This window comes from Hydrogenophaga sp. RWCD_12, from assembly GCF_046604225.1.
In the GTDB taxonomy this organism is placed as follows: Bacteria; Pseudomonadota; Gammaproteobacteria; order Burkholderiales; family Burkholderiaceae_C; genus Hydrogenophaga.
Genome location: NZ_JBKIXC010000004.1, coordinates 1 through 107,248, shown reverse-complemented (window position 1 = coordinate 107,248; position 107,248 = coordinate 1). Strand labels below are relative to the sequence as shown.

The window sequence follows — 107,248 nt, the reverse complement described above, 5'->3', positions numbered from 1 at the left end:
GCTGCCGACGATGCCCGGCGAAGCCAGCGCGAACTACCTGATGGGCTACATCCGCTTCGCCCATTTCACGGCCGGCTACATCCTGGCCATCGGCCTGCTGGGCCGAGCCTACTGGGCGATCGTGGGCAATCACCACGCGCGCGAGCTGTTCTGGGTGCCGCTGTTCCAGAAGGCCTACTGGGGCGAAGTGCTGATCATGTTCAAGTGGTACGCCTTCCTGATCCCGCGGCCGGGCCGCTACGTGGGCCACAACCCGCTGGCCCGTCTCGCGATGTTCTCGGGCTTCCTGGTCCTGATGCTGTTCATGATCTTCACCGGCTTCGCGCTCTACAGCGAAGGCGCCGGCGTTGGCTCGTGGCAGGACAAGCTGTTCGGCTGGGTGATCCCGCTGTTCGGCCAGAGCCAGGACGTGCACACCTGGCACCACATGGGCATGTGGGCCATGATCATCTTCATCACGCTGCACATCTATGCCGCGCTGCGTGAGGACATCATGGGCCGCCAGTCCATCGTCTCGACCATGATCTCCGGTCGCCGCACGTTCAAGGACTGAGACCGTGAAAAAGGTCGCCGCCAGCTGGTCGATCCCTCCCCGTGGTGTGCCGGTGCGCGAGCCCATGCACCCGGGGCGGCTGCTGGCGCGCACCTGCCTGGCGCCGCTCTCGCTCAACCAGAGCGAAGCGGCCCGGCTGCTGGGCCTCTCGCGCCGCCGCCTGCACGAGCTCGTGCATGGCCAGCGCGCGATGTCGCCCGACACCGCCATCCGTTGCGCGCGCCAGTTCGGCATCGATGCCGGCTTCTGGCTCACGCAGCAGGCCGCCTGGGACAGCTTCCACGCCTGGAAGCGTCTGTGTGCCCGGGACACGACGGCCACCCCTTCCCCCTCCCACTGACGCCCATCCGGGATTCCAGCCATGAGCGCCACTCCGACCGAAACCGCTTGTCACCCGGCTGGTGACACCCTGCCAGCCCGCATCGTCGTGCTGGGCATTGGCAACCTGCTGTGGGCCGACGAGGGCTTCGGCGTGCGTTGCATCGAGGCGCTTCAGCGCCGCTACGAATTCGCCGACCACGTGTCGCTGATCGACGGCGGCACGCAGGGCCTCTATCTGGTCCAGCACGTGCAGGAAGCCGACGCGCTGCTGATCTTCGACGCGATCGATTACGGCCTCGAACCCGGCACGCTCAAGCAGGTGCGCGACGACGCCGTGCCGCGCTTCATGGGCGCCAAGAAGATGAGCCTGCACCAGACCGGCTTCCAGGAAGTGCTCTCGCTGGCGCAGCTGACCGAGAAGTACCCGCAGCGCGTGCTGCTGGTGGGCTGCCAGCCGCAGGAGCTCGAAGACTACGGCGGCAGCCTGCGGCCGGTCGTCAAAGCCGCGATGGAAGAGGCGATCACCCTCGGTGTGGCCGAACTGGAGCGCTGGGGTGCACAGCCGCGGGAACGCAAGTCGCCGCTGGCGCCGCGCGAGGCCGTGACGCTCGACGAGCTGGCGCTGACCGCCTACGAAGCGCAGCGTCCCGCGGCCGAAGAGGCCTGCCGGATCGGCGACGACCGCTTCCTGCCGAAGGAACTCTGACATGTGCATCGGCATTCCCATGCAGGTGGTCGAGACCGACGGTCGCTTCGCACTGTGCGAAGGCCGTGATGAGCGCCGGCGCGTCGGCACCGCCCTGGTGGGCCAGGTGTCGGTGGGCGACTGGCTGCTGGTGTTCCTCGACGACGCCCGCGAACAGATCGATGCGGAGCGTGCGCTCGAAGTCAACGCCGCACTCGACCTGGTGCTCGGCGCCATGCAGGGCACCGCCCTGCCGGACGACGTGGATTTCGCCCTGCCTTCGCAGATGAGCCCCGAACAACTGCGTGCCCTGACCGGCCAATGATTCAACTGGAGACACCATGATCGACATCGAAGAAGCCCACGCCCCCCTGATCCAGCGACTGGCCCGCGAGTTCGGCGCCACCTGGGTCGACGAGCAGACCGTCGCCGACTGGACGGCCGGCGGCGGCGACCGCGTCGTGCTGCTGGCCGGTGACCCGGTGCGTTTTCCCGAAGGCGTGGACGTGGCGGCCGTGCTGCCCGAACTGATGAAGGCCTTTCCGAATCGCTTCAGCGTTGCAGTGGTGCCGCGCGACAGCGAAGACGCGGTGGCCAAGCGCTACGGCTCGCAGCGCTGGCCCACGCTCCTGTTCTTCCGCGACGGCCAGTACGTGACCGCCATCGCCGGCATGCAGGACTGGGACATCTATCTCAATGGCGTCGCCGCCGCGCTGGCCATGCCGCCCTCGCGTCCGCCCACCATCGGCATCCCCGTCGTCAGCCAGGGCGCCGGCAGCGACAGCGCCTGCCACTGAACGCAACCGCCGCACCGCCCGCACAGACCCCTCAAGGAACTCCCCATGAAAGCCTTCCCGATTCCCGTCGTCGCCCTCGGTCCCGGCTCGCAGACCGAAGAGGAAACCCTCGACTACCTGCCCATGCCCAAGGACATGGACACCTACCGTGCGCCCATGCTGCCCGAGCCCGAGGAGATTGCCGGTCGCGCCGCGGCGCGCGATGCGCTGTGCAAGGTGCTGGCGCTGCTGGACCTGGCCGCCGACCGGCAGCCTGGTGGCCAGGTCAGCCTGCGTGGGCTGGACGAAGAAGACCTGCAGCTGATCAACCAGGTGATGGGCGAGGGCGAAGCCAGCGCCATCGTGCGCGATGAAGGCGCGAACCTGGAAGTGCGCGTGCAGGAGTCGGTGTTTGCCGGCGTCTGGCGCCTGATGACCATCCGGGACGGCGCGCTGATCGACGACGTGATCGAGGTCGGTCCGATCCCTGCGCTGCTGCGCACCGTGGCCGAAGAAGACGCCGAGAGCATCTACAAGCCATGGCGCGGTCCTCTGCCGCCGAATGTGCAGAACGCGCCGCTGCTGGTCGAAGAGGTGCGCGACCAGATCGCGCGCTGGCAAGCGGGCCAGGCGCCACACGTCATCAACCTGACCCTGCTGCCGGTCACGCCGGAAGACATCGGATTCCTGGACCACCAGCTGGGCACCGGCCGCGTGCTGCTGCTCTCGCGCGGCTACGGCAATTGCCGCATCTCCAACACCCTGCTACCCAACTGCTGGCGCGTGGTGTACTACAACTCGATGGACACAGTGATCCTCAACACGGTCGAGGTGGTCGACATGCCCGAAGTCGCGATGGCCGCGCCGGAAGACCTGCGCGATTCGCACGAGCGCCTGAACGACGTGCTGGGTTACCTGGAGCAGGCATGAGTTCCAACGGGTTCGAGGGTTTTGAGGGCAGCTACCTGGGCAACCGGGCAGCGCTCAAGCCTGGCTCGCGCCTGGAGTGCAAGATCTGCTGGTGGGTCTACGACCCGGCGCTGGGCGACCCGCAGTGGCAGATTCCGGCGGGCACGCCGTTCGCCGAGTTGCCGGCGCACTGGCGGTGCCCGAACTGCGATTGCGATGCCGAGCAATTCCTGCTGTTGACGGATGACTGAGATGGAACAGCGCGTCGCTGCCCTGGTCGACTTCTACCGCCGCGTGCAGACCGAGCGCATGCAGGGCGTTCCGATCCTCAACCTGGCGCTGTCGGTCGAGGCGGTGGGGTTTCGCCGGGCCGAAACGCCCGAAGACGCGCCAGAGCCGGAGCACGAGCCGGTGGCCGAGGGCGTGCTGATCACGCCCTGGTTCATGAGTCTGGTGCGCCTGCCGCTGGCACTGCAGCCGCACGGCAACCGCGTGGCGCGCAAGTTCGTGCGCGACTTTGGCAGCGAGGGCTTCGAGTTCATCGGTGCCCACGATGACGCGGTGGGCTACCACGAGACCTGCGCGCTGTTCTCGCCCATGGATGGTTTTGCGACGCAGGCGCAGGCGGTGGAAACCGCGCTCGCTTCGCTCGCGCTGGTGCGTCCCGAGCTTGCGAAGGAAGTGGTCAAGGCGTCTGAACCGGTGCCCGCGCGGCGCGCCTTCTTCATGGCCCGCCGCAACGGGCCGGGAGCCACGCCGTGATGCGCGCCGAAGACATGGCGGGCAGCCTGCGCGTGCAACCCGGCACACCGGTGCCCGACGCGCTGCACAGCGAGCGCCGCGACTGGGCGTCGCGACTGGCCCGCGGACAATCGGCCACCGCCTTGCCCGGACTGCTGGCCAGCCTGTTCAGCCTGTGCAGCCACGCGCACCGCCTGTGCGCGCAGCTCGCCATCTCGGCGGCAAGGCCTGGGGTCATGGCTGCCCCGACCAATGTCGCGCAGCGCCTGCGGCTGGAGACCGCGCAGGAGCATGTGCGCCGCATCGGCCTGGACTGGCCGCGCCTGCTGGCCGGCGCGCCGGTGCCGGCCGCGCTGGCCTCGTTGCAGATCAGCCCCTTGCTTCGGCCGGCGGGCGCCGCGACAGAACACGACTGGTCGACATCGCTGGCCTGGTTCGAATCCGAATGGCTGCAGATGCCGGCCGCGACCTTGCTGCGCGCCTGGCAGGCCTGTGGCGCCGACTGGCTGATCGACTGGAGCCAACGCCACACCGGCTGGCTGCCGAGCCTGGTGCGGGCCGCGCGCGAGGCCGACACCGGTTCGGCGCTGGACATGAAGCACGCGATGCGCGCACATGCCGATCAGGAAGGACAGCGGCGGCTGGCCGATGCGCTCGCACGGACGCCGGGTTTCGCGATGCAGCCGCAGTGGGAGAGCGCCTGCGCACACACCGGCACCTGGTCGCGCCTGCACCGGACCGACGACGGCCTGCCGCTGACGCCTTGGGCCATGCTGGGCTGCCGGCTGGCCGAACTGGCGCGCCTGTGCCTGCCCGCACCACAGGACGGCACCGGCTGGCTGGCACACGGTGCCCTGCACCTGACCGATGGCCAGGGGCTGGCCTGGGTCGAGATGGCCCGCGGCCTGCTGGTGCACCAGGTGGCGATCGATGGCAGCGACGGAACCGCGATGGTTCAGGCCTGCCGCGTGCTGGCGCCGACTGAATGGAATTTCCACCCGCAGGGCGCTGTGGCGCAGCGCATTGCCGCGCTGGACCCAGGCCTTCCCGAGGCGCTGCTGCACCGCCAGCTCGCCTTGCTCATGGTGGCGTTCGACCCTTGCGTGCCGTTCCACATCGACACGGCGCAGGACCAGACCCAAGAGGTGAGCCATGCATGAAGCCAGCCTTGCCGGTGGCGTGCTGCAACTGGTCGAAGACACTGCGCGGCGCGAAGGCTTTTCGCGCCTGCTTGAACTGCACCTGGAGGCGGGGCAGCTCGCGGGCGTCGATGTGCGCGCGCTGCGCTTCGCGCTGGAAAGTCTGGCGCCCGGCACGCTGCTGGACGGTGCGCAGATCCAGATCGACGAACCGCCCGGACAGGCCTGGTGCATGGGCTGCGGACAGACCGTGGCGATCGCCCAGCGCGGCGATGCCTGCCCATCGTGTGGCGGCTATCAGCTGCAGCCGACCGGCGGGCTGGAACTGCGTGTGGTGGACATGCGGGTGAGTGATGATTGAACCGACTTTGAAGGAGACAGAACATGTGTGTCGTTTGCGGATGCAGTGACAGCAGCCCGGCCCATGCCCGCCACGTGCAGGCCCACACCGGCGAGGCAGGGGTGGTGAAGGTCAACCCGGCCAACGGCGACCTGCATTTCGGCGCCGGCTCGGCCCGCGTGTCGGTGCCGGGCATGAGCCAGGAGCGCGCGATCAAGCTGGAGAGCGACATCCTCGGCGCCAACAACCGCGTGGCGCAGCAGAACCGTGCGCACTTCGAGTCGCACGGCGTGACCGCGCTCAACTTCGTCTCCAGCCCCGGCTCGGGAAAGACCACGCTGCTGTGCGCGACCATCGAGGCGCTCAAGGCCCGCGATCCGGGCCTGCACGTCGCGGTGATCGAAGGCGACCAGCAGACCAGTTTCGACGCCGACCGCATCCGCGCCACCGGCGCCCCCGCAATCCAGGTCAACACCGGCAAGGGCTGCCACCTCGACGCGCCCATGGTGGCCGAAGCGTTCGCGCAGCTGCACACCCACGACCACGACCACGACCACGACCATGACCATGGGCATGGGCATGACCATTCACGCGACCACCACGATCACGGGTCGCGCGACCTGCTGTTCATCGAGAACGTCGGCAACCTGGTCTGCCCGGCGGTGTGGGACCTGGGTGAAGCGGCCAAAGTGGCGATCCTGTCGGTGACCGAGGGCGAAGACAAGCCGCTGAAGTATCCCGACATGTTCGCGGCCTCGCAGCTGATGATCCTCAACAAGGTCGATCTGCTGCCGCACGTGAAGTTCGAAGTCGCCCGCTGCATCGAGCTGGCGCGCCGCGTGAACCCCACCATCGAAATCATCCAGCTCTCGGCCACCACCGGCGAAGGCATGGACGCCTGGCTGCACTGGCTGGACCACGCGATGGGCGCGCACCACCACCATCACGACGAGCCGGTGTCCGAAGAAGCGGCCCTGCGCGAACGCGTGAAGCAGCTCGAAGCCGAACTGGCCCGCGCGAAAGCCGCGCTGTCTGCCGACACCCCGGCCTGACGGAACCGACACCATGAGCGCGACTGTGCTCGCCGTCGGTGCCTGGCTCAAGAATGCGGCCTGCCTGGTGCTGCACGGTCAGGCGCACTGGTCGCCGGTGCATGGCGACCTGAGCGATCCGGACGCCTGCGAGGCGCTGGAGCAATCGGTGCAGGCGCTGCTGCAGCAAGCGCAGGAGGCTGGCGCACCGGTGCGGGCCATCGCACACGACCTGCACCCCGACTTCTTCAGCACCCAGCTGGCGATCGCCACCGCCGATGCGATGGGCGTCCCCGCCATCGGCGTGCAGCACCACCACGCGCACCTCGCGGCCGTGGTCGCGGAACATGGCATCGAAGAACCCGTCGTCGGGCTGGCGCTGGACGGCGTCGGCCTTGGCAGCGACGGTGCTCCCTGGGGCGGCGAACTGCTCTGGCTCGACGGCGCGCAATGGGCGCGGGTGGGTCATCTGTGGCCGTTGGCCCTGCCCGGTGGCGACCGCGCGGCGCGCGAGCCCTGGCGCATGGCCGCCAGCGTGCTGCATGCGCTGGGCCGTGGCGACGAGATCGTGCCGTGCTTCGGCCCGGAGGTGGGTGACGCTGTCGCGACGGGCGTGCACCAGATCCTGGGCAAAAAACTGAATTGCCCGCTGACCAGCAGCGCCGGTCGCTGGTTCGACGCGGCCGCGGGTGCGCTGGGCCTCTGTCACCACCAGCTCGACGAAGCGCAGGCGGCCATCGCACTGGAGCAGGCGGCGGCGCGGGCGCTCACCTGGCAACCGACCCTTGAAGCATTGCCCGGTGCCGTTGTCACGGCCGATGGTGTGATCGACCTGCGGCCGGTGCTGGCGCAGCTGTTCGATGCGGCCGAGACCGATGCGGCGGCGGCCGGTTTTCACCTGGCCATGGCCGATGCGCTGGCCGACGCACTGATCGCCGCCGCCCACGCGCGCAGCATCCGCACCGCCACCCTGGGCGGTGGCTGCTTCTTCAACCGCATCCTGCGCGAGCGCATCGAACAGCGGCTCACCAGCGCACGACTGACCGTGTGCCAGACGGGCGCCAAGGGCTGCGGCGACGCAGGCCTCGCGCTCGGTCAGGCCTGGGTCGCGGCGCAACAACTCGAACCATCACAACAACCACCCGTTGAGGAGACTCTCTCATGTGCCTAGCCATTCCCGCGCTGCTGGTCGAGAAGCGCGAACACGACCAGGCGGTGGTCGATCTGGGCGGCATCCGCAAGCCCATCTCCATCGCGCTGGTGCCCGAGGCGAATGTCGGCGACTACGTGATCGTGCACGTGGGCCACGCCATCGGTGTGCTCGATCCCGAAGAGGCGCAGAAGACGCTGGCGATGTTTGCCGAAATGCAGTCGCAGACCGCAGAGGTCCAGCCATGAAATACATCGACGAATTCCGCGACGGGGCGCTGGCCAAACACATTGCCGAACGCATCGCCGCCGAGGTCAAGCCCGACCACGCCTACCGCTTCATGGAGTTCTGCGGCGGCCACACGCACGCCATCAGCCGCTACGGCGTGCTGGAGTTGCTGCCGCCCAACGTTCGCATGATTCACGGCCCGGGCTGCCCGGTCTGCGTGCTGCCCATCGGTCGTGTGGACCTGGCGATCGAACTCGCGCTGCAGCACGACGTGATCCTCTGCACCTATGGCGACACCATGCGGGTGCCCGCTTCCGGTGGGCTCTCTTTGACGAAAGCCAAAGCCCGTGGTGGTGACATCCGCATGGTCTATTCGGCCGGCGACGCACTGCAGCTGGCGCGCGACAACCCGGGCAAACAGGTGGTGTTCTTCGCCATCGGTTTCGAGACCACCACGCCACCGACCGCCCTGGTGATCCGCGACGCGGCGCGCGAAGGCCTGAACAACTTCAGCGTCATGTGCAGCCACGTGCTGACGCCGCCCGCGATCCGCGCCATCCTCGACGGCGCCGAGGCGCACGAGACAGCGGAGATCGAAGGCTTTGTCGGTCCGGCCCACGTCAGCGTCGTCATCGGTTCCGACCCCTACGCGAAGTTCGCGCAGGAATACAAAAAGCCCGTGGTCATCGCCGGCTTCGAGCCGCTGGACGTGCTGCAAGCGATCCTGATGCTGGTGCGCCAGGTCAACGAGGGTCGCACCGAGGTCGAGAACGAATTCACCCGCGCCGTCACGCCACAGGGCAACCTCAACGCGCAGGCGGTGATGGACGACGTGTTCGAACTGCGAGAGGCCTTCGAGTGGCGCGGCCTGGGCACCATGCCCCACTCGGCGCTGCAGATTCGCGAGAAATACCACGCCTTCGACGCCGAGCATCGCTTCGGCCTGGGCTACCGCAGCGTGCCCGACAACAAAGCCTGCGAATGCGGCGCCATCCTGCGCGGCGTCAAGGAGCCGCGCGACTGCAAGATCTTCGGCACCGTCTGCACGCCCGAAAACCCCATCGGTTCCTGCATGGTGTCCAGCGAAGGCGCCTGCGCCGCCCACTACACCTACGGGCGCTTCCGCGACATTCCGGTCGTGGCCGCGTCGTCGGAGCATGAGGAGGCGCAGGCATGAGAGTCGATCACGACAACCCGCCCACGAATCCGCCCGCGAAGGTCAGCACCGTGAAGAAGACCTATACCCGCCCGCTGGACATCAAACACGGCCGCATCGACATGGGCCATGGCGCCGGCGGCAAGGCAGCGGCCCAGCTGATCGAGGAGCTGTTCCTGCCCGCCCTGGACAACCCCTTCCTGCGACAGGGCGACGACGGCGCCGCGCTGCCGTTGCCGGCCTTCGCGGCCGGTGCCGGCCAGCTGGTGATGGCGACCGACGGCCATGTGGTCTCGCCGATCTTCTTTCCCGGCGGCGACCTGGGCTGCCTCGCGGTGCACGGTACGGTCAATGACGTGGCAATGATGGGCGCCCAGCCGCTGTACCTGAGCGCCAGTTTCATCATCGAAGAGGGCTACCCGCTGGCCGACCTGCAGCGCATCGTGCAATCGATGGGCGCCGCCGCTCGCGAGGCCGGCGTGCCGGTCGTGACCGGCGACACCAAGGTGGTGGAGCAGGGCAAGGGCGACGGTGTGTTCATCAGCACCACCGGCGTGGGCATGCTGCCGCCGGGCGTCTCGGTCAGCGGCAGGAATGCCCGCGTGGGCGACGTGATCCTGCTGTCCGGCACCATCGGCGACCATGGCGTGGCCGTGCTCTCCAAGCGCGAGTCGCTGGCCTTCGAGACCACGATTGAAAGTGACACCGCGGCGCTGCACACGATGGTCACCGACCTGATGGCGGCGGTCCCTGGCGCCGTGCGCGTGCTGCGCGATCCGACGCGTGGCGGTCTGGCGACCACGCTCAACGAGATTGCCCGCCAGTCCGGCGTCGGCATGCGGTTGCAGGAAGCAGCGATCCCGGTCAAACCACAGGTTGACGCGGCCTGCGAGCTGCTGGGGCTGGATCCGCTGTACGTGGCCAACGAGGGCAAACTGATCGCCATCGTCGCGCCCGAAGCGGCCGAGGCCGCGCTGGCCGCTTTGCGCGCCCACCCTTTGGGAGAGGACGCGGCGCGCATCGGCGAGGTCACCACCGACCCGCACCAATTTGTGCAGATGGATACGCGGTTCGGTGGACGCCGTGTCGTAGACTGGCTCAGCGGCGAACAGCTGCCGCGCATCTGCTGAATCTCTGCTGAAACCACCATGCCCGCTCCGATCTATCGCAAAACCGACGCCGGCCGCGAGGAGGTCGGTGCCCGCAAGGCAGGTCTGTCGCCGGTCACGCGGCGCGTGCTCATCCTGGTCAACGGGCAGGACGGCGTGGCCGCGCTGGCTTCGCTCGGCTTGCCCGATCTGCAGTCGCACCTGGACACGCTGCTGGCGTTCCGCCTGATCGAGCCTGTGCCAGGAAGCGGCAACCGGTCGGCGTCGCCGGTGGCAGCGCCTGTCACGGCAGCCGTGACAGCCGCGCCGATCGCCGCTCCCGCGCCCGCTGCACCGGTGGCCCCACCGGTCGATCCCGAAGAAGACCGGCAGGTGCAGGCGCTGCAGCGCAAGGCCTTCCTGATGCTGCGCCAGCATTTCGGCCCGGACACCCCCACGGTGGCCCAGGCGGTGTTTGCCGCGCGGACCTTGCCGGACTTCCGCATGGCGCTGGACGGCATCGAGGCCAAGCTCGCGATCTACATGGGCCGCAAGCAGGCGACGCGCGAACTCGACACCTTGCGTGGCGGCCTGTGACCGCCGACGCATTCCTGCCCGATCTGCCGACCGTGCTGGTGGTCGACGATGAGGTGCGCTCGCAGGATGCGATGCGCCGCACGCTCGACGAAGACTTCACCGTGTTCACCGCCAGCAGCGCCGACGAGGCACGCGGCCTTCTGGAGCGCCAGCCGGTCAGCGTGATTCTTTGTGACCAGCGCATGCCCGGCGTGACCGGCGTCAACTTCCTCAAGGAGGTGCGCGAGCGCTGGCCCGAGATCGTGCGCATCGTTATCTCCGGCTACACCGACGGCGAAGACATCATCGCCGGCATCAACGAAGCGGGCATCTACCAGTACATCCTCAAGCCCTGGTCGCCCGACCATCTGCTGGAATCGGTGCGCAACGCGGTCGAGGCCCAGACCCTGCAGCGCCAGACCAGCCGGCTCGACCTCGAACTGCGCACCAGCACGCGTGTGCTGCGCCAGCGCACCGCGAGCCAGATGGCGCAGGCGCGCAGCCATTTCGATTTCGACCGCATCGTGCGCGCGCCGGGCAGTCCGATCGACCTGGTGTGTTCGATGGCCGAGCGCGTGGCGCGTTACGACATCCCGGTGCTGGTGCTGGGCGAGTCGGGCACCGGCAAGGAACTGCTGGCGCGCGCCATCCACTACGCCTCGCCGCGCCAGACCGGCCCCTTCGTGGTCGAAAACTGCGCGGCCATTCCCGACACCCTGCTGGAGTCTGAACTGTTCGGCCACAAGCGAGGTGCCTTCACTGGCGCCTTCGACGACCACCCCGGTCTGTTTCAGCGCGCCAGTGGCGGCACCGTGTTTCTCGACGAAATCGGCGAAACCTCGCCCGCCTTCCAGGTCAAGCTGTTGCGCGTGTTGCAGGAGGGCGAGGTGCGGCCCGTGGGGGCGCCGCGGCCGATCCCGGTGGACGTGCGCATCATCGCCGCGACGCACCGCAACCTGGAGCAGCGCGTGCGCGAAGGCCTGTTCCGCGAAGACCTGTTCTACCGGTTGGCGGGTGTGTCGATCACCGTGCCGCCGTTGCGCGACCGGGTTGCCGACATCGCACCGATTGCGCGACAGATCGCACTGGATGTCGCGGGCGAACTGGGGCACCCGGGCGCAACGCTGCCCGACGACACCCTGGCCTGCCTGCTGGCCTATCCGTGGCCCGGCAACATCCGCGAACTGCGCAACGAGATTGCCCGCGCGATGGCGCTGCACGAAGGCAACGAACTGCCGCCGGGGGCGTTTTCGCCGCGCGTGCTGCAGGGCCGAGCCGCCGGAGGTGTCGATGGCCTGGTGGCCGCGATTCCCAGCTCTGGCACCTTGACCGACCGGCTGGACGTGATCGAGGCCATGCTGCTGCGCGAGACCCTGTTGCGGCACCGCTGGAACAAGACCAAAGCAGCGGCGGAACTCGGGCTTTCGCGCGTGGGCCTCAGAGCCAAGATGCAGCGCTTCGGTCTGGACAAGCCATGACCGCCGTTGACCAGGCCGGCAACTTCCACGCGGCCGACGCGGTGATGGCCCGCTGGCGACACGACCCGCATGCGTTGGTGCAGGTGCTGCGCGAAACCCAGGCGGTGACCCGCTGGCTGCCGCGCGACTTGCTGGGTCACATTGCCCGCACACTGGGCTTGACGCTGGCGCATGTTGAAGGCGTGGCCGGCTTCTACCGTTTCTTCCACCTCGGTCCTGTGGGCGGGGTGCATGTGCTGTTCTCCGACAACATCACCGACCGCATGCTGGGCAGCGAGGTCCTGCTGGCGCAGCTGTGCGGGCGCCTGGGCGTGGAGGTGGGCGAGGTCGATCCGCACGGCCGATTCAGCGTGGACCGCTGTTCCTGCACCGGCCTGTGCGACCAGGGGCCGGCCCTGCTGGTCAACCACCACCAGGTGGTGACGAGACTGGACCCGGCGCGCGTCGACCAGCTCGCCGATCTGTTGCTGGCCGGCGTGCCCCCCGAGGACTGGCCGGACGACTGGTTCCAGGTTCAGGACCACATTCGCCGCGCCGACGTGCTGCTCCAGGGCCTGCCCAACGATGGGCCTGCGCTCTCGGGTGTACTGGCCCGCGAACCCAGTGAACTGCTGGCCGAGGTCGAGCGCTCGGGCCTGCGCGGCCGCGGTGGTGCCGGATTCCCGACTGCGCGCAAGTGGCGTGCTTGCGCCGAGGCCGAAGCTTCCGATGGGCAGCGCTGCGTGGTCTGCAACGCCGACGAGGGAGAGCCTGGCACCTTCAAGGACCGGGTGCTGCTCCGCCGTCACGCCGACGAGCTGTTTGACGGCATGACCCTGGCAGCGCGTGCCATCGGCGCGCAGACGGGCCTGATCTACCTGCGCGGCGAGTACCGATTCCTGTTGCCCCGGCTGCAGGAGGCGCTGGAGCGGCGGCGCGCGCAGGGCCTTCTGGGGCGCGACGTCGGCGGCGTGGCTGGCTTGCACTTCGACATCGCCATCCACCTGGGCGCCGGTGCTTATGTGTGCGGCGAGGAGTCGGCGCTGATCGAGTCGCTGGAAGGGAAACGGGGCACCCCGCGCATCCGCCCGCCGTTTCCGGTACAGCGCGGCTACCTCGGGCGGCCGACGGTGGTCAACAACGTCGAGACCTTTGTGGCCGTGGCCCACATCGCGCGCCGCGGTGGCGGGTGGTGGGCCGGCATTGGCACGCCCGACTCGACTGGCACCAAGATCCACTCGGTCTCGGGCGACTGTGAGCGCCCGGGCCTGTACGAGTATCCGCTGGGCACCCTCATCGCGCAGATCCTGGCCGACTGCGGCGCGCGCGACGCACAGGCCGTGCAGGTGGGTGGCCCGTCGGGCCGATGCGTGCCGTCCAGCGGATTCGGCGACGCGATTGCTTTTGAGGGTGTGCCCAGCGCGGGCGCCTTCATGGTGTTCGACCGCACGCGCGACCTGTTCGCGGTCGCGCGGCACTTCGCGCACTTCTTTGCCCATGAAAGCTGTGGCCTGTGCACGCCCTGCCGCGTCGGCACCGAGCTGGTGGTGCGGCGGCTGGACAAGCTGGCGCACGAACGCGGTGCCGGTCGCGGTTCGGCCTTCGACATCGCGCGCCTGCACGAGCTCGACACCTTGCTGCACAGCGGCACCCACTGCGGCCTCGGTGCCTCGGCCTGCAATCCGCTGCGGGACACGCTGACCCACTTCGGGCATTCCTACGCGCAGCGCAGCACCGCCGCACACTTCCAGCCTGAACTGGACCTCGACGCACATCTCTCTGCCGCGCGCCGCGTGACCGGCCGCCAGGACCCCGGCGCCCATCTCTCGACGGAGCACTCGGCATGAGCAGCTTCCTCTTCGACGGCGAGCTGGTGCCGCTGCAGCCAGGCGACACGATCCTGCAGGCCGCGCAACGCGCCGGGCACGAGGTGCCGCACCTGTGCTGGCACCCCGAGGTCTCGGCGAGCGCCTCCTGCCGGGTCTGCACCGTGCACGTCGACGGCCGCCACGTGGCCGCCTGCACCACCGCCGCGGCCGCCGGGCAGCGGGTGGAGTGCCACACCGCCGGGCTGCGCGCGCAGCGCAAACACCTGCTGCAGATGCTGTTCGTCGAAGGCAATCACTTCTGCCCGGGCTGCGAAAAAAGCGGCCACTGCCTGCTGCAGTCCCAGGCCGAGCGCGCCGGCATGACCGACCTGCACTACGAGACGCTCAACCCCGAGCGCCCGGTCGACGCCAGCCACCCGGACGTGCTGTTCGAGCCCAACCGCTGCATCCTGTGCCAGCTCTGTGTGCGCGCCAGCGACGAAGTCGACGGCAAGCAGGTGTTCGCCATCGGGGGCCACGGCATCGCCACGCGGCTGCTGATCAACAGCGAGAGCGGCCGCCTGGGAGACAGCGCGCTCGCTGTGACCGACCGTGCGGCCCACATCTGTCCGGTCGGTGCGCTGCTGCCCAAGCGGGTTGGCTTTGCAGTGCCCATCGGTCAGCGCACATTCGACGACGCGGAGACCCGCGGATGAACGTCGCGAAACCTTCCCCCCGCAAGTGGCGCGTCGCCACGGTCTCGCTCGCCGGCTGCTTCGGCTGCCACATGTCCTTCCTGGACATCGACGAACGCCTGTTCGACCTGGTCGAGCTGATCGAATTCGACCGCTCGCCGCTGACCGACATCAAGACCGTCGGCCCCTGCGACATCGGCCTGATCGAAGGCGGCCTGTGCAACGCCGAGAACGTCGAGGTGCTGCGCGCATTCCGTGACCAGTGCCGCGTGCTGGTGGCTGTGGGGGCTTGCGCGATCACCGGCGGCCTGCCAGCGCTGCGCAACCACCTGGACGTGGGCGAGATGATGAAAGCCGTCTACGGCGAAGTGCCCAACGACCCCGAACTGCCGCTGCCGCTCAACCGCGTGCTGCCGATCCACGAGGTGGTGCAGATCGACCACGCGCTGCCGGGCTGCCCGCCGCCGGCCGATGCGTTCTGGGAACTGCTGCAGGACCTGATGGCGGGACGCGAGCCCCAGCTTTCGCGAGGCCTGATCCGTTATGACTGAGTCCACGCGCTCCCTCGAAACCGCCGCCGACCCGCAGGGCCTGCGCCGCATCGTGATCGACCCGGTCTCGCGCGTCGAGGGCCACGGCAAGGTCACGCTGCTGCTGGGCGAGTACAACCGCATTGAACAGGTGCGGCTGCACATCGTCGAGTTCCGTGGCTTCGAGCAGTTCATCGTTGGCCGGCCCTACTGGGAGGTGCCGGTGATGGTGCAGCGCCTGTGTGGCATCTGTCCTGTCTCGCACCACCTGGCGGCCACCAAGGCGCTGGACCGCGTGGTCGGTGGCTGGCCGGTGCCCGCATCGGCCGACAAGATCCGCCGCCTGATGCATTACGGCCAGATCGTGCAGAGCCACGCGCTGCACTTCTTCCACCTGTCGTCGCCCGATCTGCTGTTCGGCTTCGGCGCCGACGTCGCACAGCGCAACATCGTCGGCGTGGCGATGGCGCACCCCGAGGCCGCGCGCCAGGGCGTGATGCTGCGCAAGTTTGGCCAGGAGGTGATTCGCATCACGGCGGGCAAGCGGGTGCACGGCACCGGCTCGGTGCCCGGCGGCATGAACCGCGCGGTGGATGTGGCCGAGCGCGACACGCTGCGCTCGCAACTGCCCGAGGTGCTGGCCTGGGCCGAGGCGGCGGTGGACCTGGCCGAGCGCCTGCACACCAGCTTGCCGCAACACCTGGTGGGGTTCGCTGAGACCCCGGCGGCCATGATGTCGCTGGTCGGCCCCGACGGCGCGATGGAGTTCTACGATGGCACGCTGCGGGTGCGCGAGGCCGACGGGCGCATCGCTGTCGATGGCTTCGAAGACCAGCGCTACCGCGAGCTGATCGGCGAGGGCGTCAAGCCCTGGACCTACATGAAGTTTCCCTACCGCCTGGCCCTGGGCCCCGATGCCGGCTGGTACCGCGTCGGCCCGCTGGCGAGGCTGCAGAACTGCGACTTCATTCCCACGCCCCGCGCCGAAGCGCGGCGCCAGGCCTTCATGGCCGCGCACGGCGGTCGGCCGGTGCACGCGGTGCTGGCGACGCACTGGGCGCGCATGATCGAGCTGCTGCACGGTGTGGAGGTGGTGGCCGATCTGCTGGCCGACCCGGCCATCCTCGGCGGCCCGCTGCTCGCCACCGGCGATCGCCAGCGCGGTGGCGTGGGCATCATCGAAGCGCCGCGCGGCACGCTGATCCACGAGTACGAAGTCGGCGACGACGACCTCGTCACCAGCTGCAACCTGATCGTCTCGACCACGCACAACAACCAGGCGATGAACGAGGCGGTGCGCTCGGTCGCGCTGCAATACCTGGACGGCCAGACCATCACCGAGCCGCTGCTCAACCACATCGAGGTTGCCATCCGCGCCTACGACCCCTGCCTGTCGTGCGCCACCCACGCACTGGGCCAGATGCCGCTGGCCGTCACGCTTCGGAACGCGCAGGGCGAGGTGCTCGACCATGTGCACCGCTCCTCCCGCGGCGACACCGTGCGCGACACCCGGCCGCATTCGGCGGAGGCAGCGCAATGAGCCAACCCGTCGCACCGCTGCTGGTGTTCGGCTGGGGCAACCCGAGCCGGGGCGACGACGCGCTCGGCCCGTTGCTGGTCGAACAATTGGCCGCCCAGGCACAGGCCCAGCTGCCTGCGGGGCGACTCGAATGTCTGACCGACTTCCAGTTGCAGGTGGAGCACGCGCTTGACCTGCGGGGCCGCCAGCGGGTGCTGTTTGTGGATGCCGCCATCGGCCTGCAGACACCGTTCGCGGTCAGCGCCGTGCTGCCTGCGCCGGTGGCTGGCTTCACCACCCACGCGCTGGCGCCCGAGGCGCTGCTGCAGGTCTATTGCGAGCTGGAGCGCGCCGAGCCTCCGCCATGCACGCTGCTGGCGATCCGTGCCACAGCGTTTGAGCTGGGCGGAGCGCCAGGTGGGCAGGCCCTGGCCGATCTGGCGCTCGCCCTGGCATGGGCGATGGGCTGGGCCGACCTGACCGAGGAGGTCTCCATATGAACGTACTCTGGCTTCAAAGTGGCGGTTGCGGCGGCTGCAGCATGTCGCTGCTGTGCGCCGACACGACCGACTTTCAGGGCCACCTGCGCGACGCCGGCGTGCACCTGCTGTGGCACCCCTCGCTCTCGCTGGCCAGCGGTGACGAGGTGCTGACGCTGCTGCGCTCGGTGATCGATGGCGGCACACAGCTGGACGCGTTGTGTGTCGAAGGCTCGCTGCTGCGTGGCCCCAACGGCACCGGGCGTTTCCACATGCTGGCCGGCACCGGCCTGCCGATGATCCACTGGGTGCGCGAACTGGCGGCGAAGGCGCGGCATGTGCTGGCGATTGGCAGCTGCGCGGCCTGGGGCGGCATCACGGCCGCTGGCGACAACCCGACCGACGCCTGCGGCCTGCAGTACGAAGACGACCGCATTGGCGGCCTGCTGGGCGCCGACTTCCGCAGTGGCAGCGGCCTGCCGGTCATCAATGTCGCCGGTTGCCCGACGCACCCGAGCTGGGTCATCGACACGCTGATGGCACTGGCCGCCGAAGCCTTCACCGAAGACGACCTCGATCCGCTGGCGCGACCGCGCTTCTACGCCGACCAGCTGGTGCACCATGGCTGCACGCGCAACGAGTACTACGAGTTCAAGGCCAGCGCCGAGAAGCCTTCGGATCTGGGCTGCATGATGGAGCACATGGGCTGCAAGGGCACGCAGGTGCACGCCGACTGCAACATCCGGCCCTGGAACGGCGAGGGCAGCTGCACGCGTGGCGGCTACGCCTGCATTGCCTGTACCGAGCCGGGCTTCCAGGAACCGGGCCACCCCTTCCACCTGACGCCCAAACTTGCCGGCATTCCCATCGGCCTGCCCACCGACATGCCCAAGGCCTGGTTCGTGGCGCTGGCCTCGTTGTCCAAGAGCGCGACGCCCAAGCGGGTGAAGCACAACGCGACCGCGGACCACCTCGTGGTCAAACCCGCTGTGAGAAAGACCCGCCTGAAATGAGCCGCCTGCTTGTGGGTCCGTTCAACCGCGTCGAGGGCGACCTCGAGGTTTCGCTGGAAATCGACGACGGCCGGGTGGCATCGGCCCAGGTCAACGCCACCATGTACCGCGGCTTCGAGCAGATCCTGCAGGGCAAGGCACCGCACGACGCGCTGGTCTTCGTGCCGCGCATCTGCGGCATCTGCTCGGTCTCGCAGTCGGTCGCGGCGGCGCGCGCGCTGGCCGACCTCGGCGGGATTGCCATGCCACCCAACGGACAGCACGCAACCAACCTGATTCTGGCGACCGAGAACCTGGCCGACCATCTGACGCACTTCTACCTGTTCTTCATGCCCGACTTCGCGCGGCCGGTGTACGCCGACCGGCCGTGGCACGCCGAGGCGATGCGCCGCTTCGCACCCGACCGCGGCGAACAGGTGCGCGGTGCCACGGCGGCGCGCCAGCGCTGGCTCACGCTGCTGGGCACGCTGGGCGGCAAGTGGCCGCACACGCAGTCGGTCGAGCCGGGCGGCTCCACGCGACCGATCGACGCCGCCGAGCGGGTGCGACTGCTGAGCAAGGTGCGCGAGTTCCGCAGTTTCCTGGAGCGCCAGCTGCTGTCCACCACGCTGGAGCATTTCGCCAGTCTGGCCGACGCAGGTGCGCTCTGGAGCTGGCACGCGCAGGACCCGCTGGCCGGCGACCTGCGCTTCTTCCTCTCCGTCGTGCAGGACCTGTCGTTGCAGGCGCTGGGCCCCGGGCCGGGCCGCTATCTGAGCTACGGCGCCTATGCGCAGCCGGACGGCGGTCTCGCGCTCGCGCAGGGCCTTTGGCGCGGCGATGCGCGGCGGCTGGATCCGCTGGATGCCCACGCGATCACCGAGGACGCCAACCACGCATGGCTGGCGCAGGCGCACCAGCCGCTGCACCCGCTGCACGGCGTGACCCGGCCCGAACCCGACAAGGCCGGTGCCTACACCTGGAACAAGGCCCCGCGGCTGGGTGGCGAAGTGATCGAGACCGGCGCCATCGCACGCCAGCTTGCCAGCGGACAGCCGCTGGTGCGCGACGTGGTGGCGCGCCACGGTGGCACGGTGTTCACCCGTGTGCTGGCGCGCATGGTCGAGCTGGCACGGGTGGTGCCGATGATGGAAGACTGGCTGCAGTCGCTGCGCCCGACCGAGGCCTTCTGTGTGCCCACCGCCCTGCCCGACGAGGGGCATGGTGTCGGTCTGTCCGAAGCGGCGCGCGGTGCGCTGGGGCACTGGCTGGTGGTGCGGGGCGGTCGCATCGCCAACTACCAGATCGTGGCACCGACCAGCTGGAACTTCTCGCCCCGCGACGCCCAGGGCGTTCCCGGCGCGCTGGAGCAGGCGCTGGCCGGCGCGCCGGTGCGCGAAGGAGAGACGAACCCGGTGGCGGTGCAGCACATCGTCCGCTCCTTCGATCCCTGCATGGTGTGTACAGTGCACTGACATGTCGAAAGACCGCGCCCCCAGTCCCTTGATCTCCGCGCCGATGGAGGGTGTGGACGAGTCCACCTGGCTGGACGTGATCCAGAAGATGGATGAGGTCTACACGCGCCTGATCGACGACGAAGTCGAGCTGGAGAAGAAGAACGCCGAACTGGAGCAGTCGCAGCAGTTCATCGTCAGCGTGCTGACCTCGATGTCGGACGTGCTGGTGGTGTGCGACGAGCGTGGCCTGATCGAGCAGGCCAATGCCGCGCTGTGTGAGCTGGTCGGTCGCCGCGAAGACCAGCTGCGTGGCAGCAACCTGTCGGACCTGCTCGCCGACGACGCGAGCGTGCAGGCGGCGCGGGAGGCGATGGGCCGCAGCGCCGCACCGCGCTCCGGCCAGGGCATCGAGCTCAACCTGCTGGACCGCCAGGGCCAGGCGGTGTCGGTCGACGCCAGTTGCACGCCGCGCGTGGGCAGCAACGGCAAGCGCGTCGGCACGGTCTGGGTCGGGCGCCCGACGGCCGAACTCAAGCGCGCGTACCACGAGATGCGCGCCGCGCACGAAGCGCTCAAGCGCACGCAGCAGCAGCTGCTGCACTCCGAGAAGATGGCTTCGCTGGGCCAGCTGGTCGCGGGCGTGGCGCACGAACTCAACAACCCGATCAGCTTTGTGCTGGGCAATGTGCACGCGCTGCGCAAGTACTGCGACCGGCTGCAGATGTACATGGCGGCGTTGCACGGGCACGCCAGCGACGAGGAGCTGCAGGCGCTGCGCCAGCGGCTGCGCATCGAGCACCTGATGGGCGATCTGCCGTCGCTGATCGAAGGAACGCTCGAAGGCGCGCAGCGCACCGCCGACATCGTGCACGGTCTCAAGCGCTTCTCGGCCATGGACCCCGAGGAACGCAAGGTGGTGAACCTGGTCGAGGTGATCGAGCGCGCGATCCACTGGGTGCAGAAGGGACGTGCTACCTCGGTGCAGGTGCGCTGGGACCCGGTGCAGACCTGCGCAGTGATGGGCAGCGCCGGGCAGTTGCAGCAGGTCATGATGAACCTGCTGCAGAACGCCTTCGACGCGCTCTCGCGCGAACCCGAACCCATGGTCTGGGTCGAGATGGGTTGCGGAGGTGGCGAGCGATCCACGGTGCGCGTCACGGTGCGCGACAACGGTCCTGGCATTCCGGCCGAACACCTGCTGCGCATCTTCGACCCCTTCTTCACCACCAAGCCGGTGGGCAAAGGCACGGGTCTGGGCCTTTCCATCAGCTACGGCATCGTCGAGCAGCACGGCGGACACCTGAGCGCACGCAATGCCGAAGGCGGTGGCGCCGAGTTCCTGATGGAGCTGCCCAGCGCGTGAGGACCCTGCGGTGACAATCGCCGCATGGAACTGCTGATCGTTTCCCTCGCCTCGTTGTTCGCCGGTTTTGTCGACTCCATCGTGGGCGGCGGTGGCCTGATCCTGACGCCCATGCTGTTCGCGGTGTTTCCGACCACGCACCCCGCGACGCTGTTCGGGGTCAACAAGAGCGCGTCGATCTGGGGCACGGCGGCGGCCACGGCGCAGTACGCGCAGCGCGTGACCATGCCCTGGCACGCGCTGCTGCCGGCGGCCGCGCTAGCCTTTGCGGGTTCGATGACCGGCGCCTGGACCGTGACCGTGATCTCGCCCGGCTTCCTGCGCAAGGCCCTGCCGCTGGTGCTGCTGGCCTTGCTGATCTACACACTGGCGCGCAAGGACCTGGGACGCCACCACACGCCGCGGTTCACAGCGCGCGGCGAAGCCTGGGCGGCGGGCACGCTGGGCCTGGTGATCGGCTTCTACGACGGTTTCTTCGGCCCTGGCACCGGCAGCTTCTTCGTGTTCCTGTTCGTGCGCTGGCTGGGCTACGACTTCCTGCACGCCAGCGCCAGCGCCAAGTTGCTGAACACGGCGTCGAACCTGGCGGCGCTGGTGCTGTTCATCTCCAAGGGCCACATCTGGTGGCATTTCGTGCTGCCGCTGGCGGCGGCCAACGTGGTCGGCAGCCTGCTGGGCACGCGGCTGGCACTCAAGCACGGCAGCGGCTTCGTGCGCGTGGCCTTCATCGTGGTCGTCTCGGCCCTGATTCTCAAGACCGGCTATGACAGCTGGCTGCGTTGAGCGGCGGTGTCAGCCCGGCGCGCGCAGCGATGCAGGGGCGTTCTCGTTTTCCGAGGGCCAGGGGATCTCGCTGGCCTTGAGCGGCGTGCCGATCGGCCGGCCTGCCTGACCCTTCTGCACGGCGGCGAGGTCTTCGGGGTTGGGGTACTGGTCCAGCAACAGGTAGTCGAACACGCGGCGTGCGATGGGCGCGGCGCTGGCGGCACCGAAGCCCGCGTTCTCCACCACCACGGCCAGCGCCACGGTCGGCTTGTCCAGCGGTGCGAACGCGATGTAGAGCGAGTGGTCGCGCTGATGCTCTTCCATCTTGCGCGCGTCGTAGCGTTCGTGCTTGCCCAGGCTCACCGCCTGCGCCGTGCCGGTCTTGCCGCCGCTGAGATAGCCCGCGCCGGCGAACACGCGCGTGGCCGTGCCGCCGGTGGTCACTCCGTGCATGGCCTGGCGGATGAGTTCCACGTGCTCGGGCTTGAAGCCCAAGTCGACCGGCGGGGCGACCGGCACCGGATGGCGCGTGCGGGTGACCTCGTCCTCGGTGGCCAGAGCCAGGTGTGGCGGGTACGACTTGCCGCCGTTGACCAGCGTGGCCATGGCGTGCGCCACCTGCAGCATGGTGAAGCTGTTGTAGCCCTGGCCAATGCCCAGTGAAACCGTTTCACCGGCGTACCAGCGCTGCTGTTCGGGGCGCTTGTAGTTCTCGCGCTTCCAGGCCTGGCTGGGCAGGATGCCGCGCAGTTCGCCGCGCAGGTCGATGCCGGTGATCTGGCCGAAGCCCAGCGGTGCCATGAAATCGTGGATCGTGTCCACGCCCATCTCGTTGGCCAGCGAGTAGAAGTACACGTTGCTCGACTCGACGATGGCGCGGCGCATGTCCATGGCACCGCCGCGCTCGTTCTCGGGGCTGCCGAAGCGGTGGCCGCCGAACATGAAGTAGCCGGGGTCGTTGATGATGGTGGTCGGCGAGCGTTTGCCCAGCTCGAGTGCGCCCAGCGCCATGAACGGCTTGTAGGTCGAGCCAGGCGGGTAGGTGCCGCGCAGCGCCCGGTTGAGCAGCGGCTTGTCCATCGACTCGTTCAGCGCCTTCCAGTTGTCGGCATCGATGCCTTCGACGAACAGGTTGGGGTCGAAGGTCGGCTTGGACACGAAGGCCAGCAGCTCGCCGTTGTTGGGGTTGATGGCGACCAGCGCGCCGCGGCGGTCGCCGAACATCTCCTCGACCAGCTTCTGCAGCTTGATGTCCAGCGCCAGCACGACCGTGTTGCCCGGCGTGGCCGGTGTGTTGGCCAGTGAGCGCACGGCGCGGCCACCGGCCGATGTCTCGACCCGGTCGAAGCCGGTGATGCCATGCAGCTCGCGCTCGTAGTGCTGCTCGATGCCGAGCTTGCCGATGTAGTCGGTGCCGCGGTAGTTGGCCTGGTCCTCTTCGGGCCAGTCTTCGATGTCTTCCTTCTCGCGCTGGTTGATGCGGCCGATGTAGCCCACCACGTGGCTGCCGACCTCGCCGTGCGGGTAGTGTCGGATCAGCCGGGCGCGCACCTCGACGCCGGGAAAGCGGTAGCGCTGCGCCGTGAAGCGCGCGACCTCTTCGTCGTTCAGGCGGGTGCGGATCGGCAGCGAGTCGAAGTTGCGCGACTCCTCCAGCAGCTTGCGGAAACGGCGCTTGTCGCGCGGCTGGATGTCGACCAGTTGCCCCAGTGCCTCGATCGTGCGGTCCAGGTCCTCGACCTTCGAAGGTGTGATTTCCAGCGTGTAGGCCGAGAAGTTGGTGGCCAGCACGCGCCCGTAGCGGTCCAGGATCTGGCCGCGGTTGGGCACCACGGGCAGCACCGCCGTGCGGTTGCTCTCAGCCTGCGCATCGAAATCTTCGTGGCGCACGACCTGCAGGTAGACCAGCCGCGCGGCCAGCAGCGAGAACGCCACCAGCACCGCCAGCCCGGCCACCAGGACCCGGGTGCGGAAGTGCGCCAGGTCGGCTTCGACGTTGCGCAGTTCGGTCATGTCACAACGGCCGGTTGTCGTCGGGGTCCGGCGCCCGGCGCTGCGGGGCCAGCAGCAGCACACTGGCCACCGGCCACAACGCGCCTTCGATCACTGGCGACAGGAAATAGGTCCAGCCCGGGAAACCGGCGCCGGCCACCAGGCGCACCAACAGTTCCAGCAAGTGCGCAGCAGCGAACAGCGGCAGCACCTGGATCGCCTGCGTCGGCACATCGAACCAGAGCAGGCGGCGGTGCATGAAGACCGAGGCATAGCCCAGCACCGTGTAGGCCAGCGCGTGCTGGCCCAGCAGCGCGCCCTGCTGCACGTCCATCAGCAGGCCGAAGGCGAAGGCCACGCCGACCCCGATGCGCAATGGCTGGTGCACGCTCCAGAACACCAGGGCGACCGCGAGCAGGTCGGGCACCCAGGCAGAGCGGCCCCACAGCCCCATGTTCATGAGGATGTTCATCAGCAGCGCCGCCAGCAGGCTGCCCCAGATGAAGACCGGGTTGGCGGGCAGCAGCAGCTGCTGCCCCGGACGCATGATCATGGCGTCCTCCTGCGCTTGGGCGCCGGTGCGGACGGCTCGGCATCGGGATCCTTCTCGCCGTTCTTGGCCGCCGCATTCTGCGGTGCGGGGACGGTCGGCAGACCCTGCCCGACAGGGTCGAGCACCAGCACGTGCAGCGATCCATGCATGCGAGCCACCGGCACGCAACTGATGCGGGTGAAGGAGGTTTCGGCGCGGCGCTCGACCTTGGTGATGCGGCCCACGGGCAGTCCCGGCGGATAGACGCCATCGACACCGCTGGTGGTCAGCAGGTCGCCTTCATTGATGTCGGCGTTGGCCAGCGTGTAGCGCAGCTCCAGGCCGTCACCGTCGGGGCCCGGCTGCCCGTAGACCACGTTGCGCACGCCGGTGCGGCTGTTGAGCACCGGGATGGCCTGGTCGCGGTCGATCAGCATGGTCACTTCGGACACCAACGGATAGACGCGCGTGACCTGGCCGAGCACTCCCTGGTCGTCGATGACCGGCGAGCCGGGCAGGATGCCGTGGGTCTGTCCGCGGTCGATCACCACCTTGCGCGAATACGGATCAGCGGCGTCGTAGAGCACCTGTGCGCCGGTGGCTTTTGCATTGATGCGCGGGCGCATGTCGAGCAGTTCGCGCAGGCGCTGGTTCTCCAGCGTGAGCTGTTCGACCTGTTGCGCCCGTTCGGCCTGCGTCGCCAGCTGCTGGCGGGCCTGGGCCTCATTCTGCTGGGCCGTGTGCAGGCTGGTGAAGTATTCGCCCGCGTGGCTGGCGGCATCGATGGGCTGGAGCACCAGCCACTGCACCGGATAGAGCGCGGTGGCCAGCACGGCGCGCAGCGGAGTGGTGACGCGAAAACGCGCGTCCGCCACCATGAGGAACAGCGCGATCGCGCTGAACACCATCAGCTTGGACAGCGCCGACGGACCCTGCTTGAAAAACGGGGGAGGCGTTCGGTCCAGGGTGCCCAGTGGCATGTCGGGTCGGGCAGTGTGGGCAGGCGCCAGGGCGCCGGCCGGGGATTACTCGCTGGTGAAGATGGTGCCCAGGCGCTCCATGCGCTCCAGGGCCATGCCGCAACCGCGCACCACGCAGGTCAGCGGCTCTTCGGCCACCAGCACCGGCAGGCCGGTTTCTTCGGCCAGCAGGCGGTCCAGGTCGCGCAGCAGCGCGCCACCGCCGGTCAGCATCATGCCGCGCTCGGCGATGTCGGCACCCAGCTCGGGCGGCGTCTGTTCCAGCGCGCTTTTGACCGCCGAGACGATGCTGTTGAGCGGGTCGGTCAGGGCTTCGAGGATTTCGTTGCTGGAGATGGTGAAGCTGCGCGGCACGCCCTCGGAGAGGTTGCGGCCCTTGACTTCCATTTCCTTGACTTCGGAGCCGGGGAAGGCCGAGCCGATGTTCTTCTTGATCGCTTCGGCGGTTGGCTCGCCGATCAGCATGCCGTAGTTGCGGCGGATGTAGGCAATGATGGCATCGTCGAAGCGGTCACCGCCGACGCGCACGCTGCCCTTGTAGACCATGCCGCCCAGCGAGATGACACCGACTTCCGTCGTGCCGCCGCCGATGTCGACCACCATGGAGCCCGAGGCGTCGGACACCGGCAGTCCGGCGCCGATGGCCGCGGCCATCGGTTCTTCGATCAGATAGACCTCGGAAGCGCCGGCGCCCAGGGCCGATTCGCGGATGGCGCGGCGCTCGACCTGGGTCGAACCGCAGGGCACGCAGATGATGATGCGCGGGCTCGGCTTGAACATCGAGCGCGGGTGCACCATTTTGATGAACTGCTTGAGCATCTGCTCGGTGACGGTGAAGTCGGCGATCACGCCGTCTTTCATCGGACGGATGGCCTCGATGTTGCCGGGCACCTTGCCCAGCATGGCCTTGGCTTCGTGGCCCACGGCCTGGATGGTCTTCTTGCCCTGCGGGCCACCTTCGTGTCGGATCGAGACCACCGAGGGTTCGTCAAGGACGATACCCTTGCCGCGGACATAGATCAGGGTGTTGGCGGTGCCAAGGTCAATGGCCAGGTCGGTCGAGAAACTCCGACGGAACGCTTCAAACATGGTGCAAAAAATCCTGTGGGGCACGACCGCCGCTTCGGGGGGCCGTCGCCGTGTGCTGTTCGGGGTGAAATCCGGTTAAGTCTTTGATTCAGCGACAAAAACGGCCCGAGAGGCGGTCGGGGTCGCCAAACCTTGGATAATACCGTATCCCCTGTGCATAACTGCGCCGAACGGGGCCGAAATCATCTCTTTACAGGCGGTTTCCGCCGCGCGGGCTTCCCCGGAAGCCTGTTTCTTTCGACTTACACCGATCCCATTCCGTCATGTCCCTGACCCTGACCGACATCGGCCGCATCGCCAACCTGGCCCGGCTGGAAATGCCGCCGGCCCAGGCCGAGCGCATGCTCACCCAGCTCAACGGCTTTTTTGACATCGTCGAGCAGATGAACGCGGTGGACACCACCGGCGTCGAGCCGCTGGCCCATCCGACCGCCGTGATCGACCATGTCAGCTTGCGCCTGCGTCCGGACGTGGCCAGCGAACCCAACAACCGCGAGGCCAACCAGAAAAGCGCGCCCGCCGTCGAGCGCGGCCTGTTCCTCGTGCCCAAGGTGATCGAATGAGCGCCAAACAGATTCATGAGATGGGCGTGGCCGAACTGGCCGCCGCCATCGCCGACAAGAAGACCTCTGCCGTTGAAGCCGCTCAGACCCTGCTGGCGCGCGCCAAACAGCACCAGAACCTGGGCGCCTACCTGGCCTTCAACGAAGACCTGACGCTGGCGCAGGCCAAAGCCGCCGATGCGCGCATCGCAGCCGGTGAGCGCGGTCCGCTGCTGGGCGTGCCGCTGGCGCACAAGGACATCTTCGTCACGCAGGGCTTCCCCAGCACCGCCGGCAGCAAGATGCTGGAGGGCTACCAGAGCCCGTTCGATGCCACCGTGGTCGCCAACCTGGCCAGGGCCGGCGCCGTGACGCTGGGCAAGCTCAACTGCGACGAGTTCGCCATGGGCGGCAGCAACGAGAACTCAGCCTACGGCGTGGCCCGCAACCCCTGGGACGCCGAGCGCGTGCCGGGTGGCTCGTCGGGTGGTTCGGCCGTGGCTGTGGCCGCGCGTCTGTCCCCCGCGACCACCGGCACCGACACCGGTGGCTCCATTCGCCAGCCGGCCAGTTTCTGCAACGTCACCGGCATCAAGCCGACCTACGGCCGCTGCTCGCGCTACGGCATGGTCGCCTTCGCCTCCAGCCTGGACCAGGCGGGACCAATGGCGCGCAGCGCCGCCGACTGCGCCACGCTGCTGACGGCGATGGCCGGCCCCGACATCGACCGCGACTCCACCAGCCTGGACCACCCGGCCGAGGACTACACCCTTCTGCTGGGCCAGCCGCGCGAAGGCGCCAGCGCCGCCCAGCCGCTCAAGGGTCTGCGCATCGGGTTGCCGAAGGAGTTCTTCGGCGAAGGCTGCGCGCCCGACGTGGTCGCCGCCGTGCGCGCCGCGCTGGCCGAGTACGAGAAGCTGGGCGCCACGCTGGTCGACATCTCGCTGCCGCGCACCGAGCTGTCCATTCCGGTCTACTACATCATCGCGCCCGCCGAAGCATCGTCGAACCTGAGCCGCTTCGATGGCGTGAAGTTCGGCCACCGCGCGGCGAAGTTCGACGACCTGACCGACATGTACAAGAAGTCGCGCAGCGAAGGCTTCGGTCCTGAAGTGCAGCGCCGCATCATGATCGGCACCTATGTGCTCAGCCACGGCTACTACGACGCCTACTACCTCAAGGCGCAGCAGATCCGCCGCCTGATCGCGCAGGACTTCCAGCAGGCCTTCACACAGTGCGACGTGATTGCCGGCCCCGCTGCACCCACCACCGCCTGGAAGATTGGCGAGATGAGCGACGACCCGGTCGCCAACTACCTGGCCGACATCTTCACGCTGCCCGCGTCGCTGGCCGGCCTGCCCGGCATGAGCGTGCCGGCGGGCTTTGGTGCGGGCCACCTGCCGGTGGGTCTGCAGCTGATCGGCAACTACTTCAAGGAAGCCGAGCTGCTGCAAGCCGCACACGCTTTCCAGCAGGCCACCGACTGGCACACGAAGACGCCGGAGGGCTTCTGAACATGAGCGAGAAAAAACAAGCTTCCCTGCTGGTGCAAGGCTACGAAGTCGTGATCGGCTTCGAGACGCACGCCCAGCTGGCCACGAAGAGCAAGATCTTCAGCCGCGCGCCCACGGCCTTCGGTGCCGAGCCCAACACGCAGGCTTGCGCGGTGGATCTGGCGCTGCCGGGCACGCTGCCGGTGATGAACCGCGAAGCGGTGGCGCACGCCATCCGCCTCGGGCTCGCGCTGGGCTCGCACATCGCCGAGCAGAGCGTGTTTGCGCGCAAGAACTACTTCTACCCCGACCTGCCCAAGGGCTACCAGATCAGCCAGTTCGAAATCCCGGTGGTGCAGGGTGGCGAGGTGAGCTTCTTCCTGGGCGACGAGAAGAAGACCGTGCGCCTGGTGCGCGCGCACCTGGAAGAAGACGCGGGCAAGAGCCTGCACGAGGACTTCATCGGTCAGTCGGGCATCGATCTCAACCGCGCCGGCACGCCCCTGCTGGAAATCGTGACCGAGCCCGACATGCGCTCCAGCGCCGAGGCCGTGGCCTATGCGAAAGAGCTGCACAAGATCGTGACCTGGATCGGTGTCTGCGACGGCAACATGCAGGAAGGCAGCTTCCGCTGCGACGCCAACGTCTCGGTGCGCAAGCCGGGCGCGCCGCTGGGCACGCGCCGCGAGATCAAGAACCTGAACTCGTTCAAGTTCATGCAGCAGGCGATCGACTACGAGATCCGCTGGCAGATCGAGCAGATCGAGGACGGCTTCGAGATCCAGCAAGCCACAGTGCTGTTCGACCCCGACACGGGCGAGACGCGCGCCATGCGCACCAAGGAAGACGCGGCCGACTACCGCTATTTCCCCGACCCGGATCTGCCGCCGCTGGTGATCGCGCGCAGCTGGGTGGACGAGGTGAAGGCCGCGATGCCCGAGCTGCCGCGCCAGATGGCCGAGCGGCTGGTGCAGGCCTACGGTCTGCCCGAGTACGACGCGACCACACTGACGCAGAGCCCGGCGATGGCGGCCTACTTCGAGACGGCGGCCAAGGCCAGCGGTCAGGCCAAGATGGCCAGCAACTGGATCATGGGCGAGGTCTCGCGCCGCCTGAACAACGAAGAGAAGGACATCGCCCAGGTGCCCGTCAGCGCCGACACGCTGGCCGCGCTCCTGAAGCGCATTGCCGACGGCACGGTGTCCAACAACGCAGCCAAGCAGGTGATGGATGCGCTGTGGGCCGGCGAGGGTCAGGACGTGGACGCCGTCATCGAATCCAAGGGCCTCAAGCAGATGAACGACTCGGGCGCGCTCGAAGCCATCATCGACGAGGTGATGGCCGCCAACGCGCCCATGGTCGAGCAGTTCCGCGCCGGCAAGGACAAGGCCTTCAACGCGCTGGTGGGCCTGGTCATGAAGGCCAGCAAGGGCAAGGCCAATCCGCAGCAGGCCAACGACGTGCTCCGGCAGAAGCTGCAAGGCTGAGCGCACGCCACCGCAGAAAAGCAAAAGGCCCGCGACGCGGGCCTTTTGTCTGGGGAAGGACGGTCAGGGCTTGATGCCGTAGGTCCAGAGCATCTTGAGCTTGGCCAGTTCTTCGTCAAAGCGGGCGTTGATGCGCTGCTTCTCCAGCGACTGCTCGCCCAGGAACCGGTTCTGCACCTGCACCTGCTGGGAGTTGTCATCCAGCTTGCGCTGCAGCCAGGCCGGGGCCTTTTTCGGGTCGCTCTGGTAGAACTCCAGTTCGAGATCGATGTCGCGCCGCTGCTTGGCCAGGGTGTCGACGCGCTTCTTCACCGCATCGATCACATCGTCGATCTGCTTGAGCGCTTCCACCCGTTCCTTGTCGTGCACCCCTTGGTTGGGGTAGCGGATCAGCAGCGCCTTGTCGCGCCGCTTCTCTTCGGCAACGCGCGCCTTCTCGGCGTCTTCGACCCTGCGCTGCGCCTCCAGCCTGGCCTTCTCTTCGGCGGTATAGCTCGGCGGCACCACGCGCTTGACCGTGCCGGAGTTGCCCAGTTCCTTCTGCTCGCGATCGAGGCAGTCGACGATCGGGCGGTCCGAGGTCAGGCGCCGGCCCTTGCTGTCGATGCAGCTGTAGATGCCGCCCTGGTTCTTGATGTCCTGCGCCCAGGCAGGAGCTCCCAGCACCAGCGCCAGCAGGCCGGCACCGGTCAGGCGCAGGCAGCGGGGTGAAGCGGCGAAGGTCAGGGGACGGGTCAATGCAGTTCTTTCTCAGGCGACGCCATAGCGTTCGCGGTAAGCCAGCACGCGGTCGCGGTGCTGGTTCAGTTCGGCTCCCGTGTGTCCCGACAGATACTGCAGCAAATCCGAGAGCCTCGCAATGGCGCAGACCTGCAGACCGAGCTCGCGCTGCACATACTGCACGGCACTGTGGTCCACATCCCTCACGTTGCCGTCGGCGGTTTTCTCGGTGGCTTTCTCCTGCCGGTCCAGCGCGATGGCGACGGCGTGCGCCGTGGCGCCGGCGGCCTGGATCAGCGCAATCGACTCGCGCGCTGCGGTGCCGGCACTCATGACGTCGTCGACGATCAGCACCCGGCCCTTGAGCGCGGCGCCGACCAGCGTGCCACCCTCGCCATGGTCCTTGGCTTCCTTGCGGTTGTAGGCAAAGGGCACGTTGCGGCCCAGTCGGGCCAGCTCGATGGCCACGGCGGCACCCAGCGGAATGCCCTTGTAGGCGGGGCCGAAGATCATGTCGAACTCGATGCCGCTCGCGATCAGGGCCTGTGCATAGAATTGCGCGAGCCGACCCAGCTTGGCGCCGTCGTCGAAGAGGCCGGCGTTGAAGAAATAGGGCGACAGGCGCCCGGCTTTGGTCTTGAATTCGCCAAAGCGCAGCACGCCCGAGTCCACACAGAACTGCACAAATTCCTGCGCCAGCGAATCACCTTGTTGTGTGGTGGTTGCCGCGCCCGTATCCAACGACATGGGGACTTCCTTGTTCAAACTGACCAGCCTCAACCTCAACGGCATCCGTTCGGCCAGCAACAAAGGGCTGGAATCCTGGCTCGCGGGGCACGCGCCCGATTGTATTTGCGTGCAGGAGGTCAAAGCCCAGGCGGCGGATGTGAGTGGCCGCTTCGAAGAGATGGTGGGGCTCAAGGGTCACTTCCATTTCGCGGAAAAGAAGGGCTATTCCGGCGTCGCGGTCTACACGCGGCACGCGCCCAGCGATGTGGTGACCGGCTTTGACGGCGGCGAGTTCGACGCCGAGGGCCGCTGGGCCGAACTGCGCTTTGACACGCCCAAGCGCAAGTTCTCGGTCATCAGCGTGTATTTCCCCAGCGGCTCGTCCGGCCCCGAGCGGCAGGAAGCCAAGTACCGCTTCCTGGACCTGATGTACCCGCACCTGATGGCGCTGAAGAAGAAGCGCGATTTCGTGATCTGCAGCGACGTCAACATCGCCCACCAGAACGCCGACCTGAAGAACTGGCGCAGCAACCAGAAGAACAGCGGCTTCCTGCCCGAGGAGCGCGCCTGGATGACGAAGCTGCTGAACGAGGGCGGACTGGTCGATGTCTACCGCCAGCTGCAGCCGGACACGACGGACACCTGCTACACATGGTGGAGCAACCGGGGCCAGGCCTACGCCAACAACGTTGGTTGGCGGCTGGACTACCACCTGGCCACGCCCGCCATCGCCGAAACCGCCCGCAGCGAAGCGATCTACAAGGGCGAGAAGTTCAGCGACCACGCCCCGATCACGATCGAGTACGACTTCAAGCTCTGATCAGCTGGAGTTCAGGCGGGCGCGCCCTGCGGCACGTCGCGCGGGTGAAACGCAGAATCCTGGGCGAGCGCTTCAAACAGCTCGCGTTCGCGCCCGGTGAGGGTGGCGGGCACGTCGATCTGCACCACCGCATAGAGGTCGCCCGCCGCGCGGCGGCCGTTGCCCAGGCCGCGCCCGCGCAGCCGCAGCTTGCGGCCCGAGCGCGTGCCCGGTGGCACGGTGAGCAGCACTGGACCGTCCAGCGTGGGCACCTCGGTCTGCGTGCCCAGCGCCGCCTCCCAGGGCGAGAGCACGAGGTCGAAGGACAGGTCCTGGTGGTCGGTGCGGAAGACGCGGTGCGGCGCCAGCGTGATGTGCAGGTAGATGTCGCCATCGGCGCCGCCGTGCTGGCCCTTGCCGCCCTGGCCACGCAGTCGCAGCTTCTGGCCGTCGTGCACGCCGGGCGGCACGGTCACTTCCAGCGTGCGTTCGTGGCCGCCGTCGTCCAGGCTCAGGTGCACGGAGCGCCCGTGGTGGGCGTCTTCGAGGCTGATGCGCACCGAGGTGTCGAAGTCGCGTCCGTTCCTGGGCTGCGGACCATGGCGCGCATGGCGGCCCCGGCCCATGGCCGCCAGCAAGGCTTCGATGTCCATCTCTTCGAAGGCCGACCCGTTGGTGGCGTGGTCCTGGCCCCACTGCGGCGGTGGTGAAAACGGTTCGCCGGCCGGGTGCTGGTCCCGCGCGTCGTAGGCGGCGCGCTTTTCGGGGTCTTTCAGCGTGGCGTAGGCCTCGGCCACTTCCTTGAAGCGCGCCTCTGCACCCGGCGCCTTGGACATGTCCGGGTGGTGTTCGCGGGCGAGCTTGCGGTAGGCCTTCTTGATGGCGTTCAGGTCCGCATTGCGGGGCACGCCGAGGGTGGCGTAGTGGTCCTGGTCGTTCACGAGCGGCTCCTGGCGCACGCTGAACCCCCGGTCGCACGGAGAGCGCTGGGTGGTGTCGGCATGCGCCAGCAAATCACGCAGACCCGGGAGGGTCTGTGCGCTGGCGAACCAAGCGCACCGTTGCGGTCACCAGAGCTTGGCGCGGTCCTTCGGGTCCAGCCACATCGGATCGCCCGGGCGGATGTTGAAAGCCTTGTAGAAGCCCGGTTCGTGCTGTGCCGGCGCGTAGGCGCGGTAGTTGCCTGCGGCGTGCGCGTCGGTGGCGGTCACCTGGCGCAGGTAGCCTTCGCGCGCCTTGTCCGACCACATCTGGGCCCAGGAGACGAAGCAGCGCTGCTGCTGGGTCAGGCCGTCGATCACCCGGTTTTCCTTCGGGTGCGCCTTGAGGTACTTCTGCAGCGCGTTGTAGGCGAATGCGATGCCGCCGACGTCGGCCAGGTTTTCGGTCACGCCCAGCGCGCCGTTGGCATGCAGGCCCGGCAGCACCTGGTAGGCGCTGGCCTGCTTGACCAGTTTTTGGGCTTGCTCGACGAACTTCACCTCGTCGTCCTTGACCCACCAGTTGCGCGCGCGGCCGATCTCGTCGTAGAGGCGCCCGCCGGAGTCGAAGCCGTGCGTCATTTCGTGGCCGATGACGGCGCCGACACCGCAGAAGTTGATCGCGGGGTCGGCCTTGGGGGTGTATGCCGGCGGCTGCAGGAAGGCGGCGGGGATTTCGATGCCGTTGCGCAGTGGGTTGTAGCCGGCGTTGACGACGGTGGGCAGGGTCCTTTCGGGGATCGAGAAACCGTCTTCCTTGATCGGGCCGCCCCAGCGGCCGAGGTCGCGGCGGGCCCGGAACTCGGTGAGGCGCTCCAGGTTGCCGAAGTAGTCTTCGGGCCGGACGTCCACCGTGCGGTGGTCGATCCATGCGTCCGGATAGCCGACGGTGATCTTCACCTTGTCCAGCTTGTACAGGGCCTGCTTGCGCGTGGCCGGCGTCAGCCAGGTGTTCCTGGCCAGCCGGGCGCGGAACTCTGCGCGGACCATGCCGACCATCTGCTCCACCTCGCGCTTGGACTGCGCGCTGAAGTGCTTGTCGACATAGAGCTGGCCCAGCGGGTGCCCGAGCTTGCCGCCGATGGTGCCGAACACCTGGTTGGCGCGGGGCGGGAGTTCGAAACCCTGGCCATAGATCAGGCGGGTCAAGGCCAGGCCGGGCTGCCCGAACTCCGGGGAGAGGCCGCCCAGGCTGCGGCGCAGGTATTCCCACTTGAGCAGCGACTTGAGCTGGTCGACGCTGAGATCGGCCAGGAAGGCGTTGCGTTCGGCCATGGCTTTGGTTTCGATCGCGGTGATCTGCGCCGGGGGCTGGATGCCGAGCACGCCGAAGTAGGCGTCCCAGTTGAAGCCGGGGGTGAGCGCCTTGACCTGCGCGAACGGCATCTCGATGAAGCGCTTGTCCGGGTCGTTGCGTTCCACCAGCGGCTGGCGCACCTTGGCCACGCGGGTCTCCAGCGCCAGCACGGTTTTCGCAGTGGCAGAGGCCTCTTCGGGTGTGGAGCCCGCCATCACCATCAGGTCGGTCACGTACTGCACGAGACCGTCGCGCATCTTGGCGGACTCGGGCTTGAGGTAGTCCTCGAAGTTGGTCAGCACCAGTTCTCCGTCGCCCACCACGGCGATGTACCGTGTCTTGTCGCGAATGCCGGGGGAGATGGTGGCGCCCATGACCAGCAGGTCGTTGGTCACCAGCGAGAGGCGGGCCAGTTCGCGCACGGCGCCGTCGCGGTCCTGGATCGCGGCAATGCGGTCGAAGGCCGGCTTGAGGGGCGCCGCCCCGAGGGCCTTGAGCCGCTCGAGGTCCATGCCGGCGGTGTAGAGCGCACCCACCTGCTGCAGCGGGCTGCCCTTGGGGGCCGAAGCGGATTGCGCAGCCGCGTCTTCCACCAACTTTTTCAGCACGTCGTCGGTGCGTTTCATCATCAGGTCCAGACCCGAGATGCGGACGCGGTCGGCGGGGATCTCCAGCGCGTCGTGCCACTTGCCGGCGGCGTAGCGGGTGAAGTCCTTGCGCGGATCGACCGAGGGATCCATCTTGGTCGGCGAGAAAGCGAGCGGGAAGCCGAAGGTCGAAGCGTCCTGGGCCAGGGCGGCGCCCGTGGTGAGGGCCATCGTGACGGCCACGGCGATGCTGGTGCGGTGAATCATGGGTGAACTCCCTGTGTTGGTGGTTTATTCGGTGACGATGGGGCCGCTGGTGCCGGCATCGAAGTCGTTCCAGACGTCTTCGCCCTGCAGGCGGCGGTCGCCCTGGATGGTGAATTGCAGCTTGCCGCTGCGGAAGACCAGTGCGCCGTCGCTGCGCTTGGTTTTCACGGCCTTGCCGTTGACCCAGACACGCTCTTCGGCGTCGATGCGGATGGTCGCGACCGTGCGGCCATCGGCGGACGTGGCGACCCACTGGCCGGCGTAGGGTGTCTTGGTGGAGGCGGTTGCTGCTGCAGGTTCTGCAGGTGCTGCGGAGGCGGGGGCCGGGCCAGCACCGTTGCCGAAGCCTGCCTTGGCGTTCTCGGCCTTGCTCTTGCGGATGTCGCAACCCTGCAGCTCGGTCACCTGCGTGCAACCGGAGCGTTCCAGCTGTTTGGCGTAGGTGCTGTTGATCGCGTGGGCCGGCGTTGCCGCGAGCAGGGGAATCACCAGCGGCAACAGGCGTGCCAACCGCAACGGGCTGCCTGCTGTCGCGCGGGAATGGACCTCAGGTTGTGGTTTTTTCCTGACCATGCGCACACCTCCATGAGCAATTTCTCATGAAAGTATGGCGCGACTGAGACAGATCGGGAAGGCCGGCCGACGGATTCGCACCACGGCCCTGTGACAAAGGCCCATGGCCTCCGGGCCGGTGCCAGCGATGACCGGCTAGGCGTGGGTGCCGAGGTCGAACCGGGCCACGGCGCCGGTCAGGGCCAGTGCCTGCTGGCGCAGGCTGGCGCTGGCGGCGGCGCTTTCCTGCACCAGGGCGGCGTTCTGCTGCGTCACCTGCTCCATTTCCTGGATTGAGCGGGCCACCTCCGAGACGGCGCGACCCTGCTCGGAACTGGTGGACGCGACGTCCGACATGGCTTCCATCACCCGCAGCGTGTCGGTCACCACCTCGTCCATCGCGCTGCGCGCCTGCTCCACCAGCGCCGAGCCCTGGTCGACGCGGTCCACGCTGCCCGAGATCAGGCCTCGGATGTCCTTGGAGGCTTCGGCGCTGCGCTGGGCCAGGTTGCGCACCTCGGCCGCCACAACGGCAAAACCGCGCCCCTGTTCGCCCGCGCGGGCGGCCTCGACCGCCGCGTTGAGCGCGAGGATGTTGGTCTGGAAGGCAATGCCGTCGATCACGCCGATGATGTCGGCGATCTGGCGCGACGAGTGCTGGATGTCGTGCATGGTGTCGACGAAGCGGCCCACGAGTTCACCGCTCTTGCGCGCGCTGTCGCTGGCCAGCCGTGCCTGCTCGGTGGCGCCGCGGGCGCCTTCGACGTTGTGGTTGGCCGACGAGGTCAGCTCTTCGGCGGCGGCCGAGGTGTGCGCCAGCGCGTCGGACTGTGCCGAAGTGCGGTGGGCCAGGTTGTGACCGCCCGATTCAATCTGCGAGCAGGTGTCTTCGACCGAGTGGGCGTGCTCGCGCACCTCGCTCACGACCGTGCGCAGGCTGGCCTGCATGTCGGCGGCGCAGGCCATCAGACTCTCGGTATCGCCGGACTTGAGGCGGATGTGCGAGCCCAGATTGCCGGCGCCGATGCGCTGCATCAGCTTGACCGCAAAGCGCGGCTCGCCGCCGATCTGCGCGTACACCGTCAGCACGATCCAGACCGCGAAGCCGGTGGCGACCAGGGTCGCCAGCGCACCGCCGATCAGCATCACACGCTCGATGCCGACGACCTGCTGGAGGTCCTGCTCCACCGACTGGCGGGCGCCCGCCAGCAGGGTTTCCCGCAGCGCCTCGATCTGCGTGGAGATCACCTCGCTGGTCTGGTCGAAACCGGGCTGGCCGTTGCTGCCCTTCATCAGGCGGTTGCCGGCCTCCAGCCCGTCGCGCATGTAGGCCTCGGCCATCGTCTTGCCGCTGTCGTAGAAGGTGACGAAGGCCTTGTCCATGCTGTCCAGGGCCGCGATGTCCTTCTGGTCACCTGCGGCGGTCAGGATGGTGCGCACTTCCTTGCTGGCCGTCTGGTAGTTCTTCAGCGCCTCTTCGGCCTCGGCATAGGCCGCCGGGTCGTGGGTGGCGGAAACGTCGGTGAGGAACTGCTGCACCTCCGAGCGCGACAGGTTCATGCGCTCCACCGCCAGCACCAGCGGCAACTCCGTGACGCTGAATTCGCGCACCCCATGTTCCAGGCGGGCGACCAGCTGGGCCACCAGCACCATCGTGGCGAGAAACAGCGCCACGACGGTCGCAAAGCCGACGCCGAGCTGGGTCTTGAGACTGAGATTCTTGAGCATGTGGCAACCCTGAGACGCTGTGGGTGGCACCTGTTTGGTGCCGTTAAGAGTTCTTAAGCTTGTCGGCCGCGCCCGGGGAGACTTGAGGTTTGAAGTGCCTCGGATCGATACTTTCGCGGCCGCAGCGGATCGCCGTCGCAGTATGTCGTTCCGGTGGTTTTGTCGATGCGTCGAAAAGCGCCGGCCTTCAGGCTTTTCCGGGGGCTTTCCGGCCTGTGCGGGCCGGGCGCCGCGGCCGCTGACAATACGGCCCATGCTGTACTACCAGACCATCCCCGTCACCGCCTTCGCCCAGAACTGCTCGATCGTCTGGTGCGACCAGACCCAGGACGCCGCCGTGATCGACCCGGGCGGCGAACTCGACCGCATCGAAGCCGAGGCCCGGCAGCTGGGTGTGACGCTCAAGGCCATCTGGCTCACCCACGCCCACATCGACCACGCCGGCGGCACGGCCGAACTCGCCGAGCGGCTGCAACTGCCTATCATCGGCCCGCACCCGGGCGACCAGTTCTGGATCGACGGCCTGCCGCAGCAGAGCAAGATGTTCGGCTTCCCGCCCGCCGGCCACTTCACGCCGACCCGCTGGCTGGCCGACGGCGACACGGTGCAGATCGGAAACAGCACGCTGCACGTGCGCCACTGCCCGGGCCACACCCCCGGCCACGTGGTGTTTCACTCCCCCGAAATCCAGCGCGCCTTCGTCGGCGACGTGCTGTTCGCCGGCAGCATCGGCCGCACCGACTTCCCCCAGGGCAACCACGCCCAGCTGATTGCCAGCATCAAGGAACGGCTCTGGCCGATGGGCGACGACACCGTGTTCATCCCGGGCCACGGGCCGGAGAGCACGTTTGGCGAGGAGCGGCGGTTCAATCCTTATGTGGGGGAGCGGTGATCACCCCTTCCGCGCCGCCTCATACAAGCCCTGCACCTTCGGCACATTCGCCTGCAGCTGCTTGATCCGCTCCGGTCCGCTCGGGTGGGTGGAGAGGAAGGCGATGCCGTTGCCGCCGCCGGCCTTGGCCATCTTCTGCCAGAGGCTGACGCTGGCGGTGGGCTGGTAGGCGGCGCGGGCGGCGAGCTCGAGGCCGACGAGGTCGGCCTCGCTTTCGTCTTCCCGGCTGAATTTCAGGGTCAGCAGCTGTGAGCCCATGTCGGCGGCCAGTGCGCCCCAGTTGCCCAGGCCCAGCAGTTCGGCACCCAGGCGCAGGCCGAGGTTGGTGGCGCTGCTCTTGGCCATGCGTTCGCGGGCGTGCTCGCGCAGCGCGTGGGCCATTTCGTGGCCCATGATCATCGCGGCCTCGTCGTCGGACAGCTGCAGCTTCTGCAGGATGCCGGTGTAGAAGGCGATCTTGCCGCCGGGCAGGCAGAAGGCGTTGATCTCGTCGCTGTTGATCAGCGCGACCTGCCATTTCCAGTCCTTGGCGCGCGGATTCCAGGCGCTGGCGAACGGGATGATCTTTTTGGCGATCGTGTGCAGGCGCTGGGTCTGCGGGTGGTTCTGCGGCACCAGCGCGTTCTTGGCCTGGGCCTCCTTGACGGTGGTGACGAACTGCTGGGCGCCAATCTGTTCGATCTGGTCGGCCGGGATCAGCTTGCGCATGCCAGATGCCTTGCCGACCTCGACCTGGCCCATCGCCGGGGCCGCCGCGGCGGAGGCCGCTGCGAGCAGGAAGCCGCGTCGGGCCTGCCAGGGGCCGTGACTGGCAGGTTCAGAAATCGGGTCGGCCGCCGGGGTGGCGGCGCGTTGTTTGAGGTCGCAGAGGAAGCACATGGTCCAATAATAGGCAAAGGGCCTGTCGCCCGCATCCGGGCCACGGGCCCGCCCCTTGCATGAACGAGTCTTCCGTCACACCCGCGTCGGCCGCGGAAAGCGCCGCCGCGGGCCACAAGCCCGGCTGGGGCGAGACCTTCAAGGCCTATCTGGAACCCGCCAGCCTGCGCATGTTCGCGCTGGGGTTTTCGGCCGGGCTGCCGCTGCTGCTGGTACTGGGCACGCTGAGCTTTCGCCTGCGCGAGGCCGGGCTGGACCGCACCACCATCGGCTACCTGAGCTGGGTCGGGCTGGCCTATGGCTTCAAGTGGGTCTGGTCACCGCTGGTGGACCGGCTGCCGATTCCGCTGCTGACCCGCGCGATGGGGCGGCGGCGCAGCTGGCTGCTGGTGTCGCAGTTGCTGATCATGGTGGCGCTGGCCGGCATGGCGGTGTCCGATCCGCGCAGCGGGCTGGACACGGTGGTCTGGTGTGCGCTGGCGGTCGCCTTCGCTTCTGCCACGCAGGACATTGCGCTCGACGCCTACCGCATCGAGTCCGCGGACGCCGCGCACCAGGGCACGCTGGCCGCGACCTACCAGACCGGTTACCGGCTGGCGATGATCTGGGCCGGCGCCGGCGTGTTGTGGCTGGCGGCGCGGGCCGAGGTGGCGCCCGTGGCGCAGGCCGCCGTTGCTGCGGCCGAGGCAGTGAAGCCCGCCCCGGGCGCGCTGTACCAGAACGCCGCCTGGACCACGGCCTACCTTGTCATGGCGGCAAGCATGCTGGTCGGCGTGGTGACGGTGCTGTTCTCGCGCGAGCCGGCGCAGGTGGTGCTGCCGCCCAGCCGCAACGCGGCCGAGTGGTTCAAGGGCGCTTTCGTCGAGCCCTTTGCGGATTTCCTGAAGCGCTACGGCACACACGCGCTGCTGATCCTGGCGCTGATCGGCGTCTACCGCATCAGCGACGTGGTGATGGGCATCATGGCCAACCCGTTCTACGTCGACATGGGTTACACCAAAGACGAGGTCGCGGCGGTCACCAAGATCTACGGCGTGATCATGACCCTGGTCGGCGCGTTCATTGGCGGTGCGCTGTCGCTGCGCCTGGGGGTGATGCGGGTGCTGATGCTGGGCGCTGTGCTGTCGGCCGCGAGCAACCTGCTGTTTGCCTGGCTCGCGCACCACGGCCACGACGTGACGGCGCTGATCGCCGTGGTCTCGGCCGACAACCTGAGCGCGGGCGTGGCCTCGGCGGCGTTCATCGCCTACCTGTCGAGCCTGACCAACGTCAGCTATTCGGCGACACAGTACGCGCTGTTCAGCTCGATGATGCTGCTGGCGCCCAAGTGGCTGGCGGGCTATTCGGGCGCCTTTGTCGACGCCTACGACTACCCGACCTTTTTCACGGCGACTTCCTTGATGGGCCTGCCGGTGCTCATACTCATCTGGCTGGCCACGCGAATTGACTCCCCCCCGCGCAGCACCTGATGGCGCGTCACCCCCTCAGGGGGCAACACCTGCGGCCCGGCAAAGCCGGTTCCACGGTGTTCACGACGAAGTCAGCGACCGCAGTTGTCTGGCCAGTTCGGCTTTCTGCACCTTGCCCAGCGCGGTGCGCGGCAAGGTGTCCAGGCGTACCCAGCGGCGCGGCCACTTGTAGCGCGCCAGCCGCCCGTCGAGGAAGGCGCGCAGTGGCGCCTCCCAGTCTTCGTCGGCGGTTTGCGGATCGCGCAGCACTACGACCGCGACCGCGACCTCGCCCCAGCGCGTGTCCGCCTGCCCGACCACGCTGCATTCGGCGACCGCCGGGTGGGTGGCGATCAGGTTCTCGATCTCGGCTGGGTAGATGTTCTCGCCGCCGGAGATGATCATGTCCTTGGCGCGGCCGACCACCGAGTAGCTGCCGTCCGTCGCCTGCTGCGCGAGGTCGCCGCTGTGGAAAAAGCCCTCGGCGTCGAGCGCTGGCTTGTCGGGCCAGTAGGTCGTCACCACGTTGGGAGCGCGCACGCAGATCTCGCCCACATGACCCGGCGCGACCGGCGTGCCTTGCGGGTCCAGCAGCCGGATCTCGACGCCCGGTGCCGGCCAGCCGCAGGAGCCGATGTGCGACGCCGACCAGTCGGGTGGCAGCGCGATCGAGAAAGGCCCGGTCTCGGTGCTGCCGTAGACATTGCTGACCGGCACACCGCGGGCCATGAATGCTTGCAGCGGCTCGGGCGGCAGCACGCTGGAACCGGCCCACACCGTGCGCAGGCAAGAGAGGTCGGTGCGGGCCCATTCGGCGTGCGCGGTCAGCGCCTGCAGCGTGGCGGGCACCTGCAGTGTCAGGCTCGGCCGGTCCTGCGCGATGGCGCGCAGTGTGGCCGTCGGATCGAAGCGGGTATGCAGCAGCACGCGGGCACCAACCGACAGTGCCGGCAGGGTCTGGATGCACAGGCCGCCGACGTGGAACAGCGGCAGCACGGTCAGCACCGTATCGTCGGCCGTCATGCCCTGCACCTGCGCGGCCATCGCCATGTTGGCCAGCAGGTTGCCCTGCGTGTGCACCGCCGCTTTCGGCGTGCCCGTCGTGCCGGAGGTGTAGACCAGCAGGGCGGGCTCTGCCAAGGCGTTCGCGGTGGAGGCTGGCATTTTGTGCTTTGCGTCCGCTGCTGACAGCGTGTCCTGTGGCACCACCGACGGACGGCCCGAAACGCCCAGCGCGCGCGCCGCCTCGGCGAAACCCGCGTCGTGCACCAGCAGCCGGGGCGTGCAGTCGGCCAGCACCGCGGTCCATTCGGCGGCGGCCAGCCGGTGGTTCAGCGGCACCAGCACGGCACCGAGCCGGCCGAGCGCGAACAGGGCGGCGATCTGCAGCGGGTGGTTCAGGCCCAGCCAGGCGACGCGGTCACCGCGCACCACACCATGGGCCACCAATCCGGCGGTCAGCCGGTCGGCCAGCGCCAGCAGTTCGCGGTAGCTCAGGATGCCGCGGGCACCGCTGGCCGGGTCGAGGTGATCCAGGGCAATCGCGTCCGGTCGCTCCTGCGCACGGCGCTGCAACAGTTCGTGAAGCGACGGGGCGGGCAGGGCGGGGGCGGTGGGCGCAAACATGCCGCCAACTTTACGTGAGGGATGCAAAGGCTTCACGCGCGTGCGCGACGATGGTCGGCCTCCTCGGGGGGCACCGACCTCTCTCGATACACTGGCCCCATGAACGCTCCGACCCCCACCCGCCTCCTCATGATCGAAGACGATGCGCGTCTGGCGCAGATGGTCACCGAGTACCTGGCCCAGTCCGGCTACGCGGTCACGCACGCGCCCGACGGCGAGCGGGGTCTGGAGCAGCTGCCGCTGCTGCAGCCTGAGCTGGTGATCCTGGACCTGATGATGCCGGGGATCGACGGGCTCGAGGTGTGCCGCCGCATCCGTTCGCTGCCCAACGGCAACGCCAAGGTGCCGGTTCTGATGCTGACCGCCAAGGGCGATCCGATGGACCGCATCATCGGCCTGGAAATCGGCGCCGATGACTATCTGCCCAAGCCCTTCGAGCCGCGCGAGCTGCTGGCGCGCATCCGCGCTGTGCTGCGCCGCCGCGGCGACGCCAATGCGGCCGCGGCCACGACCCGCGCGACGCCGGTGCTGCGTTTCGGTTCGCTGGAGATCGACCGCGACGCGCGCACCGTGCAGGTGGCTGGTGCGGCCTGTGACCTCACGTCGTACCAGTTCGACCTGCTGGTGGCGCTGGCCGAGCGCGCTGGCCGGGTGCTCACGCGCGACCAGATCATGGAAGCGGTGCGTGGGCGTGAGCTGGAGGCGTTTGACCGCAGCATCGATGTGCACATCGGCCGCATCCGCAATGCCATCGAGGCCGACAGCAAGGAACCCAAGCGCATCCTCACGGTGCGCGGCGTGGGCTACGTGTTCGCGAAGCAGCAGGAATGAACAGCCTCGGCCAGAAACTCTACCTGCGCATCTGGCTGGCCGTCGTGGCGGCCGTGGCGGTGCTCACCCTGGTGGTGGGCTGGCTCTGGCAGATGGCGCTGGACAGCGACCGCGCGGAACGCGATGCTCGGATGGCGCGCGAGATCGTGCTGCGCAACGGCGCCGGTGAAGTGGTTGGCGAAGCGCCGGCGCAGGCGATCCGGGTGCCGGGCCAGGGCCTGGAGTTCCAGGTGCAGATGAAGGACGGGCAGACGCTGTACATCCAGCTGCCGCGACCGAACCGACCGCCCGGCGCGCCGGTGGGGGCACGGCGTGGCCTGTTCGGCCTGCAGGACCCGTTCGGATTCCTTTGGCTGCTGGGGCTGGTCGCGCTGGCCGTGGCCCTGGGCGCCTACCCGATCGTGCGTCGCCTGACCAAGCGGCTGGAGGCTCTGCAACGCGGCGTCGAGCGCTGGGGGCAGGGCGATCTGAGCACGCGCCTGCCGGTCAGCGGTCGCGACGAGATCGCCTTTCTCGGCGAGCGCTTCAACGCCGCCGCCGAACGCGTGCAGTCGCTGATGCTCTCGCACAAGACCTTGCTGGCGAACGCGTCGCACGAGCTGCGTTCTCCACTGGCGCGCATCCGCATCGGGCTGGAACTGCTGGGCAACGATCCGGCGCGCGCCGCGCAGCGGGCGGAGGTCGCGCGCAACATCGACGAACTGGACCAGCTGATCGACGAGATCCTGATGGCCAGCCGGCTGGACCTGCGCGATGCCAATGAGGCCTCGGCGCTGGGGCCGACCGAAGAGGTCGACCTGGTGGGGCTGGCGGCCGAAGAGTGCGCACGCACCGGCGCCGAGCTGGATGTGGCCGAGGGCATTTCCCCGGTGCTGGTGCAGGGTCATCCCAAGCTGCTGCGGCGCCTGTTGCGCAACCTGCTGGAGAACGCGCGGCGCTACGGCCATCGGCCGGGTGCCACCGGTCCTGCCGAGCCCGCGCACCTGGTCATTGATCGTGGTGCCGGCGCGACAGGTGTTCCGGTGTTTCGCGTGTGTGTCGAGGACCAGGGCCCGGGTGTGCCGCCCGAACTGCGGGAGCGCATCTTTGAACCGTTCTACCGCCTGCCCGGTGCCAGCGAAAGCGTGGGCGGCGTGGGGCTGGGCCTCTCTCTGGTGCGTTCGATCGCGATCCGGCACCACGGCAACGTGCGTTGCGAAGACCGTCCCGGCGGAGGCGCACGGTTCGTGGTCGAGCTGCCGATGTAACTACCTGTAAATAGTGTTCGATAGCGAACTGTGCAATTTGTCACGCTTACGTACGGCCCGAGGCATTTTGTGGTGAGTTGCTGCCTGTTTGCCGGGCGAATTGCAACAAAGGACCACATTTCTCCCCCAAACAGGGGATGGTCGAAACAGATGCCGCAACGCACAATTTGCCGGTTGCTGTCACAACATTCATCGCAACGGCGGGGCCGTGTGGTCCCGCCCGTTGCCACAGTACCGATCTCCCAACGACGTCCTTCCAAGGACTTCAAAGCCACCGCAAGGTGGCTTTTTTTTGCGCTGTCGCTGCTGATCAGTGACTGTGAGCGACCACTTCGCCGGCCTTGAGCTTGTACACGGTGCCGCAATACGGGCAGCGCGCTTCGCCGGTCTTGGCCACGTCCAGGTAGACCTTGGGGTGGCTGTTCCAGAGCTTCATGTCCGCCTTGGGGCTGGGGCAGAACACGCCGCCCTGGTGGTTCAGATCGGCGGCGGCGAGTTCGACAAGCATCTTGCTCATGGCGTGTTCCTTCAGACCTTGGCGAGCCAGTGGGCGTACTTGGGATTGCGGCCGTTGACGATGTCAAAGAACGCGCTCTGAATCTTCTCGGTGATCGGGCCGCGGCTGCCGGCGCCGAGCTCGATGCGGTCGAGCTCGCGGATCGGGGTCACTTCGGCGGCGGTGCCGGTGAAGAAGGCCTCGTCGGCGATGTAGACCTCGTCGCGGGTGATGCGCTTCTGGATGATTTCCAGGCCCAGGTCCTTGGCAATGTGGAACACCGTGTTGCGCGTGATGCCGTTGAGCGCGCCGGCCGACAGGTCGGGCGTGTAGATGACGCCGTTCTTGATCACGAAGATGTTCTCGCCAGCGCCTTCGGAGACGAAGCCCGAGCTGTCCAGCAGCAGCGCTTCGTCGTAACCCTCGTCGGTCACTTCCATGTTGGCCAGGATGGAGTTGGTGTAGTTGCTCACCGCCTTGGCCTGCGTCATGGTGATGTTGACGTGGTGGCGGGTGTAGCTGGACGTCTTGACGCGGATGCCGCGCTTGAGGCCCTCTTCGCCCAGGTAGGCGCCCCAGGCCCAGGCCGCGACCATCAGGTGGATGGTGTTGCCCTTGGGGCTGACGCCCAGCTTCTTGTCGCCGATCCAGGTCAGCGGGCGCAGGTAGCAGGATTCGAGCTTGTTCTCGCGCACCACGGCCTTCTGGGCCTCGTTCACTTCTTCCTTCGTGAACGGCAGCTTCATGCGCAGGATCTTGGCGCTGTTGAACAGGCGGTCGGTGTGTTCTTCGAGGCGGAAGATGGCGGTGCCGTCGGCGGTCTTGTACGCGCGAACACCTTCAAAGGCGCCGCAGCCGTAGTGCAGGGTGTGGGTCAGCACATGGATCTTGGCGTCGCGCCAGTCGACCATCTGGCCATCCATCCAGATCTTGCCGTCGCGGTCGGACATCGAGGGAATCACGGGGCTCATGCGGGGTCCTTTATGGGATTTGTCGGTCAGCCCGCAATTTTACGGCGCCCCTCGCCGACCTCACTGGTCGCTGGCGGGGCGGGAAAGCTGCCAGTCGGTGAGCTTGCCGCCGGCGAAGCTGGCGGTGACCGAGGAGTCGCTGCCGTCGGTCCAGCGGTAGCGCTCGGGCTGCTCGCCCTCGGCCGACAGCCGCTCGCCGATCGAGCGCGTCATCGCGATCACGTGGAACAGCGTCGCACCGGGTTTGAGCTTGGCGTTGAGCATCACGGCGCTGGCGACCGAGCCGATGGGGCGCTTGGCGGCGCGCTGCATCACGGTCATCAGCCGCGTGACGTGCAACAACAGCCACATCACCAGACCGCCGCCGACGGCGGCGATGCCGGGCCAGCCGTAGCTGCGCCAGGCGACAGCGAGCAGACCGACGATCAGGACGGGAATGGCGAGGCGCTGGAAGTTCATGCCCAGATTGTCGGTGCGCTGCGGCCGCGCACGATGACGGTTTCCGCGTATGCGCGGGCTTCGCCGGCAGATGCCGTGGAACCGGCTTTGCCGGGCCACTGGCATCGCCCCCCGAGGGGGTGACGCCGAAGGCGGCGCGGGGGGTCAAGCCAAACTTCGCGCCAGTTCCATGGCTTCCTCGATGCGCTCGACCGCGTGAATGGTCAGGCCCTCGAAGGCCTTGTCGTTGCGCTTGGGCGCGTTGGCCTTGGGCACGACCGCGACCGAGAAGCCCAGCTTGGCGGCTTCCTTCAGGCGCTCCTGGCCGCGCGGCGCCGGGCGCACTTCGCCCGCCAAGCCGACTTCGCCAAATGCGATGAATCCCTTGGGCAGGGCCTTGCCGCGCAGGCTGCTGGTGATCGCGAGCATGACGGCCAGGTCGGCCGCCGGCTCGCTGATGCGCACGCCGCCGACCGCGTTGACAAACACGTCCTGGTCCATGCAGGCCACGCCCGCGTGGCGGTGCAGCACCGCCAGCAACATGGCCAGGCGGTCGCGGTCCAGGCCCACGCTGAGACGCCGCGGCGACGGGCCGCCGCTGTCGACCAGCGCCTGGATTTCCACCAGCATCGGCCGCGTGCCTTCCAGCGTGACCAGTACGCAGCTGCCGGGCACCGGCTCGGCGTGCTGGGAGAGAAAGATCGCGCTGGGGTTGCTCACCCCCTTGAGGCCGCGCTCGGTCATTGCAAAGACGCCGATCTCGTTGACGGCGCCAAAGCGGTTCTTGATCGCACGGATCAGGCGGTAGCTCGAATGCGTGTCGCCCTCGAAATACAGCACCGTGTCGACCATGTGCTCCAGCACGCGCGGACCAGCCAGCGCTCCTTCCTTGGTCACGTGTCCGACCAGCACGATGGCGGTGCCACTGGCCTTCGCGGCGCGCGTCAGGTGGGCCGCGCATTCGCGCACCTGCGCCACCGAACCCGGCGCGCTCGTGAGCTGCTCGGAGTACACGGTCTGGATCGAGTCGATCACCGCGATGGCGGGCTGTGTGTGGGCGAGTGTGGCGAGGATCTTTTCCAGCTGGATCTCGGCCAGCACGCTGACCTGTGAGCCGTCCAGCCCGAGCCGGCGCGAACGCAGCGCGACCTGGGCGCCGCTTTCTTCACCGGTCACGTAGAGCGTCTTCTGGCCGGCGCGCTGCAGCGAATCCAGCGCCTGCAGCAGCAGCGTGGACTTGCCGATGCCCGGGTCACCGCCGATCAGCACCACGCCGCCTTCCACGATGCCGCCGCCCAAGACCCGATCCAACTCGTCGTGACCGGTGGGCGTGCGCTGCACGTCGGTGGCTTCGATGTCGGCCAGTGTCGTGACCTCTGCCGTCTTGGCCAGCGAGGCAAAGCGGTTCTTCGCCGGTGCCGACGACTCGGCCACCGATTCGATCAGCGTGTTCCAGGCGTTGCAGTGCGGGCACTTGCCCAGCCAGCGCGGGCTGGTGCCGCCGCATTCGTTGCAGGTGAATTGGGTCTTTTCCTTGGCCATCCGCCGAGACTAACACCCGTCGGATGGAGTCCTGTCGCGGGCTTCAGTTCACCGGGACCGTGGTGTCCGGCGGCGGGTCGAGCGTGAACTCGGCGACCGTGCCCACGGCGGGTGCGCTGCGCAGCCGGATCTCGCCGCCGTGGTGCTCGACGATGCGCCGCACCAGGCTCAGGCCCACGCCCGAACCTTCGAACTGCGTGGCGCTGTGCATGCGCTGGAACGGCTGGAACAGCTGACCGGCCTTGGTCATGTCGAAGCCGGCGCCGTTGTCGGTCACGCGGTACCAGATGCCGCGGGCATCGCGGAAGCTGTCGACCGACACCTTGGCCTGCGCCACCTTGCCGCTGTATTTCCAGGCGTTGTGCAGCAGGTTCTGCCAGACCTGGGCCGTGAGGTCCGGGTCGGCGTGGGCGATCGGCAGCTGGTCCAGCTTGAAGTCCACCTGGCGCTGCGCCTGCGCCGCGCTCAGCAGCGTCCAGGTGTCGCGCACCAGCTGCTGCATGTCCACCGTCACCCGCTGCAGCGGCCTGCGTGATACCTTGGCCATCTCGGTCAGGGCCGACACCATGGTGTTCATGCGCCGGGCCGCGCGGTCGATGTGTTCGGTGTACTGCTCGGCCTCCTGCAGGTGGCCGCCGCGTAGCCGCTCGCGCAGCAGGCCGACGAATCCCTGCATCGCGATCAGCGGCGCGCGCAGGTCGTGCGACACCACCCGGGTGAATTCCTGCAGCGACTGTTCGGCGCGCTGCTGGCTGCCCTGGGCCTTGTCCAGGTCGCGGCGCAGCCGGTCCAGCTCGGCGGCGAGGGTGTCGTAACCCTGGCGCAGCGCCGCGTCCTGTTCCAGCTGCTCGGTCACGTCCCGCAGCAGGCAGAAGGCATGCTCCACGCCGCCAATCGTCAGCGGGTCGGCACTCACCAGACATTCGCGGGTGCTGCCGTCGGCTCGCATCAGCCGTACCGGCACCGCATCGAGTCCGCCGTGGTCGCCGAAGCTGCGCACCAGGGCCTGCAGCGCCGCAGCGTCGATGTGCGCGCCAAGCTCGTGCATCGGCCTGCCCACCAGCGTGCGCGCCGGCACACCCAGCAAGGTCTGCAGCGCCGCATTGGTGTCGCGGATCACGGCCTTGCCGCGCTCGACCAGCAGCATGGGCTCCGGGTGCAGCGTGAAGCTGCGCTCCAGCAGCTGCTCGGCCTTGTGCAAGGCGGCTTCGGCGGTGCGGCGGCGGGCGCGCTCCTGCAGGATGCGTCGGCCGCGCTTCCAGGCCACCGTGCCGAGCACACCCAGACCCAGCGCGGAGGCCGCGGCCACGCCCCAGGTCCAGGTCTTCTGTTGTGACAGGCCCAGTTCCAGCCGGTGGCGTTCGGCCACATCGCGGTGGCTGCTCAGCCACTTGACCCGCAGCGCTTCCAGCCGGCCGTTGCGTTCCAGTTCGTGCAGACCCTTTTGCAGACGTTCCTGCAGTGCCTGTTCGCCGGGGTGGACCGCGAAGGCGTAGGACTGGACCTTGAGCACCAGGGCACTGGCCACGACGCCAGGGGCCACGCCGCGTTCGAGCAGTGGGTCGGCGTAGGCGCGCGGCAGCAGCGCCACATCGGCCTCGCCCTTTTCCACGGCGGCCAGCACCAGTTCGGGTTGCTTGAGTTTCACGAACGGTCCGGTCAGCTGCGGCAGCCAGTTCTGCAGGGTCTCGCGCATCGGCTCGCGGTCGGGCACCGCGATGCGCAGCCCCTTGAGGTCGCTGACATCCTGGGGTTCGACGGCGTCCTTCTTCCGGTAGACGGCGATGGCGGGGGTGGCGTGACCATGGACAAACTGGGTCCAGGCCTGCCGCTCGCTGGTCTGGACCATGGCGATCAGGTCGGCGCGGCCCTCTCGAAAAGCCGCCTCGGTCTGTGCCCAGGGTTGCAGGCTGATCGCGAAGCTGACGCCCAGCAGGGGTTCGAGCTCCCGCAGCAGGTCGATCTGGAAGCCTTGCGGCTGTCCTTGCGGGTCCAGGGATTCGAAGGGCGGGAAGGCGGCGTCGCCCGCATAGCGGATCACCTCGGCCGCACCGGCCGGTAGCGAAAGGCCCAGTGCCAGCCCGCCCAGCAGCAGCTGGCGGCGCTTCAGGGGGCAGAGGTCTTGCGGGGACCTGCCCGGCAATGCGGTGGGGTGGCGGCGCGGCATGTTCGGCACCCAATATACCGGGTCGCTGCCAGGGGTCCGTTATGCGGGCGCCCGGGGGTCAGTGGCCGGGTGCCGGCGGGTGGCTGTAGCGCCGCGTGATTTCGGCGATCTCGACCGAGTAGCTGGCGTACCAGCGCTCGCGCCCCAGCTTCTGCGCCATCAGGTGGTCGGTGTGCTGTTTCCAGGCGCGGATGCTGGCCTCGTCGGGCCAGTAGGAGAGGGCGATTTCCTGGTCGCCCTCGGTCGCGGCGGTGAAGTCCAGGCAGCCGAACTGCGTGAGCGCGAGCTGGCGCATCTGTGCCGCCATGGCGCTGTATTCGGCGTCGAGGGTGCGGGCCTTGGCCCGGAAGATCACAACAAACATTCGATGAATCCTTGCGAGAGTTCGCGGGTGAGTTCGGCCGCCGGGAGGGTGCGGCAGCCGCTGGCGTTCTGGCCCGACCACAGCGGCGTGAAATCGCCGCTACCCTGCTTTTCCCAGTGGGCGCGCAGCGGTGCGATGGCGGCGGTGGCGAGCGGAAAGGCCGGCGCGGTGGGGTTCAGCGGGCCGAGCGTGCGCATCACGCGGTTGACGATGCCGCGCGCCGGCCGGCCGGTGAACAGGGTGGTGAGCGCGGTGTGGCGCGCGGCATCGCTCTGCAGCGCGGCGCGGTGGATCGTGCTGGTGGTGGCTTCGGGGCAGCAGAGGTAGGCGGTGCCGACCTGTACGCCGGTCGCGCCCAGCGCCAGCGCGGCGCGCACACCCGCCGCGTCGGCGATGCCGCCGGCCGCGATCACCGGTACATCCACCGCGGCCACGATCTGCGGCAGCAGGGCGAAGGTGCCCATCTGGGTGGTGAGGAGATCTGCCGCCGGGCCGCCCCAAGGCAGATCAGCCCCCTCGGGGGGCAGCGACCCGCGCAGCGGCGGAGCGTGGGGGCTGTTTGCTGTCAAGAACATGCCACGGTGACCACCGGCCTCCACGCCTTGCGCGATCACGGCGTCGGCGCCATGTGCGACCAGCCAGCGCGCCTCGTCCACCGTCGTCGCCGACGACAGCACCACGCTGCCCCAGCCCTTGACGCGCGCCAGCAGGTCGGGCGCGGGCAGGCCGAAGTGGAAGCTCATGACCGGCGGGCGGAAGGGCTCGACCACATCGGCCACCGCATGGCTGAACGGCACGCGCCCGGCGCCCGCGGGCACCGACTGGATGTCCAGCCCCGCCTCGGCGTAGAAAGGCGCCAGCGTCTCGCGCCAGCGCGCCTCGCGGTCGGCGTCGGGCACCGGCGGCGTGTGACAGAAGAAGTTGAGGTTCCAGGGATGCGTGGTGCCCCGGGTAAGCGCCGTCAGCTCGGTCTGCAGCGCCTCGGGCGTGAGCATGGCGCCGGGCAGCGAACCCAGCCCGCCGGCGTTGCTGACGGCGATCGCCAGCGCCGCGCCCTGTACGCCCGCCATCGGGGCCTGGATCAGGGGGACTTCGGTGCCCAGCAGGGCGAGCAAGGTCTTCATGGGGCGGATTGTCCACCCGGTTTCAGGGTGCGGGTTATCCCTTGCTGGATGCGTCGAACAAAATCATTTAACATATTAAATAAATGAGCCAGACCACTCCTTCGTTCGTCCACCGCAACCTGCCCCGCCTGCTGCTCGAAGCGCGCGAAGCGGTGATGCAGCACACCCGCCCGAGCCTGCGCGAGCACGGTCTGTCGGACCAGCAATGGCGCGTGCTGCGGGTGTTGGGGGAACACGCGGGGGACCCGGCCGGTGTCGAGACCGGCCGCGTGGCGCGCGAGGCGCTGCTGCTCGGCCCCAGCCTGACCGGCGTGCTCACGCGCATGGAGCGCGACGGCCTCATCAGCCGCGAGCGCTGCCCGCAGGACGCGCGCCGCACCGTGGTGCGCGCCACCGCCGCCGGCCTGAAGCTGGTGGCGACGCTCTCGCAGACCATCGAGGCGCACTACGCCTGGATGGAAGAACAACTGGGCAAGGCGCAGCTGGCGAAGCTCTATGTGCTGCTGGACCAGGTGATTGCGCTCGAAGCGCCCGGCGGCGAAGCCACCAGTGAAGACACGTCCGAGGACGACACCGAATGAACCCCATCCCCTACCTGCCGGCCGGCACGGTCTACGGCACCCTGCTGAACTTCCGGCGCGAACACGCGCTGTGGGCGCCGCGCATGAACGACGCGCCCTACAAGGCGCCGCCGAACGCTCCGGTGCTCTACATCAAGACCGCCAACACCTACACCGCTTCGGGGCATCCGATTGCGCTTCCGCCCGGCGTGGGCGAGGTCGAGGTCAGTGCGTCGCTCGGCCTGGTGGCGGGCGAGGGCGGTGTGGTCGCGGGCGCCGTGCTGTGCAACGACGTGGCGCTTCCGCACGAGAGCTATTACCGACCACCGGTGAAGTACCGCAATGTCGACGGCTTCTTCGGCGTGGGCGACGCGGTGCGACCACTGACCGACCTGTCGACGCTCGCGTCGCTGGTGCTGGAACTGCGGGTCGATGGCGTGATGCGACAGCGCACGGCGCTGGCCGATCTGGTGCGCGATGCGGCCACGCTGTGGGCGGATGTGAACGCCTTCCAGTCGATGCGGCCCGGTGACGTGCTCATGGTCGGCACCGATTGCCTGGAGGACGGATCGCGGCCGCGTGTGAAGGCCGGCGACTCGGTCGAGATCACCGCCACTGGCTTCTCGCCCTTGGTCAACCATTTCATTCAGGAGGCCACATGAAGCGCGCCCGCATCGCCTGGGCCGGCGCGGTCCACGACGCCGTCGAAGCCGACGGCCAACTCGAACTGCTCACGCCCGCGTTCAAGGGCCGCCGCGTCGGTTTCGACGAGGTGGTCTGGCTGCCGCCGCTGGCGCCGGTGCCGCGTGCGCGGACCGTGCTCGCCCTCGGCCTGAACTACGCCGACCATGCCAAGGAACTCGCCTTCAAGGCGCCCGAAGAGCCGCTGGCCTTCGTCAAAGGCGAGGCTTCGCTGACCGGTCACAAAGCCTTCACCGTGCGGCCCGACGGCGTGAACTTCATGCACTACGAATGCGAACTCGCGGTGGTGATCGGAAAGCCCGCCAAGCGCGTGAAGAAAGCCGACGCCCTTCAATACGTCGCCGGCTACACGGTCGCCAACGACTACGCGATCCGCGACTACCTGGAGAACTGGTACCGGCCCAACCTCAAGGTCAAGAACCGCGACACCTGCACGCCCATCGGTCCCTGGCTGGTCGATGCCGCCGATGTCCCGGACCCGATGAACCTCGCGCTGCGCACCACCGTCAACGGCAAGGTCACTCAGCAGGGCAGCACGAAAGACATGATCTTCGACGTGCCGACGCTGATCGCCTACTTCAGCAGCTTCATGACCCTGATGCCCGGCGACCTGATCCTGACCGGTACGCCCGACGGCGTGGTCGATTGCCAGCCCGGCGACGTGATCGTCACCGAGATCGACGGCATCGGCGCCCTCACGAACACCATCACTTCCGAAAGCAAGGCATGACGCAACGCATCGACCACCTCATCAACGGCAAGACCGTCGCCGGCCGCGACTACTTCGAAACCGTCAACCCGGCCACGCAGGGTGTGCTCGCCGAAGTGGCCTCGGGCACCGAAGCCGAAGTCAACGCCGCAGTGCAGGCCGCCAAGGACGCCTTCCCCGCCTGGGCCGGCCTGCCGGCCACCGAGCGCGCGAAGAAGATCCGCGCGCTGGGCGACCTGATCGCCAAGCACGTGCCCGAGATCGCGAACACCGAGACCCAGGACACCGGACAGGTGATCGCGCAGACCGGCAAGCAGCTGATCCCGCGCGCGTCGGACAACTTCTATTACTTCGCCGAGATGTGCACCCGCGTCGACGGCCACACCTACCCCACGCCCACGCACCTGAACTACACCCTGTTCCACCCGGTGGGGGTGTGCGCGCTGATCTCGCCGTGGAACGTGCCTTTCATGACCGCGACGTGGAAGGTCGCGCCCGCGCTGGCTTTCGGCAACACGGCGGTGCTGAAGATGAGCGAACTCTCGCCCATGACCGCCGCGCGCCTGGGCGAGCTGGCGCTGGAGGCCGGCATCCCGGCCGGCGTGCTCAACGTCGTGCACGGCTTCGGCAAGGAAGCCGGCGAGCCGCTGTGCGCCCACCCGGATGTGCGCGCCATCAGCTTCACCGGCTCCACCGCGACCGGCAACCGCATCGTCAAGGCCGCGGGCCTGAAGAAGTTCAGCATGGAGCTCGGCGGAAAGAGCCCGTTCGTCATCTTCGACGACGCCGATCTGGACCGCGCGCTCGACGCCGCGATCTTCATGATCTTCAGCAACAACGGGGAGCGCTGCACCGCCGGTTCGCGCATCCTCGTGCAGCAGAGCATCTACGCCGACTTCGCCGCGAAGTTCACCGAGCGCGCCAAGCGCATCGTGGTCGGCGACCCGCTGGATGAGAAGACGACCATCGGCCCGATGATCAGCCAGGGGCACCTGGCCAAGGTGCGCAGCTACATCGAGCTGGGGCCCAAGGAGGGCGCGACGATGTTGTGCGGCGGTCTGGATCGCCCGTCGTATGCGGCCGAACTGCCCGCGCATGTGCAGGCCGGCAACTACGTTTGGCCGACCGTGTTCGCCGACGTGGACAACCGCATGAAGATCGCACAGGAAGAGATCTTCGGCCCGGTGGCCTGCCTGATTCCGTTCAAGGACGAGGCGGACGCGATCCGCATCGCGAACGACATCGCCTACGGTCTGTCGAGCTATGTGTGGACGGAGAACATCGGCAAGGCGCACCGGGTCGCGGCGGCCGTGGAAGCTGGCATGTGTTTCGTGAACTCGCAGAACGTGCGCGATTTGCGGCAGCCGTTTGGTGGCACGAAGGCGTCGGGTACGGGGCGCGAGGGCGGAACCTGGAGTTACGAGGTGTTCCTGGAGCCCAAGAACGTTGCTGTGTCTCTGGGGTCGCATCACATTCCTCATTGGGGAGTTTGATTTGCGCTCCTCTGCTGTTTCGCTCATTGACCTGGGCGGGCTGGGAGGACCGGGGTACCCGGTTCCGCTCATGTCCCCCGAAACGGGCTTTGCCCGTTTCTCCTCCTTTACTTCGCTGCACCGGGTACCCCGGTCCTCCCAGCCAGAAGCAGTGTTGGCATTCAACCGTTCGAGCGCCGATGCGCAGCGAGAGAAGGCGAGGTGGGTGGTGTGCCGCAGCGAAGTAAAGGAGGAGGGCTGCGCGCAGCGCAGACCGGGGGACATGAGCGGAGGCATACCACCCACCTCGCCTTCCACCACAAACGTCAGCCAAGACAACGCACAAAACAGGAGACAAGCCAAATGGGCAAAGTAGCACTGGTCGGAAAGATCACCCACGTCCCCTCGATGTACCTCAGCGAACTCGACGGCCCCCGCAAAGGCACTCGCCAGGATGCCATCGACGGCCACAAGGAAATCGCGCGCCGCTGCAAAGAACTCGGCGTCGACACCATCGTCGTCTTCGACACCCACTGGCTCGTCAACGCCAGCTACCACCTCAACTGTGCGCCCCACTGGCAAGGCACCTACACCAGCAACGAGCTGCCCCACTTCATCAGCAACATGGGCTACGCCATTCCCGGCAACCCCGAGCTGGGCCAGCTGCTCGCCAAGGTCGCGGTCGAACACGGCGTCGAAACCCTCGCCCACCACGCCACCACGCTGCAGCCCGAGTACGGCACCCTCGTGCCCATGCGCTACATGAACGCCGACCAGCACTTCAAGGCCATCTCGGTCTCCGCGCTGTGCACCGTGCACTACCTCAACGACAGCGCCCGCCTGGGCTGGGCCATGCGCAAGGCCGTCGAAGACCACTACGACGGCACCGTCGCCTTCCTTGCCAGCGGCTCGCTGAGCCACCGCTTCGCACAGAACGGCCTCGCGCCCGAATACGCGTTCAAGGTCTGGAGCCCCTTCCTTCAACACCTGGACGACGAGGTGGTCCGCATGTGGCAGGCCGGTGAGTGGAAGGACTTTTGCGAGATGCTGCCCGAGTACGCCAGCAAGGGCCACGGCGAAGGCTTCATGCACGACACGGCGATGATGATGGGTGTGCTGGGCTGGAGCGAATACGACGGCAAGGCCGAGGTCATCACGCCGTACTTCGGCGCGTCGGGCACCGGCCAGATCAACGCCGTGTTCCCGGTCACGCCCGTCACCGGCAAAGCCATTCCCAAGGCGCAGGCCTCGGCCGCCGACGGCTTCAGCCTCGTGAGTTCACGCCTCTGAACGGAAGCACCCCATGCCCCACCTCGTCATCCTCTACACCCCCAACCTCGACAAGCCGGCCTCCGAAGGCGGCGTCGACATGAGCGGTCTGTGCCGCGCGCTGGCCGACTCCATGCTCGCGGTGCGCGATGAGCAGGACCAGCAGGTCTTCCCCACTGGGGGCACGCGCGTGTTGGCCTACCCCGCCGCGCACAGCGCCGTGTCCGACGGCGGTGCGGCCGGCATCGCTGCGGGCCTGGGCGGTGACTACGCCTTTGTCTACATGAACGTGCGCATGGCCCGGGGCCGCAGCGCCGTCGTGCACCAGCGCGTGGGCGAGGCGCTGAATGCCTGCGTGAAGGAGCGCTTCGCCGAACAGCTCGCGAAGCGCCCCATCGGAATCACCGTGCAGGTCGACGAAGGCACAGAGGTTTTCGACGCCAAGAACAGTTCCCTGCACCCGCTCTTCAAGAAGCCCTGAACCACACAACATCCACCATGTTCGACGACGCCCTCGTTCAGCAGCTCGCCGCCGAGCTGCAGCAGTCCCAGCAGACCCGCACCCAGGTCGAGCACTTCTCCAAACGCCACCCCGGCATGACCGTCGAAGACGGCTACCGCATCGGCCGCGCCTGGGTGGATCTTGAAAAAGCTGCCGGCCGGAAAGTCATCGGCCACAAGATCGGCCTGACCAGCCGCGCCATGCAGATCAGCAGCCAGATCGACGAGCCTGACTACGGCACCCTGCTCGACGACATGCTCTACACCGCCAAAGCCGGCGAGGTGCTGGAGATTCCGGTCAAGAACTTCATCGCGCCGCGCGTCGAGGTCGAGCTGGCCTTCGTGCTCAAGGCGCCGCTGGCCGGCCCGAACGTGACGGTGGAAGACGTGCTCGCCGCGACCGACTACATCACCCCCGCCATCGAGATCATCGACGCGCGCATCGAGCAGTTCGACCGCCACACGAAAGTGATGCGCAAGGTCTACGACACCATCAGCGACAACGCGGCCAACGCCGGCATCGTGATCGGCGCGGGCGACCCGGCGTTCAAGGCCGGCCCGCGCAGCACCAACCGCCCCTGGTGCGGCGCCATCCTGCGGCAGAACGGCGCGGTCGAAGAGACCGGCCTGGCGGCCGGCGTGCAGGGCGACCCTGCAATCGGCATCGCTTGGCTGGCCAACAAGCTCGCCCCCTGGGGCGAGACGCTGCAGGCCGGCGAGATCGTGCTCGCCGGCAGCTTCACGCGGCCCGTGGCGGCGAAGGCGGGCGACCTGTTCGAGGCGGACTACGGCCCGCTCGGCTGCCTTCGCTTCCGCTTCGTCTGAGCACACACATACATATATAGAAGGAGACCCGCATGGCCGACGCCTTCCTCAAACCCGCCCGCGTCAGCGACGCCGAATGGCAGGCCCGCGTGCAGCTCGCCGCCTGCTACCGCATCTTTGCCCACATGGGTTGGGCCGAGCTGATCTACAACCACATCTCGCTGCGCGTGCCCGGCCCGGACGCGCACTTCCTCATCAACCCCTTCGGCCTGCACTACACCGAGGTCACCGCGTCCAACCTGGTCAAGGTCGATGTCGACGGCAACATCATCGGGAACGACGACTGGCCGATCAACCCGGCCGGCTTCACCTTCCACGGCGCGATCCACGCCACCCTGCCCGACGCGCACTGCGTGATGCACGTGCACACCACGCCGACCATGGCCGTGTGCTGCAGCGAGGGCGGCCTGAGCTACACCAACTTCTACGCCGCGCAGCTGCACGGCCAGGTGGCCTACCACGACTTCGAGGGCATCACCGTGCACCGCGAAGAGGGCGCGCGCATCCTCGCCTCGGCCGGCGGCAAGCGCGTGCTGCTGCTGCGCAACCACGGCCCGGTGATCATCGGGCACACGCTGCCGCAGGCCTTCAACATCCTGTGGCTGGTGCAGCGCGCCTGCGAGATCCAGGTGGCTTCGTCCACGCTCGGCAAGCTGCGCCAGATTCCGGAGCCGGTGCTCGAAGGCTGCGTGCGCGACTCGCTCAACTTCAACCCGAAATTCGGTGCGGGCGAAGACTCCTTCGCCGCCATGCAGCGGCTGATCGACCGCATCGACCCGGGCTACCGCGCATGACCGTACCGACCTTCCAGAAAGTCGCCATCGTCGGCGTCGGCGCCATCGGCGGCCTGTTCGCCGGCTGGCTCGGCTCGCGCCTGCCGGCCGGACAGATCCAGCTCTCGGCCGTGGCGCGCGGCGACACGCTGCGGGCGTTGAAGGAGCGCGGCCTGGTGTGGGTCGATGCCGAGGGTGCGGAACATCGCGCGGCGATCCACGCCAGCGACGACCCCGCCAGCCTGGGCGTGCAGGACCTGGTGATCGTTTCGGTCAAGGGCCCGGCGATGCCCGTCGTCGCGCCCGCCGTGCGCGCGCTCATGGGGCCGCACACGGTCGTGCTGGTCGCGATGAACGGCGTGCCCTGGTGGTTCTTCGACGGCCTGCCGGGCGAAGCCGCGGGCCTGCAGCTCAACGCCGTCGATCCCGGCGGCGTCACGGCCACGAACATCCCCACGGCGCAGGTCATCGGCTGCGTGGTGCACGCCAGCGCCGCGGCGCCGCAGCCCGCGCGCATCGAGCGCATCAAGAACAACCAGCTCATCCTCGGCGAGCCGGCCGGCGGTGTGACCGCGCGCGTGCAGGCCGTGGCCGAGCTGCTGGGCGCGGCCGGGTTCGGCGTCACCGTCTCCGAGCGCATCCAGCGCGACATCTGGTTCAAGCTCTGGGGCAACATGACCATGAACCCGGTCTCGGCCATCACCGGCGCGCCCTGTGACCGCATCCTCGACGACGAACTCGTGCGCGGCTTCTGCAGCGCCGTCATGCGCGAGGCGCAGGCCATCGGCGCGCGCATCGGCATACCCATCGACCAGCAGCCCGAAGACCGCCACGCCGTCACGCGCAAGCTCGGCTCGTTCAAGACCTCGATGCTGCAGGACGTGGAAGCCGGCCGCCCCATCGAGCTCGACGCGCTGGTCGGCGCCGTGCGCGAGATCGGCCAGCACCTGGGCGAAGCCACACCCAACATGGACGCGCTCATGGGCCTCACACGATTGATGGGCCAGATGCGCGGCCTCTACCCCGAACCCACGAAGACACCGCAATGAAGATCCCCCAGAACACCTTTCGCGACGCCCTCCAGGCCGGCAAGCCCCAGATCGGCTGCTGGGTCGGCTTCGCCTCGCCCGACGTGGCCGAGGCCCTGGCCGGCTGCGGCTTCGACTGGCTGCTCATCGACGGCGAACACGCGCCCAACGACCCGCGCAGCGTGCTCGACCAGCTGCGCGCTGTCGCCCCGTACAGCAAGACCCACGCCGTCGTGCGCGCGGTCGAGGCCGACGTCGCCCTCGTCAAGCAGTACCTCGACGTCGGCGCGCAGACCCTGCTGATCCCGATGATCGACACCGCCGAGCAGGCCGCGCTCATGGTCCAGGCAATGCGCTACCCGCCCGAAGGCATCCGCGGCATGGGCGCGGCACTCGCGCGCGCCTCGCGCTGGAATCAGGTGGACGACTACCTCAATCAGGCCAACGGCCAGATGTGCCTGCTGGTGCAGGCCGAGACCGTGACTGCGGTGAACAACCTCAAGGCCATTGCCGAGACCGAGGGCGTGGACGGCGTGTTCTTCGGCCCGGCCGACCTCTCGGCCAGCATGGGCCACCGCGGCCAGCCTAGCCACCCCGAGGTGCAGAAGGTCATCCTCGACGGCATCGCCACGGTGCGCGCCGCCGGCAAGGCCGCCGGCATCCTCGCCACCGACCCGGCGCTGGCGCAGCAGTACCTCGACGCGGGCGCGCTGTTCGTGGCGGTGGGGGTGGACACGACGCTGCTGGTGAAGGCGGCGAGTGGGTTGGTGCAGCGGTTCAGTGCGGGGGCTTCAAAGGCGCCGGCTGCACCATCGGGTGGGTACTGAGCGGCTGGGTTACAGCATGGACGGCGGCAGGGTGCATACGGTCAGGTGAAAAGTCTTCGCCCATTCAGTGACTGAAAAATTGCTAGGCGGAGACTTTTCGGTGGACGAATCGACTGCAGTCGAACGTAAGTGCCAGTCTGGATCGTCGGGATTTAGCTTGTCTTTTTTGCCCGAACATACGAGTGTTCGTATCACGACGAACACGGGCGCAAGCCGATAGCAACCTGCAGTTCAAGTATTGATACGCCCCATCGGGGGCTACGCATGATCAGCGGGCGAGTTGGTGGCGAGGGTCTGGATTGCGGACACATCCAGTTGCCCTCGGTTGTCCAAGCGACCTTGGACAACGACGCGCCCAGCTCCGTTAAAGGCATCACTCACATCGTCCAGTAAAAGCTCAATGAACGAGCACCTAAGCTCTGGTAGTCCATCGTTGCGATCTCGAAGGATGAATGTGAACTCGTCAAGATCTAGCTCCCTCACGCGCCCCTCGGACTCCAAGAGGTCGCGTTTGCGTAGACGGTGTCTCGTGATAGCACTTCGAACTCGCGTAGCGTCGGTCCGGGTCAATCTATAAGGAGCAGAACCTGGCAAAAGTCGTCCTGCAATCTCTGTTTCGCGGACAACTCCTTGCGACGGCGGCACTAGGCGATTGAGAACGTCCAGCATGTCCGTCGTCGGATCTTCGTCGTACTGATATCCGTAAACAAGCCAGTCAAGAGCCTCCTGAAGGCGCATGCCTGCTTCCGTGTAGCGCGCAGCAGGGTCCTCATTCGCAGGGGCTGGCATGACGCTTCCGGACGCAAAAGCGACTTCGAAGCTGTTGAATGCGAATCTCTGAGCGGTTAGGTCGTAGTCACGACGATGCGAGTCCGTTGGGCGGCCTGTGGATTGATTGACGTTGCGCACAACTTCGATCAACTTTTTTAAAGCGCTGGTAGCGCCATCAACAGCACGCGAAACGACGCTTGCAGGTACTTCGCCCTCTCTGAGTCCATCGCCGATGAGGCGGTAAGAAAGCAGTGGCATTAGGTGAGGCCACAGTGTCCGATTGCGAGCAGGCAAGCAATTCGCTGGTACGTCACTGAGTTGGCCCAACTCTGCTGCGCGCACTACTTCACCAGAGTGGGCGATATCGACCGCCCATAGTATGGGTTGATCAAGCGCGTCATAGAGAGTTGTAGCCCCCTTCTTAAGCCGCTCAAGGAGCTTGTCTGAAGTGGGCGAAATCAAGTAACGGGTGAAACCATCCGAGTCGGGCAACTCAGTTGTAGCGTTAGCCGGTTCCTCGTCCACGCAGAACGAGGCATAAGCCAAAAACTTCCCCCCAGTAGGGCTGAGCGTTGTAAAGACCAAAGGGCCGTCAAACTCATACAGAACTTCGTACGGCGAAAGCGTGCCTAGGCGCTCAACTGGAATGCGAGTGTCTGGGAGTGACCAGTTCATCTCAGATCCCCTTCGTCACAACTGCAAACAGTGCATGTCTGGTCACGTGTGTGCCGGGCCACCAAGTGCAGTGCGCCGGGGACGTGTTCGAAGGAGTAGCGGCTTGTACTCCATGCGAAGCATCAAGCTTCGCCGCCGCAATGTGTGTTCCAAGACCCGGGAATGACTCACGGTGATGTTCGCAGGTCTCGAAGGTCGGAAAAACTGATAGACCGAAACGCGTGCAAGCTTTGTCTCCGGTAGCGTTCTTCGCACGTCCGCGCTCCGCCTGCGACATGCAAGCCGCAGCATCTACAGGATTGACCTTGCTAACTAGGTATAAGGGCCCATTGCACGGCTCCGCCGTTGGCAAAGGGCAGTTTTCGAGCGTTCCGACTGCGTATTCCATGTTTCTTGTTTGTACTCCCGTTGCACTGAATTATGGGCGGAGAGCTCGGATGACTCATACAGGTATTTGCATGGGGAGCTTGTACCTTGTGACTGTGGAGGACATCGTGTTGCGTGGCTGCCGAAATGGCAGGTCGAATCCATCTCGTTAGAACCAACAACGGGTTGCGTGCTATCGGGAGTACTCCAGCCGACCAATGCAGTTGTGATTGTGATCATATGGTGAGTAGCTTGCGATTTTCCAACCTCCAAGCATGCACATAGCTGTCAACCGAGACGTCCCTGTCTCTAGGAAGTGTCTTCGACTCGACGGAAAGTCACCTAAATCAACCAAGCGTGTCCAAAAGAAAACGTCGCTGACAGCCTAGTGCCAACCTCCAGCGCACAAGTCTTTGTCAGCCCCCCTGTGATCACCAGATCCCCCGCCTCCAGCCGCTGATCGAAAGAGGCCAGCTCCCGCGCCAGCCGCGCCACCGCGCCCAGCGGGTGGCCGTCGGCGTCGGCGCCCACGCCCTGGCACAGCGTGCGGCTGCCGTCGTGCAGGCGCACCGCCAAGGTGTCGAGCGCCATCAGGTCGGTCACCGGCAGGCGCGGCCCGACGACGACCTGGCCGGCGAACGCGTTGTCGGCGGTGTTCTGTTCGAGGTTGAAGCGGTAGCCGGTCAACCCAACCCAAAGTTCTTGCGCAGGCTGGCGTCCACAGGCCCGGCCGGCATGAAGCGGCGCAGTTTGCGCAGCAGGGACGCTTCGCCTTTGGGGGTGTGCCGCATGGTCCAGGCGTTGAAGGCGGCGTCCACGATGGTTGCCGCGACACCGTCGGGCGTGGGGGCCTTCTCGACGCTGCGCGCGATGGCTTGTGACGCCCGGTTCCGGTCGGTGGCGTAGGCATCGATCAGCCGGGCCGCCCGGGGGGCGTTGAGGTCAAGGCTGGTCCGGGTGTACGCGGGTTCGACCAGCACCACGCGGATGCCGAAGGGCCGCACTTCGTGGTCCAGCGATTCCGACAAGCCTTCGACAGCGTGCTTGGACGCGGCGTACAGGCCCATGTACGGCGCAGGCAGGAAGCCCAGCACCGAGCTCACGTTGATGATGCGGCCGGACCGCTGCTGGCGCATGTGCGGCAGCACGGCCTGGGTGGTGCGCAGGATGCCGAACACGTTGGTGTCGAACAGTGCCTGCGCCTCGGGCACCGAGGTTTCTTCGACCGCGCCCAGCAGGGTGCCGCCCGCGTTGTTGACCAGCACGTCGATGTGCCCTGCTTGCGCCACGATGGTGTCGATGGCGTGCCGGACCGAGGTGTCGTCGCGCACGTCCATCTCGACCAGCTCGACGCCGGAGATGGCCTCTGCCTTGCTGGCGTTGCGGACGGAACCGAACACTTTGCAGCCGCGCTGGGCAAAGCGCTCGGCCGTGACGCGGCCGATGCCGGACGAGACGCCGGTGACGAAGACAACTTGGGAATGAGACATGGATCGCTCCGTTTCAGGCGTGGATGGGTTGGGCGCCGCTGGGGGCGGCCGAGGGCATGTCGAAGATCAGGCAGGTGGTGGTCGCGTGCGCATAGAGCTTGCCGTCCGGCCCGACGATGCGGCCTTCGGCGGTGCCGGTCTGGCGCCCGACGTGGATGACCTTGCCTTCCGCGCGCACCAGGGGCACGGCGTCGGTCAGTGCGCGCACCAGGTTGACCTTGAGTTCCAGCGTGGTGTAGCCCCGGCCGGCCGCCAGCGTGGTGTGGATGGCGCAGCCCACCGCCGAATCGAGCAGCGTGGCGAACCAGCCGCCGTGCACGGTGCCCAGCGGGTTGTAGTGGCGCCGATGCGGCCGCCCCTGGAACACCGCTTCGCCGGGTGTCATGCGGATCGGCAGGAAATCCAGCGTGTCGCCGATGGGCGGTGGCGGCAGTTCGCCCGCGAAGATGGCATCGAGGACTTCCAGGCCCGTCAGCCCGGCCGGCCGCAGCGTGGGGCGGGGGGCGTTGGCGGGGCGCAGCCGGGCGCGCACGGCCTGTTCTTCATGTATCCATTGTTCGATCACGTCGCTTTCATTCATGTCGGGTTCCTGGTCGGGTGGTTGTGAACGGAGTGGTGGGTGGGGCGGCGTTCAGCGGGGCCGTGTGCTGACGGGCAGGCACAGCAGCGCCGTGAGCACGGCCAGGCCGATGTGCAGCCCGTACAGCGCGTTGAAGTCGGTGCGGGTCAGGCTGGCGTGGCCGAGCAGGCCGACCGTGATGGCGACGCCCAACACGCCGCCGATCTGGCGCGTGGCCTGGTTGAAAGCTGCGCCCACCGCGTAGTGCTCGGCGGGCAGGCGGCTCACGGCGGCGCCGGACAGCGAAGGCAGGACCAGGCCGACACCGACGCCACTCATCAGTAGGCCGGGCAACCAGTGGCGCAGGTAGTCGGGCTCGGTGCAGGGCACCAGCAGCATCCACAGACCGCTGCAGGCGTACAGCAGCGATCCGCCGACGAGGAAGGGTCGGTGACCCAGGCGCCCGGCCAGGCGCCCGGTGATGATGGCCGTCGGCATCACCAGCAGCGGGCCGGGTGTGACGGCCAGACCGGCCTGGGGCAGTGTGTAGTGCCAGATGCCGGTCATGAAGAAAAAGAAGCCCAGGAACATCATCGAGAACGCGGTGCCGAAGGCCAGGGTGGCGGCGTTGACGTAGCGGTAGGTGGCGTGGGCGAACAGCGACAGGTCCAGCAGCGGGGCGGTGTGGAAACGCGCCCACAGCACGAAGGCGACGCCGGCCAGCAGGCCACCGGCGGCTACCGCACCGATCTGCGCGCGCGACCAGGCGGGCGAACCGCTTTCGACAATGGCCAGCGCCACGGCGCCCACCGCGGCCATGAGCAGCAGCAGGCCGACCACATCCACGCGCCGGCGCTGCACCGGCTTGACCGCCTCTTCGATGCGCGAGCGGCTCTGCCACAGCGCCCACAGGCCCACGGGCACGTTGATGTAGAAGGCCCACGGCCAGCCGAAATCCGCCGTGACCCAGCTGCCCAGGCTGGGGCCGACCGCCGCGGCCAACCCGCCCACCGCGCCCCACAGGCTGATGACCAGGGCCCGGCGTTCCACCGGGAAAGCCGCCAGCACGATCGACATGGAGGCGGGCGTCAGCAGGGCGGCGCCCACCGCCTGCACCACCCGGGCCGCGATCAGCCCTTCCACCGACGGCGCCAGGCCACAGGCCACCGAAGCCGCGATGAACACCGCCAGGCCGAGCCGGAAGACGCGCTTGCGCCCATGCGCGTCGGCCAGCCCGCCGGCCGGGATCAGCATGGCGGCATAGACCACGGTGTAGGCGTTGAGCACCCACGACAGGGTGGCCGTCGAGCTGCCGGTGAAGCTCTGGCGCAGCGCGTCGAAGGCCGCGAACAGCATGGTCGCGTCCAGCGACACGAGGAAGACGGCACTGCTGGCGATCCAGAACGCCCGCCAGGGCGATGCCGTGGCGGCGGCCGGTGCCTGGGATTTCGTGAGGAGTTCCGATTTTATGATGCTCGTCATATTTTGGGGTGCGCCGTAGTTGCTGGGGATGTCAGGGGGAGCCGGTTCAGGCCGGGGTGTCGTGGCGCTGGATCAGCGCTTCGCGGGTCTGCGCCAGCAGTGCGCGCCCCGCCTGACCACCCAGGGTGCGCGCCAGTTGCAGGGCCCCGACCAGGGTGGCGGCGATCACCGCCGCCTGGCTGGCTTCGGTGCCAGCGGGCATTGCCTCGCTCACCAGGGCCACCAGGGCTTTGACCCGCTGGCGCGCCTCGTCCCGGACGGCATCGTCCTGGCGCGTCATCTCGGAGCCGAGCGCGGCCACGACGCAACCCTGTTCCGGTCGGTCGAGATGCGAGTCGTGCAGGTAGGCCCAGACGAGGGCAGCGAAGCGCGAACTGCCCTTGGCCATGCGGCGCGCCACCGCGTCGGACAGGGCGGCCTGGCTGTCGCGCCCGGCGCGCTGCATGGCCTCGACCAGCAGGGCGTCGCGCGAGGCGAAGTGCGCATAGAAGCCGCCGTGCGTCAGGCCGGCTTCTTTCATGATGTCGGCCACGCCAACGCCCTTGTACCCGGCGCGCCGGATCGCGCGCGACGCCACGTCGACGATGCGGTCGTGGCTGAGTTCTTTGCGGGTGGAAGTAGTAGACATGATGGCCGTCATATTATGGGCGCCATATGCGGGCGTCAAGCCGACGCGGCAGAAAGCCGGTCCGGTCAACGGGCATTCACCGGCGGTTGACCACCACCGTGATCGACGCCACTCCACCGGCTGAAAACACCCCCACCAGCTGCCCACCGGGCTCCAGCGCACAAGCCTTCGTCAACCCCCCCGTGATCACCAGATCACCCGCCTCCAGCCGCAGACCATTCGCGGCCAGTTCCCGCGCCAGCCGCGCGACCGCGTCCAGCGGGTGGCCGTCGGCGTCGGCGCCCACGCCCTGGCCCAGCGTGTTGTGGCTGCCGTCATGCAGGCGCACCGCCACGGTGTCGAGCGCCATCAGGTCGGTAACTGGCAGGCGCGGCCCGACGACGACCTGGCCGGCGGACGAGTTGTCGGCGGTGTTCTGTTCGAGGTTGAAGCGGTAGCCGGTCCAGGTGGAGTGCACGACTTCGAGGCAGGCGTGGGCGCCTTCCACGGCGGCGGCCACGGTGTGGCGGTCGATGGGCGCCTGCCGCGCGTCAAGGGCGGTCTGGAGGCGCAGCCCGATCTCGGGTTCGACCCGCGGCTGCACCAGGCGCTCGTGCACCGCGTCGCCCGAGCCGAGCAGCATCCAGTCGGTCAGCGGCCCGATGTTGGGCCGGTCAATGCCCATCTGGCGGCGCATCACCTCCGAGGTGTAGCCCAGCTTCCACCCGACCATCCGTTCGCCGGCGGCCAGGCGCAGGCCGAGCAGTGCGCGCTGGATGGCGTAGGCGGTGGCGAGGTCGGGCGAGCCGATGGTGGCCTCGGCGTCCAGGGTGCGCCCGGCCTGGCGGGCGGCCCAGATGCGTTCGGCGCTGCGGGCGACATCGTGAGGGGTGTCCATGCGGTCTCCGTTCTCGCGTGGCCCCCCGGCCGCCGTCAGAATCGTCGGCCGACCGAGAGGAAGACCACCAGCGGGTTGAGCCGGACGTCGGCCCGCGTGGGCGCGCCGCCGAAGGCGGGCAGCGTGCCGGTGGCCTTGGTCTTGAGGAAGATTTTGCGCGCGTCCAGCGACACCGACCAGTCCGCATCGACCGGGAACTCCACGCCGGCCTGCAGCACCGAGCCCCAGGCGTTGCGCGTGTTGAGGTCGCGGATGAAGGCGTCGCGGTTGCGGGTGACGATGGTGTAGTTGATGCCGGCGCCGACGTAGGGGCGCACCGGGCCGTCGTTGACCAGCTTGTAGGTGAGCGACAGCACGGCCGGGGCGTAGGTCACCTTGCCGAGCTGGCCGGCGCTGGCCAGGCTGCCTTTGCCGGTGAGCGTGGTCTCGGGCGGGATGCCGGCGAGGAACCGGGCGGTCAGGCGGTCCGAGACGTCGTAGGCGAGTTCGATGCCGAGCGTGGTGCTGCTGCTGGCCGAGGCGTCGCCGCCCGGCACGAGGTTGCCGCCGACGCTCACGTCGGCTTTCGTGCTGAAGCCCACGTGGGCGGGGCCCAGCCGCACGGTCCAGGGCGAAGGGTCGGCGGCGCTGGCGTGGCCGGCGGTGAGGAACAGCGCGCAGGCGGCCAGGATCATCGGGTTCTTTGGCATGGTGGGTCTCCTCGTGGTGGGTCAGACGTAGCGGTCGAAGCGGATCTGTTCGAAGGGCACGCGGTGACGGACCATGAGCAGGTCCTGCATCGCGTCGATCATGGGCGGCGGTCCCGCGAAATAGAAATCGAAGCGGTCGAGGCCGGGTGCGAGCGCGCGCTCGACTTCGGTGTGCACGAAGCCGATGGCGCCGCTCCAGGCGGATGGGTCGACGGGCGCGGAGAGCACCACCGTTGCCGTCAGCCGTTCGTGCGCGAGCGCCTGCAGTTCGGCGGCGGCGCCCAGCTCGGCCTCGCTGCGCAGACCGAGCAGCAGATGCACGCGCCGCGCGCTGTCTTCGGCCAGCACGCCGCGGGCGACCGACAACATCGGCCCCAGCCCGGAGCCGCCGGCGACGCACACCACGTCGCGCACGCCGGGGCGCAACCAGGCGTGGCCGAACGGACCGTCCACATCGATGCGCTCACCGACGGCGACACCGTCGCAGAGGGTCGTGCTGCCGCGCCCGCCGGGGGTGCGGCGCACGATGAAGCGCCAGTCGCCGTCGCCCGCGTCGAGGTTGCTCATCGAGTACGCGCGCGCGCCGGTCACGCCGGGCGGGTAGAGCAGGGCGAACTGGCCGGCCTTGAAGGCGGGCATGCCCTCGACGCGCAGGCTCAGCTCCAGCATGTCGCCGCCCACCGACCGGCGGCCGGTCAGCACGGCGCGGCTGCGCTGGGGCGAGTCGGCGGGCACGTCGGTGTCCGGGCCGAGGCGCACGCGGATGCGGCAGTCGCCCAGCGGGCGCGACTGGCAGGCCAGGCGCTTGCCGCGCTTGCGGTCGCGGTCGGAGAGGCCGGGCGCGGTCTCCCACAAGGTCTGCATCTCGCCTTCCAGCAATTCGAAGCGGCAGGCCCCGCAGCCGCCCACACCGCATTCGTAGGGAAAGGCCAGCCCCGCCCGCAGCGCGCCGCGCAGCAGGGCATCCTCGTGCGGGCCGAACACGAAGTCCGGCCCGTTCTCGATGCGGATGTGGACGGGTGGGCTGGCGCTGGTGTCCGCGCTCACAGACCCAGGCCGCGACGGAACTCGCGGGTGGCGGCGCGCGCGCGCGCGGCCGCACCGGCGGCGTCGGGTAGGGCCGCGCAGTAGGCGTCGATGGCGGCGTCGGCCAGCGGCTCCCACTTCGCGATCCAGCCCTGCAGCACGGCGAGGTTCTCGGGCTGCTCCAGGCACATGCGCACCAGCGCGGACGACCAGCGGCGGTGGCGTTGGGCGTCCAGCAGCTGGGCATCGATCAGCAGGCCCAGCAGCGTGTCGCCGTTGTGGCGGCCGGCGTCGCCCAGGGTGCGCAGCAGGCCTTCCTCGACCGCCGGGCGGATGACCAGACTGAAGGCGGTGAAGCTCTCGGCCCAGTCCCAGGCCACCAGGGCGGTTTCGACCAGCTTGCGCCAACCCTGCCAGGCCGGGTCGGTCTCCCAGAAGGCGCGCTCACCCGTGCCAAGGCCGATGCCCGGGAACGTCTTGGCGAGCTCGGCCGTGCGGTAGGCGGTGTGGGTCAGCCAGCGCAGCGAGTCGGCGGTCTGGTAGGTCGCGCAGTTGGAGATGGTCGAGGCCGGCGCCATCTGCGAGAGGTAGGCCGAAGCCATCTGCAGCGTGTGGAACAGGTAGCGCGCGGGCGTGTAGAGGCGGGCCAGGCTGCCGGCCCAGGTTTTCTCGAGCATGGTGTCGTGGCCGCGCGCGGAGAACTGGTCGAACAGACCCATCACGTAGGTTTCCTGCCCGTCCTGCTGCATGTTGTAGGTGCGGTAGACCATCTCGTCCGGATCGCGGAAGGCGTTCCAGTCGGCGTGCTTGAGCGGCGAGGCGTTGCGGTGCGTCTTGAACCACTGCGCCATCGCGAAGTTCGGGTCGAGCTCGAACGGCGCGTCGGGGTTGTCGGTCGAGAAGTGCAGGTTGGTGGAAACGATCTCGTATTCGCTGGGCTTGCGGCGGCGACCGGCGAGGTGGCTCCAGGTCTTGAGCGGCTTGAGGACTTCGGGTTGCGACATGGGGGGGCTCCGGTCAGAGGGTCTTGTTGAAATAGAAGCGCACCTGGTCTTCGGCGGTCTCGATGCGGCCGGCGAAGGAGCCGAGTTCGACTTCGAGCTCGGACATGCGGAACGGCCGGCCGAGCGCGCGTTCGATGGTGGCGCGGCGCAGGATCAGCTCGCCCTCGCAGTCGATGCGCACGTAGGCGACCTTGTCGTCGACGCGGATCTGCTTGCCGGGGTTGTCCTCTTCGGCCGCCTCGACCACGGCGGCGGTCAGCGGGCTGGCGCGCAGCACGGGGCCGACGCGGTTGTTGCGGTAGGCCTGTGCGGTGTTTGTCTGGCTCATGGTGTTTGTCCTTGTGGGGTTCAGGTGTGCGCGAACAGCGGCTTGATGCCCTCGACGTCGACCAGCACGTCGTCGCCGTCCACGCGCACGGGGTACTGCGCCAGGCGGCAGTCGCCGGGGTTGATGCCGAGGCCGGTCTTCGCGTCGAAGGTCCACTGGTGGGCGCGGCACATCAGGACCTTGCCGTCGAACTTGCCTTCGCACAGCGGAATGTCCTGGTGCGGGCACACGGCCTGGAAGGCGCGCACGTCACCGCCTTCGATACCGACCAGCAGCACCAGGTGTTCGCCGACCTCGACCTCGGTCATGTCGCCTTCCCAGACCTCGTCCAGGGTGCAGGCTTTCTGGAATCCCATCGGTGCCTCCTCAGCTGTCGCAGAAGATGAACTCGAGGGCCTCCATCGGCTTGATGTCGGTCTCGCTGAGCTTGGCCTTGCGCGGGAAGAAGGTCTCGCTGCCCTGGCGGCGCACGCGCACGACCTTGTCCGGCCGCGCCTTGACGCGCCGGCCCACCGAGTGGTGGGCGGCGGCGGCGGCCACCTCGTCCATCGTGTTCTCGGTGTCCACCGGAACGAGCTGCAGCACGAAGTCGTACTGGAAGTTGGAAATCACGGGAAACAGTGCCATGGTGTGTTCTCCTGTTTGAGGCGCCCTCAGGCGGCCTTCTTGTCGGTGCGCTGGTCGCGGTAGGCGGCGACCCAGGCGTAGGCGTGGGCGTCGTCGCCGATCTCGCCGGGCGCGAGGTTCATGTACTGCAGCGCGCCGCCCAGGTTCGGCGGCTGGATGTGTCCGGCGAGGAAGCGGTCCACCAGCGTGAGGTGGTCGCGGTAGCGCACCGGGTCCTGCTGGAACACCCAGCGGTCGATCTCGCTGTTGAAGTGGTAGGTGCGACCCTTGTAGTCGAGCGGGTAGTCCTTGACGTTCCAGCCCTTGCCCGGGATGGCGCAGATCGGGATCTGGCTCATGTTGCAGACGATGGGCAGCGTCTCGGGGTAGGTCAGCTCGGTGCGGCCGGCCACCAGGTTGTCGATGATCACGTCCCAGGCCTGGCCGAAGGTGTCGTTCCAGCCGGGGTACTTCTCTTCGAGCCAGTCGCGGCAGTCGGGCGTCATGCCGGCGGCCACGTTCCACCACAGCGTCGGGCGCCAGAACCAGATGCCCATCTGATAGGCGTGGTGCTGGTAGTCGAACTCGTTGATCATCTGGTCCCAGTACCAGGGCAGGTCCAGGCCCATGTCGATCAGCGTGCGCTCGAACTGGCCGACGATCCACTCGCGCATGAACTCCTTGAACGACTGCTTGCGGTGTTCCAGCGGCGTGGCGTAGTCCATGGCGGTGCCGGTGAGCAGGCTGAACAGCCGCCACGCGCGCGCGATCGCGATGTCCACCAGCTTCTGCGCCTCTTCCTTGCGACCGTTGGCGATCAGCACCTGCAGCGCCGGGCCGCCGATCTGCGCGTGGCGCGACTCGTCGGTCTGGATGCTGGAGATCAGGCTGGCAAAGGTGTAGTCGCCGGCCTCGGCCGCGTCGGCCGCCAGACCCAGGAACTGCATGTTGGTGAAGCCGGTCTCGAACGCGAAGGTCAGCATCACCGCGATGTCGGTGGCGCTGCGCGAGAGGAACAGGTCGTCGAAGGCGTGGCGTGCGGCGATCGCGCCCCACTCGTTGGTGTGGTACGCCTTGTGCGCCCAGTCGAACTGGCGGTCCTTGCTGCAGTAGCTGTGCGGGAAGTACAGCTGGATCTGGGCGTGGCGGTTCTCGTCCATCATGCCGAAGGTGGCCATGTTGCGCATGCCCGGCGCGCGGCCGAAGCGGGTCATGCGGGCCTCGGCGCTCATGGCGGCGTACTCGCCCAGAGCGATGGCGCCGTAGTGCGACTTGAGGATCGAGAGCCAGCCCGGGTCGGCGGTCTCGAACATGCGGCTGCGCTCCAGCGCGGCCTTGACCGAGTAGGCGCCGGCGTCCTTCTCGCGCTGGATCTTCACGTACTCCGGGTAGGAAGTCTTGTAGGGCTCGTCGTAGACCTCCCACTGCTCCATCGGCACGCCCATCGCGCCGGTCATGAGGTCGGGGAAGAGTTCGGCGTCGGTGACGTAGGACGGGGTCCAGTTCGTGCAGCGCGCGATGTCATACCACTCGCTGCGTTCCAGCAAAGCCATGGTGCTTGTCTCCTGTGATTGTTGAAGCGGATTGCCTCAATCACTGTAGGGAGCGCATGGCGCGCGCACCATTGGACTTTGGTTTATGCGGCGTCTAGGGAATTCCCTCGCCTGGGGGCGTCGGGCAGTTCGCCGAGGGCGGTGCGCAGGCGTTCGATCATGCCGATCAGCATCGGGACCGAGGTGGCCTGCATCTTCTCCATCAGGTTGTGGCGGTGCACCTTCACGGTGACCTCGCTGATGCCCATGCGGTCGGCGGTCTGCTTGTTGCGCAGGCCCTGGGTCAGCAGCGCCAGCACCTCCCGCTCGCGCGGGGTGAGCGCATCGAAGCGGTCCCGCAGCGCCTGGACCGAATCGCTCTCGTGCCGCGCCAGGCGCGAGCGTTCGAGCGAGGCCTCGATGGCGGCCAGCAGGTCTTCGTCGCGAAACGGCTTGGGCAGGAACTCCATCGCACCGGCCTTCATGGCCCGCACCGTCATCGGAATGTCGCCGTGCGCGGTGATGAATACGATGGGCAGCGGCTGCGGCGAGGCCATCAGCTGGCGCTGCAGCTCCAGGCCGCTGAGCCCCGGCATGCGCACGTCGAGCACCAGGCATTCCGGTTCCTGCCGCGCGCCCACGCGGTGGCACATGAACTCGACCGCCGAGGCATAGGTCTCCACCCGCAGGCCGGACGATCGCAGCAGGCTGCTGACGGCCTCGCGCATCGAGAGGTCGTCGTCCACCACGTGGACCATGGCGTCCCGCGGGCTCATCCGGTGTCCTCCTGGCTGGCCGCCGGCAGCATGAAGCTGAAGGTGGCACCCCCGTCGGCGTTGGGCGCGTACCAGAGACGGCCGCCGTGCGACTCGACGATGGACCGGCTGATCGCCAGCCCCATGCCCATGCCGTCGGCCTTGGTGGTCTGGAAGGCGTTGAACAGGGTCTCGCGCACGGCGGGGTCGACGCCGCTGCCGCTGTCCTGCACGTCCACCTGCACGCTGTGGTTGCCACTGTGCGTGGACAGCCGCAGCACCGGCGGGGACCCGGCGGTGGAGGTCATCGCCTCCAGTCCGTTCATCACGAGGTTGAGCAGCACCTGCTGCAGCTCCACCCGGTCGGCCATCACGCAGGGCGGCCCGTCGGCGCGCTGGTGCACCAGGCCGATGCGCCGGGTCTGCGCCTCCCCGCGCACCAGGTCCAGCACGTCGTGCACCACCTCGTCGATGTCCAGCGCGGTGAGCTGGGTCTCGCGGCGCCGCACGAAGCCGCGGATGCGGTGGATCACGTTGCCGGCCAGGTTCGCGTCGCGGACGATGCGGGTCACCGCGGCCCGGGCCTCGCCTTCGTTGGGCGGACTGGCCGCCAGCCAGCGCAGCGCGGCGTGGCCGTTGGCGACGATCGCCGCCAGCGGCTGGTTGACCTCGTGCGCGATCGAGGCGGTCATCTCGCCCAGGGTGCTCACGCGGGCCACCTGGGCCAGCTCGGACCGGGTGCGCAGCAGGTCCTGTTCGGCACGCCGCTGCTCGGTGATGTCCTGGGCCACCACCACCAGCAACTGCTCGGCGTCGATCTCGCCCGGCACCAGCGCCACGCTGGTGTTGGCCCACACCAGCGTGCCGTCCTGGCGCTGGAAGCGCCGCTGCACGTGGTACTCGTCGACCTCGCCGGCGATCAGCCGGTCGATGCGCCGCTGCGTCGGTGCGCGGTCTTCGACCGGGGTGAGCCGGGGCAGGGCGACCGCGCCGATGTCGGTGCTGCTGTAGCCCACCATCGTGCGAAAGGCCGGATTGGCGGCGCGGACCGCGCCGCCGGCACCCACCAGGGCGATGCCCACCGGCGAGTGTTCGTAGATGGTCCACCAGCGGTGCTCGGACGCCTGCAGCGCGCGGCGGCTCTCGATCAGGTGGCGGGTCAGTTCGGCCAGGTCGCTGCTCTGCGACAGCAGTTCGCGCTGCAGCTCGTCGCGCGCCTGCTTCACCGTCGCCAGGTTGCGCACGCGGGCGCGCAGCTCCTGCGCCGAGAAGGGCTTGGTCACGTAGTCCTGCACGGCGCCGGCCAGCAACTGGGCCCGCAGGGTGGCGTCGTCCTTGGCGGACAGCACCAGCACCGGCAGGTCGCGCAGTGCCGGGACGGTCCGCAGCGCGGTCACCAGCCGGTCACCCCCCAGGCGCGGCAGCATCAGGTCGGTGACCAGCAGGTCCGGCGGCGACGCGAGCACAGCATCCAGCGCCTGCTGGCCGTCGCTCGCCGCCTCGACCCGGAACTCCACCCGCAGGGCGTCGCAGATGAAGCGGCGCATCTCGGGGTTGTCCTCCACGACCAGCACACGCGGCGCGCCGGCGGGCGCAACGGCGGGCGCTGCGCTGTGCACCGGCCCGTCGAGCTCCGCCAGCGTGGTCTGTATCGGTGGTGGTGCCCAGCCGTCCCTGGCTGCCAGGGGTTCTTCGACGCAGCCGGTGCCCGGCGCGGGTTCCAGCGGCAGCTCGACCTGGAACAGGGCACCGCCGCCGGGCGCGTCGGTGACGATGAGCGTGCCGCCCATGAGCCCGGTGAACTCCCGGGCGATGGACAGTCCCAGCCCCGTGCCACCGTGGTTGCGGGTGGTGCCCGACTGGGCCTGGCGGAAGCGCTCGAAGATCAGTTGCCGGTGCTCGCGGGCGACACCCGGGCCCGAGTCCTGCACCGAGAGCAGGCAGCGCTGCGGGCCCAGCCGTTCCAGCGTGCAGCGCACCCGGCCGCCCGGCGGCGTGAACTTGAAGGCGTTGGACAGCAGGTTCTGCAGGATGCGCTCGGTCTTGTCCGCGTCCACGATGGCCGGCAGGCTTTCGGGAACGACGACGGTGTAGCGCACATCGTGCTGGGGCGCGACCGCATGGAACTGCTCGGCGTGTTCGCGCACCAGCGCGGCGAGGTCCACGCGCGTGCAGTGCAGGTCCATGCGCTGCGCGTCCAGCCGGGCCAGGTCGAGCAGGTCGTTCACGTGCTTGAGCAGCGACGCGGCGCTGCGCTGGACCACGCCCAGCTGCTGCCGCTGCGGGTCGGTCAGGTTGGCGGCCGAGCCGAGCAGGTCGCCCACCGGCCCGAGGATCAGCGCCAGCGGCGTGCGCAGCTCGTGGCTGACGTTGGCGAAGAAGTCGCTCTTGAGCTGGTCGAGCTGGCGGATGCGTTCGAGCAGGGTTTCCAGCTCGGCGTTCTTGCGCGCGATCTCGTCCTCGGCCCGCTTCTTGGCGGTGATGTTGCGGCCCTCGGCCAGCAGGAACGCGACCTGCCCGCTGGCGTCGCGCACCGGCAGCAGGGAGTAGTCGACCACGATGGTCTCGTCACCCGCCGCCTGTCCGTAGATCTCCATGTCGCAGCGGACGAACTCGCCGTTGCGCGCCCGGCGCACGAAGTCGCGCTGCAGTTCGGTGGTTTCGCGCGAGACCTGGAACCAGCGCGCTTCCCAGAACGGCTTGCCGCGGATGTCGGCCAGCGACACCCCGGCGCCTTCGAGCGCCGAGCGGTTGATTTCCAGCGTGCGTCCGTGGGCGTCCAGCAGGCCGACGAACTGGTACATCGAATCGAGAACGATGCGCGCCAGCTTCTCGCTCTGGACCTGCGGCGGGTCCGACGGCGAGAGCGCGACCGACCCGACCACATGCGGCCGGGCGTCTTCGAGCAGGTGATTCATCGGCAACCCCCGGCCCGCTCGGCGCGGACCCTAGCGCCCGAGGTCTTTCGCCGATACCCCGGCGATGCCCCAGTTCTCCTTGGGCATCTCGTGAATCCAGACGCGGATGCTTTCCTTCTTCGCGTCGGTGGCCTCGTGCAGCGCCTGGGTGACCTTCTCGATCACGGCCTTCTTCTGCTCGGGCGTGCGGCCTTCGAGCATGTAGATCTGTGCGAATGGCATGGTGTCTCCTCAGGCGGCGCGCCGCTGCTCGCGCGCATCGCGCGCGCGGGCCATGGTCATCGCGGTGTCTTCGATCATGTCTTCCTGGCCGCCGACCATCTTCTTGCGGCCCAGTTCGACCAGGATGTCGCGCGCCGACAGGCCGTACTTGACGGCGGCGCGCTTGGCGAACAGCAGGAAGCTGCCGTACACCCCGGCGTAGCCCAGCGTGAGCGCGTCGCGGTCGATGCGGATCGGGAAGTCCATGATCGGCGTGACCAGGTCTTCGGCCACATCCTGGATCTTCCAGACGTCGACGCCGGTGCTCACGCCCATGCGGTCGAGCACGGCGACCAGCACCTCCATCGGCGTGTTGCCCGCGCCCGCGCCCAGGCCGGCGGCGGCGGCGTCGATGCGGTTGGCGCCGCACTCGATGGCGGCGACCGAGTTGGCGATGCCCATGGCGAGGTTGTGGTGGCCGTGAAAGCCCAGCTCGGTTTCGGGCTTGAGCGCGTCGCGCACGGCCTGCAGGCGGGCCTTCACGTCACCGGGCAGCATGTAGCCGGCCGAGTCGGTGATGTAGATGCAGTTGGCGCCGTAGCCCTCCATCAGCTTGGCCTGTTTCACCAAGCCTTCGGGGCTGTTCATGTGGGCCATCATCAGGAAGCCGACCGTGTCCATGTCGAGCTGGCGCGCGTAGGTGATGTGCTGTTCGCTCACGTCAGCTTCGGTGCAGTGCGTGGCGACGCGGATGGTGTGCACGCCCAGGCCGTGCGCCATCTTGAGGTGGTCGACGGTGCCGATGCCGGGCAGCAGCAGGGCCGAGACCTTGGCCTGCTTCATCAGCGGGATCACGGTGCCCAGGTACTCCTCGTCGCTGTGGGCCGGGAAGCCGTAGTTGACGCTGGAGCCGCCCAGGCCGTCGCCGTGGGTCACCTCGATCAGCGGCACACCGGCGGCGTCGAGGCCGCAGGCGATGCTCTTCATCTGGTCGAGCGTCATCAGGTGGCGCTTGGGGTGCATCCCGTCGCGCAGGGTCATGTCGTGCAGGGTGATTTTTTTCGGGCTCATGGGGTGCTCCGGATCAGGCGGCGACCGGTTCGAGGACCAGTTCGCCTTTCAGGATTTCTTCGGCAAACATCTCGGCCGTGCGCGCGGCGGCGGCGGTCATGATGTCCAGGTTGCCGGCGTACTTGGGCAGGTAGTCGCCCAGGCCTTCGACCTCCATGTAGACCGAGACGCGGTTGCCGTCGAAGACGGGGCCGTTGACCAGCTGGTAGCCCGGCACGTACTTCTGCACTTCCTTGATCATGTCGTGCACGCTCTTGGTGATGGCGGCCTGGTCGGGTGTGCCTTCGGTCAGGCAGTGCACCGTGTCGCGCATGATCAGCGGCGGCTCGGCCGGGTTGATCACGATGATGGCCTTGCCCTTCTTCGCGCCACCGACCTTCTCGACCGCGCCGGCCGTGGTGCGGGTGAATTCGTCGATGTTCTTGCGGGTGCCGGGGCCGACCGATTTGGACGACACGGTGGCGACGATTTCGCCGTAGGCCACGGGCTGCACGCGGCTGACTGCGTAGACCATGGGAATCGTGGCCTGGCCGCCGCAGGTGACCATGTTCACGTTCATCTCGCGCTGGCCGACGTGCTGCTTGAGGTTGACCGGCGGCACGCAATAGGGGCCGATGGCGGCGGGCGTGAGGTCGATCATCATCGCGCCCTGTTCATTGACCTTGCGCGAGTTCTCGGCGTGCACGTAGGCGCTGGTGGCGTCGAACACGATCTGCACGCCGTCGGCCTTCATGTGCGGGATCAGGCCGTCCACGCCGTCGGCGGTGGTCTTGATGCCCATCTCCTTGGCGCGTTTGAGGCCGTCAGAGTTGGGGTCGATGCCCACCATCCACACGGGTTCGAGCACCGGGCTGCGCTGCAGCTTGGCCAGCAGGTCGGTGCCGATGTTGCCGGGCCCGATCAGGGCGCACTTGATCTTCTTGCTCATGGGTTTCCTTTTCTGAATCTCAAACGAAGCGCAGGCCTGTGCTGCCCATGCCCTGGACTTTCAAAGTCACAGAGTCGCCGGCCTGGACGGACACCGCTTCGGTGATGCCGCCGGACAGGATCAGCGTGCCGGCGGGGATCTCCTCGCCGCGCGCGCCCAGGTGGTTGGCCAGCATGGCGATCGCGGTGGCCGGGTGGCCGAGCACGGCGGCGCCGGCGCCGAAGGCCACGGGCAGGCCGTTCTTCTCCATCACGATGCCGACGGTGCGCAGGTCCTGGCCGTCGACCTTCATCGGCTGACCGCCGACCACGAAACGCGCGGCCGAGGTGTTGTCGGCGATCACGCTCTTGAGGTCGAACTTGAAGTCGCGGTAGCGGCTGTCGATCACCTCGATGCCGGGCAGCACGAAGTCGGTCGCGGCCAGCACGGTGCCCATGTGGCAGCCCGGGCCCTTGAGGGCGCGCTTGAGCACGAAGGCGATCTCGGGCTCGACCTTGGGGTGGATGAGCTCGCTGGTCTTCACCTCGCCGCCGTGCGGCACGGCGTAGTCCTCGGTCATGAAGCCGAACACGGGCGAGTTCACGCCCATCTGCTTCATCTTGGCGAACGAGGTCAGGCCGGCCTTCAGGCCCGCGAGCTTGAGGCCGCGCGCCTGCTTGCGCGCGAGGATCGTGGCCTGGATTGCGTAGGCGTCCTCCCAGTCCATGTCCGGGTGATCGTCGGTGATCTTGTGGGTGTCCCTGGCTTGCAGCTGGCAGTTCTCCAGGTGTTCGGCCAGGGCGGCGATGGTGGCTTTGTCGAGGGTCATGGTGAGGTGCTCCGCGGGGTCAGTTGAAGCGCACCGAGCACTCGCCCAGGCCGCCGATGGAGACGCGGAAGAAGTCGCCCTTCTGGGCCGGGAACATGGCGGCCAGCGCGCCCGAGAGGATCACGTCGCCGGCCTTGAGCGGAATGCCCAGGCGGCCCATGGTGTTGGCCAGCCAGGCCACCGAGTTCAGCGGCGAGCCCAGGGCCGCGGCGCCGGCGCCGGTGGCGACGACCTCGCCGTTTTTCTCCAGCACCATGCCGCAGGTCTGCAGGTCGATGGCCAGCGGGCTGACCGCGCGGTCGCCCAGCACGAACACGCCGCACGAGGCGTTGTCGGCGACGGTGTCGGTGATCTTGATCTTCCAGTCGCGGATGCGCGAGTCGACGATCTCGAAGCAGGGCATCACGCACTCGGTCGCGGCCAGCACGTCGGCCACGCCCACGCCCGGCCCCATCAGGTCGCGCTTCAGGAGAAAGGCGATCTCGCCCTCGGCCTTGGGCTGGATCAGCGTCGAGATGTCGATCGATTCGCCCTGGTTGACGATCATGGCGTCGGTCAGCCAGCCGAAGTCCGGCTGGTGCACGCCGAGCATGTTCATCACGGCGGCCGAGGTCACGCCGATCTTCTTGCCGACGATGCGCTCGCCGTCCTGCTGGCGGCGCAGCAGCATGCGCTGCTGGATGGCGTAGGCCTGCTCGATGGTGATGTCGGGGTAGCGGTTGGACAGCGGGTCGACGACCTGCTGCGTGCGCAGCGCGGTGTACAGCTCGTCGCCAAGGGAGTCGATGGAGATCATGGTGTCGTAGCGTTAGGGAGAAGTCTTGTTGGCCTGGGCATCTGCCTCGGCCAGGAAGTTCGCGACCAGCTGCGCGAAGCGCGCGGCGTGTTCGATCTGTGTCCAGTGGCCGCAGTGGCCGAAGACGTGCAACTGGCTGTTGGGAATCCACTGGCTCAACGTGAGCGAGTTCTGCAGCGGGATCACCTGGTCCTCGCGGCCGTGCACGATCAGGGTCTCGTGCGGCAGCGCGCGGATGGCGGATTCCGGGCTGGCCATGGCGTCGACCCAGCGCTGGCGCGGGGCCGGGAACATGGCCGAGAAGGACTCCTGGAAACCGGGGCGGATGCTGGCCTGGTAACGCAGCTCGGCCAATTCGTCGGTCACGAGCGCCCGGCTGTAGGCGAAGATGTCCAGCAGCTTCTGCATGGTCGCGAGCGAGGGCTCGTAACCCCACACCGCGTCCAGGCCTGGCGTGATCGGGAAGCTCACACCGACCGAGCCCATGAGCACCAGGCGGCGCACGCGATGCGGCGCGCGGATCGCCAGCGCCAGCGAGAGCGCACCGCCGAAGCTGTTGCCGACCACGTCGGCCTGTTCGACGCCCATCGCGTCCATGACATCGAGCGCCTGCTGCACCCAGGTGTCCATGTTGTAGGCAATGTCTGCGGGCCGGTCGGTGTAGCCGAAGCCCACCATGTCGGGCGCGATCACGCGGCGATCGTTCGCGATGACCGGCATGGCGAGGCGCCAGTTGGCCCAGGCGCTCACACCCGGGCCGGACCCGTGGATGAACAGCACCGGCGGCTGGCCCGGCTTAGAGCTGCCGAGGTCGTGCACGTTCGAGTTGAACGCGCCGGTGCGGACGCTGCGGGCGATCTCTGGGTTGTGTGGCGCGTTCACAGCTTCACCATCACGTTGCGCAGCTCGGTGTAGAACTCGAGCGAATGCACACCGCCCTCGCGGCCGATGCCCGAGGCCTTGGCGCCACCGAAGGCGGTGCGCAGGTCGCGCAGGAACCAGCTGTTGATCCAGCACAGGCCGACCTCGATGGCGGCGGCCATGCGGTGGGCCTTGCCCAGGTCTTGCGTCCAGACGGTGGTGGCCAGGCCGTAGTCGGTGGCGTTGGCCAGTGCGACGGCTTCTTCTTCGGTGTCGAAGGGCGCGATGTGGCAGCAGGGGCCAAAGATCTCTTCGCGGATCACGCTGGCGCTCTCGGGCAGGCCGGTCCAGATGGTGGGCTGGACGAAGTGGCCGTTGGCGTACTCGCCGTCCATGCTCGGCACGCCGCCGCCGGTGACGACGGTCGCGCCCTCGGCCTTGGCCTTGGCGTAGTAGCCCAGCACCTTCTGTTTGTGTTCGGCCGAGATCAGCGGGCCGATGCCCACGCCCGGCATGTCCGGGCCGCCGACCTTCAGCGCTTCGGCTTTCTCTTTCAGCGCGGCGACGAACTTGTCGAAGATCGGGCGCTGCACATAGACGCGCTCGGTGCCCAGGCAGACCTGGCCGCAGTTTTCGAAGGCGCTGCGCGTGATGCCGGCAATGGCTTTGTCGAAGTCGGCGTCGGCGAACACGATGCCGGCGTTCTTGCCGCCGAGTTCAAAGCTGACCGGGCGCACGCCCTTGGCGGCGGCGGCCATGATGGCCTCGCCGGTGCGGGTCTCGCCGGTGAAGGTGATGCCGTTGACGCCGGGGTGCTTGGTGATGAACTCGCCGGCCGAGCCGGGGCCGAAGCCGTGCAGCACCTGGTACACGCCCTTGGGCACGCCGACCGCGTTCATCACCTCGCCCAGCAGGGTGGCGGTGGCGGGCGTTTCTTCCGAGGGTTTGACGATCACGGTGTTGCCGCAGGCCAGGGCCGGGCCGACCTTCCAGGTCATCAGCAGCAGCGGCAGGTTCCAGGGGCAGATCACGCCGACGACACCCAGGGGAGTGCGCACGCCGTAGCTGATGGCCGTGCCGCCGTCGGGCGTGGTCATCTGGAAGCTCTCGGTCGGCACGTTCTTGACGATGTCGGCGAAGACCTTGAAGTTGGCCGCGCCGCGCGGGATGTCGATGTGCGAGGCGAGCGAGCGCGGCTTGCCGGTATCGGCCAGTTCGGCGGCGAGGAAGTCGTCGAAGCGGCGGTTGATCTCGTCGGCCACCGCGTGCAGCAGCTCGGAGCGCTTGACCACGCTCATCGTGCCCCACTCACCCTTGAGCGCGGCGCGGCCCGCGGCCACGGCCGCGTCGACCTCGGCCTGGCCGGCCTCGTGCACCTGGCCGATCACGGCGTTGGTGGCGGGCGCGCGCTTTTCGAAGGTCTTGGCGGTGGCGACGAATTCGCCGTTGATGAAGTTCAGGAACTGTTTCATGGTGCGTGAGTGAGATGAAAAATCAGTCGAGGCCCAGGGCCTTAAGGCCAGCGCGGGCGCAGGCCTCGTCCTGCTCGGCCGAGCCGCCGGAGACGCCGATGCCGCCGATGCGCTGGCCGTCGGCCACGATGGGCAGGCCGCCGCCGAACAGCACCAGCCGCTGGCGATGGTTCAGGCCGATGCGCAGCAACTCGTCGTCGCCGATCACGCCGCCCCATTTCGAAGTGGGAAAGCCAAAGCTGGCGGCCGTGTAGGCCTTGTCGATCGCGATGTCGATCGAATGCAGAAACGCATGGGGCATGCGCAGAAACGCGGTCAGCGTGCCCGAGGCATCGGTGACGGCCACGTTGATGCGAATGCCCGATGCCTCCGCATGCGCCACCGCCGCCTGGCAAGCCAGCGAAGCGGCCGAGGTGGTGATGACGGAAGAAGGAACAGAGAGAACGGATGACATGACGAGAAGACGAGGTGTTGGCGTGAAGTGACTTCCATCCAGGGGCATCGAGGGTCCGGCTCCGCCGGCCCAAGATGCCGTCCCCCCTCCCAGCGCCGCAGGCGCGCCAGAGAGGGGGGAAGCCGCGTCAGCGGCGCAGGGGGGAGATCAGGTGTACACGTCCGTGAAGGACGGCACAGCTTCACCGGTGTGATAGAAGATCCCGGTCCACAGCTTGTCCTCGGTCCAGGTGGTCACCGGCCGGTCGCGCTGGGCCAGGTAGCCCAGGCCGGCGAAGGTCTCGTTGCGGTTGCCGCTGGGGTCGAAGAAATAGATCGTCTCGCCGCGCGTGATGCCGTGGCGGGTCGGGGCGACGTCGATCTTGGTCTTGTTCTTGGCCATCACGTCGGCGGCCTTGAGCACGTCGTTCCACGAGTCCAGGAAGAAGGCGATGTGGTGCAGACCGCTCTTGGCGCCGCCGACGAAGGCGATGTCGTGCGGTGTCGTGGTGCGGGCCATCCAGGTGGCGGCCTGCATGTTGCCTTCGGGGCCGACCAGGACCTGTTCGGTCAGGAAGAAGTCCAGTGCCTCGGTCATGAAGCGGGTGTTGTCGGCGACGGTATTGATGCCCTCGGGCGGGTTCATCTCGCACATCAGCAGCAGGTGGTCCAGCCAGTGGGCGCCAGCGCCCTTGAGACCGTCCGGCCACGGGTCGGGGTTGGTGGTGCCGACCTCGGTGCCCACGTACTCCTTCATCGCGTACAGGCGCATTTCATGGCCGCTGGGCAGGTTGAACTGCAGCATGCGGCCGGTGGAGGGCAGGGTGCCTTCGGGCAGCACCGTGGTCTTCACGCCCCAGGCCTCGATCCGCTTCTGCAGCTCGTCGATGTCGCTGTCGTTCTCGACCTTGTAGGCCACGTGGTTGAGGCCGGCCTGGTCCGAGGGGGTCAGGATCAGCGAGTACTTGTCCCACTCGTCCCAGCACTTGAAGTAGACGTTGCCGGCCTTGTCCTTCATCGTCATCTTGAGGCCGAGCACGTTCTCGTAGTGCTTCACGGCCGCGTCCATGTCCATCACTTTCAGGCTCGCGTGCCCGATGCGCATCACACCCATGTCTTGTCTCCTTCGGTTGGTTACTGCTGCTGAATCGAAGGGCTGGCAGTCGCAGACTCTGCGCGCCCCTTGGAAAACGGTTTGTTCAGCTTGCCGGCGACCTCGAGGTTCACCGGCGTCTGGGGCGCCACGCGGCAGGCCAGCGTGTAGCCCTGCTGTTCTTCGTCGACGGTCACGTGGGCCCGGCTGATCGGTCCCAGTGCCTTGATGTCTCCGTCAAGGATGCGCACCTTGCAGACCCCGCAGCCGCCGTTGACGCAGCCGACGGGAATGCCCTTGCGGCCCAGTCTCACCATGCCGGTGAGCAGGCTTTCGTTGGCGGCGCAGGGAAAGGTTTCGTCGGTCTGCGCGACGTGCACGGCGAACTTGGGTCGGGTGTCAAAGATCGACATGGCGGTCACACACGCTGAAAGAGAGGGCTGCGCGTGGCCTGGGTGTCGGCCGCCGAGAGGAACTTCTCGGTGTAGATGTCGCGCTCGAACAGGCGGCCTTGCATCAGGGTCGTGATGCACGCTTCGATCATGGGAGGCGGTCCGCACAGGTAGGCCTTGTGGCCCGCGAAGCTGCCGCCGAAGTGGGCCTTGGCGGCTTCGTGCACGAAGCCGCGCGCACCGTCCCAGTCGGAGCCCTCGGGCTCGTCGGACAGGCTTGGCACGTAGCTGAAGTTCGGGTGCTGCGCTGCGAGCGCGCGGAACTCGGCGTCGTAGTACAGCTCGGCGCGCGAGCGCTGCCCGTAGACCAGGGTGATCGGTGCGGTGCAGCCGGCGGCCAGCAGGTCGCCGATCATCGCGCGCGGGCTCGACAGACCCGAACCACCCGCCATGAAAACCATCGGCAGCGACGAGGACTTGCGCACGAAGAAGCGACCGTACGGTCCGCTCAGGTGCAGCCGGTCGCCTGCCTTGGCCTGCTCGTGCAGCCAGCCGGTACCGCGGCCGCCGGGGACGCGCCGCACATTGATCTCGATGCTCTGCGTGGCAGCCACATCGGCCGGCGCGTTGGCGATCGAAAAGGCGCGGCTCTCTCCCAGGCCAGGGATCTCCAGCTGGATGTATTGCCCCGCCTGAAAGTGCAGGGACTTGTCCAGTGTCAGATGGAAGGCCTTGATGGTGGGCGTGAGGTCTTCGATCCGTTCGATCGTGGCGGCGAAGTCGCGCACCGGGATGATCTCGGCGTCGGGTTCTTCCTCGATGTCGGCCTCGATGGTGGTGTCGGCTTGCAGCGTGGCGCAGCAGGCCAGGGTCTTGCCTTCGTCGCGTTCGAAGTCCATCAGCGCGAACGGGTTGGCCGCGCCATGGTCGACCTCGCCATCGCAGACCTGCACCTTGCACGAACCGCACAGCCCGTGCCCGCAGGCGTGCGGCAGGTAGATGCCCTGCCGCAGCGCTGCGTCCAGCACCGTCTGGCCTTCTTCGACCTCGATGGTCGCACCCAGCGGTTCGATCGTCAGTTGGTAGCTCATGAACGGATCAGCTGAACGAACCCTTGATGCCCGTGAGGCCGGGGGTGCGGAAGCGGATCGCGTCCTTGTGCACCAGACCGTTCTCGGCCAGTGACTTGGCCGGATCGGGTGTCCAGGGCTTGCCCGACTTGAGCCACTCGACCTGGCTCCAGTCGATCTTCGCGAAGTCGGGGTGGTAGCCGTAGATGCCCGGCAGCACGGCCGCCGACAGCGCGCCGAACGGCGTATCTGGCGGGAGCGGCAGGCAGAAGGGCGCGCAGAACATCAGGTGGTCTTCCCAGCCGATGTAGATCAGCGGCGCGGGGAAGTTCTCGCGCACGTCCTTCATCGGGAAGTCGTAGGGGGCTGCTGCAACGACGCTCATTTCGTCTCTCCCTTCCAGGCGGCAAAGTTCTTCTGGTCTTCCGAGCCGTTGAAGTCGAAGTTGTCGCGGCCCACGTTCATCTCGTAGTAGTCGAGCACCGCCAGCAGCGGGTCGAAGCCCTCCTTGGTCGGGTCGGTGCCCGGCTTGAAGCAGTGGCCCTGGTAGATCTGGTGCACCGGCAGCCAGCTCTGCACGTACTTCTGCGGCTCGTCGTCGAAGATGTGCTTGCAGTGGTCGGAACAGAAGTGGTACTTGTTGCCGAAGTAGTCCGACTCGCGGTAGGCGATCTTGCTGGCGTCGCCTTCTTCGGTGAACAGCATCGGGATCTGGCAGGTCGTGCACAGCATCGGCAGCGTCATGTTGTAGAAGCGCTTGCCTTCGGCGGCCTGGTCGCGCCAGAACTCCCAGCGCGGGCGGTAGTACTTGTCGAAGGTCTCGGGGTACTTCTCGCTGAGCCAGTCGAGCTCTTCCTTCTCCGGCACCCAGGTGTGGAAGGGCGCGGCGCCGTTGTAGTTGTAGAAGGTGGCCCAGGCCTGGTGGCTGATGTGGTCCTTGCCTTCGCAGGCCTGCTTCCAGCCGGCCGGTTCGCGGATGCCGTAGCGCGCCAGGTCGCGGAACAGGGCGCCGCCGTTTTCTTCGGCGTACATCTCCCAGGCTTCCTTCCAGCTCATCACGCGCTTGGGCAGCATGTAGTCCTGCATCATCGCGACGATGGTCAGCAGGCGGTAGCCGCGCCAGAACCACTTGTCGATCCACTTCTGCACGATCGGGACGTTGTCCGGGTCCTGCTCCAGCATGAACTTGATGCACTCGATGCCCAGGGTCATGTGGCGGCTCTCGTCGCTCTGCGCCGAGAAGCCGAAGGTCACGGTGGACATGTCGCCGTTGTGTGCCGCGCCGCTCATGAACGGCACGAACAGCAGGTTGGTCAGGACGTATTCGAACGAGAAGCTGACGGCGGTCAGGAACTCGAACGGGCCGCCGGTGCAGGCGTCTTCGAAGAAGGACTTCGGCACCGACAGGTACCACACGCGGTCGAACCAGTGGTTCGAGTGGTGCATGCCGTTGAAGTACTTGTTGTAGTGCGAGATCGCGTGCGTCTCGGTCTGGTAGTGGCGCAGTTCGTCGATCGACTGCATCTGCGCCGCGACCCGCGCGCCCTCGCCGGTGAACTGGCGGCCCACGTGCGCGAAGCCGCGGTGTGCGTAGTACTCCAGTGGCGTCACGCCCTGGATGAACAGCTTGAGCGCGTTGATGTAGCGCGCGTCGCTCACGCCGAGCTGGCCGTTGTTCTGTGCGAAGGCCTCGATCACGGCGTAGAGCTTCTTCTCCTTCTCGCCCTGGTATTTCCAGTAGGCCTCCATCGTGAGGCGGAACGGGTCCTGCCACTTGTCCCAGTCGTGGATCTTGATGCCCTCGTACTTGTCGTACGGGAACACTTTGTCCATCGGCTGGTAGCTGGTCTCCCAGCCCAGGCCGCGCGTCATGGCGGCGTAACGTTCCTTCAGGCCGAGCTTCTTGCCCGCAACTCTGGTGTCCATGTGTGTCTCCTTCTGCTTGGTGTTCAGTGCTTCCAGCTCAGGGTGAGCTGGTCGTCGTCTTCGTCGATGTGGCCCGAGAGGGTGACGAGGTTGACGTGGATCTGCTGCAGGTCGAAGGGCCGGCCGGTGATGCCTTCGATGGTTTCGCGGCGGATCGTCAGGCGGTCCGGCGCGTTGATCTTGACCAGCCCGGTCGGGTGGCTCAGGACCGCGTTGGGGTTGTCGGCCACGATGGCGTCGATCACCGGCCGCGATTCCTCGTTGTGCTGGAAGGCGATGAATACGTTGGACATGGCGGCTCCGATCAGGCGGTGATGCCGGCCTTGGCCAGGCGGGACTGCAGTTGCACGCGGGCGTCGCTGAGCACGGTCTCGCCGGTCTCGCCCATCGCCAGCTGGGCGATCGGCGACAGCGCGGCCTGTGCGCGGTCCATCCACTGGCCGGCCCAGTCGGCCAGCAGGCGGCGGTTGGCGTCCGACTCGGCGCCAGCGGCCTTGATGACCGCGTCGATCCAGCGCGCGCTCTCGTCGTGCCACTCGGGCATGAAGCTGGTCAGCATCGCGACCGCGGTGCCGCCTTGCAGCGCGACGTGGTCGTCCACGAAGCCGCCATAGATCAGCGGATACAGCAGGCCGTCGAGCGCGAAGTTCTGCGCCACGAACAGCTCGAACGGATCGCTGACCACGAAGCTGTCTTCCACCAGACGGCGCAGGCCCTGCCACTCGGGCGCTTCGAGCCATCGCTGCTTGCCAGCGTCGAGCGATGCGGCGTCGCCCAGCGTCAGGCCCAGGCGGGTGAGGTACTGCGCCACGCCCAGGTTGTCCATCGCGTGAAACATGGCTGGCGCGGTGAAGGCGGTGCCGTAGCCGTAGGCGCAGATGGACGCGTTGTTCATGTTGGCGCCCCAGGCCGCGTGGCGCAGCGGCATCAGCACGTCCAGCGCCTTCTCGCGCAGTGCGTCGGAGATCTTGGAGACCATGCCGCGCTGTTCGACGAACTGGAAGTTGGCCTCGATCGCGTCCTGCTGGCGCGCACGGGTCATGGTCCAGGTCGCGTAGTAGAACTGGCGCGGGTCGCGCAGCACGTACCAGTCGGCCAGCACGATCTTGCTGCGCGCGGCGTCAAACAGTTCGTGGCCCGGGTCCCAGGTCGGCCGGTAATGGAAATTGGCCATCGGCTGCGCGCCGAAGGTGGCTTCCTGGTAACGGCTGGCGGTCTTGTCGCCGCCGATGTATTGCGCCACGTGGGCATAGGTCTGGCGCAGCGGCGTGATCTCCCGCGCCTGCAGGTCGATGTTCATCGGTGCTTGTCTCCGTTGGAATGGTGGTGGAACGGCTCTCGGGAACTCAGGTGTCCAGCCGCTGCACCTTGTTGTCGGTGCAGAAGGCCTCGAACGCGGCGGCCGGCAGCATCAGCTCGACCGCCAGCTCAGGCCAGCCGATCGAGAACTCGAAGCTCACCAGACCGTCGGCGCGGCGCTCGGTCACCCGCACGAAACGCTTGGACGTGTCGCAGGCGGGCAGGGTCTGGTCGGCGGGCTGGTTCATGGCGGTCGGGGCGTTGTCGGACACGTCCCCTTTCGCAGGCAGCGTGCCAGCAGATCGCGGATTGGCCGAAAATCTCGATATTTCAGGGAAATCCCTGATCAATTGGCCGATGTGCAGCGCAGCATCCGGATCGGTACTGAGGCTTCGATAGCCTGTTTCATCAAAAACCAGCCGCTGTTTCGCGGACAAACTCACGAATTGGTGAGCCTCCGGTCGACCGGTTTGCTCAAATGATCAATCGGCGGTCCGATGCGCATGGCTTGCGGATTCCTGGGCACTTCACCGAAAATATCGAGATTCCAGGCGCCGCAGAGCGCCCACCACCGGAGACACGTTTGGACCCCTCCCTGACCTACCCCCCCGACGCCGATCTGCGGCGCCTGCTGCGCTTCGAGCCCGACAGCGGCGCGATCTGGCTGGGCGAGCGCCGCATGGTGCTGCTGCACACGGCGGCGCTCACGGCACTGCGTCACGACCTGATCACCTCGGTCGGCAAGGAACAGGCGCGGCGGCTGCTGACCCGCATGGGTTACGCCTGCGGGCTGCACGACGCCGGTTTTGCGGCCAAGACCCGGGGATCCAAGACGCTGGAAGACATGTTCCTCGTCGGTCCGCAACTGCACATGCTCGAAGGCGCTGCGCGTGTGACACCGGTCCGGCTGGAGATGGACGCCGCCGCCGGCCACTTCGACGGCGAGTTCCGCTGGGACGATTCCTGGGAGGCGCATGCGCACCGCCTGAAATACGGGGTGGTCGACGAACCGGCCTGCTGGACCCTGCTGGGTTACGCCAGCGGGTACACCAGCGCGTTCATGGGTCGCCTGATCCTGTTCAAGGAAACGCAGTGCGCCGCGTGCGGCGCCGACCACTGCCTGATCCAGGGCCGGCCGATCGAAGAATGGCCCGACGGCGACGCGCACCGGCAGTACTTCGAGGACGACTCGCTGCTGGAGAAGATGGCGGCGCTGAGTCAGCAGGTCGAAGCGCTCAAGAGCAGTCTGGAGCCGGCCGAGTCGGGCGGCATGCTGGTCGGCACGTCGCCGGGCTTTCAGCGCGCGCACGACCTGATGCGCCGCGCCGCCAGCACCCAGGTCACGGTGTTGCTGACCGGCGAGACGGGTGTGGGCAAGGAACGCTTCGCGCGCGCGCTGCACGCGCACTCGGAGCGGGCCGCCGGGCCGTTCGTGGCGGTCAACTGCGCGGCGCTGCCGGCCGAGCTGATCGAGGCCGAACTGTTCGGTGTGGAAAAAGGTGCCTTCACTGGCGCCCACGCCGCGCGGGCCGGCCGCTTCGAGCGCGCCGAAGGCGGCACCCTGTTTCTCGACGAAGTGGGTGACCTGCCGATGCCGGCGCAGGCCAAGTTGCTGCGGGTGCTGCAGGAGGGCGAGATCGAGCGCCTGGGCAGCGAGAGCACGCGCAAGGTCAATGTGCGCCTGGTGGCGGCGACCAACGTCAACCTGGAGACCGCGGTGGCGCGCGGCCAGTTCCGCCGCGACCTTTTCTACCGCCTGAACGTCTACCCGATCTGCATCCCGCCGCTGCGCGAACGCCAGTCGGACATCGAGCCGCTGGCGGGCCACCTGCTGGCGCGCTTCTCCGCGCTGCACCACAAGCGGCTGGACGGGTTCAGCGACCGCGCGCTGCAGGCGCTGGTGAAGCACGACTGGCCGGGCAACGTGCGCGAACTGGAGAACCTGGTCGAGCGGGGCGTGATCCTGGCGGCGCAGGGTGGCGTGATCGAGGCCGAGCACCTGTTTCCCAACCAGCCCGACGTGGCCCACGACGGCCTGGACCCGCAGGGTCACCTGGCGCGCCGTGCGCCGCAGGACGAAGAGCTGCTGTGCGAGCGCGTGCTCGACAGCGGCATGCCGATCGAATCGCTCGAAGCCCGCGTGCTTGCGCTGGCGGTCGAGCGCAGCCGCGGCAACCTTTCGGGCGCGGCGCGGCTGCTGGGCCTGACCCGGGCGCAGCTGGCCTACCGGCTCAAGCGCGAACAAGCCACCGACACCGACTGATATGACCCCCACGCTCGCCACTCCGTGTGCTTCGCTGCCCCCCGAGGGGGCTGCCGTCGCCTTGGGGCGGCCCTGCGCCGACTGATATGACCCCCACGCCCGCCACTCCGTGTGCTTCGCTGCCCCTCGAGGGGGCCGCCGTCGCCTTGGGGCGGCCCTGCGCCGACTGATATGACCCCCACGCTCGCCACTCCGTGTGCTTCGCTGCCCCCCGAGGGGGTTGCCGTCGCCTTGGGGCGGCCCTGCGCCGACTGAAGGGACGCCATGCTGCAAGACCTGCTCCAACCCGGCCACGCCGCCGGTCCTGCGCCGCGCAGCGAAGAGCCCGAGCCGCGCACCCTCACCGAGCGCGCCTACCGCGGCCTGCGCCACGACATCGTCTGCGGCCGGCTCGAACCCGGCCAGCGCTTGCGTGTCGAGCACCTCAAGGACGACTATGGCGTCGGCGCCGGCACGCTGCGCGAAGCGCTGGCGCTGCTGGTGTCCGATGCGCTGGTCACGGTCGAAGGGCAGCGGGGCTACCGCGTCAGCGCCATCTCGCTGGACGACCTGCGCGACCTGACCGACACCCGCGTGCGGCTGGAGACCGAGGCGCTGCGCCAGTCAATCCGGCAGGGGGATGCGGCCTGGGAGGCGTCGGTGCGCGAAAGCTTTGCGGGCCTGAGCGTGGCCGAGTCCGGCGGCGCGGGGCGCGACCCCGAGCATTGGGAACGCGCCAACCGGCGCTTCCACGAGGCGCTGATCGCCGGATACAGCTCGCCCTGGACGCGGCACCTGCTGGACATCCTCTACCGCCACGGCGAGCGTTACCGGCATGTCGCGATCCGGCTCGGCGCGACGCCCGGCTTCGACCGCGACGTGCACGCCGAACACGAGGGCATCTTCGCCGCGGCGCTGGCGCGGCAGGAGGCGCGCGCCGCGCTGGCGCTGGAGGCCCACATCCGGCTCACCTGCGACATCCTGACCCGGTACGCCGAGGGCCGGTGACTGTGTTTCCGTGCGGTAAAGTGGCTTGTCTTTGATACGGGTGGGGGTATCATGAAATCCTCTCCAACCGAAAGCCTCTGATGCCGTCTCTTCGCCGCTCCGCTTCGCTCGCCCTCTGTCTGATCGCCAGCTCCCTCACCACGGCCGTGTGGTCCGCCGACCCGGTCACCGATGCCGTTCAAAAGGCGTATGCCCCCTATCGGGCGGCACTGTTCAAGACCAATTCGGGCCAGGCTGCCGAGTCGGCCGAGGCGCTCAAGCAGGCGCAGCAGGCCTGGGGGCAGGTGACCCAGCTGGTGAAGTCCCAGCCCACGGTGCCCTATGCCAACGACGCGCTGATGGCGAAGACGCTGACGGGCGTCGACGGGTACTACGCCACCGCTGCGCAGCAGGTGGCCGCCGGCAAACTGTCCGAGGCACACGCCACGCTGGAGTCGGTGCGTGACCTGCTGAGCGAGCTGCGCCGCCAGAACCAGGTGATCGTCTACAGCGACCACATGAACGCGTACCACGCGCAGATGGAGCACCTGCTGGACGAAGGGCCGAAGTGGCTCAAGGCCGCAGACGGCTCGCCCAAGCTGGCCGCGCAGGCCGGCGTGCTGGGCTACCTGTCCGAGCGGCTCTCGTCCGAGGCGCCCGCAGCGGTCCAGGCTTCGCCCGAATTCAAGGAACTGCTGGGAGCGGTGACGCGTTCGGTGGCGGCCTTGAACGCCGCGGTGGCCTCCGGTGACAAGGCGCAGATCGAGAAGGCGATCGGCCAGGTCAAGGCGCCCTACAGCAAGCTGTTCATCAAGTTCGGCTGATCCCGCGCGCCGGCCAGGTCAGCCGCCCAGGGCCGGGAACAGCTTGACCAGGCCGGCGGCCATCACCTCGACCGCCAGAGCCGCCAGGATCAGGCCCATCAGCCGCGTCATCACGTTGATGCCCGTCTGCCCCAGAAAGCGCGCAATCGGCTTGGCCGCCGCGAAGCACACGGCGGTGGCCAGAGCGATCACTACGCCGTAGCCCACCAGGGCCGCGTGCTGGAAGAAGGTCTTGGCCTGGTCGGCGTAGATCACCACCGTGGACATGGTGGCCGGGCCGGTCAGCAGCGGAATCGTCAGCGGCACGACCGCAATCGAGGCCTTGGTCGCCGCGTCGTCGACCTCGCCCTGCGTCGCCTTGGCCTCGGCCGGCTGCGCGTTCAGCATCGACAGCGCCGAGGTCAGCAGCAGCATGCCGCCGCCGACCTGGAAACTCGCCAGCGAAATGCTGAAAAACTCCAGGATCTGCAGGCCGATCACCGCACAGATGGCGATCACCGCGAAGGCGCTGAACGACGAGATCAGGATGGTGCGCTTGCGCTGCGCCGAGCTGAAGCCTTGCGTGTAGTGGATGAAAAAGGGAACGATGGCCAGCGGGTTGACGATGGCCAGCAGCGTGATCAGGGGCTTGAAATCCATCCCGCTATTGTGCGGTCGGTCGGTCGATCCGGCGCCGGGCCGTCCCAAGCCGGATCAGCCCCCATGGGGGGCAGCGACCCGCGCAGCGGTGGAGCCTGGGGGCTCAGGTGTCCTGCGACGGAACATGCCATAGCCTTCCATGTGCAGGACCTTGTCGCCGTGCTGGTTGAACATTTCCCAGACCGTGCGCACCAGGCCGACATCGGCCCGCTTGGTCATGCCGCGCTTCTCGGTGATGGTGTGCTGCAGCCGCAGCACGTCGCCCGGGTAGACGGGCTTGGTCCACTTCAGGCTCTCCAGCCCAGGCGAGCCGAGGCTGGATGTCTGGTGCAGGAAATTGGTGACCATCAGCCGCATCGCCATCGCACAGGTGTGCCAGCCGCTGGCGCTCAGGCCGCCGAACACCGAGGCCTTGCCCGCGGCCTCGCTCAGGTGAAACGGTTGCGGGTCGAACTGCGAGGCGAAGGCAATGATCTCGTCGCGCGTGGGCGAGATCGTGCCGAGGTCGCGGGTCTGGCCGACGTCCAGGTCTTCCCACCAGATCTGGATGTGCGGGCTTTGTTCGGGTGTCGTGGCGGTCATTCAGCGTCCTCCGGAAACGTCCATCAGGGTCATCGTCGTGTAGCTCGCGGCGGGCGACAGCAGCCAGACAATCGCCTGCGCCACCTCGTCGGCCGTGCCCCCGCGCTGCATGGGCACCAGGTGCTTGAGGTCGTTCACCCGGTCGGGCAGGCCGCCCGAGGCGTGGATCTCGGTCTCGATCAGACCCGGTCGCACGGCGTTGACACGGATGCCCTCGGCCGCCACTTCCTTGGCCAGGCCGATGGTGAAAGCGTCGATGGCGCCCTTGCTGGCCGCGTAGTCCACATATTGGCCCGGCGATCCCAGGCGCGAGGCGGCGCTGGAAAGGTTGACGATCGACCCGCCTTCGCCGCCGTGCCGCGTGCTCATGCGGCGCACCCCTTCGCGGGCGCAGAGAAAGCTGCCGAACACGTTGATGTCGAACATGCGCTTGAAGCGCGCGGCGCTCATCTCGTCGACCCGCGCGGTCACGTCCACCACGCCCGCGTTGTTGACCAGCCCGGTGAGCTGCCCCAGTTTGGCATCCACCTTCTCGAACATGCGCAGGACCTGCGCTTCGTCGCTCACGTCGGCCTGCACCGTGATCGCCGTGCCGCCGCTTTCCCGGATGCCCCGCACGACCTCGTCGGCCGCCAGCGAATTGCCCTGGTAGTTCACGGCCACCGACCAGCCCTGGCGCGCCGCCAGCAGTGCAGTGGCCGCGCCGATGCCCCGGCTGCCGCCGGTGACCAGCAACACACCTGCAGATCCTGTGCTCATCCCGTTTCCTCCTGCCGGACATGGCGTTTGCGGTTACAACACGCGTCTGTCGAAACTTACCGCAGGTCGGTGCCCCGCGTGCGTCGCGCACCGGACCGGCCTCACCACAACATCCGGAGACAACATGGGCAGCTTCGTTCAACTCACTTCCGCCGACGGCTTCGATTTTCCTGCCTACGTGGCACAACCCGCCGTGCAGTCCAAGGGCGGGGTCGTGGTCCTGCAGGAAATCTTTGGCGTAAACAGCCACATCCGTGAAGTGGCCGACGGCTACGCCGCACAGGGCTACTTCGTGGTGGCGCCGTCCACCTTCCACCGCGTCAAACCGGGTGTCGAAATGGGCTACACCGAGGCCGACATGGGCGAAGGCATGGCGTTGAAGGCCGCGGTCGAGGCGCTGCCGGCGCCGGGCGTGCTGGCCGACATCCAGGCCGCCATCCGCCACGCCGCGCAGGGCGGCAAGGTCGGTATCGTGGGCTATTGCTGGGGCGGTTTGCTGACCTGGCGCGCGGCCTGCCTGCTGGATGGTCTGTCGGCGGCCGTGCCGTACTACGGCGGCGGCATGACGACCGAGGCCGAAGCGGCGCGTCAGGCGCGCGTGCCCACGCTGGCGCACTTCGCCGAGCAGGACAAATGGATTCCGCTGGACGGTGTCGAGGCCTTCCGGCAGGGCCACCCCGATGTGGCCGTGCACCTTTACCCCGCGCACCACGGTTTCAACTGCGACCACCGCGGCGCGTGGAACGCTGATGCAGCGGCCACCGCGCGCCAGCGCACGCTGGCATTCTTCGCGCAACACCTGCGCTGAGTTCGCCATGCGCAGGCTGCTGCGACAGTGTCTGGCCTGGGCGAGCTGTGTGGCGCTGCCCGCCATGGCGCAGACGCCCTACGGAGGGCCGCTGTTTGATGCGCACCTGCATTACAACGACGAGGCCTGCGTGCACGACATGCCCGAGCCGGCGTGTCCCCATCCGCTGGCCGACGTGCTGGCGCGCATGCAGCGCAACGGTGTGCGGGCGGTGCTGGCGAACTCACGCCCCAATGCCGGCACCCGCGCACTGGCCAGCGCCCGCGAGGCCACGCGCGCAGCGGGTGTGACCGTCGTGCCGTTCGTGCGGCTCTACCGCGACCGGGCCGACTACAGCACCTGGTTCCGCGACGACAGCATCGTCGAGATGGTGCGCGCTGAGCTTTCCCGGAGCACGCCCGCGGGGCCGTACCGTGGCCTGGGCGAATTCCATCTTTACGACAGCGCCAACGCCAACGGCCCCGTCGCCCGCCAGCTCATGGCGCTGGCCGAGCAGGACGGTCTGGCGGTGCTGGCCCATGTGGACGATGCCGCGATCGACCTGCTGATGGCGCACACCCCGTCCAAAGGCCAGAAGCTCAGGCTGATCTGGGCACACACAGGGATTGGCGGGCCGCCGGTGGAGAGGGTTCAAGCCTTGATGGCCCGCTACCCGTTGCTCATGGGTGAGCTGTCGTACCGCCCGGGGCTCACCTGCGAGGGCGGCCAGCTGTGTCCCGAGTGGCAGGCGCTGGTGCTCAGGTATCCGGACCGTTTCCTGATCGGATCAGACACCTGGGTCAACCAGCGCTGGCTCTACTACGACGAGCTGATGCAGTCCTACCGGGTCTGGCTGGGTGGCCTTCCGGCCTCGGTCGCCAGGCGCATCGCCTGGGAAAACGCGGCCAGCCTGTTTGGTCTGTCTTCCGGCCAGGGCCGGCCCTGACGGCGCAGCGGATCAGCGGCCGGTGCGCGCCAGATAGCGCTTGCGCCAGAACACGACGCCCAGCGAGAGCGCGATCATCAACATCGAGCCCATGGCCCACCAGAAACCCCGCTGCTCGTGCAGCAGCGGGATGAACTCGAAGTTCATGCCGAAGATGCCCGCGATCAGGTTCAGCGGCAGGAAGATGGCGGTCAGCGCGGTGAGCGTGCGCATGATGTCGTTGGTGCGGTTGCTCTGCGCCGAAAAGTGCATCTGCACCGCGGTCTCGGCGTTCTGCTCCAGCCGCCGCACGTGGTGGATCACGCGTTCGATGTGCTCCAGCACATCCCGGCTTCGCACCTTGAGCAGCTCCAGTCCCTTGGCACCGCCGAAATGCTCGCTCTTGCCCTCCACCACCTCCCAGCCGGCCAGCGCTTCGATCCAGTCCTGCACGGCCGAACGCTGGTCCTCGCAGATTTCATCCAGCTGGTGCAGCGAGATGCGCGCATCGAGCAGCGAATTCCAGTTGTTGAACCGGGTGGACGGGTGCAGCAGCTCGGCCTGCCAGTGGTCGAGCTGGCGGGTGAGCTCGCGCCGCAGCGCCAGGTAGCCGTCCACCATCTGGTTGACGATGCGCAGCATCAGGTCGGCCGGGCCAGTGGGCAGATTGACCCCGGCGGCGCGCGAGGCCGATGAGTTGGCCGCCAGCAGGCGGGATGCGTATTGCTCCAGCACCGTGCAGCCGGCCGGATGCACGGTCAGCAGCACATGGTCGAACACCGCAAACCCGACCGGACTGGTGTCGATGTGGCGCAGCACCGGCGGCCCGCCGCGCCGGGTGGCCTGGGTCAGAGGCTGGCCCGGGTTGGCCATGTCGGTCTCGCTGTGCCCGGCCGCCAGGCGGCGGAACACCAGCAGGTCGTACTGCGAGGTGTAGTCGAAGTGGGAGGGCAGCTGGTTGTTGAGCAGGTCCGACACATGCAGGTCCACCAGCGTCACGCCACCCAGCAACAGCAGCGTGGACTGGATGTGTGCCTGCTCCAGCTCGAATTCGCGCCGGCCGCAGGCGATCCACAGGAACCCTCCCGGTGGTGGATGGTGCGGCAGGGTGGCGGTTTCGCTGACCTGCCCGGGCGTGATGTGGAAGATGCGCATGGCGCTGGGCGGAGAGATCAGCCGCGCAGCAGGCGGGCCGCGTCGCGCGCGAAATAGGTCAGGATGCCGTCGCATCCGGCGCGCTTGAACGCCATCAGGCTCTCCATCATCACCGCGTCGTGGTCCAGCCAGCCGTTCTGTGCCGCCGCCTTGAGCATGGCGTACTCGCCACTGACCTGGTAGGCAAAAGTCGGCATCGCGAATTCGTCCTTCACCCGACGCACGATGTCCAGATAGGGCATGCCGGGCTTGACCATCACCATGTCGGCACCTTCGGCGATGTCCAGCGCGACCTCGCGCAGGGCCTCATCGCTGTTGCCCGGGTCCATCTGGTAGACCTTTTTGTCGGCTTTGCCCAGGTTGGCGGCCGAGCCCACCGCGTCACGGAACGGGCCGTAGAAGGCGCTGGCGTACTTGGCGCTGTACGCCATGATGCGCGTGTGCACCTGGCCGGCGGCCTCCAGCGCCTGGCGGATGGCGCCGATGCGCCCGTCCATCATGTCGCTGGGCGCGACCATGTCCACGCCCGCCGCAGCCTGCGTCAGCGCCTGCTGCACCAGGATCTTCACCGTCGGGTCGTTCAGGATGTAGTTGTGCTCGTCCAGCACGCCGTCTTGGCCGTGGCTGGTGTACGGGTCCAGCGCCACGTCGGTCATGACGCCCAGCCCGGGAAATTCTTTCTTGAGCGCCCGCACCACCCGCGGCACCAGGCCGTCGGGGTTCATGGCTTCCTGGCCGTCCGGGGTTTTGAGCGACTGGTCGATCACCGGGAACAGCGCCATATAGGGGATGCCCAGCTTCATGCAGTCTTCCGCCACCGGCAGCAGCAGATCCAGGCTCAGGCGCTCGACACCGGGCATGGACCCCACCGCTTCGCGCCGATTGGCACCATCCAGCACGAACACCGGATAGATGAAATCCGACGGGCTGAGCCGGTGTTCGCGCACCAGATCGCGCGTGAACGCGTCGCGTCGCAGCCGGCGGGGGCGGGAAATGGGGTAGGGGGCAGGGGTGTGCATGGGGCTATTGTGGCAAAGGCGCAGGTGCCGGGGCGAAGGTTTCGTCCCCGGGCAACGGTCGGGCAAGGTGTAGCAAGCCGTAAAAAACCCGCGGTGATTGAAAACCACGGTGGAATGTGTTGAACTCCGCAGTAAGAAGAAAATATCGTTGTCCCGGCACGGCGAACAGCGGCAAAGCAATGATATTTTTGACGCTTCTTCGCACCGATGCCCAAGAGGATCGGTGGCTGCGGAGCCTTGAACGGTCACGATCAGGGCGACCCAAAACAACGATTTCACAACGAGTACCGCCATGCAACCCACACCTACGAGCAAAGCGAACCCGACGGCGTCGTCCAAACCCGGAGCCCCTGCACCAGTCGAAACATGGGCGCTGGACGAGCACTGGCAGGAGTTGGTGACCGCTCTGGCGGATCACTTCACCGAGAGCGTGAGTGGATTGCAGGGGCAGATCGACCAGTTGCTGGCCAAGGGACGCATCACCAAGATGGAGCACCGCGCACTGAACATCCCGGCGGAACGCATCAAGCTCGCCGGTGTCAGCGCCCAGCAGATTCACCGCTTCTACAGCGGCCGCATCCGTCAGTCGCATGAGAAGGTCAACATGGCCGACCTCGTCGAGGGCGTGCTGCAGGAGCGCAAGCAGGAGCTGGGCATTCTGGGCATCGCGCTGCGCCGCAAGCTCAAGCCGGTGGAAGTGCTGATCGACCCGACGGTGGCCCACACTTTCGTGAATGCCGTGCTGGACTGGGGCATCCCCTTTGGCAACCGGGTCGACGTGCGCATGGACCTCAACGCCTGGCCGCAGCACGCCCGCCTGCAGATGCGCGTGGGCAATGAAGGCACGCCGCCGTCGAGCAGCACCTCGTCCGACAGCCTGAGCTGGATGCTGATCCGCCAGATCGCGGCGTCCGCCGGGGGCATCGAGGTCGAGCGGGACGTGACCGGTGAAGGAGTCAGCTTCACCGCCATGTTCAACCGCACCGTGGTGCAGGCGGTCGACGGCATTTCGGCGGTGGACCTGTCTGACGAGCACTCGTCGATGTTCAAGTCGCTCTCAGGTACCTACGTGCTGACCATCTCTCCGAGCTTGCAGATCCGCGCGGACGTGCGCGATGCCTTGCGCGAAATCGGCATCTCGTCCGACAGCGTGGTCGATTTCTCGCAGGCCCGTGACGCCATCAAGGCCCGCATGCCCAACCTGATCGTGGTCGACTCGGAAATCAAGGACGAGGACTTCGAGAAGTTCCGGGACGACCTGCTGCGCGAAGTCTTCGAGTTCCCGTTCGTCGAGATTTCCCCAGACGACAGCTCGTTCGACATGTCCGGATTTGGCGAGTTCTCCATGGCCAAGGTCGGTCGCGGGAACATTCGTGAAGCCTTGGGGACCGCTGTGATGTTCGAACTGGCCAAGATGATGTAGTTCTTTGGTATGTCTGTGGGAAACCTCACGCATGAAGCATGACCCCCTGTCAGATCTGACAGGGGGTCATGCTTGTCTTGGATGTTTTTTGATGTAACATAGGCACCGAGCGTGCTCTAGGGTGCGCTCCCCGCTTTTCCTCCCTGAGCGGGTGCCTTAGTGTGTGACAGCAAAAAGGCTTCCTAACCCGGCCCCTTGGGCCGGGTTTTTTTTCGCCCTTGCGCTGGACCCCGCAAAACCTGCCCCGGATACACTGCCCGGATGCTCTGGGTCAAGTCGTTTCACATCGTTTTCGTGGCCAGCTGGTTTGCGGGGCTCTTCTACCTGCCCCGCATCTTTGTCAACCTGGCCATGGTTCCGCCGGAAAGCGTGGCCGAGCGTGAGAGGCTGATGCTGATGGCCGGCAAGCTGTTCAGGTTCATGACCGTGCTTGCCGTGCCGGCGCTGGGACTTGGGTTCTGGTTGTGGCTGGGATACGGCGACATGATCGCGTTGGGCGGCTGGCTGCACGCCAAGCTGCTGTTGGTGGCACTGCTGCTTGGATACCACCACGCTTGCTGGTTGATGCTCAAGAGATTCCGGGCTGGCCAGAATCGCCGCAATCACGTCTGGTACCGCTGGTTCAACGAGGCGCCTGTGATCCTGCTGGTGCTGGTGGTGATCCTGGTGGTGGTGAAGCCGTTCTGATGCTGCGGCATCCGTGACCACGCGCTCTTCGGCGATGCCATTGGCGCTGCTCTTTGCGGCGATGGTGGTCTATGCCAGCCTCTATCCGTTTGAGGGTTGGCGCTGGCCAGGGGTTGCACCGCTGGATTTTTTGACGGCACCGCTGTCCAGGTACTGGAGCGGATTTGATGTGCTGGCCAATCTGGTGGGCTACATCCCGTTGGGCTTTCTGCTGGCGCTGGGTCTGTGGCGCTCTGGCTGGGGGCGATGGGCCTGGGTCGTGGCGGCGGCTGGTCCGGCGACGCTTTCCCTGGCGATGGAGCTCTTTCAGAACTTCCTGCCGTCGCGTGTGCCGTCCAACCTGGACTGGATGCTCAATGCCGCGGGCGCGGGGCTCGGGGCCGGTGTTGCCTGGGGGCTGGCGCGCCTGGGTGTGCTGCGCCGGTGGACGCAGTTCCGGAGCGACTGGTTCAACCCCCATGCGCACGGAGGCTTGGTGCTGGTGGCCTTGTGGCCTTTTTCTCTTCTCTACCCGGCGTCGGTGCCTTTTGGCCTGGGGCAGGTGTGGGAGCGTCTGGAGGCGCTTCTGGTGGAGGCTTTCAGCGGAACCCCGTTTTTGCAATGGGTTCCCGTGCATGGCGACGGATCCGGTGCGCTCGGGCCCCTGGCGCAGGCCTTGTGTGTGGCACTTGGGTTGCTGGCACCGCTGCTGACTGGCTACGCGGATGTGCGCACCGTACCGCGGCGGCTGGCTTTCCTGGTGCTGCTGTTGTCGGTCGGGCTGGGGGCCACGGGCTTGTCTTCGGCGCTGACGTATGGTCCGGAGCATGCTTGGGCCTGGGTCAATGCCTCGGCGCTGCTCGGGTTGGGCTTGGCGGCTGTGGCCGGTCTAGCGGCGCTGTGGCTGCCATCGCGGGTGTGCCATGTGGGCCTGATCCTGGCGCTGGCGGTGTCCCTGAGCCTGCTGAACCGTGTGCCGTCGATTGCCTACCTCGACCAGTCGCTGGAGGCGTGGGAGCAGGGGCGGTTCATCCGCTTCCATGGCCTGTCGCAGTGGCTGGGCTGGCTCTGGCCGTTTGCTGCGCTTGTGTTCGGGGTGCGCGCGGCGATCCGGGCGCCGGCATTGCGCTGACCCCGCCACTAAAATCCGGCCATGTCTGAAAACCGATCCTCCTATTACGAGCGGCACATCTTCTTCTGTCTGAACCAGCGCGACAGCGGCGAGGATTGCTGCGCACAGCACAAGGCGCAGGCCGCGTTCGACCGGTGCAAGAGCCAGGCAAAGTCCATGGGCCTTCTGGGGCAAGGCAAGGTGCGGGTCAACAAGGCGGGCTGCCTGGACCGCTGCGCGGGCGGACCGATTGCGGTCGTCTATCCGGAAGCGGTCTGGTACAGCTACGTCGACGAAAGCGACATCGACGAAATCGTGCAGTCTCATCTGAGCGATGGCGTGGTGGTCGAGCGTCTGCGGACGCCGCCCGAGGTGGGCCGTTGATGCGCCTGCCGCCGGGTGTGGAGGTACGCCCGTGAATGCCCAGACCGAGTTTGGCGTGCAAGCCGGCCCCGCGGGCCGTCTGGAGATGGCGACCGATCGGCCGGCAGGCGTCGCCCGTGGCGTCGCTGTCATTGCCCATCCGCACCCCTTGCATGGTGGAACTCTGACCAACAAAGTGGTTCAGACCCTGGCTCGCGCCTTCGTGTTGTCTGGCTGGACGGCCGTTCGGTTCAACTTCCGCGGCGTCGGCGCCAGCGAAGGCGTGTACGACGAGGGGCGAGGCGAACTGGACGACCTGTTGTCGGTGGTCGAGGCGGTGGCTCCGGCCGGACCGCTGTGTCTGGCCGGGTTTTCATTTGGTGCCTTCGTGACCACCCGAGCGGTCGAGCAGCTGCATACCCGGCGCGAGATCGAGCGGGTGGTGCTGGTGGGGACAGCCGCCAGTCGTTTCGATGCGGCGGCGGTGCCTGCGGACTTGCACGCGCGCACGCTGGTGGTTCATGGCGAGCAGGACGACACCGTGCCGCTGGAGGCGGTGATGGACTGGGCGCGTCCCCAGGTGCTGCCCGTGCTGGTGGTTCCTGGTGGCGGGCATTTTTTCCATGGCCAGCTGCCGCTGCTGCGGGAACTGGTTCAGCGGCATGTGCGGGCCTGATCCGTCCCTTCCGTTTCTTCCTTTTTTTCTCTCTGTTTGTTTGACTGGATTGCGATGTTGTTGCATCGAGCGGCGTCCCGCTTTTTGACTGTTCTGGCGCTCTGCGCCTCGTTCGCGGCGCATGCCGCTGCTCCCCAGCCACCCGAGGTCGCGGCCCGGGCCTACCTGCTGATCGATGTCACCTCGGGACAGGTGCTGGCGGCCAAGGACGCCGACAAACCGGTGGAGCCGGCCTCGCTGACCAAGCTCATGACCGCCTATCTGGTCTTCGACGCCCTCAAGTCGGGCAAGCTGGACCTCAAGCAGACCCTGTCGGTGAGTGAGCGCGCCTGGAAGATGCCGGGCTCGCGCATGTTCATCGATCCCAAGATGAAGGTGCCGGTCGAAGACCTGGTCAAGGGCATGATCGTGCAGTCGGGCAACGACGCCACGATGGCGCTGGCAGAAGGTGTGGGCGGCACGGCCGAGCAGTTTGTCGAGATGATGAACCGCCAGGCCAAGGCGCTTGGCATGAATGGCACGACCTACCGCAATCCGGAAGGGCTGACGGTCGCGGGCCACATCACTACCGCCCGAGATCTGGCGACGTTGGCTCAGCGGCTGATGCGCGACTTTCCGGAATATGTGCCGTTCTACGCGATCCAGCACTACCGCTATCCGGGCACGCCGGCCGCCAACGACAGCAACCGCAACCTGCTGCTGTTCCGCGATCCGACGGTGGACGGACTCAAGACGGGTCACACCGATGCAGCCGGGTTCTGTCTGGTCGCGACGGCCCGTCGGGAAGTGGCATCGCTTGGCAAGGGCAAGGACGGTCTGCGCCGGCTGTTGAGTGTTGTCCTCGGGGCGTCCAGCGAAAACGCCCGCGCCGCGGAAAGCCAGAAATTGCTGAACTGGGGCTTCACGGCCTGGGATGTGGTCCGGATCAGCCAGCCAGGCGATGCCGTGGTGAGTCCGCGGGTCTGGAAGGGGCGGGCGTCCGAAGCCAGACTGGGCAGGCCTGAAGGGGTGGTGGTGTCGATTCCGGCCGGGCAGGGCGCAGGCCTGAAAACCGAGGTCTCTCGTCCGGACCCTTTGGTGGCGCCGCTGCTGAAGGGGCAACAACTCGGCACGCTGCGCGTGCGCACAGCCAGTGGTGAGCCGGTGGCCGAGGTGCCGCTGACCGTTCTGGACTCGGTGGAGGAAAGCGGCATCCTGGGCCGGGCCTGGGACGCGGTGCGCCTCTGGATTCAGTGACATCAGTGCCGCATTCGGCATGCTTGCCATCTGGATTTGGCACTTTCAGTGCATCGTGATACAGTCGAGGGCTTTTCGGAATTTTCCGAAGGGTTTTTCGTTTTCGCTTTCAAACGTTTAGGGACGTTTCATTCATGCCAACCATCAGCCAACTCGTGCGCCAAGGCCGGGAGGTCGAAAAGACCAAATCCAAGAGCCCGGCCATGGAAAACTGCCCCCAGCGTCGTGGCGTGTGCACCCGCGTGTACACCACGACTCCCAAGAAGCCCAACTCCGCTCTGCGTAAGGTCGCCAAGGTGCGCCTGACCAACGGTTTTGAGGTGATCTCCTACATCGGTGGTGAAGGCCACAACCTCCAGGAGCACAGCGTGGTGCTGGTTCGTGGCGGTCGTGTCAAGGATCTGCCTGGTGTGCGTTACCACATCGTTCGTGGCTCGCTCGACCTGCAAGGCGTGAAAGACCGCAAGCAGTCGCGCTCCAAGTACGGTGCCAAGCGTCCCAAGAAGGCCTGATCTTCCTGAGATATCGGTGTTTGTTCCGCCTGGCAGGTGGTCCAAACGTAGTGACCCCAAACACGGGCTGTTCCGTGCGGGTCGAGTAAGTGAGAGCTCCGGATGGCTCTCGCGGTGTCTGAAAAGATGCCAACTGAAGCAATGCAGAGGTAAAAAATGCCACGTCGTCGCGAAGTCCCTAAACGTGAAATCCTGCCGGATCCCAAGTTCGGCAATGTCGAGCTGTCCAAGTTCATGAACGTGATCATGGAAGGCGGCAAAAAGGCGGTCGCCGAGCGCATCATTTATGGTGCCCTCGAGCAGATCGAAAAGAAGACCGGCAAAGACCCGGTGGAAATCTTCTCGACCGCCATCAACAACGTCAAGCCCATGGTGGAAGTCAAGTCCCGTCGCGTGGGTGGTGCCAACTACCAGGTGCCCGTTGAAGTGCGTCCCGTCCGTCGTCTGGCGCTGTCGATGCGCTGGATCAAGGAAGCGGCCCGCAAGCGCAGCGAAAAGTCCATGGCCCAGCGCCTGGCCAACGAGCTGGTCGAGGCCACCGAAGGCCGTGGCGGCGCCATGAAAAAGCGTGACGAAGTGCACCGCATGGCCGAAGCCAACAAGGCCTTCAGCCACTTCCGCTTCTGATTCACGCGGGCGTCACGCCCGCCCTGTAGCCTTTCAGAAGCGAGCCCGCGGGCCCCATAAGGGTCGCGGGCTTTGGTACTTAATTTTGGAGAATTTTCATGGCACGCAATACGCCCCTTGAGCGTTACCGCAACATCGGTATTTCGGCGCACATCGACGCCGGCAAGACCACCACGACCGAACGCATCCTGTTCTACACCGGTGTGAACCACAAGATCGGTGAAGTGCACGATGGCGCCGCCACCATGGACTGGATGGAGCAGGAGCAGGAGCGTGGCATCACGATCACGTCCGCTGCCACCACCTGCTTCTGGCGTGGCATGGACAATTCCTTTGCCGAGCACCGCTTCAACATCATCGACACCCCCGGCCACGTGGACTTCACCATTGAGGTGGAGCGTTCCATGCGCGTGCTGGATGGCGCCTGCATGGTGTACTGCGCCGTGGGCGGCGTGCAGCCCCAGTCGGAAACCGTCTGGCGCCAGGCCAACAAGTACAAGGTGCCGCGTCTGGCCTTTGTGAACAAGATGGACCGCACCGGAGCCAACTTCTTCAAGGTCTACGACCAGATGAAGCTGCGCCTGAAGGCCAATCCCGTGGCCATCGTGATCCCGATCGGCGCTGAAGAACACTTCACCGGCGTGGTCGATCTGCGCAAGATGAAGGCCATCATCTGGGACGAAGCTTCCCAGGGCATGAAGTTCACCTTCGAAGACATTCCCGCCAACCTCATCGAGCAGGCCAAGGAATGGCGCGAAAAGATGGTGGAAGCCGCGGCCGAAGCCTCTGAAGAGCTGATGAACAAGTACCTGGAAGAAGGTGACTTGACCGAAGCCGAAATCACCGCCGGCCTGCGTGCCCGTACGCTGGCGTGCGAAATCCAGCCGATGCTGTGCGGCACCGCGTTCAAGAACAAGGGCGTGCAGCGCATGCTGGACGCCGTGGTCGAACTGCTGCCTTCGCCGGTGGACATTCCCCCGGTCGGCGGCACGGACGAAGACGAACAGCCGACCAGCCGCAAGGCCGACGACGACGAAAAGCTGTCTGCTCTGGCGTTCAAGCTGATGACCGACCCGTTCGTCGGTCAGCTGACCTTCGTGCGTGTGTACTCCGGTGTGCTCAAGAAGGGCGACACCGTCTACAACGCGGTCAAGGGCAAGAAGGAGCGCATCGGCCGTATTGTGCAGATGCACGCCAACAACCGCCAGGAAGTGGAAGAAATTCGCGCCGGCGACATCGCTGCTTGCGTGGGCCTGAAGGAAGTGACCACGGGTGAAACCCTGTGCGATCCGTCCGCCATCATCACCCTGGAACGCATGGTGTTCCCGGAGCCCGTGATTGCGCAGGCCGTGGAACCCAAGTCCAAGGCCGACCAGGAAAAGATGGGCATCGCCCTGAACCGCCTGGCCGCCGAAGATCCGTCCTTCCGCGTGCGCACCGACGAAGAATCCGGTCAGACCATCATCGCCGGCATGGGCGAGCTGCACCTGGAAATCATTGTCGACCGCATGAAGCGCGAATTCGGCGTGGAAGCCAACGTGGGCAAGCCGCAGGTCGCCTACCGCGAAACCATCCGTGGCACCGTGGAAGAAGCCGAAGGCAAGTTCGTGCGCCAGTCCGGTGGTAAGGGCCAGTACGGCCACGTCGTGCTGAAGATCGAGCCGCAGGAAGCCGGCAAGGGCTTCGAGTTCGTCGACGCCATCAAGGGCGGTGTGGTTCCTCGCGAATTCATCCCGGCCGTGGAAAAGGGCGTGAACGAAGCGCTGACCACCGGCGTGCTGGCGGGTTACCCGGTCGTGGACGTCAAGGTCACGCTGCACTTCGGTTCGTACCACGACGTGGACTCGAACGAACTGGCGTTCAAGATGGCGGCCATCTTCGGCTTCAAGGAAGGCTGCAAGAAGGCCCAGCCGGTCATCCTGGAACCCATGATGGCCGTGGAAGTCGAGACGCCTGAAGACTACGCCGGTACGGTGATGGGCGACCTGTCCAGCCGCCGCGGCATGGTGCAGGGCATGGAAGACATGGTCGGTGGCGGCAAGGCCATCAAGGCAGAAGTGCCCCTGTCCGAAATGTTCGGCTACTCGACCTCGCTGCGTTCGGCCACGCAAGGCCGCGCGACCTACACGATGGAATTCAAGCACTACTCGGAAGCCCCGCGCAACGTGCAGGAAGCCATCATCTCGGCCCGCGCCAAGTAATTTCGAACCTGTCTTCGGCACCGCCTTGCGCGGTGGGTCGGCTGCCCGTGGCCGGCCCGTGCCGGAGACGTTAAACCATCACGGGTTTTGTTCTTTTTGAGGTATTTGCAATGGCAAAAGAGAAATTTGAGCGGACCAAGCCGCACGTGAACGTGGGCACGATTGGTCACGTGGACCACGGCAAGACGACGCTGACGGCCGCCATCACCACCGTGCTGGCAGCCAAGTTCGGTGGT

Annotated in this window: 115 protein-coding genes (1 of these 115 cut by a window edge); 59 read left to right on the top strand and 56 right to left on the bottom strand. The window is 67.4% G+C overall.

Going from position 1 to position 107,248, the window contains the following annotated elements:
• The 26 genes in view from cybH to ACLIJ1_RS15790 are tightly spaced (at most 45 nt apart) and all read left to right on the top strand, a layout consistent with a single transcriptional unit that may run on beyond the window.
• Nucleotides 1–553 carry the 3' portion of a Ni/Fe-hydrogenase, b-type cytochrome subunit gene (cybH, locus tag ACLIJ1_RS15915; protein ID WP_411366518.1) on the top strand. It extends 194 nt beyond the left edge of the window, so 553 of the gene's 747 nt are visible here — the last part of the coding sequence; its start codon lies beyond the left edge, outside the window; its stop codon occupies nucleotides 551–553.
• Nucleotides 554–557: 4 nt separating this feature from the next.
• Entirely contained in the window at nucleotides 558–893 is a 336-nt protein-coding gene (locus ACLIJ1_RS15910; protein WP_411366517.1) for a HigA family addiction module antitoxin, read from the top strand.
• A 21-nt stretch (nucleotides 894–914) separates the two neighbouring features.
• Nucleotides 915–1,580, top strand: coding sequence for a HyaD/HybD family hydrogenase maturation endopeptidase (locus ACLIJ1_RS15905; RefSeq protein ID WP_411366516.1), 666 nt, complete (start codon nucleotides 915–917; stop codon nucleotides 1,578–1,580).
• Between the two features lies 1 nt (nucleotide 1,581).
• Nucleotides 1,582–1,884: a HypC/HybG/HupF family hydrogenase formation chaperone gene (locus ACLIJ1_RS15900; protein WP_411366515.1), complete on the top strand. Its 303-nt coding sequence runs from the start codon at nucleotides 1,582–1,584 to the stop codon at nucleotides 1,882–1,884.
• Nucleotides 1,885–1,900: 16 nt separating this feature from the next.
• On the top strand, nucleotides 1,901–2,356 hold the full coding sequence (locus ACLIJ1_RS15895) for a hydrogenase (RefSeq protein WP_411366514.1): 456 nt from the start codon (nucleotides 1,901–1,903) through the stop codon (nucleotides 2,354–2,356).
• A 45-nt stretch (nucleotides 2,357–2,401) separates the two neighbouring features.
• Nucleotides 2,402–3,265: a hydrogenase expression/formation protein gene (locus ACLIJ1_RS15890; protein ID WP_411366513.1), complete on the top strand. Its 864-nt coding sequence runs from the start codon at nucleotides 2,402–2,404 to the stop codon at nucleotides 3,263–3,265.
• Nucleotides 3,262–3,495, top strand: a complete 234-nt coding sequence (locus tag ACLIJ1_RS15885; RefSeq protein WP_411366512.1) for a rubredoxin — start codon at nucleotides 3,262–3,264, stop codon at nucleotides 3,493–3,495. The genes ACLIJ1_RS15890 and ACLIJ1_RS15885 overlap by 4 nt, the downstream gene beginning before the upstream one ends.
• Before the next feature lies 1 nt (nucleotide 3,496).
• Entirely contained in the window at nucleotides 3,497–4,006 is a 510-nt protein-coding gene (gene hybE, locus ACLIJ1_RS15880) for a [NiFe]-hydrogenase assembly chaperone HybE (protein ID WP_411366511.1), read from the top strand.
• Nucleotides 4,006–5,145 (top strand): hypothetical protein, encoded by a 1,140-nt coding sequence (locus ACLIJ1_RS15875; protein ID WP_411366510.1) that lies wholly within the window; start codon nucleotides 4,006–4,008, stop codon nucleotides 5,143–5,145. The genes hybE and ACLIJ1_RS15875 overlap by 1 nt, the downstream gene beginning before the upstream one ends.
• On the top strand, nucleotides 5,138–5,485 hold the full coding sequence (locus ACLIJ1_RS15870; RefSeq protein WP_411366509.1) for a hydrogenase maturation nickel metallochaperone HypA: 348 nt from the start codon (nucleotides 5,138–5,140) through the stop codon (nucleotides 5,483–5,485). Before ACLIJ1_RS15875 ends, ACLIJ1_RS15870 begins: the two co-directional genes overlap by 8 nt.
• Before the next feature lie 23 nt (nucleotides 5,486–5,508).
• Nucleotides 5,509–6,516 (top strand): hydrogenase nickel incorporation protein HypB, encoded by a 1,008-nt coding sequence (gene hypB / locus ACLIJ1_RS15865; protein WP_411366508.1) that lies wholly within the window; start codon nucleotides 5,509–5,511, stop codon nucleotides 6,514–6,516.
• A gap of 13 nt (nucleotides 6,517–6,529) precedes the next feature.
• On the top strand, nucleotides 6,530–7,666 hold the full coding sequence (locus ACLIJ1_RS15860; RefSeq protein ID WP_411366507.1) for a carbamoyltransferase HypF: 1,137 nt from the start codon (nucleotides 6,530–6,532) through the stop codon (nucleotides 7,664–7,666).
• Nucleotides 7,657–7,893, top strand: coding sequence for a HypC/HybG/HupF family hydrogenase formation chaperone (locus ACLIJ1_RS15855; RefSeq protein WP_411366506.1), 237 nt, complete (start codon nucleotides 7,657–7,659; stop codon nucleotides 7,891–7,893). Before ACLIJ1_RS15860 ends, ACLIJ1_RS15855 begins: the two co-directional genes overlap by 10 nt.
• Nucleotides 7,890–9,050 carry a hydrogenase formation protein HypD gene (gene hypD, locus ACLIJ1_RS15850; protein ID WP_411366505.1) on the top strand — a complete coding sequence of 387 codons (1,161 nt, stop codon included), beginning with the start codon at nucleotides 7,890–7,892 and terminating at the stop codon, nucleotides 9,048–9,050. The genes ACLIJ1_RS15855 and hypD overlap by 4 nt, the downstream gene beginning before the upstream one ends.
• Nucleotides 9,047–10,159, top strand: coding sequence for a hydrogenase expression/formation protein HypE (hypE, locus tag ACLIJ1_RS15845; protein ID WP_411366504.1), 1,113 nt, complete (start codon nucleotides 9,047–9,049; stop codon nucleotides 10,157–10,159). Before hypD ends, hypE begins: the two co-directional genes overlap by 4 nt.
• A gap of 18 nt (nucleotides 10,160–10,177) precedes the next feature.
• Entirely contained in the window at nucleotides 10,178–10,714 is a 537-nt protein-coding gene (locus tag ACLIJ1_RS15840; RefSeq protein WP_411366503.1) for a hypothetical protein, read from the top strand.
• Nucleotides 10,711–12,171, top strand: coding sequence for a sigma-54-dependent transcriptional regulator (locus ACLIJ1_RS15835; RefSeq protein ID WP_411366502.1), 1,461 nt, complete (start codon nucleotides 10,711–10,713; stop codon nucleotides 12,169–12,171). Before ACLIJ1_RS15840 ends, ACLIJ1_RS15835 begins: the two co-directional genes overlap by 4 nt.
• Nucleotides 12,168–13,997, top strand: a complete 1,830-nt coding sequence (locus ACLIJ1_RS15830) for an NAD(P)H-dependent oxidoreductase subunit E (protein WP_411366501.1) — start codon at nucleotides 12,168–12,170, stop codon at nucleotides 13,995–13,997. The genes ACLIJ1_RS15835 and ACLIJ1_RS15830 overlap by 4 nt, the downstream gene beginning before the upstream one ends.
• Entirely contained in the window at nucleotides 13,994–14,674 is a 681-nt protein-coding gene (locus ACLIJ1_RS15825) for a 2Fe-2S iron-sulfur cluster-binding protein (RefSeq protein ID WP_411366500.1), read from the top strand. The genes ACLIJ1_RS15830 and ACLIJ1_RS15825 overlap by 4 nt, the downstream gene beginning before the upstream one ends.
• Nucleotides 14,671–15,204: an NADP oxidoreductase gene (locus tag ACLIJ1_RS15820; RefSeq protein ID WP_411366499.1), complete on the top strand. Its 534-nt coding sequence runs from the start codon at nucleotides 14,671–14,673 to the stop codon at nucleotides 15,202–15,204. Before ACLIJ1_RS15825 ends, ACLIJ1_RS15820 begins: the two co-directional genes overlap by 4 nt.
• Complete coding sequence (locus tag ACLIJ1_RS15815) at nucleotides 15,197–16,723, top strand: Ni/Fe hydrogenase subunit alpha (RefSeq protein WP_411366498.1); 1,527 nt, start codon at nucleotides 15,197–15,199, stop codon at nucleotides 16,721–16,723. The genes ACLIJ1_RS15820 and ACLIJ1_RS15815 overlap by 8 nt, the downstream gene beginning before the upstream one ends.
• Nucleotides 16,720–17,202 (top strand): hydrogenase maturation protease, encoded by a 483-nt coding sequence (locus ACLIJ1_RS15810; protein ID WP_411366497.1) that lies wholly within the window; start codon nucleotides 16,720–16,722, stop codon nucleotides 17,200–17,202. Before ACLIJ1_RS15815 ends, ACLIJ1_RS15810 begins: the two co-directional genes overlap by 4 nt.
• Nucleotides 17,199–18,194: a HupU protein gene (locus ACLIJ1_RS15805; protein WP_411366496.1), complete on the top strand. Its 996-nt coding sequence runs from the start codon at nucleotides 17,199–17,201 to the stop codon at nucleotides 18,192–18,194. The genes ACLIJ1_RS15810 and ACLIJ1_RS15805 overlap by 4 nt, the downstream gene beginning before the upstream one ends.
• Complete coding sequence (locus tag ACLIJ1_RS15800; RefSeq protein WP_411366495.1) at nucleotides 18,191–19,648, top strand: nickel-dependent hydrogenase large subunit; 1,458 nt, start codon at nucleotides 18,191–18,193, stop codon at nucleotides 19,646–19,648. Before ACLIJ1_RS15805 ends, ACLIJ1_RS15800 begins: the two co-directional genes overlap by 4 nt.
• 1 nt (nucleotide 19,649) lies before the next feature.
• A complete protein-coding gene (locus ACLIJ1_RS15795; protein WP_411366494.1) occupies nucleotides 19,650–20,993 on the top strand; it encodes a sensor histidine kinase in 1,344 nt (447 codons plus the stop codon).
• 24 nt (nucleotides 20,994–21,017) lie between these two features.
• A complete protein-coding gene (locus ACLIJ1_RS15790; protein ID WP_411366493.1) occupies nucleotides 21,018–21,776 on the top strand; it encodes a sulfite exporter TauE/SafE family protein in 759 nt (252 codons plus the stop codon).
• A gap of 9 nt (nucleotides 21,777–21,785) precedes the next feature.
• Here the strand turns inward: ACLIJ1_RS15790 and mrdA are convergent, their stop codons facing one another.
• From mrdA to ACLIJ1_RS15770, 4 genes are read right to left on the bottom strand one after another with little or no spacing between them, the layout of a single operon-like run.
• On the bottom strand, nucleotides 21,786–23,771 hold the full coding sequence (gene mrdA, locus ACLIJ1_RS15785) for a penicillin-binding protein 2 (RefSeq protein WP_411366492.1): 1,986 nt from the start codon (nucleotides 23,769–23,771) through the stop codon (nucleotides 21,786–21,788).
• A 1-nt stretch (nucleotide 23,772) separates the two neighbouring features.
• On the bottom strand, nucleotides 23,773–24,303 hold the full coding sequence (mreD, locus tag ACLIJ1_RS15780) for a rod shape-determining protein MreD (RefSeq protein ID WP_411366491.1): 531 nt from the start codon (nucleotides 24,301–24,303) through the stop codon (nucleotides 23,773–23,775).
• Entirely contained in the window at nucleotides 24,300–25,262 is a 963-nt protein-coding gene (gene mreC, locus ACLIJ1_RS15775) for a rod shape-determining protein MreC (protein WP_411366490.1), read from the bottom strand. Before mreC ends, mreD begins: the two co-directional genes overlap by 4 nt.
• A gap of 45 nt (nucleotides 25,263–25,307) precedes the next feature.
• A complete protein-coding gene (locus ACLIJ1_RS15770) occupies nucleotides 25,308–26,351 on the bottom strand; it encodes a rod shape-determining protein (RefSeq protein WP_066256228.1) in 1,044 nt (347 codons plus the stop codon).
• Nucleotides 26,352–26,614: 263 nt separating this feature from the next.
• Between ACLIJ1_RS15770 and gatC the strand changes: the two genes are divergently transcribed.
• The 3 genes from gatC to gatB are packed head-to-tail and all read left to right on the top strand — an operon-like array spanning nucleotide 26,615 to nucleotide 29,873.
• Nucleotides 26,615–26,914, top strand: a complete 300-nt coding sequence (gene gatC / locus ACLIJ1_RS15765; RefSeq protein WP_066256225.1) for an Asp-tRNA(Asn)/Glu-tRNA(Gln) amidotransferase subunit GatC — start codon at nucleotides 26,615–26,617, stop codon at nucleotides 26,912–26,914.
• Nucleotides 26,911–28,407, top strand: coding sequence for an Asp-tRNA(Asn)/Glu-tRNA(Gln) amidotransferase subunit GatA (gatA, locus tag ACLIJ1_RS15760; RefSeq protein ID WP_411366489.1), 1,497 nt, complete (start codon nucleotides 26,911–26,913; stop codon nucleotides 28,405–28,407). Before gatC ends, gatA begins: the two co-directional genes overlap by 4 nt.
• 2 nt (nucleotides 28,408–28,409) lie before the next feature.
• Nucleotides 28,410–29,873 carry an Asp-tRNA(Asn)/Glu-tRNA(Gln) amidotransferase subunit GatB gene (gene gatB / locus ACLIJ1_RS15755; RefSeq protein WP_411366488.1) on the top strand — a complete coding sequence of 488 codons (1,464 nt, stop codon included), beginning with the start codon at nucleotides 28,410–28,412 and terminating at the stop codon, nucleotides 29,871–29,873.
• A 63-nt stretch (nucleotides 29,874–29,936) separates the two neighbouring features.
• Here gatB and ACLIJ1_RS15750 read toward each other — a convergent pair whose 3' ends face one another.
• Together ACLIJ1_RS15750 and pyrE are read right to left on the bottom strand one after the other, a co-directional pair.
• On the bottom strand, nucleotides 29,937–30,611 hold the full coding sequence (locus tag ACLIJ1_RS15750; protein WP_411366487.1) for a DUF4124 domain-containing protein: 675 nt from the start codon (nucleotides 30,609–30,611) through the stop codon (nucleotides 29,937–29,939).
• A 12-nt stretch (nucleotides 30,612–30,623) separates the two neighbouring features.
• Complete coding sequence (gene pyrE, locus ACLIJ1_RS15745) at nucleotides 30,624–31,340, bottom strand: orotate phosphoribosyltransferase (RefSeq protein WP_411366486.1); 717 nt, start codon at nucleotides 31,338–31,340, stop codon at nucleotides 30,624–30,626.
• A gap of 10 nt (nucleotides 31,341–31,350) precedes the next feature.
• Here pyrE and ACLIJ1_RS15740 point away from each other — a divergent pair, with 10 nt between their 5' ends.
• Nucleotides 31,351–32,142 carry an exodeoxyribonuclease III gene (locus tag ACLIJ1_RS15740; RefSeq protein ID WP_411366485.1) on the top strand — a complete coding sequence of 264 codons (792 nt, stop codon included), beginning with the start codon at nucleotides 31,351–31,353 and terminating at the stop codon, nucleotides 32,140–32,142.
• A gap of 11 nt (nucleotides 32,143–32,153) precedes the next feature.
• Here the strand turns inward: ACLIJ1_RS15740 and ACLIJ1_RS15735 are convergent, their stop codons facing one another.
• The 4 genes from ACLIJ1_RS15735 to ACLIJ1_RS15720 all read right to left on the bottom strand — a co-directional run bounded on the left by ACLIJ1_RS15735 (nucleotide 32,154) and on the right by ACLIJ1_RS15720 (nucleotide 37,532).
• Nucleotides 32,154–33,062 carry a DnaJ C-terminal domain-containing protein gene (locus tag ACLIJ1_RS15735; protein WP_411366484.1) on the bottom strand — a complete coding sequence of 303 codons (909 nt, stop codon included), beginning with the start codon at nucleotides 33,060–33,062 and terminating at the stop codon, nucleotides 32,154–32,156.
• 126 nt (nucleotides 33,063–33,188) lie between these two features.
• Nucleotides 33,189–35,252, bottom strand: a complete 2,064-nt coding sequence (locus tag ACLIJ1_RS15730) for a M13 family metallopeptidase (protein WP_411366483.1) — start codon at nucleotides 35,250–35,252, stop codon at nucleotides 33,189–33,191.
• A gap of 24 nt (nucleotides 35,253–35,276) precedes the next feature.
• On the bottom strand, nucleotides 35,277–35,825 hold the full coding sequence (locus ACLIJ1_RS15725) for a hypothetical protein (protein ID WP_411366482.1): 549 nt from the start codon (nucleotides 35,823–35,825) through the stop codon (nucleotides 35,277–35,279).
• Between the two features lie 135 nt (nucleotides 35,826–35,960).
• The gene (locus tag ACLIJ1_RS15720; protein ID WP_411366481.1) at nucleotides 35,961–37,532 is read right to left on the bottom strand and encodes a methyl-accepting chemotaxis protein; all 1,572 of its coding nucleotides are present in this window, start codon (nucleotides 37,530–37,532) and stop codon (nucleotides 35,961–35,963) included.
• A 253-nt stretch (nucleotides 37,533–37,785) separates the two neighbouring features.
• Between ACLIJ1_RS15720 and ACLIJ1_RS15715 the strand changes: the two genes are divergently transcribed.
• On the top strand, nucleotides 37,786–38,424 hold the full coding sequence (locus tag ACLIJ1_RS15715) for an MBL fold metallo-hydrolase (protein ID WP_411366480.1): 639 nt from the start codon (nucleotides 37,786–37,788) through the stop codon (nucleotides 38,422–38,424).
• On the opposite strand, the gene ACLIJ1_RS15710 is transcribed toward ACLIJ1_RS15715, so the two are convergent.
• On the bottom strand, nucleotides 38,425–39,303 hold the full coding sequence (locus ACLIJ1_RS15710) for a M48 family metallopeptidase (RefSeq protein WP_411366479.1): 879 nt from the start codon (nucleotides 39,301–39,303) through the stop codon (nucleotides 38,425–38,427).
• A gap of 59 nt (nucleotides 39,304–39,362) precedes the next feature.
• Here ACLIJ1_RS15710 and ACLIJ1_RS15705 point away from each other — a divergent pair, with 59 nt between their 5' ends.
• Entirely contained in the window at nucleotides 39,363–40,772 is a 1,410-nt protein-coding gene (locus ACLIJ1_RS15705; protein WP_411366478.1) for an AmpG family muropeptide MFS transporter, read from the top strand.
• Nucleotides 40,773–40,832: 60 nt separating this feature from the next.
• Here ACLIJ1_RS15705 and ACLIJ1_RS15700 read toward each other — a convergent pair whose 3' ends face one another.
• Complete coding sequence (locus ACLIJ1_RS15700) at nucleotides 40,833–42,377, bottom strand: class I adenylate-forming enzyme family protein (protein WP_411366477.1); 1,545 nt, start codon at nucleotides 42,375–42,377, stop codon at nucleotides 40,833–40,835.
• 99 nt (nucleotides 42,378–42,476) lie between these two features.
• Here ACLIJ1_RS15700 and ACLIJ1_RS15695 point away from each other — a divergent pair, with 99 nt between their 5' ends.
• Both ACLIJ1_RS15695 and ACLIJ1_RS15690 read left to right on the top strand, forming a co-directional pair.
• Nucleotides 42,477–43,208, top strand: a complete 732-nt coding sequence (locus ACLIJ1_RS15695) for a response regulator (RefSeq protein ID WP_411366476.1) — start codon at nucleotides 42,477–42,479, stop codon at nucleotides 43,206–43,208.
• Complete coding sequence (locus ACLIJ1_RS15690; protein WP_411366475.1) at nucleotides 43,205–44,455, top strand: sensor histidine kinase; 1,251 nt, start codon at nucleotides 43,205–43,207, stop codon at nucleotides 44,453–44,455. The genes ACLIJ1_RS15695 and ACLIJ1_RS15690 overlap by 4 nt, the downstream gene beginning before the upstream one ends.
• Before the next feature lie 310 nt (nucleotides 44,456–44,765).
• Here the strand turns inward: ACLIJ1_RS15690 and ACLIJ1_RS15685 are convergent, their stop codons facing one another.
• The 7 genes from ACLIJ1_RS15685 to ACLIJ1_RS15655 all read right to left on the bottom strand — a co-directional run bounded on the left by ACLIJ1_RS15685 (nucleotide 44,766) and on the right by ACLIJ1_RS15655 (nucleotide 51,557).
• Nucleotides 44,766–44,972 carry a zinc-finger domain-containing protein gene (locus ACLIJ1_RS15685; RefSeq protein WP_411366474.1) on the bottom strand — a complete coding sequence of 69 codons (207 nt, stop codon included), beginning with the start codon at nucleotides 44,970–44,972 and terminating at the stop codon, nucleotides 44,766–44,768.
• Between the two features lie 11 nt (nucleotides 44,973–44,983).
• The gene (locus ACLIJ1_RS15680) at nucleotides 44,984–45,922 is read right to left on the bottom strand and encodes a branched-chain amino acid transaminase (protein WP_411366473.1); all 939 of its coding nucleotides are present in this window, start codon (nucleotides 45,920–45,922) and stop codon (nucleotides 44,984–44,986) included.
• A gap of 60 nt (nucleotides 45,923–45,982) precedes the next feature.
• The gene (locus ACLIJ1_RS15675) at nucleotides 45,983–46,381 is read right to left on the bottom strand and encodes a glycerate kinase (protein ID WP_411366472.1); all 399 of its coding nucleotides are present in this window, start codon (nucleotides 46,379–46,381) and stop codon (nucleotides 45,983–45,985) included.
• Between the two features lie 144 nt (nucleotides 46,382–46,525).
• On the bottom strand, nucleotides 46,526–47,902 hold the full coding sequence (gene radA, locus ACLIJ1_RS15670; protein WP_411366471.1) for a DNA repair protein RadA: 1,377 nt from the start codon (nucleotides 47,900–47,902) through the stop codon (nucleotides 46,526–46,528).
• 43 nt (nucleotides 47,903–47,945) lie between these two features.
• The gene (locus ACLIJ1_RS15665) at nucleotides 47,946–50,069 is read right to left on the bottom strand and encodes an ATP-binding protein (RefSeq protein ID WP_411366470.1); all 2,124 of its coding nucleotides are present in this window, start codon (nucleotides 50,067–50,069) and stop codon (nucleotides 47,946–47,948) included.
• Nucleotides 50,070–50,127: 58 nt separating this feature from the next.
• Nucleotides 50,128–50,433, bottom strand: coding sequence for an antibiotic biosynthesis monooxygenase family protein (locus ACLIJ1_RS15660; RefSeq protein ID WP_411366469.1), 306 nt, complete (start codon nucleotides 50,431–50,433; stop codon nucleotides 50,128–50,130).
• A complete protein-coding gene (locus tag ACLIJ1_RS15655) occupies nucleotides 50,421–51,557 on the bottom strand; it encodes an NAD(P)H-dependent flavin oxidoreductase (RefSeq protein WP_411366468.1) in 1,137 nt (378 codons plus the stop codon). The genes ACLIJ1_RS15660 and ACLIJ1_RS15655 overlap by 13 nt, the downstream gene beginning before the upstream one ends.
• An 83-nt stretch (nucleotides 51,558–51,640) precedes the next feature.
• Between ACLIJ1_RS15655 and hpaR the strand changes: the two genes are divergently transcribed.
• From hpaR to hpaI, 10 genes are all read left to right on the top strand, one after another.
• Nucleotides 51,641–52,138, top strand: a complete 498-nt coding sequence (hpaR, locus tag ACLIJ1_RS15650; protein WP_411366467.1) for a homoprotocatechuate degradation operon regulator HpaR — start codon at nucleotides 51,641–51,643, stop codon at nucleotides 52,136–52,138.
• Entirely contained in the window at nucleotides 52,135–52,779 is a 645-nt protein-coding gene (locus ACLIJ1_RS15645) for a fumarylacetoacetate hydrolase family protein (protein WP_411366466.1), read from the top strand. Before hpaR ends, ACLIJ1_RS15645 begins: the two co-directional genes overlap by 4 nt.
• Nucleotides 52,776–53,549 (top strand): fumarylacetoacetate hydrolase family protein, encoded by a 774-nt coding sequence (locus tag ACLIJ1_RS15640; protein WP_411366465.1) that lies wholly within the window; start codon nucleotides 52,776–52,778, stop codon nucleotides 53,547–53,549. Before ACLIJ1_RS15645 ends, ACLIJ1_RS15640 begins: the two co-directional genes overlap by 4 nt.
• Nucleotides 53,546–55,021: a 5-carboxymethyl-2-hydroxymuconate semialdehyde dehydrogenase gene (gene hpaE, locus ACLIJ1_RS15635; RefSeq protein ID WP_411366464.1), complete on the top strand. Its 1,476-nt coding sequence runs from the start codon at nucleotides 53,546–53,548 to the stop codon at nucleotides 55,019–55,021. The genes ACLIJ1_RS15640 and hpaE overlap by 4 nt, the downstream gene beginning before the upstream one ends.
• 342 nt (nucleotides 55,022–55,363) lie before the next feature.
• Nucleotides 55,364–56,290, top strand: a complete 927-nt coding sequence (gene hpaD, locus ACLIJ1_RS15630; RefSeq protein ID WP_411366463.1) for a 3,4-dihydroxyphenylacetate 2,3-dioxygenase — start codon at nucleotides 55,364–55,366, stop codon at nucleotides 56,288–56,290.
• A gap of 13 nt (nucleotides 56,291–56,303) precedes the next feature.
• Nucleotides 56,304–56,750, top strand: coding sequence for a 5-carboxymethyl-2-hydroxymuconate isomerase (locus ACLIJ1_RS15625; RefSeq protein WP_411366462.1), 447 nt, complete (start codon nucleotides 56,304–56,306; stop codon nucleotides 56,748–56,750).
• A 17-nt stretch (nucleotides 56,751–56,767) separates the two neighbouring features.
• Nucleotides 56,768–57,595 (top strand): 2-oxo-hept-4-ene-1,7-dioate hydratase, encoded by an 828-nt coding sequence (gene hpaH, locus ACLIJ1_RS15620; RefSeq protein ID WP_411366461.1) that lies wholly within the window; start codon nucleotides 56,768–56,770, stop codon nucleotides 57,593–57,595.
• A gap of 32 nt (nucleotides 57,596–57,627) precedes the next feature.
• Entirely contained in the window at nucleotides 57,628–58,389 is a 762-nt protein-coding gene (locus ACLIJ1_RS15615; protein WP_411366460.1) for a class II aldolase/adducin family protein, read from the top strand.
• On the top strand, nucleotides 58,386–59,417 hold the full coding sequence (locus ACLIJ1_RS15610) for a 2-dehydropantoate 2-reductase (RefSeq protein ID WP_411366459.1): 1,032 nt from the start codon (nucleotides 58,386–58,388) through the stop codon (nucleotides 59,415–59,417). The genes ACLIJ1_RS15615 and ACLIJ1_RS15610 overlap by 4 nt, the downstream gene beginning before the upstream one ends.
• Nucleotides 59,414–60,223 (top strand): 4-hydroxy-2-oxoheptanedioate aldolase, encoded by an 810-nt coding sequence (hpaI, locus tag ACLIJ1_RS15605; protein ID WP_411366458.1) that lies wholly within the window; start codon nucleotides 59,414–59,416, stop codon nucleotides 60,221–60,223. The genes ACLIJ1_RS15610 and hpaI overlap by 4 nt, the downstream gene beginning before the upstream one ends.
• Nucleotides 60,224–60,481: 258 nt before the next feature.
• Here hpaI and ACLIJ1_RS15600 read toward each other — a convergent pair whose 3' ends face one another.
• The 32 genes from ACLIJ1_RS15600 to ACLIJ1_RS15445 form a co-directional block, all read right to left on the bottom strand.
• Nucleotides 60,482–61,669: a hypothetical protein gene (locus tag ACLIJ1_RS15600; protein ID WP_411366457.1), complete on the bottom strand. Its 1,188-nt coding sequence runs from the start codon at nucleotides 61,667–61,669 to the stop codon at nucleotides 60,482–60,484.
• Nucleotides 61,670–62,377: 708 nt separating this feature from the next.
• On the bottom strand, nucleotides 62,378–62,722 hold the full coding sequence (locus ACLIJ1_RS15595; RefSeq protein WP_411366456.1) for a hypothetical protein: 345 nt from the start codon (nucleotides 62,720–62,722) through the stop codon (nucleotides 62,378–62,380).
• The gene (locus ACLIJ1_RS15590; protein ID WP_411366455.1) at nucleotides 62,719–63,525 is read right to left on the bottom strand and encodes an oxidoreductase; all 807 of its coding nucleotides are present in this window, start codon (nucleotides 63,523–63,525) and stop codon (nucleotides 62,719–62,721) included. Before ACLIJ1_RS15590 ends, ACLIJ1_RS15595 begins: the two co-directional genes overlap by 4 nt.
• Before the next feature lie 13 nt (nucleotides 63,526–63,538).
• A complete protein-coding gene (locus ACLIJ1_RS15585) occupies nucleotides 63,539–64,105 on the bottom strand; it encodes a PaaI family thioesterase (RefSeq protein ID WP_411366454.1) in 567 nt (188 codons plus the stop codon).
• A 51-nt stretch (nucleotides 64,106–64,156) separates the two neighbouring features.
• Nucleotides 64,157–65,566, bottom strand: a complete 1,410-nt coding sequence (locus ACLIJ1_RS15580) for an MFS transporter (protein ID WP_411366453.1) — start codon at nucleotides 65,564–65,566, stop codon at nucleotides 64,157–64,159.
• Nucleotides 65,567–65,612: 46 nt separating this feature from the next.
• Nucleotides 65,613–66,194 carry a TetR/AcrR family transcriptional regulator gene (locus ACLIJ1_RS15575; protein WP_411366452.1) on the bottom strand — a complete coding sequence of 194 codons (582 nt, stop codon included), beginning with the start codon at nucleotides 66,192–66,194 and terminating at the stop codon, nucleotides 65,613–65,615.
• 76 nt (nucleotides 66,195–66,270) lie between these two features.
• Nucleotides 66,271–67,071, bottom strand: coding sequence for a 2-keto-4-pentenoate hydratase (locus ACLIJ1_RS15570; protein ID WP_411366451.1), 801 nt, complete (start codon nucleotides 67,069–67,071; stop codon nucleotides 66,271–66,273).
• 35 nt (nucleotides 67,072–67,106) lie between these two features.
• Nucleotides 67,107–67,760 carry an OmpW/AlkL family protein gene (locus tag ACLIJ1_RS15565; protein WP_411366450.1) on the bottom strand — a complete coding sequence of 218 codons (654 nt, stop codon included), beginning with the start codon at nucleotides 67,758–67,760 and terminating at the stop codon, nucleotides 67,107–67,109.
• 21 nt (nucleotides 67,761–67,781) lie between these two features.
• Nucleotides 67,782–68,807 (bottom strand): 2Fe-2S iron-sulfur cluster binding domain-containing protein, encoded by a 1,026-nt coding sequence (locus ACLIJ1_RS15560; RefSeq protein WP_411366449.1) that lies wholly within the window; start codon nucleotides 68,805–68,807, stop codon nucleotides 67,782–67,784.
• A complete protein-coding gene (locus tag ACLIJ1_RS15555; protein ID WP_411366448.1) occupies nucleotides 68,804–69,790 on the bottom strand; it encodes an aromatic/alkene monooxygenase hydroxylase subunit beta in 987 nt (328 codons plus the stop codon). Before ACLIJ1_RS15555 ends, ACLIJ1_RS15560 begins: the two co-directional genes overlap by 4 nt.
• Nucleotides 69,791–69,803: 13 nt before the next feature.
• Nucleotides 69,804–70,118, bottom strand: a complete 315-nt coding sequence (locus tag ACLIJ1_RS15550; protein ID WP_411366447.1) for an MmoB/DmpM family protein — start codon at nucleotides 70,116–70,118, stop codon at nucleotides 69,804–69,806.
• Between the two features lie 20 nt (nucleotides 70,119–70,138).
• Nucleotides 70,139–70,474 carry a Rieske 2Fe-2S domain-containing protein gene (locus ACLIJ1_RS15545; protein ID WP_411366446.1) on the bottom strand — a complete coding sequence of 112 codons (336 nt, stop codon included), beginning with the start codon at nucleotides 70,472–70,474 and terminating at the stop codon, nucleotides 70,139–70,141.
• Between the two features lie 10 nt (nucleotides 70,475–70,484).
• Entirely contained in the window at nucleotides 70,485–70,745 is a 261-nt protein-coding gene (locus ACLIJ1_RS15540) for a toluene-4-monooxygenase system B family protein (RefSeq protein ID WP_411366445.1), read from the bottom strand.
• Nucleotides 70,746–70,771: 26 nt separating this feature from the next.
• A complete protein-coding gene (locus ACLIJ1_RS15535; protein WP_411366444.1) occupies nucleotides 70,772–72,277 on the bottom strand; it encodes a toluene monooxygenase in 1,506 nt (501 codons plus the stop codon).
• An 83-nt stretch (nucleotides 72,278–72,360) separates the two neighbouring features.
• Nucleotides 72,361–73,032 (bottom strand): response regulator transcription factor, encoded by a 672-nt coding sequence (locus ACLIJ1_RS15530; protein ID WP_411366443.1) that lies wholly within the window; start codon nucleotides 73,030–73,032, stop codon nucleotides 72,361–72,363.
• Nucleotides 73,029–75,929: an ATP-binding protein gene (locus ACLIJ1_RS15525; protein WP_411366442.1), complete on the bottom strand. Its 2,901-nt coding sequence runs from the start codon at nucleotides 75,927–75,929 to the stop codon at nucleotides 73,029–73,031. Before ACLIJ1_RS15525 ends, ACLIJ1_RS15530 begins: the two co-directional genes overlap by 4 nt.
• A 30-nt stretch (nucleotides 75,930–75,959) precedes the next feature.
• The gene (locus ACLIJ1_RS15520) at nucleotides 75,960–76,151 is read right to left on the bottom strand and encodes a 2-hydroxymuconate tautomerase (protein ID WP_411366441.1); all 192 of its coding nucleotides are present in this window, start codon (nucleotides 76,149–76,151) and stop codon (nucleotides 75,960–75,962) included.
• A 9-nt stretch (nucleotides 76,152–76,160) separates the two neighbouring features.
• Nucleotides 76,161–77,201 (bottom strand): 4-hydroxy-2-oxovalerate aldolase, encoded by a 1,041-nt coding sequence (dmpG, locus tag ACLIJ1_RS15515; protein ID WP_411366440.1) that lies wholly within the window; start codon nucleotides 77,199–77,201, stop codon nucleotides 76,161–76,163.
• Nucleotides 77,202–77,214: 13 nt separating this feature from the next.
• Nucleotides 77,215–78,129, bottom strand: coding sequence for an acetaldehyde dehydrogenase (acetylating) (locus tag ACLIJ1_RS15510; protein ID WP_411366439.1), 915 nt, complete (start codon nucleotides 78,127–78,129; stop codon nucleotides 77,215–77,217).
• A gap of 19 nt (nucleotides 78,130–78,148) precedes the next feature.
• Nucleotides 78,149–78,937 carry a 2-oxo-3-hexenedioate decarboxylase gene (gene dmpH / locus ACLIJ1_RS15505; protein WP_411366438.1) on the bottom strand — a complete coding sequence of 263 codons (789 nt, stop codon included), beginning with the start codon at nucleotides 78,935–78,937 and terminating at the stop codon, nucleotides 78,149–78,151.
• Nucleotides 78,938–78,956: 19 nt separating this feature from the next.
• The gene (gene dmpE, locus ACLIJ1_RS15500; RefSeq protein ID WP_411366437.1) at nucleotides 78,957–79,733 is read right to left on the bottom strand and encodes a 2-oxopent-4-enoate hydratase; all 777 of its coding nucleotides are present in this window, start codon (nucleotides 79,731–79,733) and stop codon (nucleotides 78,957–78,959) included.
• 12 nt (nucleotides 79,734–79,745) lie between these two features.
• Entirely contained in the window at nucleotides 79,746–80,615 is an 870-nt protein-coding gene (locus ACLIJ1_RS15495; RefSeq protein ID WP_411366436.1) for an alpha/beta fold hydrolase, read from the bottom strand.
• The gene (locus ACLIJ1_RS15490) at nucleotides 80,612–82,066 is read right to left on the bottom strand and encodes a 2-hydroxymuconic semialdehyde dehydrogenase (protein WP_411366435.1); all 1,455 of its coding nucleotides are present in this window, start codon (nucleotides 82,064–82,066) and stop codon (nucleotides 80,612–80,614) included. The genes ACLIJ1_RS15495 and ACLIJ1_RS15490 overlap by 4 nt, the downstream gene beginning before the upstream one ends.
• 22 nt (nucleotides 82,067–82,088) lie before the next feature.
• A complete protein-coding gene (locus ACLIJ1_RS15485) occupies nucleotides 82,089–82,520 on the bottom strand; it encodes a GlcG/HbpS family heme-binding protein (RefSeq protein WP_411366434.1) in 432 nt (143 codons plus the stop codon).
• Between the two features lie 147 nt (nucleotides 82,521–82,667).
• Nucleotides 82,668–83,612 (bottom strand): catechol 2,3-dioxygenase, encoded by a 945-nt coding sequence (locus ACLIJ1_RS15480; RefSeq protein ID WP_411366433.1) that lies wholly within the window; start codon nucleotides 83,610–83,612, stop codon nucleotides 82,668–82,670.
• A gap of 20 nt (nucleotides 83,613–83,632) precedes the next feature.
• Nucleotides 83,633–84,004: a 2Fe-2S iron-sulfur cluster binding domain-containing protein gene (locus tag ACLIJ1_RS15475; protein ID WP_411366432.1), complete on the bottom strand. Its 372-nt coding sequence runs from the start codon at nucleotides 84,002–84,004 to the stop codon at nucleotides 83,633–83,635.
• 5 nt (nucleotides 84,005–84,009) lie between these two features.
• A complete protein-coding gene (locus ACLIJ1_RS15470; protein WP_411366431.1) occupies nucleotides 84,010–85,074 on the bottom strand; it encodes an NADH:ubiquinone reductase (Na(+)-transporting) subunit F in 1,065 nt (354 codons plus the stop codon).
• Between the two features lie 7 nt (nucleotides 85,075–85,081).
• A complete protein-coding gene (locus ACLIJ1_RS15465; protein ID WP_411366430.1) occupies nucleotides 85,082–85,438 on the bottom strand; it encodes a phenol hydroxylase subunit P4 in 357 nt (118 codons plus the stop codon).
• Nucleotides 85,435–86,979, bottom strand: a complete 1,545-nt coding sequence (locus ACLIJ1_RS15460; protein ID WP_411366429.1) for an aromatic/alkene/methane monooxygenase hydroxylase/oxygenase subunit alpha — start codon at nucleotides 86,977–86,979, stop codon at nucleotides 85,435–85,437. The genes ACLIJ1_RS15465 and ACLIJ1_RS15460 overlap by 4 nt, the downstream gene beginning before the upstream one ends.
• Before the next feature lie 23 nt (nucleotides 86,980–87,002).
• Nucleotides 87,003–87,272 (bottom strand): MmoB/DmpM family protein, encoded by a 270-nt coding sequence (locus ACLIJ1_RS15455; protein WP_411366428.1) that lies wholly within the window; start codon nucleotides 87,270–87,272, stop codon nucleotides 87,003–87,005.
• Between the two features lie 11 nt (nucleotides 87,273–87,283).
• Nucleotides 87,284–88,279, bottom strand: coding sequence for an aromatic/alkene monooxygenase hydroxylase subunit beta (locus ACLIJ1_RS15450; RefSeq protein WP_411366427.1), 996 nt, complete (start codon nucleotides 88,277–88,279; stop codon nucleotides 87,284–87,286).
• 46 nt (nucleotides 88,280–88,325) lie between these two features.
• On the bottom strand, nucleotides 88,326–88,526 hold the full coding sequence (locus ACLIJ1_RS15445; protein ID WP_411367021.1) for a phenol hydroxylase subunit: 201 nt from the start codon (nucleotides 88,524–88,526) through the stop codon (nucleotides 88,326–88,328).
• 335 nt (nucleotides 88,527–88,861) lie between these two features.
• Between ACLIJ1_RS15445 and ACLIJ1_RS15440 the strand changes: the two genes are divergently transcribed.
• The 3 genes from ACLIJ1_RS15440 (at nucleotide 88,862) to ACLIJ1_RS15430 (ending at nucleotide 92,331) form a co-directional block, all read left to right on the top strand.
• Complete coding sequence (locus ACLIJ1_RS15440; protein ID WP_411366426.1) at nucleotides 88,862–90,541, top strand: sigma 54-interacting transcriptional regulator; 1,680 nt, start codon at nucleotides 88,862–88,864, stop codon at nucleotides 90,539–90,541.
• Nucleotides 90,542–90,805: 264 nt separating this feature from the next.
• Nucleotides 90,806–91,528 (top strand): GntR family transcriptional regulator, encoded by a 723-nt coding sequence (locus tag ACLIJ1_RS15435; RefSeq protein WP_411366425.1) that lies wholly within the window; start codon nucleotides 90,806–90,808, stop codon nucleotides 91,526–91,528.
• 80 nt (nucleotides 91,529–91,608) lie between these two features.
• The gene (locus tag ACLIJ1_RS15430; RefSeq protein WP_411366424.1) at nucleotides 91,609–92,331 is read left to right on the top strand and encodes a hypothetical protein; all 723 of its coding nucleotides are present in this window, start codon (nucleotides 91,609–91,611) and stop codon (nucleotides 92,329–92,331) included.
• Between the two features lie 18 nt (nucleotides 92,332–92,349).
• Here ACLIJ1_RS15430 and ACLIJ1_RS15425 read toward each other — a convergent pair whose 3' ends face one another.
• Genes ACLIJ1_RS15425 through ACLIJ1_RS15415 form a run of 3 tightly spaced genes read right to left on the bottom strand, consistent with a single transcriptional unit; the run spans nucleotide 92,350 to nucleotide 94,311 of the window.
• Nucleotides 92,350–92,970, bottom strand: a complete 621-nt coding sequence (locus ACLIJ1_RS15425; RefSeq protein WP_411366423.1) for a MarC family protein — start codon at nucleotides 92,968–92,970, stop codon at nucleotides 92,350–92,352.
• Between the two features lie 54 nt (nucleotides 92,971–93,024).
• Complete coding sequence (locus ACLIJ1_RS15420) at nucleotides 93,025–93,552, bottom strand: MaoC family dehydratase (protein WP_411366422.1); 528 nt, start codon at nucleotides 93,550–93,552, stop codon at nucleotides 93,025–93,027.
• Nucleotides 93,553–94,311, bottom strand: coding sequence for an SDR family oxidoreductase (locus tag ACLIJ1_RS15415; RefSeq protein ID WP_411366421.1), 759 nt, complete (start codon nucleotides 94,309–94,311; stop codon nucleotides 93,553–93,555). It lies immediately after the preceding gene.
• A gap of 124 nt (nucleotides 94,312–94,435) precedes the next feature.
• Between ACLIJ1_RS15415 and ACLIJ1_RS15410 the strand changes: the two genes are divergently transcribed.
• Both ACLIJ1_RS15410 and ACLIJ1_RS15405 read left to right on the top strand, forming a co-directional pair.
• Nucleotides 94,436–95,119 carry a dienelactone hydrolase family protein gene (locus tag ACLIJ1_RS15410; RefSeq protein WP_411366420.1) on the top strand — a complete coding sequence of 228 codons (684 nt, stop codon included), beginning with the start codon at nucleotides 94,436–94,438 and terminating at the stop codon, nucleotides 95,117–95,119.
• Nucleotides 95,120–95,126: 7 nt separating this feature from the next.
• Nucleotides 95,127–96,044 (top strand): amidohydrolase family protein, encoded by a 918-nt coding sequence (locus ACLIJ1_RS15405; protein ID WP_411366419.1) that lies wholly within the window; start codon nucleotides 95,127–95,129, stop codon nucleotides 96,042–96,044.
• Between the two features lie 12 nt (nucleotides 96,045–96,056).
• Here ACLIJ1_RS15405 and ACLIJ1_RS15400 read toward each other — a convergent pair whose 3' ends face one another.
• Complete coding sequence (locus tag ACLIJ1_RS15400) at nucleotides 96,057–97,178, bottom strand: magnesium transporter CorA family protein (protein ID WP_411366418.1); 1,122 nt, start codon at nucleotides 97,176–97,178, stop codon at nucleotides 96,057–96,059.
• 17 nt (nucleotides 97,179–97,195) lie between these two features.
• Nucleotides 97,196–98,197, bottom strand: coding sequence for a porphobilinogen synthase (hemB, locus tag ACLIJ1_RS15395; protein WP_411366417.1), 1,002 nt, complete (start codon nucleotides 98,195–98,197; stop codon nucleotides 97,196–97,198).
• A 292-nt stretch (nucleotides 98,198–98,489) separates the two neighbouring features.
• Between hemB and ACLIJ1_RS15390 the strand changes: the two genes are divergently transcribed.
• The 10 genes from ACLIJ1_RS15390 to ACLIJ1_RS15345 form a co-directional block, all read left to right on the top strand.
• Nucleotides 98,490–99,620, top strand: coding sequence for a hypothetical protein (locus ACLIJ1_RS15390; protein WP_411366416.1), 1,131 nt, complete (start codon nucleotides 98,490–98,492; stop codon nucleotides 99,618–99,620).
• A gap of 261 nt (nucleotides 99,621–99,881) precedes the next feature.
• Nucleotides 99,882–100,307, top strand: coding sequence for a CopD family protein (locus ACLIJ1_RS15385; RefSeq protein ID WP_411366415.1), 426 nt, complete (start codon nucleotides 99,882–99,884; stop codon nucleotides 100,305–100,307).
• A 34-nt stretch (nucleotides 100,308–100,341) separates the two neighbouring features.
• Entirely contained in the window at nucleotides 100,342–101,418 is a 1,077-nt protein-coding gene (locus tag ACLIJ1_RS15380; RefSeq protein ID WP_411367020.1) for a VanZ family protein, read from the top strand.
• 21 nt (nucleotides 101,419–101,439) lie between these two features.
• Complete coding sequence (locus ACLIJ1_RS15375; protein WP_411366414.1) at nucleotides 101,440–101,781, top strand: (2Fe-2S) ferredoxin domain-containing protein; 342 nt, start codon at nucleotides 101,440–101,442, stop codon at nucleotides 101,779–101,781.
• Between the two features lie 31 nt (nucleotides 101,782–101,812).
• Nucleotides 101,813–102,436 carry an alpha/beta hydrolase gene (locus tag ACLIJ1_RS15370; RefSeq protein WP_411366413.1) on the top strand — a complete coding sequence of 208 codons (624 nt, stop codon included), beginning with the start codon at nucleotides 101,813–101,815 and terminating at the stop codon, nucleotides 102,434–102,436.
• Between the two features lie 54 nt (nucleotides 102,437–102,490).
• Nucleotides 102,491–103,672, top strand: coding sequence for a D-alanyl-D-alanine carboxypeptidase family protein (locus ACLIJ1_RS15365; RefSeq protein ID WP_411366412.1), 1,182 nt, complete (start codon nucleotides 102,491–102,493; stop codon nucleotides 103,670–103,672).
• Nucleotides 103,673–103,806: 134 nt separating this feature from the next.
• Nucleotides 103,807–104,184: a 30S ribosomal protein S12 gene (gene rpsL / locus ACLIJ1_RS15360; protein WP_411366411.1), complete on the top strand. Its 378-nt coding sequence runs from the start codon at nucleotides 103,807–103,809 to the stop codon at nucleotides 104,182–104,184.
• Between the two features lie 156 nt (nucleotides 104,185–104,340).
• The gene (gene rpsG / locus ACLIJ1_RS15355; RefSeq protein ID WP_066160156.1) at nucleotides 104,341–104,811 is read left to right on the top strand and encodes a 30S ribosomal protein S7; all 471 of its coding nucleotides are present in this window, start codon (nucleotides 104,341–104,343) and stop codon (nucleotides 104,809–104,811) included.
• Between the two features lie 98 nt (nucleotides 104,812–104,909).
• Nucleotides 104,910–107,012, top strand: coding sequence for an elongation factor G (gene fusA, locus ACLIJ1_RS15350; RefSeq protein WP_411366410.1), 2,103 nt, complete (start codon nucleotides 104,910–104,912; stop codon nucleotides 107,010–107,012).
• A gap of 110 nt (nucleotides 107,013–107,122) precedes the next feature.
• The coding region (locus tag ACLIJ1_RS15345) for a GTP-binding protein (protein ID WP_253946095.1) at nucleotides 107,123–107,248 on the top strand (126 nt) is incomplete at its 3' end.

What these genes read in the sequence shown, in the direction of transcription:
- ACLIJ1_RS15905 (WP_411366516.1), top strand. Translation starts at nt 915, where the DNA reads ATGAGCGCCACTCCGACCGAAACCGCTTGTCACCCGGCTGGTGACACC.
- ACLIJ1_RS15900 (WP_411366515.1), top strand. Translation starts at nt 1,582, where the DNA reads ATGTGCATCGGCATTCCCATGCAGGTGGTCGAGACCGACGGTCGCTTC.
- ACLIJ1_RS15895 (WP_411366514.1), top strand. Translation starts at nt 1,901, where the DNA reads ATGATCGACATCGAAGAAGCCCACGCCCCCCTGATCCAGCGACTGGCC.
- ACLIJ1_RS15890 (WP_411366513.1), top strand. Translation starts at nt 2,402, where the DNA reads ATGAAAGCCTTCCCGATTCCCGTCGTCGCCCTCGGTCCCGGCTCGCAG.
- ACLIJ1_RS15885 (WP_411366512.1), top strand. Translation starts at nt 3,262, where the DNA reads ATGAGTTCCAACGGGTTCGAGGGTTTTGAGGGCAGCTACCTGGGCAAC.
- hybE (WP_411366511.1), top strand. Translation starts at nt 3,497, where the DNA reads ATGGAACAGCGCGTCGCTGCCCTGGTCGACTTCTACCGCCGCGTGCAG.
- ACLIJ1_RS15875 (WP_411366510.1), top strand. Translation starts at nt 4,006, where the DNA reads ATGCGCGCCGAAGACATGGCGGGCAGCCTGCGCGTGCAACCCGGCACA.
- ACLIJ1_RS15870 (WP_411366509.1), top strand. Translation starts at nt 5,138, where the DNA reads ATGCATGAAGCCAGCCTTGCCGGTGGCGTGCTGCAACTGGTCGAAGAC.
- hypB (WP_411366508.1), top strand. Translation starts at nt 5,509, where the DNA reads ATGTGTGTCGTTTGCGGATGCAGTGACAGCAGCCCGGCCCATGCCCGC.
- ACLIJ1_RS15860 (WP_411366507.1), top strand. Translation starts at nt 6,530, where the DNA reads ATGAGCGCGACTGTGCTCGCCGTCGGTGCCTGGCTCAAGAATGCGGCC.
- ACLIJ1_RS15855 (WP_411366506.1), top strand. Translation starts at nt 7,657, where the DNA reads ATGTGCCTAGCCATTCCCGCGCTGCTGGTCGAGAAGCGCGAACACGAC.
- hypD (WP_411366505.1), top strand. Translation starts at nt 7,890, where the DNA reads ATGAAATACATCGACGAATTCCGCGACGGGGCGCTGGCCAAACACATT.
- hypE (WP_411366504.1), top strand. Translation starts at nt 9,047, where the DNA reads ATGAGAGTCGATCACGACAACCCGCCCACGAATCCGCCCGCGAAGGTC.
- ACLIJ1_RS15840 (WP_411366503.1), top strand. Translation starts at nt 10,178, where the DNA reads ATGCCCGCTCCGATCTATCGCAAAACCGACGCCGGCCGCGAGGAGGTC.
- ACLIJ1_RS15830 (WP_411366501.1), top strand. Translation starts at nt 12,168, where the DNA reads ATGACCGCCGTTGACCAGGCCGGCAACTTCCACGCGGCCGACGCGGTG.
- ACLIJ1_RS15825 (WP_411366500.1), top strand. Translation starts at nt 13,994, where the DNA reads ATGAGCAGCTTCCTCTTCGACGGCGAGCTGGTGCCGCTGCAGCCAGGC.
- ACLIJ1_RS15820 (WP_411366499.1), top strand. Translation starts at nt 14,671, where the DNA reads ATGAACGTCGCGAAACCTTCCCCCCGCAAGTGGCGCGTCGCCACGGTC.
- ACLIJ1_RS15815 (WP_411366498.1), top strand. Translation starts at nt 15,197, where the DNA reads ATGACTGAGTCCACGCGCTCCCTCGAAACCGCCGCCGACCCGCAGGGC.
- ACLIJ1_RS15810 (WP_411366497.1), top strand. Translation starts at nt 16,720, where the DNA reads ATGAGCCAACCCGTCGCACCGCTGCTGGTGTTCGGCTGGGGCAACCCG.
- ACLIJ1_RS15805 (WP_411366496.1), top strand. Translation starts at nt 17,199, where the DNA reads ATGAACGTACTCTGGCTTCAAAGTGGCGGTTGCGGCGGCTGCAGCATG.
- ACLIJ1_RS15800 (WP_411366495.1), top strand. Translation starts at nt 18,191, where the DNA reads ATGAGCCGCCTGCTTGTGGGTCCGTTCAACCGCGTCGAGGGCGACCTC.
- ACLIJ1_RS15795 (WP_411366494.1), top strand. Translation starts at nt 19,650, where the DNA reads ATGTCGAAAGACCGCGCCCCCAGTCCCTTGATCTCCGCGCCGATGGAG.
- ACLIJ1_RS15790 (WP_411366493.1), top strand. Translation starts at nt 21,018, where the DNA reads ATGGAACTGCTGATCGTTTCCCTCGCCTCGTTGTTCGCCGGTTTTGTC.
- mrdA (WP_411366492.1), bottom strand. Translation starts at nt 23,771, where the DNA reads ATGACCGAACTGCGCAACGTCGAAGCCGACCTGGCGCACTTCCGCACC.
- mreD (WP_411366491.1), bottom strand. Translation starts at nt 24,303, where the DNA reads ATGATCATGCGTCCGGGGCAGCAGCTGCTGCTGCCCGCCAACCCGGTC.
- mreC (WP_411366490.1), bottom strand. Translation starts at nt 25,262, where the DNA reads ATGCCACTGGGCACCCTGGACCGAACGCCTCCCCCGTTTTTCAAGCAG.
- ACLIJ1_RS15770 (WP_066256228.1), bottom strand. Translation starts at nt 26,351, where the DNA reads ATGTTTGAAGCGTTCCGTCGGAGTTTCTCGACCGACCTGGCCATTGAC.
- gatC (WP_066256225.1), top strand. Translation starts at nt 26,615, where the DNA reads ATGTCCCTGACCCTGACCGACATCGGCCGCATCGCCAACCTGGCCCGG.
- gatA (WP_411366489.1), top strand. Translation starts at nt 26,911, where the DNA reads ATGAGCGCCAAACAGATTCATGAGATGGGCGTGGCCGAACTGGCCGCC.
- gatB (WP_411366488.1), top strand. Translation starts at nt 28,410, where the DNA reads ATGAGCGAGAAAAAACAAGCTTCCCTGCTGGTGCAAGGCTACGAAGTC.
- pyrE (WP_411366486.1), bottom strand. Translation starts at nt 31,340, where the DNA reads ATGTCGTTGGATACGGGCGCGGCAACCACCACACAACAAGGTGATTCG.
- ACLIJ1_RS15730 (WP_411366483.1), bottom strand. Translation starts at nt 35,252, where the DNA reads ATGATTCACCGCACCAGCATCGCCGTGGCCGTCACGATGGCCCTCACC.
- ACLIJ1_RS15725 (WP_411366482.1), bottom strand. Translation starts at nt 35,825, where the DNA reads ATGGTCAGGAAAAAACCACAACCTGAGGTCCATTCCCGCGCGACAGCA.
- ACLIJ1_RS15720 (WP_411366481.1), bottom strand. Translation starts at nt 37,532, where the DNA reads ATGCTCAAGAATCTCAGTCTCAAGACCCAGCTCGGCGTCGGCTTTGCG.
- ACLIJ1_RS15715 (WP_411366480.1), top strand. Translation starts at nt 37,786, where the DNA reads ATGCTGTACTACCAGACCATCCCCGTCACCGCCTTCGCCCAGAACTGC.
- ACLIJ1_RS15710 (WP_411366479.1), bottom strand. Translation starts at nt 39,303, where the DNA reads ATGTGCTTCCTCTGCGACCTCAAACAACGCGCCGCCACCCCGGCGGCC.
- ACLIJ1_RS15705 (WP_411366478.1), top strand. Translation starts at nt 39,363, where the DNA reads ATGAACGAGTCTTCCGTCACACCCGCGTCGGCCGCGGAAAGCGCCGCC.
- ACLIJ1_RS15700 (WP_411366477.1), bottom strand. Translation starts at nt 42,377, where the DNA reads ATGTTTGCGCCCACCGCCCCCGCCCTGCCCGCCCCGTCGCTTCACGAA.
- ACLIJ1_RS15695 (WP_411366476.1), top strand. Translation starts at nt 42,477, where the DNA reads ATGAACGCTCCGACCCCCACCCGCCTCCTCATGATCGAAGACGATGCG.
- ACLIJ1_RS15690 (WP_411366475.1), top strand. Translation starts at nt 43,205, where the DNA reads ATGAACAGCCTCGGCCAGAAACTCTACCTGCGCATCTGGCTGGCCGTC.
- ACLIJ1_RS15685 (WP_411366474.1), bottom strand. Translation starts at nt 44,972, where the DNA reads ATGAGCAAGATGCTTGTCGAACTCGCCGCCGCCGATCTGAACCACCAG.
- ACLIJ1_RS15680 (WP_411366473.1), bottom strand. Translation starts at nt 45,922, where the DNA reads ATGAGCCCCGTGATTCCCTCGATGTCCGACCGCGACGGCAAGATCTGG.
- ACLIJ1_RS15675 (WP_411366472.1), bottom strand. Translation starts at nt 46,381, where the DNA reads ATGAACTTCCAGCGCCTCGCCATTCCCGTCCTGATCGTCGGTCTGCTC.
- radA (WP_411366471.1), bottom strand. Translation starts at nt 47,902, where the DNA reads ATGGCCAAGGAAAAGACCCAATTCACCTGCAACGAATGCGGCGGCACC.
- ACLIJ1_RS15665 (WP_411366470.1), bottom strand. Translation starts at nt 50,069, where the DNA reads ATGCCGCGCCGCCACCCCACCGCATTGCCGGGCAGGTCCCCGCAAGAC.
- ACLIJ1_RS15660 (WP_411366469.1), bottom strand. Translation starts at nt 50,433, where the DNA reads ATGTTTGTTGTGATCTTCCGGGCCAAGGCCCGCACCCTCGACGCCGAA.
- ACLIJ1_RS15655 (WP_411366468.1), bottom strand. Translation starts at nt 51,557, where the DNA reads ATGAAGACCTTGCTCGCCCTGCTGGGCACCGAAGTCCCCCTGATCCAG.
- hpaR (WP_411366467.1), top strand. Translation starts at nt 51,641, where the DNA reads ATGAGCCAGACCACTCCTTCGTTCGTCCACCGCAACCTGCCCCGCCTG.
- ACLIJ1_RS15645 (WP_411366466.1), top strand. Translation starts at nt 52,135, where the DNA reads ATGAACCCCATCCCCTACCTGCCGGCCGGCACGGTCTACGGCACCCTG.
- ACLIJ1_RS15640 (WP_411366465.1), top strand. Translation starts at nt 52,776, where the DNA reads ATGAAGCGCGCCCGCATCGCCTGGGCCGGCGCGGTCCACGACGCCGTC.
- hpaE (WP_411366464.1), top strand. Translation starts at nt 53,546, where the DNA reads ATGACGCAACGCATCGACCACCTCATCAACGGCAAGACCGTCGCCGGC.
- hpaD (WP_411366463.1), top strand. Translation starts at nt 55,364, where the DNA reads ATGGGCAAAGTAGCACTGGTCGGAAAGATCACCCACGTCCCCTCGATG.
- ACLIJ1_RS15625 (WP_411366462.1), top strand. Translation starts at nt 56,304, where the DNA reads ATGCCCCACCTCGTCATCCTCTACACCCCCAACCTCGACAAGCCGGCC.
- hpaH (WP_411366461.1), top strand. Translation starts at nt 56,768, where the DNA reads ATGTTCGACGACGCCCTCGTTCAGCAGCTCGCCGCCGAGCTGCAGCAG.
- ACLIJ1_RS15615 (WP_411366460.1), top strand. Translation starts at nt 57,628, where the DNA reads ATGGCCGACGCCTTCCTCAAACCCGCCCGCGTCAGCGACGCCGAATGG.
- ACLIJ1_RS15610 (WP_411366459.1), top strand. Translation starts at nt 58,386, where the DNA reads ATGACCGTACCGACCTTCCAGAAAGTCGCCATCGTCGGCGTCGGCGCC.
- hpaI (WP_411366458.1), top strand. Translation starts at nt 59,414, where the DNA reads ATGAAGATCCCCCAGAACACCTTTCGCGACGCCCTCCAGGCCGGCAAG.
- ACLIJ1_RS15600 (WP_411366457.1), bottom strand. Translation starts at nt 61,669, where the DNA reads ATGAACTGGTCACTCCCAGACACTCGCATTCCAGTTGAGCGCCTAGGC.
- ACLIJ1_RS15590 (WP_411366455.1), bottom strand. Translation starts at nt 63,525, where the DNA reads ATGTCTCATTCCCAAGTTGTCTTCGTCACCGGCGTCTCGTCCGGCATC.
- ACLIJ1_RS15585 (WP_411366454.1), bottom strand. Translation starts at nt 64,105, where the DNA reads ATGAATGAAAGCGACGTGATCGAACAATGGATACATGAAGAACAGGCC.
- ACLIJ1_RS15580 (WP_411366453.1), bottom strand. Translation starts at nt 65,566, where the DNA reads ATGACGAGCATCATAAAATCGGAACTCCTCACGAAATCCCAGGCACCG.
- ACLIJ1_RS15575 (WP_411366452.1), bottom strand. Translation starts at nt 66,194, where the DNA reads ATGTCTACTACTTCCACCCGCAAAGAACTCAGCCACGACCGCATCGTC.
- ACLIJ1_RS15570 (WP_411366451.1), bottom strand. Translation starts at nt 67,071, where the DNA reads ATGGACACCCCTCACGATGTCGCCCGCAGCGCCGAACGCATCTGGGCC.
- ACLIJ1_RS15565 (WP_411366450.1), bottom strand. Translation starts at nt 67,760, where the DNA reads ATGCCAAAGAACCCGATGATCCTGGCCGCCTGCGCGCTGTTCCTCACC.
- ACLIJ1_RS15555 (WP_411366448.1), bottom strand. Translation starts at nt 69,790, where the DNA reads ATGTCGCAACCCGAAGTCCTCAAGCCGCTCAAGACCTGGAGCCACCTC.
- ACLIJ1_RS15550 (WP_411366447.1), bottom strand. Translation starts at nt 70,118, where the DNA reads ATGAGCCAGACAAACACCGCACAGGCCTACCGCAACAACCGCGTCGGC.
- ACLIJ1_RS15545 (WP_411366446.1), bottom strand. Translation starts at nt 70,474, where the DNA reads ATGGGATTCCAGAAAGCCTGCACCCTGGACGAGGTCTGGGAAGGCGAC.
- ACLIJ1_RS15540 (WP_411366445.1), bottom strand. Translation starts at nt 70,745, where the DNA reads ATGGCACTGTTTCCCGTGATTTCCAACTTCCAGTACGACTTCGTGCTG.
- ACLIJ1_RS15535 (WP_411366444.1), bottom strand. Translation starts at nt 72,277, where the DNA reads ATGGCTTTGCTGGAACGCAGCGAGTGGTATGACATCGCGCGCTGCACG.
- ACLIJ1_RS15530 (WP_411366443.1), bottom strand. Translation starts at nt 73,032, where the DNA reads ATGAGCCCGCGGGACGCCATGGTCCACGTGGTGGACGACGACCTCTCG.
- ACLIJ1_RS15525 (WP_411366442.1), bottom strand. Translation starts at nt 75,929, where the DNA reads ATGAATCACCTGCTCGAAGACGCCCGGCCGCATGTGGTCGGGTCGGTC.
- ACLIJ1_RS15520 (WP_411366441.1), bottom strand. Translation starts at nt 76,151, where the DNA reads ATGCCATTCGCACAGATCTACATGCTCGAAGGCCGCACGCCCGAGCAG.
- dmpG (WP_411366440.1), bottom strand. Translation starts at nt 77,201, where the DNA reads ATGAGCCCGAAAAAAATCACCCTGCACGACATGACCCTGCGCGACGGG.
- ACLIJ1_RS15510 (WP_411366439.1), bottom strand. Translation starts at nt 78,129, where the DNA reads ATGAGCAAGAAGATCAAGTGCGCCCTGATCGGGCCCGGCAACATCGGC.
- dmpH (WP_411366438.1), bottom strand. Translation starts at nt 78,937, where the DNA reads ATGACCCTCGACAAAGCCACCATCGCCGCCCTGGCCGAACACCTGGAG.
- dmpE (WP_411366437.1), bottom strand. Translation starts at nt 79,733, where the DNA reads ATGATCTCCATCGACTCCCTTGGCGACGAGCTGTACACCGCGCTGCGC.
- ACLIJ1_RS15490 (WP_411366435.1), bottom strand. Translation starts at nt 82,066, where the DNA reads ATGAAACAGTTCCTGAACTTCATCAACGGCGAATTCGTCGCCACCGCC.
- ACLIJ1_RS15485 (WP_411366434.1), bottom strand. Translation starts at nt 82,520, where the DNA reads ATGTCATCCGTTCTCTCTGTTCCTTCTTCCGTCATCACCACCTCGGCC.
- ACLIJ1_RS15480 (WP_411366433.1), bottom strand. Translation starts at nt 83,612, where the DNA reads ATGGGTGTGATGCGCATCGGGCACGCGAGCCTGAAAGTGATGGACATG.
- ACLIJ1_RS15475 (WP_411366432.1), bottom strand. Translation starts at nt 84,004, where the DNA reads ATGTCGATCTTTGACACCCGACCCAAGTTCGCCGTGCACGTCGCGCAG.
- ACLIJ1_RS15470 (WP_411366431.1), bottom strand. Translation starts at nt 85,074, where the DNA reads ATGAGCTACCAACTGACGATCGAACCGCTGGGTGCGACCATCGAGGTC.
- ACLIJ1_RS15465 (WP_411366430.1), bottom strand. Translation starts at nt 85,438, where the DNA reads ATGAGCGTCGTTGCAGCAGCCCCCTACGACTTCCCGATGAAGGACGTG.
- ACLIJ1_RS15460 (WP_411366429.1), bottom strand. Translation starts at nt 86,979, where the DNA reads ATGGACACCAGAGTTGCGGGCAAGAAGCTCGGCCTGAAGGAACGTTAC.
- ACLIJ1_RS15455 (WP_411366428.1), bottom strand. Translation starts at nt 87,272, where the DNA reads ATGTCCAACGTATTCATCGCCTTCCAGCACAACGAGGAATCGCGGCCG.
- ACLIJ1_RS15450 (WP_411366427.1), bottom strand. Translation starts at nt 88,279, where the DNA reads ATGAACATCGACCTGCAGGCGCGGGAGATCACGCCGCTGCGCCAGACC.
- ACLIJ1_RS15445 (WP_411367021.1), bottom strand. Translation starts at nt 88,526, where the DNA reads ATGAACCAGCCCGCCGACCAGACCCTGCCCGCCTGCGACACGTCCAAG.
- ACLIJ1_RS15435 (WP_411366425.1), top strand. Translation starts at nt 90,806, where the DNA reads ATGCTGCAAGACCTGCTCCAACCCGGCCACGCCGCCGGTCCTGCGCCG.
- ACLIJ1_RS15430 (WP_411366424.1), top strand. Translation starts at nt 91,609, where the DNA reads ATGCCGTCTCTTCGCCGCTCCGCTTCGCTCGCCCTCTGTCTGATCGCC.
- ACLIJ1_RS15425 (WP_411366423.1), bottom strand. Translation starts at nt 92,970, where the DNA reads ATGGATTTCAAGCCCCTGATCACGCTGCTGGCCATCGTCAACCCGCTG.
- ACLIJ1_RS15420 (WP_411366422.1), bottom strand. Translation starts at nt 93,552, where the DNA reads ATGACCGCCACGACACCCGAACAAAGCCCGCACATCCAGATCTGGTGG.
- ACLIJ1_RS15415 (WP_411366421.1), bottom strand. Translation starts at nt 94,311, where the DNA reads ATGAGCACAGGATCTGCAGGTGTGTTGCTGGTCACCGGCGGCAGCCGG.
- ACLIJ1_RS15410 (WP_411366420.1), top strand. Translation starts at nt 94,436, where the DNA reads ATGGGCAGCTTCGTTCAACTCACTTCCGCCGACGGCTTCGATTTTCCT.
- ACLIJ1_RS15405 (WP_411366419.1), top strand. Translation starts at nt 95,127, where the DNA reads ATGCGCAGGCTGCTGCGACAGTGTCTGGCCTGGGCGAGCTGTGTGGCG.
- ACLIJ1_RS15400 (WP_411366418.1), bottom strand. Translation starts at nt 97,178, where the DNA reads ATGCGCATCTTCCACATCACGCCCGGGCAGGTCAGCGAAACCGCCACC.
- hemB (WP_411366417.1), bottom strand. Translation starts at nt 98,197, where the DNA reads ATGCACACCCCTGCCCCCTACCCCATTTCCCGCCCCCGCCGGCTGCGA.
- ACLIJ1_RS15390 (WP_411366416.1), top strand. Translation starts at nt 98,490, where the DNA reads ATGCAACCCACACCTACGAGCAAAGCGAACCCGACGGCGTCGTCCAAA.
- ACLIJ1_RS15385 (WP_411366415.1), top strand. Translation starts at nt 99,882, where the DNA reads ATGCTCTGGGTCAAGTCGTTTCACATCGTTTTCGTGGCCAGCTGGTTT.
- ACLIJ1_RS15380 (WP_411367020.1), top strand. Translation starts at nt 100,342, where the DNA reads ATGCCATTGGCGCTGCTCTTTGCGGCGATGGTGGTCTATGCCAGCCTC.
- ACLIJ1_RS15375 (WP_411366414.1), top strand. Translation starts at nt 101,440, where the DNA reads ATGTCTGAAAACCGATCCTCCTATTACGAGCGGCACATCTTCTTCTGT.
- ACLIJ1_RS15365 (WP_411366412.1), top strand. Translation starts at nt 102,491, where the DNA reads ATGTTGTTGCATCGAGCGGCGTCCCGCTTTTTGACTGTTCTGGCGCTC.
- rpsL (WP_411366411.1), top strand. Translation starts at nt 103,807, where the DNA reads ATGCCAACCATCAGCCAACTCGTGCGCCAAGGCCGGGAGGTCGAAAAG.
- rpsG (WP_066160156.1), top strand. Translation starts at nt 104,341, where the DNA reads ATGCCACGTCGTCGCGAAGTCCCTAAACGTGAAATCCTGCCGGATCCC.
- fusA (WP_411366410.1), top strand. Translation starts at nt 104,910, where the DNA reads ATGGCACGCAATACGCCCCTTGAGCGTTACCGCAACATCGGTATTTCG.